This window comes from Gardnerella sp. c23Ub_4 (assembly GCF_055804115.1).
The window spans coordinates 979,535-1,094,877 of the sequence record NZ_JANUYO010000001.1 but is presented as its reverse complement, the minus strand read 5'-3'; the positions used below and the strand labels follow the sequence as shown (position 1 = coordinate 1,094,877).

Sequence of the window (115,343 nt, the reverse complement as noted above, 5' to 3'; positions counted from 1 at the left end):
GTTTAAGCGCACGGATGATCCAGACGATGACGATGTTGCAGTCGGCCACTCCAAGTGGACTTCTATGCATCATCCATTTACAATGCCATCTGCTGATTGGATTGACAAGTTCGATAAAGACCCAGAGCATGCAATGAGCGATTCTTACGACATTGTTTGCAACGGTAACGAGATGGGCGGCGGTTCCGTTCGTATTCACCGCGACGATATTCAAGATCGCGTTCTTAACGTTCTTGGAATCGATAAAGCGGAAGCAGACGAAAAGTTTGGCTTCTTGCTTGAAGCGTTTAAGTATGGTGCTCCACCTCACGCTGGTATTGCTTTGGGCTGGGATCGTACTGCTGCAATTCTTGCAGGAGCAAGTTCGATTCGCGACGTAATCGCATTCCCTAAGGCTGGCGGCGGCCGTGATCCTCTAACTGGTGCTCCTGCTCCAATCTCTGCCGAACAGCGTGCAGAAACTGGCGTTGACTACGATCCAGAAGAAGACGAATAGTCGCAAGCGTTAAACAAGAATTAATATTCGCATATGCCGTTAAGTCGTTTGGTTAACTAAACCAAAAATCAAGGCTTAACGGCATTTTTTTAAGTAAAATTAACATTTTTGTATCATTTTTAATGTTTTTCGTAACTTTATAGGTGGTTAAAAGTAACTATTACGATAAACGCATGTAACACAAGAACATTAGAATCCTTTTTATGGATACTAAATTAAACAACACAAAAAAAGTAGCACAGCCATTGGTGGAACTTAGCCATGTTGAAAAACATTATGGCAAGCTTCACGTTTTGAAAGATATTAACTTAACGGTTAATAAAGGCGAAGTGCTTGTTATTATTGGACCTTCTGGTTCTGGCAAGTCAACAATGTGCAGGACGATTAATCGTCTTGAAACAATCGACTCTGGAGATATTCGCATTGATGGTAAGCCTCTTCCTCAAGAAGGAAAAGAACTTGCCGCATTGCGTGCAGAAGTAGGAATGGTGTTCCAGTCCTTTAATCTTTTTGCAAACAAGACGATTCTAGAAAACGTTACGCTTGCTCCTATTAAGGTTCGCCATATGGAACAGCAAGAAGCAGAAAGTTTAGCAATGGATCTTCTTGCTAGAGTTGGCGTAGATAATCAAGCAAACAAGATGCCTTCTCAGCTTTCTGGCGGTCAGCAGCAGCGAGTGGCAATTGCTCGCGCGCTTGCAATGCACCCAAAGGTTATGCTTTTTGATGAGCCTACATCTGCACTTGATCCAGAAATGGTTAACGAAGTTCTTGATGTTATGGTTGAGCTTGCAAAAGAAGGAATGACCATGATTTGCGTTACTCACGAGATGGGCTTTGCGCGTAAAGCCGCAGACAAAATCGTGTTTATGGCAGATGGCAGAATTCTTGAGCAAAATACGCCAGAAGAGTTCTTTGAGAATCCAAAGACAGACAGAGCAAAAGACTTCCTTTCAAAGATTTTGACTCATTAATTTGATTCTTAATTGAAATCATTAATATCGATTTTTAAGTCTTTAAGAGGTAGCTATGAAATATTTACACAATATTGCGCTTAAGTGTAAGCGCTGCAAACTGGGATTAAGGCATACGTACCGCGTGATTTTATCTATGATATGCGCGTTGTGTTGCGTTCTCCCTCTTACTGCTTGCAGTCAAAATAGTCGCAACGATGTAATACGCATTGGTATTAAGTTTGATCAGCCTGGTCTTGGTTTCAAAAAATCTGGAACATACGTAGGCTTTGATGTAGACGTTGCAAAATACGTTGCCAAAAAGTTGGGTTACTCCGAAGATAGGATTGTTTGGAAGGAATCGCCTTCAAAACAGCGCGAAGCAATGCTCCAAAATGGCGATGTGGATATGATTGTTGCAACATATTCCATAACAGATGCCAGAAAAAACACTGTTTCTTTTGCAGGACCATATTTTATTGCTGGTCAAGATTTATTGGTTCGTAAAGACGAGCATAAAGTAAGTGGCCCAGACGATTTAGATGGAAAGCGCTTATGCTCGGTAACTGGTTCTACGTCTGCAATAGTTATTAAAGAGAAGTACTCTTCAAAAGTTCAACTTATGCAACAGCCTGGTTATGCGGAGTGTGCAACAGCATTATTCTCTGGAATCGTAGACGCTGTTACAACAGACGATATTATTCTCGCTGGTCTTGCTACAGCATCGCGCGGCAAACTAAAGCTTGTTAGTAAGCCATTTACTGAAGAACACTACGGAATTGGCATTAAAAAAGGAAACACTAAGCTAGCTAAGCGCATTAATAATGCTCTTAAAGACATGATTAAAAATGGCTCATGGAAAAGGGCATTAGACGATAATATGCACGGAACTGGTTTTAAGCCAAACGCAAAGTATAATCCGCCAGTACCAAATGAGGGGGAGGAGTAAAATGCAAGACTTTGTGCAATTATTTACCTCGTACAATATTCCAGGAGCATTCTTGGTAAATATTGAAATCACATTATGGAGCGTGCTATTTTCCACGATTCTTGGCGTGATTCTAGTTATGATGAGGATTTGTCCAATTCATTCGCTTCGACTTATTGCAAGCGCATATGTTGAGTTCTTTAAGAATATGCCTCTAACTATAATCATGGTGTTTATGGTTCTTGGCGTGTATGCTCAGCTAAAGCTCGGTTTTTCTGCTGTTTTTAGCGTAAACTTCTTCTGGCTTGCAATTGCTGGCTTGAGTTTCTACACTGCAGCATTTGTTTGCGAATCTTTAAGATCTGGCTTAAATACAGTACCTTTGGGTCAGGCAGAAGCATGTAGAGCGCTTGGGCTTAACTTCTTCCAATCAGCTTTTAATGTGATTTTGCCTCAAACATTTTGCGGATCTGTAGCACCTCTTGGAAACACTTTTATTGCGTTGCTTAAAAATTCCACTGTTGCTGCTGCTGCATCTGTTGCAACTGAAACATCTACTCTTATGAGCGAGATGATTGAAAGGCATGCAGATTTGATTGTTCCAATCTTTTTGATTTTTGCATGCGGATACATTGTGTTGATTATTCCAATTGGTATTCTTACAACTTATTTGTCTAATAAGCTTGCGGTTAGAAGGTGATAAAAATGGCAAAAGAACAAGAAAAATCTCTGTTATTTGATGCGCCTGGACCTAAGGCTCTAAAGAAGATTCGCATTGCAAATATTGTTGCGTGCGTTGTGTTTGCGCTTATTGTTATTGCTTTGCTTTTAAGACTTAGCAATCCTCCAGAGGGCGAGAATCAGCTTTCGTGGGCATTGTGGAATCCAGCTGTAGAATCGGAAGCTTGGAGCGATTTTTATCTTCCAGGATTGTGGATGACTCTTAAAGCTTCGCTTCTTGCTGTTGCAGGATCAATAGTTTTTGGACTTTTGTTTGGTCTTTTAAGACTATTGCCTAGCTTGATTCTTCGTAGCATTTCTGCAGTTGTTGTTGAGTTTTGCCGAGCAGTACCAGTGCTTTTGCTTATGATCTTCCTTTGGCGAGGATTTGCGTTTGCTGGAATAAGTGGAGCGTCTTATTGGGCTGTTGTGTTGTCTTTGATTTTGTACAACGGTTCTGTTGTTGCAGAGTTAGTTCGATCTGGCGTTGGAAATCTTCCTAACGGTCAGCGCGAAGCATCTTTAGCTCTTGGACTTTCTCAATATCAATCTTTAACACAAATCGAAATGCCGCAAGCTATATTCGCTATGCTTCCAGCAGCTGTAACTCAGCTTGTTGTTGTGTTAAAAGATACTGCATTAGGTTCCATAATTATGTACACTGATTTGCTCCAAGAATCTAGACGACTTGGATCAATGTACTTTAATATTTTGCAAACTTTGACTGTTGCTGCAATTGTGTACTTCTTGATTTGTTGGGCTCTTTCTTGGTTTGCTGAATGGCTCCCATCAAAGCTTAGTAGCAGAACGGCAGCTCCAACAGAGCCAGAACCTGTTGCACCAATCGCAATTATGGATCCTTCTAACGTGAATCAGATTGCTGTTGCTAAGGAAGTTAAAGAGCTGCCACATGGTGGAACTCCTAGAAAGTACCACGTGCATCACCGCGGTACAAACGCTTCTATTCACCATTGGCGTCGTACTCGTTACTTGCAAGGCTACGATGAGCATCATTTAGAAATAGGTGATGAGAATCTAGATGATAGTCAAAATACTAACCAAGATAAAAATAATAAAAAACATGATTAATCTTAATTTTTAGATTAATTCATGTATTGATAGCGCAATGGGTTTGATTCCGCCTGTTGCGCTATTTTTATTCGTTTGTTTTATGCGTTTGAACAAAACTCTATTTAGTATTTACTAAAACACGACTAAAACATGCTTAAAACGTTACAAAACATGCTTAAAATAAAAATCGGCACAAAATCGCCACAATCATGTTAAAAATCGTGTTTTGCTGTGTCGTTATTGAAAGATATTATAACAAAGATATGCTTGCGTTCGCCGTTATGACTGGAGGAAAGTTTTATGACTATCGCACAAGCGGGGGAAAGCAAGTCTCGTAGAGTTTTGTTAAAGCTCTCGGGAGAAGCATTTGGCGGTGGCGCCGTTGGTATAGATACTCATGTTATTCGTAGAATTGCTGGCGAGATTGTAAAAGCAGTGCATGAAGGCGTGCAAGTTGCAATAGTTGTTGGCGGCGGAAACTTCTTCCGCGGTGCAGAGCTTCAACAAGCTGGCATCGATCGTAGTCGCGGCGATTACATGGGTATGCTTGGAACTGTTATGAATTGCTTAGCTTTGCAAGATTTTCTTGAGCAAGCAGGGCAGGCAACTCGCGTTCAAACTGCTATAACAATGGGTCAAGTTGCTGAGCCTTATATTCCACTTAAAGCAATTCGACACTTAGAAAAAGGCCGAGTTGTAATTTTTGGTGCAGGCGCTGGAATGCCTTATTTTTCAACCGATACCGTTTCTATTCAGCGTTCTTTAGAGATTCATTGCGATGAAGTTTTAATGGGCAAGAATGGAGTTGACGGAGTTTATAGTGCAGATCCTCGCAAAGATCCTAATGCTAAGAAATTCCTCACTCTTAATTACCATCGCGCGCTTGTTGATGGTCTTGCAGTTATGGACGCTTCTGCGCTTTCTATGGCTAGAGACAACAGCCAAAAGATTCGTGTATTTGGTCTAGAAGGAGAAGGAAACGTTACTCGTGCATTAGTCGGAGATCAAATTGGAACTTTGGTTTCTAACGATGAGCCTACATTTGCTTAATAGATGAAATATTAGTGAATAATCACCAATAAATAACTCATCAATAAATCAAACATGCAAATTAGGCAATAACTTAATAACGTAAAATTTAACAAGCATAAAATTTATAAATAAAATTTTAATTGGCACAACTAATACCAATAAAGGAGAACACATGCCAGCTATTATTGATCAGGCTCTTGAACAAATGAACAAGTCTGTTGAAGCTACAAAAGAAAACTTTATGGGCATTAGGACTGGTCGAGCTAATCCTGCTCTTCTTAATGGCATTATGGTTGACTATTATGGTGCTCCAACTCCTATTAAGGCTGTAGCTTCTATTGGCGTTCCAGAGCCAAGAACTCTTTCTGTTACTCCTTTTGACGCATCGCAAGCAAATGCTGTTGAAAAAGCTATTCGCGATTCAGATTTGGGTGTTAGCCCTAACAGAGATGGCAATGTTATTCGCGTTACAATGCCAGAGCTTACTGAAGACAGACGTAAGGAATACGTAAAGCTTGCTAAGACCAAGGCAGAAGAAGGCAAGGTTGCTGTTAGAAATATTCGTCGCAAGACTAAAGAAAGCATTGATAAGTCTGTTAAAGATGGCGAGATTGGCGAAGATGAAGGCGATCGCTTGCAAAAAGAACTAGATAAAGTAACTAAGCAAGTTACCGATTCCTTAGACGCTTTGCTAGAAGGCAAGCAGAAGGAAATCATGGAGGTTTGATTCTTTGGATTCAAATGCTACAAACGATGCTTATGAAGCTTTAACAGATATAAACAAGCGAACTGGCAGGAACATGCCACAAGCTATTGCAACTGCAGTGCTGCTGATTGCTGTAATTGTGGCATGTCTTCTTGTAAGTATAGATGCTTTTGTTGTTCTTTTAACTGTTTTTATGCTTCTTGCATTGTGGGAATTGCACGTTGACTTTGCTACAGCGGGGTTTAGGATTCCTTTTGCTGTATTGTCTATTTGCTCGGTTATTACGATTTTTTCAACCTTCTACGCAAAGTGGCATGCAGTTGCAATGGCAAGTGGAATAACTGCCTCGCTTATTTTAACTGTTATTTTTGCAACTCTAAATAGCACTGTATCTAAAAGAACTATGCGTGCTGTAGAAAAGAAACTACAGCGTGCAACTTCTAAAAGCTTAAAAGCTAATACTTTTACTAATACAGCTGTTTCGTTGTTTGTAGTGTTGTACATTCCTCTTCTTGCTTCTTGCATTATTTTATCTATAGCTGATTCTAAACAAGCTGTAGCGCACGCAATGCTACTCATATTTTTACCTGCTTTAAGCGATACGGGTGGTCTTTTTGCTGGAGCATGGTTAGGTAAACATAAGCTTTCTCCACGAATATCTCCAAAAAAGTCTGTTGAAGGACTTATAGGATCTATGCTTCTTGCACTAATCGGAGCTTACGCGATTGTTGCTGGATTCTATGGAACATCTTGGATTAAATTCTGGTGGATGCCTGCTGTTATGGGCATTTTGTCTGGAATTGTTGGAACTTTTGGTGATTTGTGCGCATCTATGCTTAAACGAGATATTGGCATTAAAGACATGGGTCATTTGCTTAAAGGTCATGGCGGAGTTTTAGATAGAGTGGACTCAATCTTGCTGTGTGCGCCAGTTTTAATGGCATTAATCAAAGCTGTTGGATTCTAATATTAGTTTTTACCAATTAGAATTTACCAATTAAACGTTTTAACAAAAGTCCTTATGTTTTGTTGAAAGTAAAAGAAAATAAAGGAAAGTAAAGAATATGACGATTTGTGCTATTCCTAGTCCAAGTATTTCTCAAATTACATTCGGACCTATTACATTAAGATTTTATGCTCTTTCGATTCTTGCTGGAGCGCTAGTTGCAATTTGGATTGCAAATCGAAGATGGAAGCGAGAAGGCGGAGATTTTAACCAAATTCTAGATATAGCTCTTGTAAGCCTTCCTATGGGAATTGTTGGCGCGCGTCTATATCACGTTATTACAACTCCAGAGAAGTTTTTTGGAGCAAATGGCGATTTTCTAGAAATTTTTAGGATTTGGAATGGTGGACTTGGAATCTGGGGTGGAGTAATACTTGGATCTTTGGCTGCTAGTGCATTTTGCGCGTACAGAAAATATCCTATAAGCCTACTTGCTGATTGTGCAGCTCCTGCATTGCTTGTAGCTCAAGGAATAGGGCGTTTAGGCAATTGGTTTAATCAAGAACTTTATGGCGCTCCTACAACACTTCCATGGGGATTAAAACTTAATTATTCGGCATCAAATGCAATTGGTCACGCTGAAAGATGCTACGACGGTCTTACATGCCCAGAAGGCACACTTTTTCACCCAACGTTTTTGTACGAGATGCTTTGGAATTTTGCAGGTGCTGCTTTGCTTATATGCTTTAGTAAAGCGCTTAAAAGCAAGCTTAAGTCTGGTTCTGAGTTTGTTCTTTACGTAATGTGGTATACGGCTGGAAGAATGTGGATTGAAGCTTTACGCATTGATTTTTCACACACTTTCCTTGGAGTAAGAATTAACGTTTGGGTATCGATTGTTATTTTTATTGCTTCGATTATTGTTTTTGTTATTTTGCAAAATAGTAAAAAATCGCGAGCAAATCTTGTGAACCGTTTAATCGACATTACTGCATACGAACGTGAGCGCGAACTTCAATCCAAAACAAAAATGGTTTCTAAAAGAGAAGCCAAAGAGGAATCTAAGTTAAATAGTTAGCTTTAGTTAGTTTTAGTTAGATTTTGTTTTTCTAGTCGCTTGCTTTTCTTAGAATGGAACACATGAATATACAAATAGCACCTAGCATTCTTTCTGCAGATTTTTGCAATCTTGAAAGAGATCTTATAGCAATTTCCAATGCTGATCTTGTTCACGTTGATGTTATGGATCATCATTTTGTACCGAATTTGACTTTGGGGGAGCCGATTGTAAAGCGCATTTGCGAAGTTACTAATCTTCCTGTAGATGTTCATTTGATGATTGAAGACCCAGACCGTTGGGCACCAGAATACGCTAAGCTCGGGGCTGATTCTGTTAGCTTCCACATGGGTGCAACTCACGCTCCTGTGCGTCTTGCGCGCCAGCTTAGAGATATGGGTTGCAAAGCTTGCTTTGCAGTTCGCCCAGCTGAGCCAGTTGAGCCTATTTTCGATATTTTAGACGAGTTCGACATGGTTCTTATTATGACTGTAGAGCCTGGTTTTGGTGGTCAAAAGTTCTTAAGCAATCAAATGAACAAGGTTCGCCGTTTACGCGATGAGATTACGCGCCGCGGACTAAGCACGCATATTCAGGTTGACGGCGGAGTTAGCCCATCTACTGCTGCAACTGTTGCACAAGCTGGAGCAGATGTTCTTGTTGCTGGCTCTGCAGTTTACGGAGCAAGTAGCCCAGCTCAAGCAATTGATTCTATTCGTAATATTGCTCAAGAAGCTTGGCGTGCGTAGAAATATTGGGGCATAAAAGTGCCCCAATATTTTATTATTCGCAATAATATTAGTATTGAAATTTTATTTTTAGAAAGTTTTAAGGAAATTAGGTATGGTCAAATTCGTTTATAGTCAGGAATATAGTCCTGAAGCGCTTAATCGAGTTCTTACTGTGCCTAATGTTATTAGCTTTTTAAGAATATGCTCAATACCTTATCTTGCTGTTTTAATTGCGCAACACAAAATGTGGCCTGCTTTAATTGTTCTTGCAATTGCTGCACTTTCTGATTGTATTGACGGTTATATTGCAAGAACTTTTAATCAGGTTAGCAAATTAGGTCAGATTCTAGACCCTATTGCAGATAGGCTTCTTATAGTTTGCAGCACACTAGCTTTAGCATTTGCAAAGATTATACCTTGGTGGGCATTAGCTTTAGTTGTTTTGCGAGACGCAATAATGGCAATTTTAATTGTGATTCTTGCACAATACGACTATGGCCCTTTGCCTGTTAATTTTATGGGCAAAACTGGAACAGCATTGCTAATGGTAACTATTGTTCTATTTATGATTGTTTTCGCGATTGCAACAGAGCCAGTGCTTATTCTATATGCTGCTGCAATTGCATGTGCGATTTGGGGAATAACGCTTTATTGGTTTGCGGGAATATTGTACTGTATACAAGCTTATAAGCTACTAATAAAAAAGGCTAAATAATTCTTACGATTTTTGAAAACTAATCAATAACAACGGATGAATCATGGTGGAAAAGACTTCTAATCTAAATCAAAGCGGAGATTATGCCTCTAGTGGCAAAGCTCCAGAGTCTTTTCCTGCTCCAACTGTTGTTTTGTTTTCTAAGCGCAGAGCAGTATTTTCTAAATCCGTGTTTAATTTAGGCGCTCATCACGTTACAAATTCATCGTATACTTTTTCATCGCATCGAGATAGGCATCGTAGGCTTGAAGATTATTCTCTTAGACTAATAGATGATTTAAGCAACAGGCCAGTTGATCCGCTTTTTATGGATTCTAGACTAAATAAGCAAAATGTTAGCAAGATTAGTCTTTGGATTACAAGAATAATTGTTTTTTTAATTTGCATTGCTGTTGGTACTGTTGGTAGTCAATTCGTACGTAAACTACACGCTGATTCGCGTAAAGCTATACGCGTATCTTTAGCGAACGAGCTTACGACTCACGCAAGCAGATTCGATAATCTTGTTAAAGAAGTTGCAAAGCTTCGCGCTAGTGTAGACAAAGAGTCTAAAAGAATTAACACTCCGTACGAAAATCAAGTTGATAAATCCGACAACATGACTAATGGCACTCACGCTGTATATGGCCCTGGTGTTGTTTTAACTATTGCAAATCCTATTTCTGCAAGTAACGATGTTTCTAATGGCTCTCTTCCTAGAGAAATGTCTAAAGGTGCTAGAATCAAGGTTGTTAGCGATCGAGATATTCAAATCTTTGTTTCTATTCTTTGGGATGCTGGAGCAGAAGCAATATCAATTAACGGATACAGGATTGGTTCTCAAACATCGATTCGTACTGCAGGATCCACGATTCTTGTTGGAGTTAATCAAACTCAAAGCCCGTATACGATTGAGGCAATAGGAGACAGCTCTAGCCTTATTGAAAAGTTAAATTCTCAAAAGCATTCTGAATGGTTTACTTCTCTTACAAATGCTGGTATTAATCCACAAGTTTCAGCTACTAATAACTTAAAGTTGTCGGCAGCTGGAACGGGAGAAGTCAATTTTGCAAAAGAGTTGACTAGTAGAAGATAGGAAAGATAGGAAATAGGTTATGACAGCTATTCTTGGATTGATTTTAGGAGCACTTATTGGCATTGTTGTGCATCCAGATATTCCAGTGGTTATTCAACCGTATTTGCCAATCATGGTGCTTGCTGCACTAGATGCTCTTCTTGGCGCTGCTAGAGCTTATTTTGAGCGCAGCTTTTCCGACAAAGTGTTTGTTATTTCGTTCTTCTCAAATGTTATTGCTGCAACGCTTTTAGTTTTGCTTGGCAACCAGCTTGGAGTTGGTGCACAATTGCAAACAGCTGTTATTGTTGTTTTAGGAATACGAATCTTCTCTAACGTTTCTGCAATTCGTCGTTTTATATTTAGGGGATAGATTCAGGGGATAATATGAAACATCCACTTGCGAATACTTCAAAAAACAGCGTAAAAAACAATGAATTAAGCGATAATAATATTGATAAAAATATAGACAATATTGTTAAACGGCTTCATCGCCAGCATGCTAAAGATAGAGAAAGCGACCGCACTCAAACAGGTTCCTTCCCGAAAGTTACGCGCAAAAATAAGCCATCTTTGCAAGGTCATGTTACAAGAACGCGCATTCTAACAGGCTTGCTTGTTATGCTTCTTTGCGCTCTTCTTAGCTTTGCATATATGATTCAAGTAAATCGAAGTGCTCTTGTGTACCAAACTATGAGCGAAGACGAGCTTACACGATTGATCACGGAAACTAATTCTCAAATACAAAATCTTGAACAACGAAAGTTTGAATTAACAAGTCAGCTTAATTCTCTAAAAGCATCTGTGAATAAGCAAGAAGAAGCTGCTAGAATTGCTAAGCAAAATTCGCAAACAAGCGGCTTGATTTCTGGTAGACTTCCAGCAATTGGAAAAGGTGTTATTATTCATATTACAGCTGGAGAAAAAGAGCGCGTAGATGCTGCAACTATGTTTCAGCTTATAGAAGAGCTTCGCAATGCTGGTGTGGAAGTTATGTCTATTAACGACATTCGTATTGTGACTTCTAGCTATATTTCCGACGCTAAGCATGGATTGCTGTGTGATGGAATCGAGATAAATCCTCCTTACATAGTTAAGGCGATTGGCGATGCGCAAAATTTGCAAAACGCCGTAAATATTGCAGGGGGAGTTGGATCTAGATTAAAAGTTAAATTTGGCGCTTCCGTATACGTTTCAACGCCTGAAGAGGTTGAGATTCGTTCAACACGCGAACCAAAACAATATCAATATGCAAAACCGGTCGAATAAGAAGGTAAAATAGCAATTATGACTGAACCTATTCCTACAGCTGGCGAAACAACCATTATTGGCATGCCAGCAATAACTATTCCTGTAAATTCTAGTGCAGACCGCCCTCTAAAGCAGGATGATTTAGACACAATAGCAAAACTACTGCCAGGCACCGCTTTGCTTATTTCTACACGTGGGGCAGTTTCTGGGTCTCGTTATTTGCTAGACGAAGATGTTGTATCGGTTGGGCGTGATTCCAGAGCAGATATTATGCTTGACGATTCTACTGTTTCTAGAGCGCATGCTGTTTTTAGAAGGAATGGGAACGTTTTTAGCATTGCAGATGCGGGCAGCTTAAACGGAACATATGTTAATCGTAATCGAGTTGATGAAGCAGTTCTTAATAATGGCGATGAGATTATGATTGGCAAATATCGCTTAATGTTCTTTACGCAAAGTGCTGTTAGTAAACGATAGCGATCAACACAATAAACACAATAAACAATAATGGTATTGAAAAACTCTTCTAAAAAGAATGCGCTGGCCGATTTTGATGAATCTAATAATCAGCCAGTGCAAGGGGAGTTGTTTTCTTTTTCTAGCGATGGAGAAGAGTCCGTTGGGTATCGCGGAAGCGTTGCAATGAAGATTGCTGGAATAACCTATAGGCAACTTGATTATTGGGCTAGAAAAAACATTATTGTGCCTTCGATTAATCCTTCACACGGGTCTGGATCCAGACGTTTATATTCTTTCAAAGATATTTCTATTATGGCGGTTGCTAAGCGACTTTTAGACGCTGGAGTAAATCTTACAAATGTTACAACAGCTATAGTTTTTTTGAATTGTTATAGTGTTAATCATCTTGAGCGCATGACAATAATTTGCGATGGTCAATCTGTTATGGAATGTAACAATAATCAAGAAAACATGTTTAGCATGCTCGAAGGCGGCTCAGCTGTTTTTGCAATCGCAGTTGGATGCATTGTTAAGCAAGTACGAGCTGATTTATCTAAAGAATCTTAAAACTAAAGAATCTTAAAACATAAAATTTATATCATATTGAAAATATCGAAATATTAAGAATAAAAAAAATAATGAATAATAAAAAATGAAAGTGGTGTGCTGATTCTAATTCTTATGTAGTGTGTTGTATTCGTGATTTATAACAAATCTGACATAACGTACATTATCGGATATTGTCGTCGTTGGCTTAGTTCTCGTGGTTTAACACTATATCTCAATCTTAAAGATGTTCCAAAACTAAAATCTAGATAATTGAAAGGGGGTGATTAAATGACTGATGTTAATGCTACTTTGCGACTTGTGCATGCAACGTCTAAGGCGAATAATCCTTATGATTATGTTGCTGTTATTGTTGCTGGTCAAGAGATTTCTCGTCTTTTTTTGAAACCTCTTGAAGTTAAGTATTTATTTGATTCTAAAAATGTTGTTATTTAGTAAGGAGTTTTATTATGTATTCTGCACAAATTTTAGCTGATGGTTCTGGTATGGCTGGTTGGATTGCTTCGTTTCAAACTGCTTGGAATACTGGAGCAATGTGGAATGAGCTAACTGCAGCGGGTGCTCTTATTGGTCTTGTTGTGGTTTTTTCTTTTGGTTACCGTATTATCCGTAAATTGGTTAAAGGCGTTTCTAAAGGTAAAGCTAATATTTAACGTTTATTGTTGTCATTGGATAAGCTATGTATGATTTTCAACCTTTTTATGATGTTATTGTTGAGTTAGGAAAGACGCTTGTTCCGCTTGCCGTTCCTGCTATTTGTACATGGCTTATCCTTTCCTGGATTTTTGATTTATTGTATAGATCATAATGCGTTTTGTTGATTCTCGTAATACTAAAGGTTTAAGTAAGCCTGTTTATGGTGATTCGTTTTGTATTGTTGATACAAATCGTTTGTTTTCTTATCGTGCTGGTGATTGGTCATCGAGACGTAAGTATGCTGTATATGTTAAGGCTGGTGTAAGTGCTGATGAGTGGTTTTTATCTTCGTATGCGCAAACCTATGATAGTCGTTCTCCTTGTGAGAATTATGAGACGTATTCGGTACAAGTGCAGCCCTCTACTCATTTTTTTACGGCAGAACTCGTTACTGATGCTTTGTTATGTACGACGATTATTTGTTCGATTGTTTGGCTTATTGTGCGTCCTATTTTTCCTCGTCGTTTGCGTTCCGACCGTCGCTAATGCTTCTATTAATACTCCTGTTGATAGCGTGCCCATTAATGGTAACATTACTGTTTCTAATGGTTCTCTTTCAAATTTAGGTACTGGTGCGGTTGCTTTAGCTCGTGGACAAATTATGTCTATTGATGCTATTTATCCCGTTGGTTTGCAAGCTGGTGATATTGTTGCTGTTTCGATTCATCAATTGAATTCTGATACTTCGTTTGGCGTGAAGTGGGGTGCTTTATCGAATTATCCTTATTCTTCCCTTTTACAGGTTGATGTTGCTGCTAAGACAGCGTATTTTAAGTGTCTTTCTTCTTCTTGCGCTTTATCGTCTGTGGCTAAGCTTCAAAATGATGCTAATTATTTCATTACTGCTTTTCGTATTCGGGGTGATAATCTTGCTGATATTAAGGCGTATTTGGATCAGTTTAATAATTGGTTTTCTACGCTTTCTAATCGTCTCATTAATGTGAATGATACGCTTGCTGATATTCGTTCTAAAATTGATGGTATTTTTACTTGGTTTCGTTCAATTAATGATTATCAAGATATACGCACTGGTAAAGTTTTAACTGAATTACATAAGTTAGAAAAGTTGTTGAAAGATCAGGAGCGTGATCGAGAAGAACAGAAGAAAAAAGAACAGCAAGCTAATGCTGATGCAGAAAAAAAGAAAAATGAGTTTTCTAAGAAGAGTGATAATGATACAAAAGCTGAAAATAATGTTAGTAAGCTTTCTTCGCTTTTTACGAATCTTTTTACTACATCTCCTAAACCTCCTAATATTAGTGCATCATATAATGGTGTAAAATTGGATTTTGATTTTGATGCTATTCCTGCTCCTCCTGCATGGCTTATTGCGTTAGAAGCTCTCCCCCTTTTTTATATTTCTTTACGTTGTTTTGCTAAATTGCTTCGTCTAATGCCTGAGCTTGTGCGTGCTTGGCGTGAGCGTTCTATGTCTTTGAGTATGGTTTTTGATTTCTTAGGAGTGTAGGTATGCTTGATTTTGTTCGTGTTGGTATTCGTACTGCTGTTATTACTGCTATTTTTGTGGCACTTGGTGTTCTTCTTGCTGGTTTGTTTAAATTATTTTCTATTATTCCGTTTCCTGATGTTTCGCTTGTTACTGATGCTTTTAGTATTGCTTTTTGGTTTCTTCATCGTTTTGCGCCACCGCTTGTTTGGACAATACTTTTTATTTCTGCTTTAATTGTTTTTAAGTTTACTGTGTATGTGGCGTATTTAGTTAATCTTGCGGCTAGTTGGGTTTTGGAGATATTTCAATGAAAATAGATTTTGAGTCTTTTAGGCATAAGTCACCTAAAGCTTTTACAGGTTTTCCTACAGGAACGCGCGTGTATAAGGGTTTTCAAGGATCTGGGAAGACCTTGAGCATGGTACATTATGCGCTTAAAATTTTAAAAGATTATCCGGATTGCATATGCTATAGTAATATTATTATTAATCATCCACGTGTAAATCTGTTTTTTACGAATGATGAATTAGAAAACATTCTTAATATGACCGTTGGTGATAAAGGGTTATTACTTCTTCTTGATGAAGCGCATCTATTTTTTAATAAGAAACGTGGTATTAGTCTTGATTTTCTTGCTGCGATCTCTCAACAACGTAAAAATCGTTTCCATATTGTTATGTCCTCACAAATATGGGAAGAACTTGACATTAGTTTACGTAAACAGGTAAAAACAATTGTTAATTGCCATAGCTTATTACGTACTATTATCGTTAATGATGTATCAGATGGTGAAACACTTTCTTATGATAAATTACAAGGCGCATATGTAGCTAAAAAATTGTATACGTATGTTTTTCATATGACAAAACGAGAAACTTCACTCTATGACACATATCAGCGTATCGCACGCAATGACGAATACTCACACACTTCTACACGCTCTACGGACTCGCCGTGCTCCGCAATTCAAATCAACCTTCCCAAACACGCACTTCTCCGTGCGTAAAAATCAGACCGTCCGAACTGTTCGCACAGTACTGTGCGCAGTTCGAGACGGCAAAATAATACTGCAACCAATGGTTGCAGTATTATCATAATTTTTTTATAATAGCATAATCAATACAATTTCTCTTTAAGGATAATTGAAATGACAGTAAATATCAAGTCTCACAAGCTTCGCCAAGCTCTTGGTAATTCGGAAGAACGTGTCAGCTCTTTGTGGGCTTTGCGTTCTACAATGCAGAAAATCGTTACTCGTCATACTCTTCGCGATTGCGGTCATGTTATTAATCATGCTGCTGCTGTACAAAAAATAAAATCAGATGGTTCTGGCGCGTTTGGTGGATTGGCTACCTGTAGTAATGTCTGGTGTTGTCCTGTCTGCTCTGCAAAAATCGCGCACTATCGTGTTGAACAAATTAAACTGTTAGTTGACTGGGCTAAACGAAATAACTACGTGATAAGTTTGCTAACATTAACTCAACGTCATCATAGAGGTGACAAATTAAAGCATTTGTGGGAATCAATTAGTCACGCTTTTAGCAAAGTTCAGCAATCGAGTGGTTTTCACTCTTTTCGTGAAGATCTTCTCGTTGGTTATGTTAAAGCAACCGAAGTTACCTTCGGTGATAACGGTTGGCATGTCCACTATCACGTGCTTATGATTACTACTCGAACTTTTGAAGGTTATCACTGTAATAAACGTGGTGACACTATTCGCGATTACATTGCTCAAACTTTTAAGCGTCATCTTGCGAAATATGGTGTTGATTTTATTGCAGACTCTGGTGGTTTAGATTGGCAAGTTTGCCGAGACGGTACTGAGCGTATTGTTGCTAAATATGTGTCTAAAGTGCACGGTGATATATCTAAAGAATTGACTTTAGGTAACTTTAAGAAAGCACGCGTAAAAAGTAGTCGCACACCTTTTCAAATACTCGCTGATATTCAAGAAGACAACTTTCAAAACAAGCAAGATATAGCAATCTTTAATGAGTTCGTTTCAGCTTCTCGCTATCGCGCTTTCACTGTTTTTTCTCGCGATCTTTTCGACATGCTACCACTAGAAGATTTAGACGACGAACAAATCTTAGAACAGCGCAGTGATCGTGATACACTTTTCTTCATCTCAAAAGACGATTGGGAAGTCATACGCGAAGACGGTACAGCTCCCCAATTACTCGCTTTTGTTGAGTCTACAGATGACGTAAGAGACATTATCGGATACTTATATAGAATTATTTTTATATAAATATTATTTGCGCAAAGTATTAGAATTATCAAAATATTCATCAATAGCAATGCTCAAATCACAAACATTGTCAATAATCCTATAAGCACCGTGCTTTTTAAGCTCACCAGGCTCTGCGTAGCCCCAAGCGCAACCAAGACAATCAATGTAGCAAGCTAATGCGCCATCTGCGTCCGTCCATCGATCGCCAACCATTAATGCTTTGTCTAGCGAATAGTCAAAACCAATATTTTTTAGAACATAACGTATAACTTGGTCTTTTTTAATTCTAGACATATCGGCACTTGCGCCGTAAATTCCATCAATCAAATCTGTTAAACCAAAATAATCACAAATAGGCTTAACTTGATATTCTGGCTTGCAAGATGCTGTAGCAAGATAATATCCAGATTCACGTAGTTTCTTTAATTGTTCTGGAATGCCTTCATAAACACTATTTAAAAGACTTCCAGTGATTTTACTACCACTAGGATTTTTAGGATCTGTAAAAGTTGCAACTTCGGAATAATACTTTCTATACAACTTTACGCCTTCTAATTGCAAATCTTCTGGCATGCCATTTCGTTGAAAAGATTCAAGAATAGACGGCCCTACAAAACGCATCATCTCTTCATCGTCTGGAATTTGCATTCCTAAATCGCTCATAGCTTTTTTAGCACACGCAATAATTCCCATATGAGATTGAGTCAAAGTGCCATCTAAATCAAGCAAAACAACTTTCATGGAGTTTTCCCTAAAATCCTAAATTAAATAATTAATATTAGTGATTAATCACAAAATTAAAGTAAAACTACACATCAAAGACTACTCGTAATCAGGAATCCAACCTTCGTGATGCATTTTCAAGCGCTTATCGAGCAAAGCTTTAAGCTCTTCTTCGCTTCTGCGCTCTAAAAGCATATCCCAATGAGTTCGAGTTGGCTTATTAAAATCATCATCTGGCCTATCTGCGTCGCCTTCTTTATGCGCTAAAGCGCCGCAACGGCATTCCCATTCTTCTGGAACTTCTGCACCTTGAGCAAGCGGGAGAATAGTCCTATGCCCTTTAGGACAAACATATGTAACATCATTACGAGCTGCAAAATCAACATTATCGTCGGATTCTAACGACTTTGCACCAATGCTCATACCACGTAAACTGCGTTCTGCCATATTATATTCTCCTTTTAGTTTCCATTATAAAGCTAGCGAATTGCACGGACTATAAATACTAAACATCACAATAGGCTACTACCCCACGATTAATTATTTGAACTGCTTCATATGCTTTGTGTGCTAACGAATCGTCTACATTAGGCAAAATTCTTAAATAATCGCTAAGAACAGCAAGCTGATTAAGCAAGTCTATAAGTCTTTTAGCAAAACGAACAAAATCCCCACCCGTAATATCTGTATTTTGCAAAATATCAAGCAAATCAGCGCCTCGCGCCCAATCGTATATAAGGTCTACTGCGCCAAAATCAAGCGATTTCAACGCATCAAGATGATTATTTAAGCACATATTGCTTATGCGCATAAACAATTCCTTTAGTCTAGAAACAGTATTGAATACAGCGCCGTCTAATCCGCCAGGATATCTTCTTGGCTCCAATCCAACTGGACCTCTAGACTCATAAACCAAAGAAGATACACAACTCAACAGCTCAATAGGAGTTAAATCGTTAAAAATACCTTCGCAAATAGCTTGCGCAAAAACAACATCAAGCTCGTTATAAAGTCGTCTAAGAAGCTGACCTTTATTAGTCAAAGCAAACGTATTACCTGTTTCTTTTAAGTAATCCAAACTACAAAGAACGTTGCAAATACGGTCAAAACATCTTGCAACAGAACCAGTTCTAGAATTATAACGTTCTTTAACTTGATTTAACTCTTTTGTTTCTCTGGCCCAATAATAGCCCCAATGCAAGTGACTCTGAATATCTGGGCAATTTGCGCAAGGATGGTTTCTTTCTTGACTACGCAAACTAGCAATTTTGTTATCTAACTCTTTGAAGGCATTTGAACGCTCTAAATCGCTGGAAAACAGCGTATGCTTAAGTTTTCTACGCTGATCATGTTGAGCGTCTTTAAGGCGCATTCTAAGAGTCATAAACTCAGCAAAATCGCCATTAGAACAATGGAAAGCTTGCTCATAGCCACTAATCGCCTCTTGAAGCTCTTCAATACGACTCAAAAGGCGCGCTGCAGAAGCGTTCGCTTCCCATTGAGCAAATGAGCTACTAAGCGTTACTCGAGCTGTTTTTGCATCGCTATTATTAAGAAGATTAACCGCCATGTTAAAAGTTGGAACAAAGCTAGAGTGAAGAGGATAAACACGCTTACTAGAAAGAGAAGCCGCTTTAGCTGGGTCAAAATCAGGATTGTCTATTAAAACAGCATGACCAATATCGTCAATTCCACGCCTGCCAGCTCGGCCAGTAAGTTGAGTAAACTCTCCAGGAGTAAGAGGAACATGACCTGTGCCATCATACTTAACTAGCTTTTCTACAACAACGCTCCTAGCTGGCATATTTAAGCCTAAAGCAAGCGTTTCTGTGGCAAAAATAATCTTAATAAGACCACGCTCAAAAAGAGTTTCAACAATATGCCTAAAAATCGCAATCATGCCTGCGTGATGAGCCGCGAATCCTTGCTCAAGAGCATATCTAAAGCGTTCAAATCTAAGCGCTTTTAAGTCACTTTTAGAAAGCTTATTTTGCGAGATCATTGAATCAACAATTCTACGAATCTCGTACATCTCTTCATCGCTGGTAAGAGCTAGACCAGCGTTTAAGCATTGCTGAACAGCTTGATCGCAACCAGAACGTGAGAAAATAAAGTAAATCCCAGGAAGCATATTAAGATAATCAAGCTCGTCAATAACAGCCCATCTTTTAGGAGTATGACGAACAGTTAAAGACGACTTGGAATTTTTTTGTAAATCACTAGAGCGATCGCGCGATTTTCTTTTAGAAAATCGTCCTTTAGAGAATCTCTTATCTTTACTTAAATAAGAAGATTTTTTGCGCAAAGCAGCATTTTCCCACTGGCTTAACTTTCTAGTTAAAGCAAGATTTACACGATTCGTTGGATTGCCATTTTTGTCTGAATCGTAAAGATTAAGAAGCTCTGGCTCTGTTTGGCCATCTTTTTGGATAATAACATGACGTTCAAGAGGAACAGGCCTATGCTCATCTACGATTAAATGAGTGTTTCCGCGAACAGAAGAAATCCATGCGCTAAAATCTTCAACATTAGAAACAGTTGCCGAAAGTCCAATAATTTTAACGCTTTGCGGAAGATGAATAATAACTTCTTCCCAAACTGCTCCTCGGAATTTATCTGCTAAATAGTGCACTTCGTCTAGAACAACAAATCCAAGCGAATTAAGTGTTATTGAACGCTCATAAAGCATATTTCGTAAGACTTCTGTTGTCATAACAACAATATCTGCTTCACTGTTAACAGATGTATCTCCTGTTAACAGACCAACTTTATTAGAGCCGTAAACTTCGCAAAAATCATGATATTTTTGGTTGCTAAGAGCCTTGATTGGAGTTGTATAGAAGGTTTTAACACCGCGATTTACACCCAAAAAAACAGCAAAATCTGCTACAACAGTTTTACCAGCACCTGTAGGAGCAGCAACAAGAACGTTATCTCCATTTTCTAGAGCATCAATTGCCTCAAGTTGAAAATCATCCAAATCAAAGCTTAAGGAGCTTTCAAATTTAGCAGCCATTGATTTAGAATGTTGCAAAGTCTTGCGAAACGCACTAAATCTTTGAGACGGAGATAATGGGAGCGTAGTCATAAACTATTCTTTAGTTTCCTTTAGTTTCTTTAGATTCATTAAAAATTGGATTGTCAATATCTTCTTTGCGCAAAGACACATTATTCCAATGCTGCCAAACAGTCCTATGAGAATCCCCTACTTTTTCTTGGCGCTTCAAAACTCTAATTCGAGCCTCTTCTACACGTTGCGCAGCATCGAAAATCGGACGCGTAAAAAATGGATATGAATCCTTTTTCAACGAATCTTCACTGTTTTGCAACTTTTCAAAACAAGAATAAGCCTTAGTATAAAAACTTGTGCAATTCGTTAAAATTTTATACGCGCATTTAAGCGCGTACGCAAGCCCTGCACCAATCATGCATAGCATAAAAAGAGTTAATAAAAGCCAAATCCACCATGGCATTTTAATTCTCCAAGTTTTGGCAATCGCTATTATTAACGCTTAATTCTCGCTGTGCTCGAGCAATAATCATAGTGCGCAAAGTTTCTGGAGAAACAGCTTTAATATGACGAGCGTGAGCAATGCAAAATGCAACAAACCAAGAGTCGGAAGAAACCGTTAAATGAACCTTAACACCAGTTCCACAAGGCTCGATGGTAGCTCCAGAAAGACTCTTTAAGAAGTTCAAATCTGGCTCATCTGTAATAAAGCATGTTTGAGTGCCATTGTCAAAACTCCATTTTCTAAGTTCGCTAACTGGAACATCTGGAATTTCTACAGGGCAAATAGGCTTAACAACTTCTGCACGCTCAATTCTTGCAACGCGCAAAACCTGCCAAATTCTAGGCAAACCGTTTGCTTTATTAATCGAAGTGTCTTTTGCAACAAAAGTACGCTTATCTTGTGGAGTTTGAGCCTCAACATCTGTCCAAACAGCAACGTAGTAAACGCCTTCATCAACAAAAATCTTAGAAGGAGCAACAATCTTTCTGCGCGTTCTACCAGCACCGTCCGTGTACTCCATGTCGATTAATGCATTAGCACTAATAGCACTGCGAACAACAGAACAATTTCTAGGCTCCACCTCGTAACCAGTAAGGCTAAGCCAAGGAGTCTCCCCTGGGCTAACATGCCTACGCAAACGCATGTAAAGCGCTTTGGCTTGATTTCTTTGTTCAACAGGCAAAAGAGGAGAATGCGCAAGGTAGTTGATAGAAGCCGTAAGCATGCTCATATATTGTTGAGAAACTCCAGCTAAACGCTCAAGACCAAGCGAATTAGTTGCGGAAACAATACCTTCGGCTTCTAAAAGAGACCAATCAATATCGAAGAATTGGCTACCTGCCATCTCGCCATCGTCGGAAACAGTAGTAAGCGTATTAATGTCTTTATGCAAAATCGCAACAAATCTACGAAGTTCATCGTCATTCTTAGGTTTGCCAATGAATCTTACAGCAAGCTCATTTAGTGGGAATTCTTCTCCAAGATGAGCAGAAAGGAAAAGCATTAGTCGAAGTCTGCGATCTACTTCGCTTCCAGTTTGGAAAGACGTCTTCTTCTGACGAGACTTGTCTGGCTCGTTTTCCGAAAGGGCTTGATTATCTTCCGCATTAGAACGTGCAGAATCAACGCTTTGATCAGCGTAATTCTCGTCGCATTCAACGAATTGCGTAGCAGCATTCAGCCTTCTATAGAAAGCGTCCACAGCTTCTTGAGGGCTTACAACGCAAGAACCTGGATGTTCAAGAACAAACATTGCTAAATCGTCGGAATCAGTGTATGCAACGTTCAAATGTTCACCATCAACGTCAACAGTTGCTGCAAATCTTCTAGAATCAATAACCTTAACCAATGCGTCTGGAATTGTTTGAGTTCCAAGCCCTGGAGCAATCGAATCTAAGCCCAAACCAGGAATAGGTGTTTGAGGAACGCGCGGAGCAGTACGAGACGCAGAAGAATGTTGCTGATCTACTTTGCGCGATTCAGAAGAAGAAATCGACATAGAGCGAGCTAAATAATTAGCAGCTGCAAGAACAGGAAGCTCTTCTTGTTCAAAACGAATACGCACGCGTGGTTCGTCACCAAGTTGCAACCTGTAAGATGCAAAATCTTGGCCTTCTGACTTTGAAGAATATTCAGGCTGACGAGATTCAATCGCAATACCCATAGCTGCAAGCTTTGCACGATCTCTTTGGAATTGCTTTGCAAACGCAGCCTTTGCAGCTTGGTCGGCAAGCTCTCCATAAGAATCGGCATAAGCCTTAACTCGTTGCGCAATCTGACGCGAAGTCAGCCATTGTGGAAATGCGGAAGACAACACAGCTAGCACATCAAGCTCGTGTTTACCCCACTTATCGGAAAAACGACGTCTTCCGTTACTTCCTTCTGCCATTTGTCCTCACGTATCGTTTCTTTTGTAGTTTCATCTTGTGTTAAAAACATGCGAAAAATGCTAAATTCTCAACACACACCTTAACTATTTTAATGGTGTTTTGCCATACGTGTGGACATTTTCAAAAAAAGTCATCAATTTTCTTAAAAAGCCATTAATCAACACTATAAAAACGTTGGAATAAGGCCATTTTCCACACGACACGCCCGAATGAATTTATTTTGTGATTACACCCACTCATCTGGTTCAATGCCCTGAGGCCCCACAAATTCGCCATTTGGAACGTAGCTTGGCTCCCCCGTATCTTCTAAAACAGCATCCGCAAACATAGAAACTTGACTTCCAAAAGTCCAATCGCCTCGTATTGTAACAGATTTTGCAGCCGCCAAAGCTGGAACAGAATACGGGAATCTTTCGTTAAAATCATCAATAGTCTTATAAAATCGTGGATCTAAATCCACATTTGGAAATATGTAATTGCCATCTTCCATCTCGTAAGAATCCGTAAGATGGAAGCGATCAGAACGCATTATAAACAAATCGTTAGTTGTCTTTACAGGCAAAAATCGCATTCTATCAACCTCAACGCAAATTGCATCATCAAAAAGAGAAACAGCAGAGCCCATAGCAGTTTCAAGCTGAATCACCTTTTCGCTTGAATCATCAGTTGGGTCAACAGTCTTGTGATTGCAAATAACTGGAAGAGGGAGAACACCTTTATATTTTTTAAGAATCTTTTGCAAAGCATCAACACGAATCCAAATATTATTAGTATTAAAATAAGGATGTTTATTAATACTTTGCGCACTTCTTCTATCTTCTGCAGCAACTTGAGTCATTTCGCGAAGCATCATTCTGCCAGTTTCAAGACTTCTAACAATATGACCACCTTTACGGTCTGCTTGAGTACGCTTAGCAACCTCAATCATGATTGATGCACCAGTATTTTCAAAATGCTGAGCAAGAGTCCTAGACGGTCTTGCGCCTAAATTGTCGGAGTTAGAAATGAACAAGTACTTAATGCCATTTTTCTTTAGAATATCCAACAATCCAGATTCCCAAATAGTTGAAAAAATGTCACCGTGACCCGGAGGGCACCATTCTAAACTACTGTCTTTAGAACAAGAAACAGGCTCACCCGTTTCCTCTAAAAGCTTTGGCTCTTGATGCTGAATAATTTCAACAGGAATATTTTCTTGAGAAAATTTTTTTGTACGCTTTAATACTTGTAAAGTATCTTTAGACGTGCGGAAAGAGTTCATAAAAATCAAAGGCAAATCAACGCCTAAACGTTGGCGCGCTGTAAGAACTTGACCAATTATAATATCAATAAATCTCATTTGACGAGCTTTATGTCTTCTAACTGGCAATAGCGACTTTGCGCAAGACAATCCCATTGACGTTCCAAGACCACCATTTAGCTTAATAAATGCTGTTTTTGAAAACGCGTTAACGGCTTTATTGTGATCAATTGTTTCATAAATCTCATGAAAATTTGGCACAGTCTTAATAGGTTCTACTGCGTTTTCGCGAATAAATCCGCCAGTTTTAGCTTCATTCCACACTTTATAAAGACGTTCAAATTGGCTAATAGCAACTTCGCTCATACCGTGTTCGCGCATCTTTGCAGCGGACAATTCAAAAGTGTTGTCCATTTAACGCAGCCTCCCTGTATGCATTTTGATTAATAGTTTATCTGCTCAAACAATATGTTGCAAACAAAAATGGACTCACGCGTTAAACACGCAAGTCCATTTTTACATTTCAAATAGTTTTCAGTAAAAGAAAATTATTTGAAACTTAGCAAAAACTATTCAGCAGAGCCTTTGCCAACCTCAACACGAGCGAAAGCTAAAGCAGAGCCGCCAACTTCCTTGAACAAGTCGCCAATAGTCTTGGAAGGATCCTTAACATAAGCTTGCTCAAGAAGAACAGTTTCCTTGAAGAATGCGTTCAAACGGCCTTCAACAATCTTTGGAACGATCTTTTCTGGCTTGCCTTCTGCCAAGGACTTTTCGGTAGCAACGCGACGCTCGGACTCCAACACATCTGCTGGAACGTCTTCGCGGCGGAGCCACTGAGCACCCATAGCGGAAATTTGCAAAGCAGCTTCGTGAGCAACCTTAGCGCCTGCTTCGTCGGTAGCAATCATAGAAACAATGCTTGGAGGCAATTCAACGGACTTCTTGTGAGCGTAAACCTCAACGTGAGGACCGTTAACCTTGGCAATCTGGCCAACCTTAACGTGCTCGCCAAACAATGCTGCTGCTTCTTCAACTTCTTCCTTAACAGTAGCATCTCCAGCCTTAGCGGCAAGAAGCTCTTCTGCATTAGAAGCATTGGCTTCAATAGCATTGTTCAACACAGTTTCGGAGAATTCAACAAACTTTGGTGTCTTAGCAACAAAGTCAGTTTCGGAATTCAACTCAACTGCATAACCAGTTTCGCCTTCTGCAGTCTTAACAACCTTAGAAGCAACGGTTCCTTCTTGGGCCTTGCGACCTTCACGCTTGCCAGCGGCCTGAATGCCCTTAGCGCGGATGATTTCCTTAGCGCGAGCTACATCGCCTTCGGCTTCAGTAAGAGCCTTCTTAACGTCCATCATGCCTGCGCCAGTTTCTTCGCGCACCTGCTTAATCAACGCTGCAGTAATTGCTGCCATTTTGTTCTCCTCATTAACTGCCAACAGGCTTATTCAGCCTTGGCTTCATTGTCGGACTGTTCAGATTCCTTAGTGAGCAGTTCCTTTTCCCATGCTGCCATTGGCTGAGCATTGGCATCTTCAGCCTTTGCACCCTTGCCAGCGTGATCAAGCAAACCTTCTGCAACAGCATCGGCCATCAAGCTTGTAAGAAGCTCTACGCCACGAATTGCATCGTCGTTTGCTGGAATTGGATACTCAACGGATTCTGGATCGGTGTTGGTGTCAACGATTGCCACAACTGGAATACCGAGCTTGTGTGCTTCTTCAACAGCCAAAGCTTCCTTGTTAATGTCTACAACAAACATTGCAGAAGGAGTACGGTTCATATTGCGAATACCGCCGAGCTGCTTGGAAAGCTTATCCTTTTCGCGCTCAAGAAGCAAAAGTTCCTTCTTGGTTAAACCAGATCCACGAACGTCGGTAAAGTCCATTTCCTCGAGTTCCTTCAAACGCTTTACGCGAGTAGAAACAGTTTGGAAGTTAGTCAACATACCGCCGAGCCAGCGCTCACTTACGTAAGGCATGTTTACGCGAGTAGCCTGATTTTGCACAGCTTCTTGAGCCTGCTTTTTAGTACCCACAAACAAAACAGTGCCATTGTGAGCAACAGTCTGCTTAATAAAGTCATAAGCCTTGTCGATCATGTCGAGCGACTTGAACAAATTGATGATATGAATACCATTGCGCTGAGTAAGAATGAACTGCTTCATCTTTGGATTCCAGCGACGAGTTTGGTGACCGAAGTGCAAACCAGCCTTCAGCATTTCGCTCATGGTAATCTGTGCCATATCTATATACCTTTCTTGTCGGTTCTTGCCTGGCCATGTCTGTTCGCATGCAACTTGGCTAGCATATAACTAAATCCAAGCCGACCGACACGAACGGACGCGTACATGGCGCGTATATGCGCATTCTGATAGACAATAAAAAACGAGCAATCGTATAACGCGACAACACTCATGCTCAAAGCGAACACGCAGAGTCATATTATAGCAGAAGCTTTATACTAACTTTGTAATCAATCTCTATAAAAAATCGCAATAATTTATTGAATTAGCTACTTAGAAGAGCTATTGCGCAATTGGCGTAAAGCTTGCTTTCTAACATCTTTTTCTAAACGGTCAATATACACATGACCATCAAGATGGTCACATTCATGTTGAATCATGCGGGCCATTAAGCCTTTACCTTCTAGAACAACAGTTTTACCGTCTAGATCTATTCCTCTTGCTCTAGCATAATCAGCTCTGCGGGTCTTGTACCACAATCCTGGAACCGATAAGCAGCCCTCATCTCCGTATTGTTCTCCACTAAGCTCTTCTATAACGGGATTCAAAATATAGCCTATTGTTCCATCAATATTATAAGAAAATGCTCTAAGATTAACACCAATTTGGTTCGCGCTAAGTCCTGCACGACCTGGATCGTTTACAGTTTCTAATAAATCTTCTACAAGACTTCTAACAGATGGCGTAATCTCGCGAATTTCATCACAAGGCGTTCTAAGAACAGGGTCTGGAACAACTCGGATTTGTCTAATAGTCACGGCACTCCTTAAAACAAAAAGCTAATTAAAATCGCAATCCACAATTATACAAACTTTATAGTAATACCATCTGTAAATCTGTATTTGCAATTGTTAATTAGCCTATTAATATACTATTTTATAATCTTATTCACTAACGGTTTGGTTTGCTCCATCTTCATTATTTGAATAAGATTCCTTAGAATCGGATTGCAAAGGCAAATCTTCTCCAAAACGCTTCAAATGAGTTGCTGCTTGATCAATAGCTTGCTTGACTTTAGGCGTAACAACCTCTTGAGCTTGCTTAACAGTTTCGGTTGTTTTATCTAAAATCTTAACCGTTGCAGGCAACGGTTTGTTACTAGGTTTTGGAGCATAAAGCTGCGATTCAATAACATCCGCATATCTCTTTAAAACCTTTGGACGAACAACTTTCATACTTGGAGTTAAAGTACCATTATCTTGAGAAAACTCTTCGTCTAAAATAACAAATTTACGAATAGACTCTGCTCTAGAGACCGTGCTATTCGCTTGATCAATAAATTGTTGAACAACAGAACGTATAGCATCGTTTTGAGCAACATTTTTCATTGGAAGATTCTCATCCATTCCTTGATTTTTAAGCCAAGAACGAACCATGTCTGGTTCAAGCTCAATAAGAGCCGAAACGAATGGCTTTCCATCTCCAACAACAACAGCATGTGAAACAATAGGGCATTTTGCAATAATAGTTTCAAGAGGAGCAGGACTTATATTCTTTCCACCAGCAGTAATAATAATGTCTTTCTTTCTGCCAGTAATGGTTAAGAATCCTTCGTCGTCGATTTCTCCTAAATCGCCAGAATGAAGCCATCCGTTTTCGTCAATAACTTCTGCAGTAAGTTCTGGTTTTCCATAATATCCAACAAAAACGTTAGGACCTTTTACAAGAACTTCGCCATCGTCATCAATGCGGATTGTAATTCCAGGGCCAGGCTTTCCAACAGAACCGACTCGATTTGCGTGTTCAAAATTAACAACGCATGGAGCTGCAGTTTCTGTCATTCCATAGCCTTGAATAAAGGTTATGCCATCTAATCCATTAAAGAAGTGAGCAAGCTCTGCATTTATTGGAGCGCCTCCACAAGCCAACCACGCTAAATTAGGACCAAGTGCAGATCTTATGGAAGAACCAACAGTTTTCATATAAAAATCATGCTGAATCTTTGCATAAATAGAATGCGCTTTACCATCAATTTCATCTTTAGACCATTCAACAAAATGCTGAACAGCCTTTGCAAAAATCCTACCTCTAATACCAGCGCCAGCCTTTTGAGAAGCCGCATTATAGACTTTTTCAAATACTCGAGGCACTCCAAGTAAGTAAGTAGGCTTAAAACTACGCAAATCTGCAAGCAAATGCTTAGCGTTTGGAACATAGCCAATAACGCCATTTGCTCCAATTGCAACATATTGAATGAATCTAGCAAAGCAATGTGCAAGAGGAAGGAACAGAAGTATTCGGCTTGGTTTGTAGAGCATGTCGTTTAACACGTCGTAAGCGGCATAAACAATGTGAGTAAAGTTTCTGTTTGAAAGCATTGCTCCCTTTGGCCTGCCAGTTGAACCAGAAGTGTAAACAATTGTTGCTAAATCATCTGCCTTTATTTGATTAATGGCGTTATTTAACTCATCATCACTAATAGATTTGCCAAAATCAATAACAGCATCAATGCCATTGGCCTTAAAGTTAAAAACCGTTCTTAATGAAATTCGCTTATTGTCTTGACGAACTCTTTCTAAGCATTGTGCATGCTCATCGTCTCCTGCAAAAGCGATAACAGGCTTTACTTCCGAAATAATATCTGCAGCTTGAAGAGCGGAGTCAGTTTCGTAAATAGGTATGCTTACAGCACCAATACAAGCGCACGCAAAGTCCACAACACCCCATTCGTAACAAGTTGGAGAGTAAATAACGATTTTGTCTCCTTGCTTAACGCCAAGAGCGATTAAGCCTCTTGCAGTAGAACGAACTTTGGATAGCATCTGTGATGCGCTAACATCGTGCCATTGACGAGTATTGTCATCTTGCCATTGTGCAATCACGCCTTGCGGGTCTCGCATTGCCCTATTAGCAAGCAATGAATAAATTGTGTCACCATCGTTAGTTGGGTGAATGTCTTCTACAGAAAATTCTCGCAGCATATTCTTAATTGTACGGTATAAGCATGCCAACACAAAACTATGAAGATACAAAAATATGTACAGAAAATTGGCGTTTTTTACAAAATAACAATTTAACAAATAACGATTTAGAAAACCCCTTGAGTAAAACAGCAAATGCAAATTATATTCTAGGGGCGTTACGCAAATAATCTAAATAATCCAACATGTTTATGCATGTACATACTTAATTAAATCAATAACTACTTAAAATTCATATTATGCAAACTACGATTAGGTAAAACCTAACCTATATCCGCTAACGTGCAAACCCATTTTCCCATTATGAATCTAAGTGTTAAAGATGTCCAATATTCTGTATCTCCAATATGAAGCAAAACAACTGCCTCTAATTGTGATGGAGAAACCAGTATTCCATTTATCATCTTCGGTATTGTTGGATTACTTCTTAGCTTAGAAACTTCTGCCTCATTATGCTTATCTTTGTAGCATTCATTAATCAAATACCACATATTCTCGAGTTTGTATATACACTCTTTTGTTAATGCTCTTTTCATCTCTGGAGATATTGGCCTGCCATGAGAAATATCACCTACTATGCACGCTACTTTGCATATTTGCATTGCAAGATATAGGTACATCTTTTTACCATGCGTATTATTGAAACACGATGATACGTGATAACTTGCCATTGAGCGAGAAGACCCAACTGGTATTAAACCTTCATACACTGGAAAAGGTCTTATATCTTTAGTCTGGAATCGCGACGAATCTGCTTGATCTGGAAAGTTACTGTTAATAACCTCCCAAAATGTCTCATTATCGTCGTCGTTTGCGTATAACAGAGTACTAGAAAAATTTCTCATTTGCTCCTTCTTCCCTAAAATTTTGTCAAGTCATTTATTTTTTAATTCCTTATATTTGTTTATTTTGTTTTCACCTTATGTTTAAGGTTTAAGTAAAGCATACAGCTTATTCAAAAAAATAAAAGAGTTAATTTAATATGTGGATAAGACATTCACAATCCTTGATTTTTCGGCGAAAATTCAAGGATTATCTAATAAAAGTTATGCACATTGTGCAAAAAGAATTGGGTTATATGCAAAAAGCTAAGTTGACTAGTTCTATTTCCAGAATATTCATCAGCTTAGCTTTACACAGTTTTGGACTATGGGCCAATATATGTGCTGAGACATGCGATAGAAAATAAAAAATCTCAGCGGAATATGAGGACATGCTCGCTGAGAAAACAAATGGAGCGGACAGCGGGACTCGAACCCGCGGTCTCAACCTTGGCAAGGTTGCGCTTTACCAACTAAGCTATATCCGCAAGCAAGATGCCATAGTAGCCTGATTTATTGTTGAATGCAAGTTATAATCAAAAATAAAAAAAAATATATAGTGATTTTCTGCGATATTCAAGCAATTTTACGGAGTGTTGAGTAAAAGAAAAATATAAGAAAACGATAAGAAAAATATTGAATACGATAATTATTATCATTAAGCCATAAATTTTTATAAAACTTTTTCTTAAAATGTGATTTTTATCATGAAAAATCGTAAAAATAATGTAGAATAAAAATAGCTTTTACCAAACAGGTAAAAGAAAACTGAAAAAGCAATGTTTTTCAACGATGAAGCATAGAACAAGGAGGTTTCTATGAAGGCTATTGTTGCAACCAAAGATAAGAAGGCTCAGGTTGTAGAGAAGGAACTTCGTCCATTGGAATTTGGTGAAGCCTTACTCGATATGGAGTGCTGCGGCGTATGTCACACCGATCTTCACGTTAAGAACCAAGATTTTGGCGATAAAACTGGTGTTGTTCTTGGCCACGAAGGTATTGGTATTGTTAAGGAAGTTGGCCCTGGTGTTACAACATTAAAGCCAGGCGACCGTGCATCTGTAGCGTGGTTCTTTAAGGGTTGCGGTCATTGCGAATATTGCACCACTGGCCGAGAAACACTTTGCCGTAGCGTTTTGAACGCAGGATACACTGCAGACGGTGGCATGTCGCAAGAGTGCATTGTTGCAGCTGACTACGCTGTAAAAGTCCCAGAAGGCTTGGATCCAGCTCCTGCAAGCTCCATCACTTGCGCTGGCGTTACAACCTACAAGGCTATTAAGGAGTCGGGCGTACACCCAGGCGAATGGCTTATTCTCTTTGGCCTTGGCGGTCTTGGTAATCTTGCGTTGCAATATGCAAAGAACGTATTTGGCGCACACGTAATCGCAGTAGATGTTAACGATGCTCAGCTTGAATTTGCTAAGGAATATGGCGCAGATTTGTGCGTAAACCCACTTAAGGAAAATGTTCCTGAATTTGCTATGAAGAAGGTAGGCGGCGCTCATGGCGCTGTTGTAACCGCTGTAAGCAAGGCTGCTTTTAACAGCGCAGTTGACTCTGTACGAGCAGGCGGCACCGTTGCAGCTGTTGGTCTTCCACCAGAAGATATGGAACTCAGCATCCCTCGCCTTGTTCTCGACGGAATCCGCTTGGTTGGATCCCTTGTTGGAACTCGTAAAGATTTGGAAGAAGCGTTCCAGTTTGGTGCTGAAGGCAAGGTTGTTCCAAAATGCCATATGCGCAAGATGGAAGACATTAACGACATCTTCGATGAGATGCTCAGCGGTAAGATTCGCGGTCGAATGGTAATTGACCTCTCCCACTGAAAAAAGAGATAAAATAAAAATCTAGAAGCCACTTAGCAAATGCTAGGTGGCTTCTAGTTTATGTTTGTGCTTTAATTTTTAAGACTTAAGCATTAATCTTAAATCTCAGTATTCAGACTTAAGTCTTAAAAAATCTGCTATTTTAACGGAGGCATTGGCTTCCAATTAGGATCATGCAAAATTTTTCTGCTTGCAATACAACCAGTAAAAAGCTTTTTAACGCCACTTAAAATATGCTCACGATCTACAGCAACAAGCCTAATAAGCTCTTTTGCAGCAGTCAAAGCGGTTCCAAGAGCAAACATAAATGGTCTAAAATCGCCGTGGATCATAAAGTAGCGCGCCATAAAGCCACGATTTCGCATAATATGATAACGATTCATGTCGGAAGTGGAATTTAGTTGACGAACGCCAGCAATATCCCAATTAGGAATATTACGAGTTCTGCGAAGAATAATGTCATTTACAACAATCGGATTCGTAACTTTGCTAGCAAGATAGCCATAAGTAGTGTCATCCCAATAAATAAAGTAACGCGAATCTGGAAGTCCAATTTTCTCTACAATATTGCGCTTAAACAATCCCCCTTCAAAGCACATTGTGTTCATAACGCGGTAGCCAGATGGCCCAAATGCTGCTGGAGCGATTGGATTAGGAATTCCAAGAGAAACAATAAAGTTATATTGCCAATAAAAATCGCCACCGTCGTAGTCTAAACGGCTTCCTTGAATAACATCGTGGCTTTTAGTCCACTTGCAAAGACGCTCAATAGATTCTGGAACAGTTTCAACATCATCGTCCATAACCCAAAACCATTGTGCGCCAAGCTCATACGCTTTTTTAACGCCAGCACTAAAACCGCCAGCTCCCCCAAGATTGCTACTTTGTGGCGCGTAAACAACGCGGTTTGAATCGCCAGAATCGTCCTCGCTAGAAGCGCCCCATCTGCGCGAAAGAATATCGCCTAGATCATCCACCATTTTGTGCGTTTTTTCGCTACTTTCGTTGTCTACAACAACAATTCGCCACGGACATTGATTTAAACACTCAAATGATTTGAACAAATTTGCAAGAAGCTCCTGGCGCTTATAAGTAACAACAATAATCGCAAGCTTGTCTATAGTATTAACAGAAGTATTCGTAATTTCACTCATGCTCTTAATCTTACACTTAGCATTGCCATCAAAAAGCGTTACAAGTCAAAAGTTAATCAAACTGCTAAATGTTCTTAGCGCTTAGCAATAAATGTTCTTAGCATAAGATAAAAATAAAGAGTAGTTTCAGGGAAGGTGAAAATCCTTACTGGCGGTAACGAGGTAATTCTTGAATTAGTGAATTGTCTCGAAGCCCGCGAGCGGCACCACTGCTGCTGATTCGGTTAAAATCCGAAGCCAACGGTTAAAGTCCGGATGAAAGAAACGGAGGCTCTAATGAGCATTTCACGCGAAAATAATCATAAAACAAGCAATCACACAGCAAATAATCACGCAACTTACTCTGGCACAAACTATTGGTCAAGCGAAAAAATTGCTAAATACGCGCTATTCGTTGCGCTCTCTATTGCTGTAAGCTTTATAGAATTTCCACTTATTCCAGACGTAAACTACCTTAAATACGATCCTTCGGGAATTGTGTGTTTAATTGCAGGATTTGCATACGGACCATTCGCCGCTGCAATCGTAAGCGTACTAGGATTTGCTCCACACTTCTTCACTAACCCGTTTGGCGCAATAATGGCAATATTGGTTTCAATGGGCGCTTCTGTTAGCGCTGCAATCGTCTACAAAAAAATTAGAACCAAAGAAGGCGCTATTATTTCGCTTGTGGTTGGCTCTGTAGTTGCGATTGCTCTTGCAATAGTCGGAAATCTTATTATTACGCCGCTTTATGCTCATATTAGCGTTGAGCAAGTTGCTGCTCTTATAGTTCCAGCTCTGCTACCGTTTAATGTGATTAAGCTTGCGATTCATTGCGTAGTAACTATGCTTGTTTATAAGCCTGTTTCAAAACTTCTTAACTACAACAAATAGTAAACAAATAGCATTAGCCAAAATAGCATTAGTCAATTAAGTAAAAAGCAAGCTAATTATGCAAAGCAATAAAGTTATTCAATATAAAACAAGTTGCAAAGACGAAAAAAGCAATATGGATTATTGTGCTAAAAAAGATAATGCTGTTTCTTTGCAAAAAGTTCGCTTTAGCTATGATGGCGGAAAAACTTGGATTCTAGACGGAATAGATCTTGAAATTGCATATGGTCAAAGAATCGCAATAATCGGCAAAAATGGTAGTGGAAAGTCCACGCTAGCTAAAATTATTGCAGGACTTTCTTCCCCAGATTCTGGAATTGTTACGCTATGCGGAATAAAAGTTTTTGAAGCAAACAATGTTGATTCAAAAGCGTACCAAAAAGCACGAGAATCTATTGGAGCATTGTTTCAAAGCCCAGAAGACCAAATCGTTACAACAGTTGTAGAAGACGATGTTGCTTTTGGGCTTGAAAACTTGTGCGCCTCTAAAGAATTTATGAAGAAAAATATAAGCAATGCTTTACGCGCTGTAAACATGGAAAATCACCGTTTTAGCGACCCAAGCAATATGAGTGGAGGTCAGCAGCAGCGCGTTGCTATTGCGTCGTCGATTGCTACAAAATCAAAACTTCTTGTATTAGACGAGCCTACAAGCATGCTTGATTCTTGCGCAAAAACAGACGTAAATAAGCTTTTTGACAAATTACAAACGCGCGGCACAACAATCGTTCAAGTAACACATAAGATTAGCGAATGCAAAAATGCGGATCGAATATTAATGCTAGAAAATGGAAAATTGCGTGATGTAAGTTTATTGGAATTAGAAGAATTCTACGCGGAAAAATCGCCAGCTGTTATTGGATCAAAAAGCATGACGGAAAATGTAGAAAAATCAAATGCAGAAAATTCGAATGCAGAAAGCAAAAATAAACGTGATTCGAATAAAACAAACAAGAATGCAGCAATTGAAATATCTAATTTAAGTGTGAGCTATGCAAATAGTCAAAATCCAATAATAAGAGACTATTCTCTAAGCGTAAAAGCAGGCGAAATCGTTGCAATAATGGGAAAAAACGGGTGTGGAAAATCCACGCTCGCAAAAGCAATATGCGCACTTATTAAATACGATTCTGGATCTATTTGTGTAAACGGAATAAAAATTAGCGAGAAAACAAGCAAATCACAAATGCGTGAAATTCGCAAAAACATTGGTTACGTTATGCAATTGCCAGAACAGCAACTTTTTGCGCAAACTGTTTTTGAAGACGTAGCATACGGTCCAAAAAACTTTGGATTAGAGGGATGCGAATTGCGTTCCAGAGTATTGAGCGCACTAAAATCATTGCATATTGAACATTTAGCGCAAAAATCCCCATTCGAACTTTCTGGAGGCCAGCAACGACTAGCAGCAATCGCGGGAATTTTGGCTTGCAATCCAAAAATCTTGGTTTTAGACGAGCCTACAGCAGGATTAGATTTTGAGTATGCAAAAATCGTATTAAAAATTTTAAGCGATTTACACAATAAAGGCGTAACAATTATTGTTATTACGCATGATTTTAGTGAAGCAAAATCACTTGGAGCGCGCATAGTTACACTTGATTCGCGCGAAAAGAAGCAAGCGCAAGAACAAGCACAAGACGAAAAGCTTGAAAATACTAGCGAGAATGGTAGCGAAAACAAGAACAAAAACAAGTCATTGCTAAGCTTATTTAATACGCGAATCATACTAATATCATGCTTAATTCTTATGTTTAGCGCGTTTAGCATTACAAACTTCTACCAACTTGGAATCCTTGCACTATCAACGCTTGCTCTAATATTTCTCGCTAGAATATCGCCTATAAAATTATTCTTGTCATTGCACATGTTTATTGCAATATTCGTATTTTCTGGATTGTTTAATCTTCTAGTTGTGCATTCTGGAAGAGGACTTTTTAGAATCGGACCGATATTAATAACAGACGATGGAATAAAGTTTGCAATACTTTTCGCTTCAAGATTTTCGCTTGTTATACTAATCGGGTCAATAATTGTACTAACCATAAGCCAAACGCGATTGACTGAAGCATGCGCGTCTATTATTTCGCCTCTTAAAAGCGTAGGATTGCCAAGTCAAGAAATTGCTCTTATTATGAGCCTTGCTTTACGATTTTTGCCAACTCTTGCAAAAGAAGCAGAATCTGTTGCTTTAGCTCAAATTGCAAGAGGCGGAAACATAAAAGACGGGTCTATAAAAAAGCGATTGCAAGCAATAACATCTCTTATAGTTCCAGGATTTGCAAGTGTGATTCGGCACGCAAACACACTGGGACTTGCGCTAGATTCTAGATGCTACGTTCCTGGAGCTAAACGCACACACTTACATACGGAGAAAATGCGCTTAAAAGACTTTGCGCTTTTAAGCGTTACATTAGCTATTGTGTGCGGAATAATTTTTGCTGGAATATTTATAGCCTGAATATTTATAATCGAACGGATTGAACGCATTGAGCGGATTTATTGTATTGAACGTATTGAGCGCATTGAGCGCAGATTCTTACGGTTAATGTATAATCCGATAAGCATTGAAAATTTAAGCGTTATAAATAGATGGTCGATAGTTGGTTGTTGATAATTGCGTTTGACAATATAGCGTTTTGACGTTTTAGTGTTTTAATGTTTTGAAAATTGACGTTTTAGCGTTTTACGCATGTTGAACGCGATTTGGAAGGAAAATAATGGCATTAACTAAAAAGCAGATTAAGCAATTGCGTGCGCTCGCTAACACTTTAAGCCCATTGCTTTATGTTGGAAAAAATGATATTAGCGATGCTGCTGTTAAGCAAGCAGACGAGACAATGCAATCGCACGAGCTTATGAAGTGTGCTGTGCAAGATGGCTCTGGCTTAAGTGCTAAAGAAGCTGCACAAGAACTTGCAGAGCATCTTGGTGCAGAAGTTGTGCAAGTAATTGGCAACCGCTTTGTGCTGTTCCGCGTTTCAAATCGCGAAGATATTGACCACATTATGCTTGTTCGTGACTAAAACTATCTTAAAAAAAATAGTAATACTGCATTAAAAGGCTTCTTAAAATTCTAAGGAGCCTTTTAATTATTGACTTTATTTATTGTCATCGGATTTATGAAGAATGGCGCGAATTTGAGATAAACGTTGTGAAATCTCGTGCTCGTAGCCGCGATTATTTGGGTGATAATATTCGCGGCCAACTAGCTCATCTGGCATATATTGTTGAGAAGCCACAGCTCCTGGGTAATCGTGAGCATACTTGTACCCATCGTGATTTCCCCAGCTTTTCATTAAAGCAGTTGGAGCATTTCGCAAATGAAGAGGCACTTGACCAATATTTCCAGCATCAACATCTTGCAAAGCCTTATTAATCGCATTATAACTTGCGTTTGATTTTGGAGCAGTTGCTACAGCAATCACAGATTCCGAAAGAATAATCCGCGCTTCTGGCATGCCAATTAGAGCAACAGCTTGAGCTGCAGCAACAGTTACTTGCAAAATTTGTGGAGCTGCCATGCCAACTTCTTCGGCAGCAGCAATCATAATTCGCCTTGCAATAAAACGCGGGTCTTCCCCAGCTCTAAGCATTCGCGCTAAATAATGCAAAGAAGCGTCAACATCACTTCCACGCATTGACTTAATAAAAGCAGAAATCACATCGTAGTGATCGTCGCCATCTTTGTCGTAGCGAACTGTAGTAGTATCCATTACGTTAGAAACAATATCGGCAGTAATAACAGGCTTCTTTTTGCCATGTTGCAAAGCAACATCTCCTGTTACCGCCCCTGCTGCCGCTTCTAGAATAGTAAGAGTTTTGCGAGCGTCTCCCCCACTTAAACGAATAATTGAATCTATTGCATCGTCATCAATCTTAAGCTGATTATTAAGACCATTTTCGCTAGAAATTGCGCGTTCTATAAGCGTGCGCAAATCTTCTACACTAAGAGACTCAAGTTTAACAACTACTGATCTGCTAAGTAGTGGCTTAATGATTGAAAAACTTGGATTTTCGGTAGTAGCACCAATAAAAGTTACATCGCGATTTTCTACGCTTGGAAGCAAAGCATCTTGTTGAGATTTAGAAAAACGATGAACTTCGTCAATAAACAGAACTGTTTCTTGACCTTTACTAACCAAGCGCTCATGCGCACGATCTAGCACTGCTCTAACATCTTTAACTCCAGAAGTTACAGCAGAAAGCTCTTCAAACACGCGACCAGACTGTTGAGCCACAATATAAGCAAGCGTAGTTTTACCAGCTCCAGGAGGCCCAAACAACACAACAGAACTTGGAGATGTAAGAGAACCTTTAGATTGCGGATTTGCAAGCCTACGCAAAGGCGAACCATCTTTTAACGCATGAGACTGCCCAAGCACGTCTTCGATAACGCTTGGTCGCATACGCACAGCCAATGGACGTGTTACATCGCTAGGCGCACTACTTGCTGTAAATAAATCCTGAACCATAATCTAAGTATACTCAATCCATAGAACAAACGTTCGACCATATTTTAGATTTTGCATAAAACATAAGTAAAATATAAGCAAAACGCAAATAAAACTTAAGTAAAACAACACTAAACGTGCGACACGCTGTAGTCAAAGAACACAACTTCGCCTGTATCTTGTGTGGAATCCAAATCAACAATTCCAGTAATAGCCCAATTATGATCTCCGTCCGAATCGTCAATAATCTGCCGAACTTTCCACGAATGCTCACTTTTTTCTAGAGAATCATCCAAAATAAACAAGTCTCCGCCACGAGCTTTGGCATCTATCCCAACATACTCATGTTCGTCGTAATAGTCGTCAAGCACATCATTCCACTCGTGAACGCCATAACCCCAAGCTTTGTCAAGCTCTCCCAAAGCATCCGCATCTTCCAAATCCATAAGTTGCACGCGACGAAACATTGCGTTTCTAATCAACACAATAAGTCCACGACGATCCTCAACTACAGACTCAGAAGTTGAAGGCGCAGCCGTAGTTACAGCGCTAGCTTCATCATCCGATCCTCCAGCACTCTCCCACTCGTCAACAAGACTTGAATCAATAGAGCGCACAACAAGACGAAGCCACGAAATAATATCACGCAATTCTTCGTTAAGCATGTCTTCTGGCACAGTTCGAGCAAGCGAACGATAAGCGTCCGAAAGGTAACGAAGAAGCGTTCCTTCACTTCTAGCAATGCCATAGCGCGAAATATAGCCAGTAAAATCAGAGGCTGTTTCAACCATGTCTCGAAGCACAGATTTAGGCTTAATCCAGTAGTCGTTTGCCCACGGAACATCTTTGCGATATTGCGCAAAAGCAGGCTCAAGCAAATCTTCAAGAGGCTTAGGGTAGCTAACTTCCGCTAAGCGTTCCATGCGCTCCTCGTAATCAATGCCATCATCTTTCATGCCAGCCATTGCAGCGTCGCGAGCTTTACGCTCTTGAGCGCGAAGAACAGGCTTAGGATCATCTAAAGTTGACTCAACCATAGAAATTACGTCAAGCGCGTAACTTTCAGATTCTGGGTCAAGAAGTTCCAAAGCTGCGAGCAAGAACGGAGAAAGTGGCTGATCTAAAGCAAAACCCTCTGGCATAGCAACATCAAGATCATAATCGCAAGAACCATCCGAAAACTCTCTGCATTCAATCACTTGAGTATCGAGCAGAGTTTGGAAAATATCGTTGCAACGCTCAAGCAATTTTTCTTTATCTTGCGGCTTTTGTGCACTATCTTCAATAAGTTTTTCAACGCGTGCTTTAGCGTCTCCGCCTTGCGTAACTTCGTTCAAAATCATTGAGTGCGTTACAACCATGTGCGGATTCAAAGTTTCTGGAGCGCTTTCAATAAGCTTAGTAAACGTTGGCTCACCCCAAACTACAAATCCTTCTGGAGCCTTTTTACGTTTAACTTTTTTAAGCTTTTTAGGGTCGTTTCCGGCTTTTGCAACAGCGCGCGCGTTTTCAATCTCGAACTCTGGAGCCTCTGCAACTACTAAGCCCTCTGTATCAAACCCCATTCTGCCTGCACGACCTGCAATTTGGTGAAACTCGCGAGCGCGAAGCTTTCGACTACGGTTCCCGTCAAATTTTGTAAGAGCTGTAAGCACAACAGAGTGAATTGGCACGTTAATACCAACGCCAAGAGTGTCTGTACCGCAAATAACCGGCAGCAATCCTTGCTGAGCTAGCTGTTCAACAAGCCTGCGGTAGCGCGGAAGCATGCCAGCGTGATGTACGCCAACGCCTGTGCGCAGTAGCCTTTGCAAAATTTTGCCGAAACCTGTAGTAAATTTAGTACCTTTAATCGCTTGAGCAATTTTGTCTCGCTGCTCTTTGCTAGAAACTCCCGTACTAGCTAGCGCTTGAGCTGTTTCTAGAGCTGCGTCTTGCGAAAAATGAACTACGTAAATTGGCGTTAAACCCTTGTTAAATAAGAGTTCTACAGTTGTGGCAAGTGGCTTATCTGTGTACTCATATTCGAGTGGGATTGGCCTTGGCGCGTCTGCAATAATATCAACACTACGATTTGTTGATTTTTCTAGGCGTTCTGCAATATTCGTTACATCTCCAAGAGTTGCGCTCATAAGCAAGAATTGCGTATTTGGAAGCGTAAGAAGAGGCACTTGCCAAGCCCATCCTCGCTCTGGGTCTCCATAGTAGTGGAATTCGTCCATTGCAACGCAATCAACTTTTGCGCTTGCGCCTTCGCGCAGAGCTTGATTTGCTAAGATTTCTGCAGTGCAGCAGATTATTGGAGCGTCCACGTTAATATGCGAGTCGCCAGTAATCATGCCTACGTTGTCTCGCCCAAAAATCGCAACTAAATCGAAGAATTTTTCGGATACAAGCGCTTTGATTGGCGCAGTGTAGTAGGAGCGTCTGCCAGTGGCAAGTGCCGCAAAATGCGTGCCGAGCGCTACTAGCGATTTTCCAGAGCCTGTTGGAGTATTTAAGATTACGTGGTCTCCTGCAAGCAAATCCATAACGGATTCTTCTTGATGCGGCCACAAATCTACATGCTTGTTAGTTTTAACCCAATCAACAAATGCTTGAAAAATCTCGTCTTCGCTAGCATGATGCAAATCAAGAGCTAACTCGCCTAATCCAGCCATATTCCGCTCCTACTTTACTTACGCTTTAATCGCAGCTTTAATCGCAAATTTATTTACTTGCGATTTTACTTGCGCTTCTTTTTATCTCGTACTTTTACAGAGATTTGAATAGGAGTTCCCTCGAATCCAAATTCTTCTCTAAGAGAACGCTCAATAAAGCGACGGTAGCCGTGCTCTAAGAATCCAGTTGCAAATATTACAAAACGCGGAGGGCGTGTAGAAGCTTGCGTTGCAAACAAGATTCGCGCTTGCTTTCCACCTCGCAAAGGATGCGGATGAGCAGACTGAATACGGCCTAAGAAGGCATTAAGCTTGCCTGTAGGAATGCGCTTATCCCAGCTTTCTAAAGCTGTTCGCATAGCGCGTGCAAGACGATTCGTATGCCATCCTGTTTTTGCAGAAAGATTAACGCGCTCAGCCCAAGTAACTCGCTCAAACTCAGTTTTCCACAAGCGTTCCATGCGCTGTCTAGAAAATTCGTCCATCAAGTCCCACTTGTTAAACACAAGTACAATTGCGCGACCCGCGTCTACAGCCTGACTCATAACTTTCAAATCCTGCTCTGCAATCGGCTGAGAGGAATCGAAAAGAATCAAAGCAAGTTCCGAACGCTCAATCGCAGCTTGCGTACGAAGTGAAGAATAATATTCGGCACCCGTAAGCTTGTGCTGCCTGCGCTTAATACCAGCAGTATCAATAAACAGCCAATCCTCACCGTCTACGCGCACAACCTCATCAACAGGGTCTCGAGTAGTTCCAGCCAAGTCGTTTACAACAGAACGCTCTTCGTGAGCCAAATGGTTCAAAAGCGAAGACTTACCAACGTTTGGACGTCCAACTAAAGCAACTCTGCGCAAACCTTCTGGAGTTAAGAATCCAGAAGTCTTATTCGCTTTCTTTAAAGATGCAAGAGCTGCGTCAAGCAAATCTCCAACGCCTCTGCCGTGCATTGCAGAAATTCCGTAAGGCTCGCCCATTCCAAGCTTCCAAAACTCTGCCGTTAAATACTCGCTTCTAGCGTCGTCAACCTTGTTAACTGCCAAAGTAATAGGCTTACCTGCAGCGCGAAGCATTGAAACAATGCGCTCGTCTGTGGCGGTTAAGCCAACTTGACCATCTACTAGAAAAATCACAGCATCGCTTAAACGCACTGCCACCTGCGCCTGTTGAGCAATCGAAGAATCAATGCCTTCAACATCCGCTTCCCAGCCGCCAGTGTCAACAAGCTTAAAGTTGGTTCCAGCCCACTCAGCATCGTAGCTTACGCGATCTCTAGTAACGCCTGGAGTATCTTCTACAACAGCAACTCTATGGCCCAAAATACGGTTTACAAGCGTTGATTTTCCAACGTTTGGTCGGCCTATAATGGCAATTACTCCAACAGCTTTTGTATCTTTCGATTCATCTTCGCTTGCAAAATCACCGCCAAGAAGCGCACGGTCTTCATCGTCAAGATCGTAGCCTTCAAGATTTGCGGCATAACGGTCGTACTCATCCTGCTCAATTGCATCGTCAACCATCTCTACAAGCGCATCAAGAGTCTGCTCAAAAGTCAAATCAGAATTATCGAGAGTTGCAACACCGTCTGCAGCTTGAAGAAAATGAGTAACTTTAGAATCTTTAGCGTCACGAGCGCGAATATCGTCTTCTTCTAAAGATTCGTTATTCTTAGATTCAATATTTTCAGATTCGCTATTTTGCGAATTTTCTTGCTCAATATCTTGCTTATTTCTGCGAGCTTGACGAACGTCTTCACGAGCAGTAAGAAGCACTCTAACTTGCGCATTAGGAGCTACAACAGTAGTAATATCGCGGCCTTCTGCAACTATGCCTTCTCCGCTAGAGAAAGAATCCTCGGCTGACTCTGCTGCAATATACGCGCGCTGAGCAGCAATAAGCATGCGTCGAACTGCAGGAATCGAAGAAACTGTAGACACGTGCGAAGAAACTTCAACAGAACGCAATTCTTCGCTAATATCTTCACTATCAATTACGACTACAGGATTTTTCGGATCAACACTAAATTCAGCATGATCTTCCGTAAACAATGCTCCAACAGCTTCAACAATTTGATTAAAGCGTTCCGCATCTGCAGAATTTGTTGGATTTCCTTCTTCATCCAACTCAAGCTGCTTGCTTAAATCAATTCCTTGCTTTAAGCACCACCATGCTGCAGCTCTATACATTGCACCCGTATCTAAATACGCAAAACCGTAGTATTGTGCTAAAGCGCGAGAAGTAGAAGACTTACCGACTCCTGCTGGTCCATCAATTGCTACACAAATCACAGGCCAACCTCCTTAGAAAGTGAGCGCACTTCTACTTGCGAAAGCACGCGGTAAGACCCAGCTTTTAAGTCACCCAACTTAATAGGGCCGATTTGCGTACGAACAAGACGTTTTACAGGAAAGCCAACAGCTCCAAAAATCCTACGCACAATGCGATTCTTGCCAGAGTGCAAAACAACTTTTACGATTGTTGCATCGTGATTCTGGTCAATTATTGCGCATCTGTCTAGCTTGATCCAGCCGTCTTCCAGATTTACGCCTTGCGAAACTAGCCTGCGGCAAACCATTCCGTTGATTTTGCCTTCAACAGTTGCAATATACGTTTTTTCAACTTCGTACTTTGGGTGCATAACATGCTGGCTTAGCTCGCCATCGTTGGTCATTAAAATAAGACCTTCCGAATCGTAGTCCAAGCGACCCATGTGGAAAATTCGCTCGTATTTGTCTCCAACAATATCTCTTAAAGTAAAGCGACCTTTTGGATCATCCATTGCGCTCAAAACTCGCTTTGGCTTATTAAGCGCAAGCGTTACAAGCTTGTGATTGAACTTTACTCTGGATCCGTCTACGCGAATTTTTTGCTTACTTGGATCTACTCGAGTTCCGAGTGTTGTTACAAGCTCATCATCCACTTCAACACGCCCATCGAGAATAATCTCCTCACATTTGCGTCTTGAACCAAATCCCGCTTCAGCAAGTAGCTTTTGCAGTCGAACGGCATTTTTGTCATTTGAATGCGCCTGATTGGCGCGGGAATATGCGTTTGGCATCGTTCTCCCAACGTGACCTATTGTATTAATTTAATATTATTGATGTTTTATTTATGGCCATTTTTGCGTATTTTTTAATAATTTTTAATCATTTTTTAATACTCACAACAAATTGCCACGTTTTTCTATACTAGCGTATGGCATAGCCGTGATACTATAGCAAACGTTTGGTTGTGTTGCGAATAACAAAACAACATAAAAAACAACACAACACGTACACATTAACGTAAGGAATTGTTATGAACAACACTTTGCAAAATAAATGTTCAAATGATGAGCAAAAAGCAACTGCTCCTACACCTCTTGTTTTTAGGATTTTTGCTGAATTTATTGCAAGCGTTTTTGCAATATTTACTATTTACACGTTCTCATCTGTTGTAACAGCAATGTACGGCGTGAATGTTCTTTTGATTGCTGCAGGAACAGGCTTAGCTTACGCAGCTGCAATCAGTATAGCTGCCAAGGTTTCTGGAGGTCACGTTAATCCAGCAGTAACAATCGCTTCTATGCTTACTGGAAGAACTTCTTACATTTCTGGAATTTTATACATCATTGCTCAAGTTCTTGGCGCACTAGTTGCTGCTGCAATAACTGTTTTTATTCTTCCTCAAACTAAAATGGTTCCAGAAAAAACATGGTTTGCTCCTGTTGTAAATGGTTTTGAAAGCGCTTCTATCTCTGCAAATCAACTAAAAAGCGTTAATGCTTCTTTTGGCGTTATCTCCGCATTAATAGTTGAGATTATTGCAGTTCTTATTATTGTTGCAACAGCAATGACGTATACGCGTGAAGATGGTAGTGCTAAATGCACTTATGCAGCACACATGGGTATTGCATACTCGGTTGGAGCTTTTATTACATACCAAATTACTGGATCTGGTCTTAATCCTGCTCGCTCTACGGGTATTGCCATTCTTGCACAGTCTAAGAAATTAGCTACTGCACCATTAAGCCAACTTTGGGTATTTTGGATTGCTCCTGTTTTTGCAGCAGCTCTTGTTGGATTCGTTATGCTTATTAGCAAGCTTGTTCGTTCTTCTTCAAAAGACTCAAACAGTGTTAAAGAATCCAATAATGCTGGCGATTTAAGCTCGGATGATTCCGCTAACACTTCAGTATCTAGCGAAGAATCAGAAAATAGCGAAAATAAAGAAGTTAACCCATTCTATAACTAAGACAAATAGTTAAAACAAAATAGGTTACATAAAAACAAAAATAGAAAAATACGTTATTAGCAAACCAAGTCCTAGTGCAATGCTTATAAAAGAGTCAAAAGCAATGGATCTAACTTTCCAAGGGCTTCGCTGAGAGAAAATTAAACGTATTATTCCAAGAATGATGGCTGTTGCAGAAATAATAACTGTAGCAGCCATTATTTTTCCTATAAAAGCTAATACAGCGCACACGCATACGATTATTGCCACAATCCATTGCGCATACGGCTTTCCCTCTTTTACTTCCGAAACGTAGATATGATTGTTTGAGTTGTTGTACACGTTGTTATTCACGCTGCTGTTCACGTTGTTCATTAATTCATCTTTATGCTCAAATTTTAATTCGTTATCTTGGTTCTTCTGGCTAATTGTCATACTTGTATAATACATAAAAAGCCTTGGAAAGTATATTAAACACAATCCAAGGCTTTACGTTAATATGATTAATCGAGTTAATCTAACTGACTAATCAGCTATTTACATAAAGACCAATTTGCAAATAGCGATTGATTTTAGTAGTTTTTAGTGGAAGAAGTGCCTCGTTCCAGTAGTGTACATTGTTACACCAGCCTCGCGCGCAGCTTCAAACACTTCCTCATCTCTAATAGACCCTCCAGGTTGAACTATTGCGCTTACACCTGCTTCTATCAAGATTTGCGGACCATCAGCAAATGGGAAGAACGCATCGGATGCTGCAACAGAACCTTTAGCGCGCTCAACGCCATCTGCCAAAGTATTAGCTCTTTCAACTGCAAGATGGCACGAATCCACTCTATTAACTTGACCCATTCCAATTCCAACAGTTGCTAAATCATGCGCAAGCAAAATGGCATTAGATTTTACGCATCTAAGAGAACGCCACGCAAACTCTAAGTCTTTTAAAGTTTTTTCGTCTGCTGGATTTCCAGAAACAAGAGTCCAATTTTGTGGATTATCTCCAAAATCGTCAATCTTATCTGCGCTTTGCACCAACGCTCCGCCGTCAATAGGATGCACTTGCAAGCCTAAAACAGGAGGATTTGCAACCTTTAGGATTCGCAAATTCTTCTTCTTAGTGCGCAATAATTCCAAAGCCTCAGGCTCGTAGTCTGTAGCAATAATTACTTCTGTAAAAATTGGACGCACACTTTGTGCCATTTCTAGCGTAACAGTTGAATTGCAAGCAATCACTCCACCGTATGCGCTTACAGGATCGCAAGCGTGAGCCTTCGCGTGAGCTTCGGCTGCTGTTACACCTATTGCTAAGCCGCACGGATTATTGTGTTTGCAAACAGCAACGGCAATTTGCGGAGCAAAATCCCAAACTGCACGCCATGCTGCATCCGCATCAACATAATTGTTATAACTCATTGGCTTTCCGCCAAGAAGTTCAGCTTGAGCTAAACCGCCATTATGCAACGGATCGAGATAAAGCCCAGCATATTGATGTGGATTCTCTCCGTACCTAAGATTACGTTCAAGAGTCCATGTTCTTGTGTAGTCGCGTGGAAGTAACGAATCTTTGCTTGTTTTATCAAGCGAATCATCATTGTTATCCGTGTTTTCCATCATGCTTTGTGGCATTGGCCAAGCACTATTAGTCCATTGGCATATTGCAGCATCGTAAGCGGCTGTATGCTCGAATGCTTTATGAGCTAAGTATTCACGCTCTTGCAAGCTAAAGCCTTCGCCAGAAGCAATTCGATTAGCAAGCAATTTATAATCTGCAGGGTCTGTAATAACAGCTACAGACTTATGATTTTTAGCAGCTGCTCGAATCATTGAAGGTCCACCAATATCGATTTTTTCAATAATAGCGTCGTTTTTAGCACCGCTCATAACTGTGTTCACAAAAGGATACAAGTTTACAACTACAGCATCAAATGGCTCAATATTCAAATCTTTAAGCTGCTTTACATGATCCGAATTGCTCATATCTGCTAGGATTCCAGCGTGAATATGCGGATCGAGAGTTTTAACTCTACCATCTAAGCTTTCTGGGAATCCTGTTACATCCGACACTTGCGTAACGCTTACACCCAATTCTTGAAGCTTTGAAGCAGTTGAACCAGTTGAAACAACTTGAGTTCCACACTTTCTAAAAGCATCTGCCAGCGTTTCTAGTCCTTCTTTGCAAAATACTGAAACCAGTACTCGCTTTATTGACCTTTTACCTGTGGTTATCAGCACATCTGCATTTTGTTCTTGCTCATGTATCTGTTGCACCGGTCTTCCTCCTTGTGTTGGATGAGGATTTATTTTTTATTAGCTTTTGAGCTGACTGTTCTAGTTGCACTAAGATCACTAGTTTCAGTTTTGCTCTCAAGCAAAGGTTGATTTTCGGATAAAATTTTATTGCTTAAAAGTCGAATACCAATTATTATTGCACAAACAAAAAGGATAATAAGCCAAGAAAAGCCAAAACCGTATATTGTTAAATGGCCTAAGGAACGAAGACTTCTACTTACATTAACTCCAACATGCGCTAATCTAAATCTTCCCAAACTACCATTTGCAAATAGAAGCAGTACACTCATAACAAGTATTATTGCCATGCAAGACGCTACTAAAACTATTGCAGATTGAACAAATGCAAAAGCTGTTTTCTTCCAGTCTACTTTATTGTTATCAAATATGATTCTAAGGTTGCACAACTTTGAGTACAAAATTATAAACGATGCCAAGATAGCGCACAAAACAAACAATATACTAACCGAAGATGTTCTATAGAATGAATCTTTTATAGCGTCTGGAAATATTGCAAAAAGTGGAATAGGTGGTAACGATTTTTTGCTAACAGAAAAAATACTAAAGCTTGCAATATCTCCAATGTTGAATCCTGCTCCAGAAATCCAAGATAATGCCCATAGTGCAATATTCGGCAACCACACTAAACAGGCAATAGATGTTAAAATCCTAGAACCGATTTGCATTCCTAGCTTAGAAAATGCAATCTCAACGTTGCTTGAACCAACTACACACCAAAAGATGATTGTTAAAAGTGCAACAATTGCGTAAATAACTAAAACACTTATAGAGCAATAAAAACAGATTTTTGCGCATTTAATTATTCGCTCAGAAAAATGCTTTGCCAACTTTTGTTTTATTTGTGCAAACGTAGAAGAATATGGAAAAACAGCAATCATCATAGCCAAAATATACACACAAACACTTTTTAGCAATATTATTGGCAAAGAGTCCAGCAACTCAATATTAGTATTTTGGGATATTACAGAATTTGCAAAAACCCAAACAAGTAGTCCTATTGAATTTGCCAACTGACCACCTTTTAGCTTTCTCATTGCAATTGCAAGAGATGAAACTAAAAGAATTGTTAATCCAAGAGGAATAATCGTAAGAACAAAATCGTCAAAACCAAGACCTACTCCTTGCGCAAAAAGAAGTACAGCCCATGTTAAAGACATTGATGAATCAGAAAGATTACCAGTTCCTTCTTCAATCGAAATTACTAAAAGCGTTAAAGACATAAACAACCCAACAATAAGAGCAAAAACAAAAATAGTTATTGCTGGAATAGCTAAACCCTTCAAAACACTAATAAGAGAAGATTTTAGTTTTTTCAAAATTGTTCCTCCCCTACGTTCTTAAAGTTTAGACTTGGATTATTTTGGATTATCTATGTATTTAACGCTTTTCTTTAAACTACGATTTGCAGTGTTTAAGCTGGCATTTTCATTAAGCTAGAGCACTTATAGGATTGCAAGTCGCTCATTCCGTTAATGCCCGTTAGCTCCATTACAAAGCAGAATCCAGCAACAACACCTTCGGATCTTTCAACAAGCCTTGCAGCAGCTTTTGCGGTTCCTCCTGTTGCAATCAAATCATCAACAATAAGAACACGCTGGCCAGGTTTAATCAAGTCTTTTTCAATCTCGATTTTAGCTTCTCCATATTCAAGAGAATACGATTCGCTAATAACTTCTGGCGGCAACTTACCTGATTTTCTTACGGCAACAAAACCCTTATTTAAGCGTGCAGCTAATACTGGGCCAAATAAGAATCCACGAGCTTCAAGACCTGCAACTAAATCAAAAGAATCTTTAGAAACAGGCAAAGAATCAACAAGTGACTCAATAAGAATGTTCATACCACGAGCATCTGCAAATACTGGTAGAAAATCGCGAAAAACAATCTTTGGATTAGGGAATCCTGGAATTGTGCGAACAAGAGATGCTAAATAACTAGCATCTTCACTACTAACATTCTTTAGAGGCTTTACCGTAATATCAGTTGTTGTCATAATCCTAGCGTTCTATTCTAGTTTTCTTTATTTTCATTAGATTCGCTAGATTCTTGAACCTCGTTAGATTCATTGGATTCTTGCGATTCCTGCGATTCGTTATCTTCTGCACTATCCGCATTATTATTAGCGCCTTCTGCACTATCTTCTTTATCGTAGCTATTAAAATCTACGCGAACGTAAACCCTGTTAACAGCACGGAAAGATACGCGAAGCAGACTACCTTCTGAATCTAAAACAATTTCTTCGTGATCTGCATCAACGCTAACAACCTTACCAATAATTCCACCAATTGTTATAACCTCAACACCAGGCTTTAACGAATCATGGAAAGAACGCAATTCAGTTTGACGCTTTTTCATGCTACGAGATTGGAACCACATGATACCAACCATGGCAATTACAAGAACAATAAGCATGCCATACTGGCTAAAGAATTGGGGCACAATAAACTCCTTAAGTTATCCAACCCTAAGACGGTAAAACACCGCCCAAATCAACTATTTTAGGGTATCTATCTGACATTATCGGGGGCTTTAAGACCTAAATGCTGCCAAGCTTTTTCAGTTGCAACTCTGCCTTTAGGCGTTCTAACAAGAAAGCCTTCTCGAACCAAATATGGTTCACAAACTGTTTCCACAGTCTCCGACTCTTCTCCAACCATTGCAGCCAGGTTATTAAGCCCTACAGGACCACCATTAAATTGAACCACAATAGCTTTTAGAACAGCAATATCCAAGCGATCAAGACCTTGAGTATCTATTTGATACAAAGATAAAGCCTCGATTACAGACTCGCGATTTACTTCTTTAAGATTATGGACTACTGCCCAATCTCTAACACGCCTCAAAAGTCGATTTGCAATCCTAGGAGTTCCCCTAGAACGCAAAGCAAGCTCTTTTGCCGCTTGGTCTGCAAGATTTACGCCTAAAAGTGCGGAAGAACGCTCAATAAGCTTCTCTAGCTCTTCGTGAGGATAAAAATCCAAGTGAGCAGTAAAACCAAAACGCGCTCTAAGCGGAGAAGGAAGCATTCCTTCTCTAGTAGTTGCACCAACTACAGTAAAATGAGGCAAAGTAAGCGGTATGGAAGATGCTCCAGGGCCTTTACCAACCATAACGTCTACTCGAAAATCTTCCATAGCAATATAAAGCAACTCTTCTGCAGCACGAGGAAGTCGATGAATCTCATCAATAAACAGCACTTCGCCTGTATCTAGAGAGCTTAAAATAGATGCTAAATCTCCAGCATGTTGAATAGCAGGCCCAGAAGTAACTCGAATAGAAACACCTAATTCGTTAGCAACAATCATTGCCAACGTTGTTTTTCCAAGACCAGGAGGACCCGCAAGAAGCATATGATCTGGAGGAACATTACGCAATCTTGCAGCATCCAAAAAAAGTTGCAATTGCGCTTTTAATAAAGGCTGACCAATAAAACCATCCAGAGCATGAGGACGTAACTCCTCATCACTAATTTGCTCGTTTTCTATAGCGCTAGAAGATACCATTCTTAATGAATCTTCTGATACGCCAGTATTAACAGATTGAACGTTGTTTATCTTCTCGCTGTTGATTTTCTCGCCAAAACTCATAATTGTCACCTGCCTCTATCCAGCGAAGACAAAGCCATGCGCAGAACTGTTGGCATATTTTCATCACTAATTGGCAAAGAAATATGCTCTTGTTTACAAACGCTTTCCACTGCTTTTTGAGCATCAAACTGCTTCCAGCCTAAAGACATCAATCCAACAACAACTTTTTGCATAGAAGAATCAATAAAATCGCTTATATTCTTGTTTACATTTTTATCTACGCTATCTTGTTCTAATAGAGCCACGTCAATAGAGCCTTTAAGCTCGAGGATAATTTTTTGTGCGCCCTTTTTACCCAGCCCAGGAGCGGAAGAGAGCGCAGAAACATCTGAATCCGCAATAGCTTTAATCAAACGATCTACGCTTAATGTTGAAAGCAAAGAAAGAGCGACTTTAGGCCCTACTCCACTAACTTTTTGTTGAATTTGAAGAAAAATACGCTTTGCAGCCATACTTGTAAAACCATAAAGCGTAATAGCATCTTGACTAACTTGCAAAGACGTATAAACTCTAACTTCTTGACCTTCGCGCAAAGATGATAAATCTGACGAAGGCATATATAACTCGTAACCAACGCCACCAACACAGACAAGCGCACAACGAGAATCGATAGATTCCACTACGCCATTAAGCATACCAATCATCAGCGCTCACCTTTCAAAATAAATCCCTACAACCTATAGAACATCTGTTCTATAAATATCCTACATACCTCGCCCGACAGAACTCGATCCGCGCGCCGCACGCAAAGACTCAGCCCACTTTCTTTGAGCATCTGTTAAATGCTGCTCTCGCTCTCCGCCTTGCAACGCGCCCGCAGGCCTAAGAGCATGACAAATAGCTTGAGCTAAAGCATCCGCAGCATCTGCAGGAGTTGGTAAAACATTAAGATTCAAAAGACGCGCAACCATGCGCTCTACTTGTTGCTTGCCAGCACTGCCATTGCCAGCAACAGCAAGTTTAACCTCTGTAGGAGTGTGTAAAGCAACAGGAATACCCCTTTGAGCTGCAACAAGCATAGCGATTCCTGCAACTTGAGCAGTTCCAAGCACAGTATTTCGATTTTCTTGAGCAAACACGCGCTCAATCGAAACAACATCTGGCGAAAACCTTTCGATTTTTTCAACCAGCCCATTGTAAATCTCAAGAAGTCGTAAATCTTGAGAAGTTTTTGGATTGCTTCTTAAAACATCGACGTGAATAAAAGAAAGCCGACGAGAAACGCCGGCTTCAATCACGCCGACCCCGCAGCGAGTAAGCCCGGGGTCAACGCCCAAAATCATCATTGGAAACTATTCTGCTTCCTCAAGCTGAGCCATAACTTCATCCGAAGCAGTCCAGTTGCTATAAATATTTTGAACATCGTCCAAATCATCGAGATTGTCAATCAAGCGAGACACCTTTTGAGCATCTTCAAAGCTCAACTCAACCTCGTTATTTGGATGCATAACGATTTCTGCAGAATCGTAGTCAAAACCAGCATCTTGCAAAGCCTTACGAACAGTTACCAAATCGCTAGAATCCGTGTATACGGAATACACGTCTCCATCGTCTGCAACGTCTTCAGCGCCTGCTTCTGCAGCAATATCAAAAAGCTTGCTATAGTCAACACCTTCGCTAGGAACTTCAATCAATCCCTTGCGCTCAAAATTAAAGCTCACAGAACCGCTTGTGGCCAAAGAACCATTGCCCTTTGTAAGAGTGGAGCGAACATCTGCTGCAGCGCGATTGCGATTATCGGTAAGGCACTCAATAATCAAGCCAACGCCTGCTGGTGCATAACCTTCGTAAACAATCTCTTCGTAGTTTGCGCCGCCTGCTTCTTCGCCAGATCCACGCTTAACAGCGCGCTTAATGTTGTCTGCTGGCATAGAAGCTTTCTTAGCTTTAACGATTGCATCGTACAAAGTTGGGTTACCATCTGGGTCTCCACCACCAAGACGAGCTGCGATTTCAATATTCTTAATAAGCTTGGCGAAAAGCTTGCCGCGCTTTGCGTCGATAGCGGCCTTCTTGTGCTTTGTGGTCGCCCACTTGGAATGACCTGACATGATACTCCTAAAAAGTGTACGGTTACGTAAACGTGATGATTTTAATGCGCTTTAGCGACAAATTGCCAAAACAAGTTTATTTAAGCAAATTTTTAACTTCAAAAATGCGTTGAAAAACAGTTATAGCTCCACCAACGCAAAGAATAATCATTGCTAAGCAAAGCCACAATAGCCAACCTGTTAATCCGCTTAGTCCCATTGAAACTAGAATTATGGCCACTCTGTCTGCGCGAGTAATCAACCCTTTTTTAGCATCTACTCCAACAGACTCGCCTCTTGCTCTAGCATACGATGTTACAAAAGCAAACATCATAGATACTAGCGAGCACACTAATCCGCAATATCGCAAAAAATTATTCACACAAAATGGCAAATATAAGCAAATGTTTAGATTATTTGCGCGATATAAACAAATGCAAACACACGCAAAAAGCGACCAATCCGCAATTCTATCTAGAGTTGAATCTAAAAATGCGCCAAATTTAGTGCCACCATTCTTGTTTGTTAAAGCAGCAACAGAACCATCCAAAGCGTCTGCAAGAACAAAAATCGTAAGCAAAATAGTGCCAATCAAAAGCTGACCGCTTATAGAAATAAAAACAGAAGTTGCAACAAGCGCAATGGTGCCAAAAATCGTAACACTGTTAGCACTACATCCAAATTTAACAAGAAGCTTTGCAATTGGCAAAATAACACGTTTGAATCCACTTCTTAAAGATTCCAACATATTAAGCCTTTCTTTGATTCAAACACGAGTATTCAAACACAGCACTCAAACACGAGTATTCAAACACAAATCACTTCTAAACTCATCACCGCGTTAACAAAAACGCCGCTTAAAACTAAGCGGCGCTAATTCTAGCTCCCTCACCTGGATTCGAACCAAGACAAAGGGTTCCAAAGACCCGTGTGCTGCCATTACACCATGAGGGAACGGCGGAAAAAACCGCCAAGTCACTATTATGCCACAACAATCAAAATCGTCAAGCTTGGCGTGGCGAAATAGGATTTATGCAAATTTATGCAAACAAAAACCCTTTTCCGTGATGTTCTGGGTACGTGTCAAACAGCTTTGCAACAGACCCATCTTCAAACACAGCTTTAATCGCGCTTGCCAAAAGTGGAGCAATCGAAAGAACCGTCAACCCATCCCAACGCTTTTCTTGTGGGATTGGAACAGTATCTGTTAACACAACTTCTCTAGCGCCACAATTCTTCAAACGCTCAACTGCAGGACCAGAAAGAACGCCGTGCGTTGCAACAACAGTTACAGACTTTGCTCCAGCGTCTTTAAGAACATTGCAAGCACCTGCGATTGTTCCAGCAGTATCGATTAAATCGTCTACCATAACGCAATCGCGACCAGCAACATCACCAACTACACGGTTTGCAACAGCTTGATTTGGACGCGTAATATCTCTAGTCTTATGAACAAAAGCCAATGGACCTCCGCCCAATCTTTGCGCCCACTGCTCCGCAACACGGATTCGTCCTGCATCTGGCGAAACAACGGTAACATTGCCTAAATCTTCGCTAAAGCGATCCCTTACATAGTCCACCAAAACTGGCATAGCAATCAAATGATCTACAGGACCATCAAAGAATCCTTGCGATTGCGCAGCATGCAAATCAACGCTCATAATGCGATCTGCGCCTGCAGTTTTAAGTAAATCAAACATCAAACGGCAAGAAATAGGCTCACGACCGCGATGCTTTTTATCTTGTCTAGAATATCCAAGCAACGGGCACACAGCGGTAATAGAACGAGCAGACGCGCGCTTTAATGCATCGATCATAATCAACTGTTCCATAATGGACTTATTAACAGGGTCACTATGACTTTGCAACACAAACACGTCTGTTCCTCGCACAGACTGAGTGTAACGAACATACATCTCGCCATTAGCAAAATCGTATGCTGTTGTTTCCAATACATCTATACCAAGCTGATTCGCAACATCTTTAGCAAGCTTAGGATGCGCGCGACCAGTTACGAGAACAAGGTTTTTATCTGGCTTTCCTTCAAGGACGATGCTCACCATATCTCCAAACGCTAGTTCGCTAACAGTCCACAAAAATCGGACTGAGTTCAATACTATCTATTTGCGCAGACTATAACCATTAAGCCGTTTCATACATAACAAATGCTTGCAAACAGTTGCAAATCCTTACAAAAACATTACAAATCATTACAAATCGCGTATATATAAACCGTGTTTAACTATGTATTGAACAACGCCGTCTGGAACCAAATACCAAACTGGCTCCCCATGCTCTGCACGCTTGCGAACATCTGTTGAAGAAATTGCCAACGCTGGAATCTCCAATATGTCAACTGGAAAACGATGACTATGGCAATTAACCATATCGTCACACGAATCGTAAGACGCGGAACGAGCTTCAATTTGTGTAAACTTTTCTGGACTTGCATAGCCTGGACGCGTTACAGCAACAAATCTAGCTAAACTCCATAATTCTCTAGCATTTTTCCATTGCATAATCTCTGCAATAGCGTCTGCTCCAGTAATAAAGAAAAGCTCCGCGTCTGGGTGTTGCGCGCGAATATCACGAAGCGTGTCGATTGTGTAAGTAACACCAGGCCTATCAATATCTACTCTAGAAACTGTAAATTTTGGGTTTGAAGCCGTTGCGATTACAGTCATCAAATATCTGTCTTCTGCATTTGTGACTTTTTTGTCTAGCTTAAAAACAGGCTTTCCAGTAGGAACAAAAATAACTTCGTCTAAATCATAAACCCACGCAACTTCGGAAGCTGCTACCAAGTGGCCATTGTGAATCGGATCAAAAGTGCCACCCATAATCCCTATGCGCGGGTGTTGATGAACATTTCCTCTTGCAGAATGCTTAAGCCTAGAAGAATTTGCCGAAACTGGCACGCTAGCTTGACTTTGGTCAAAAGAACCTTGGAACAAATCCGACATTCTGCGTTCTGTAGATGAATCACTCATTTAATTCATCCTAGATGCATTGCGTACATTGTGCGCGTTATTTGCATTAGACGCATCTGCAGCATCATCTGCTTTCGCTTCATCAATTACGCTGGAAGCAACATTTGCTTTGTCTGGATTAATGTTTCCCATTTCTTCATTCCACTCATCTTGAACAACGCGCTTAATTTCTTCAAACGTTGGAAGAGCAAAATCGGGTTGGAAAACGCCTCGAATGTTTGCAACGCACTCCGTAATCTCTACAAGAACTTCACTCATATTGTCTACAAGGCTAGCGCGCTCAAGCTTACTAAATTCAGCTATATTGCTTTCCATTTTTTGCAAATTCTTATTAACTTCATCTATTATTTCGCTGTTTTCTGGCGTAACAACATCTCGATTATCTCTATCTGGCCAACCCATTAAAACAGCGTCAGCATATTCAAGAGAAGACCTTTGACTTGCAGACGCAATCCCATCTTCTATTTGAACTAAAAACACGTAACGAACAATAGACAATCTTTCTGCTGCAACATCTAAAGCATCAAGCACATTAGAAGCACTTACACCATTAGATAGGCTTATAGATAGTCTTAAATCCTCGTTTGATTGATTTTTAGCAATTTTAGACGATTGTGATTGTGATGTATCAGGCATATTCTTAACCTTACTCTTAAGCCCTTATTTGTCCTTGACCGTAGCCAATCCACTTTGTAGTTGTCATCTCTACTAAGCCCATTGGCCCTCTTGCATGCAGCTTTTGAGTGGAAATTCCAAGCTCGGCTCCAAAACCAAATTCGCCGCCGTCTGTAAACCTTGTTGAAGCATTTACCATAACAACCGCACTGTCTATTGACGAAACAAACTCGTTAATCGTTAAGTAGTCTTGCGCAATAATCGTTTCCGTGTGACCCGTTGAATATTTTGAAATATGATTAATGGCATCTTTAACACCATCTACAACTTTTACTCCGATTTGCAAAGACAAGTATTCTGTAGACCAATCTTCATTATTTGCATGCTCTAATTTAATACCACTTATATTTGCGGATGATAAGATATTGTATGATTCTTCATCAGCATGAATTAAAACATTACGATTCGCTAATTCACTTGCAACTTTTGGAAGAAAATCTTTAGCAATGCTTCGATCTACAAGTAATTTTTCTGCAGCATTACAAACTCCGACTCGTTGAGTTTTTGCGTTTATAATAATCGGAATTGCTTGACTAAAGTTTGCTGTTTTATCTACATAAATGTGAACGTTTCCAGCGCCAGTTTCTATGACTGGAACTGTTGATTCTTTAACAACTGCCGCGATTAGATTTGCGCTTCCTCTAGGAACAAGAACATCAATATGACCATGTGCGTGCATCATTGATGTTGCACCGCTTCTACCTAAATCATCAACAGATTCTATAAGATTTTCACTTACACCAAAATCTTTTAAGACTTGCTTTAACACGCTAACAGTTGCACGATTTGTGCATTCGGCTGCGCTTCCGCCTCTTAAAATTACAGCATTTGAAGATTTTACGCACAAAGATGCAACGTCAACAGTTACATTTGGTCTAGCTTCGTAAATCATTCCCATTACGCCGATTGGCACTCTTACTTGAGAAAGTCTAATACCATTTTCCAGCGTGTACCCTCTAACAATTTGGCCAACAGGATCTTGTAATTGCGCTATTTTTCTAACACTTTGAGCTGATTTAACTATTCTTTCTTTGTTAAACACAAGTCTGTCTAGTTTTCCAGCGTCCATACCATTTTTTTGAGCTTTTTCTAAATCTTGCTTATTTGCTTTTTCAATAAAGTCTGCATTATTTTCAAGAGAATCAGCAATAGCGATTAAAAGCTTGTTCTTAAAAGTGGCATTAGCTTTAGCAAATTCTCTTTGTGCAATTCGCGCATCATCTGCTCTAGAAAAAACAATAGAATCTGTAGAGTCCCCATGCTCTTTAGAACTATTGACTTGCTCACTATTATGCGTTTCGTCAAACTTTGTATTGAGATTAATCATATTGAACATATTAGCAATAGCAGTGCTTAGGCTCCAACGCTTCGGGTATTATGTATAACAATTGACACAAATGGAGGAATCATGGCAGAAAACACTACGAATACAGTTATGTTTCATAGCACTAGGTCTAACTCTAAAACCTATACGTCGAAACAAGCTATTCGTAGGGGCATAGCCGAAGACGGTGGCCTGTTTGTTACGGATTGCCTTGGTGAAACTCGCTACAATATTTCTAATCTTGTTGGAAAATCTTATAAGCAAATTGCTAAAGATGTTCTTCAAATCCTCCTTCCAGATTTTACTTCTAACGAGCTTAATGAGTGCGTTGAAAATGCTTATGGAGATCAATGGGAAGATTGCGAGATTACTCCATTAAAGCAGCTTGGCACTAACAATGATTTTGTTTTAGAGCTTTTCCACGGTCCTACTTGCGCTTTTAAAGATGTTGCTTTGCAAATTTTGCCACAATTTATTAGACACTCAAAAAATGCTTCTGACTCTAGCCAAAACGTTATGATTCTTACTGCTACTTCGGGAGATACTGGCAAAGCTGCATTAGCTGGCTTTGCAAACGTTGAAGGCACTTCTATGGTTACATTTTACCCAGAAGGTAAAGTAAGTAAAGTTCAAGAATTGCAAATGACAACTCAAAGCGGAAACAACGTAAAAGTTTGCGCTGTTAGAGGTAATTTTGACGACACTCAAAGCAGCGTTAAGCAAATTTTTACTAACGATTCAATCAATGAATCGATTAAGAATAACAATAATGCTTTGCTTTCTTCTGCTAATTCGATTAATATAGGCAGACTTATTCCTCAAGTTGTTTACTACTTCTACGCTTATTCTAAGCTTGTTGAACGCGGATCTATAAAGCTTGGAGACGAAGTGGAATTTTGCGTTCCAAGTGGCAATTTTGGCAATATTCTTGCTGGATATTATGCAAAAATGCTTGGTCTTCCTATAAAGCACTTGATTGTTGCAAGCAATAGCAATAATGTTTTGTTTGACTTTTTGGTTAGCGGAACATATAACAAGATTCGACCTTTCCATCAAACGGTTGCGCCTTCTATGGATATTCTTGTTTCTTCTAATTTGGAACGCATGCTTTACTACATGTGCAATAAAGATACGCGACTTTTGCAAATGCTTATGAGCGATTTGCAACAATGGGGAGCTTTTGAAGTACCAGAAGACGTGCTTTCTAAAATTCGAGAACTTTTTGGATGCGGATGGGCAAACGAGGATCAAATTCGCGATTCCATAAAAGAATGCTGGAATAAGCATAATTATGTTATTGACCCACATACTGCTTGTGGATACTTTGTTATGAGCCATATTCCTCATGATCCTAGTGTTCCTCGCATTCTTTTAAGCACTGCAAGCCCGTATAAGTTCCCTAGAGTTGTCTGCGAATCCTTAGGCTTAAATGTTGAAGGATTAGATGATTTTGCTTGCATGGATTTGCTAGAAAGCAAAACTTCTACAAGCGCTCCTAAAATGCTTAGCGAGCTTAAGAATAAAGCAGCTAGATTTAACGATGTTATTAACGTTGAAGATATGCCAGATTACGTTCTTAAGTGCGCTAACGAAATCTGCTAAGTCCTAATAGTTTAAGACTTAAACAAAGCATAATATACTTCGTTTAACGTGTTTAAATCGTGGCCTTTTCTAGCTCCTGCAGAGAAGAATCTTCGCCTTCTAACATCTGGTTCTAGATTTCTTGTTCGCTGTGCTACCTTTTTGCCCAAATCCCATGCACTTTGCTCAAAAACACCGTTTTCTCTAGCATCTTGCAAAGATGAGGTTATTATTGCAGAAGCAACTCCCTTTTTTTGCAACTCCATGCGAGTTGCACGTTCTCCTAATGTTCTACTTGAGCATGAGCGTATAACAGATTGAGCATATTGTTCATCATCAATCAAGTGCAAATCTTCTAAACGAATTATTACAGATTCAACAATATTCTCTCTATAACCCTTATCTATAAGCCTATTTTTTAAGTCGTTTGAAGACCTTGCAGCATAATCTAACATTCTTAAAGCACACTCTTTGCAACTATCAAAGTCGCATGCTTTTTTAGAGTCTACTTTTTTAACAGCTTTATTATTAAAAGAGTTATACTTTTGCAATCTATAAGACGAATGGCATGAGTTTTCTTCGCAATCACCTATTTCAACACTATTCTCTGAATAATGTGAATTAACAGCTTCTAAACTACAATCATCTTCTACACACACATTCTTGTTTTTAACATCATTTTTGTTAAAAACAGAAGCATCTACGGGTTTATGATTGCGAAGAAAACTCTCAACACTAATCATCTATCAGTCTTCTCATCTATCACTATTTATTCTTGGAATCTTTACTAGAAGCATCTGAGTTATTTTCTGCATTAGAATTCGACTTTGCTTTTTCGCTATCGTCTTCATCTTCTACTTCAACAAATTGATCTTCTGGCTTCATTAGCCCAAAAGCAACTTTTACTTTATCGCTAATTTCTTCCGTAATAGCAGGATTATCTTTAAGGAATTGACGCACGTTTTCTCTACCTTGACCAAGCTGTTCACCCTCATACGTAAACCAAGAACCAGACTTTTTAATAACGTCACACTGTACAGCCATATCAATTACAGAGCCTTCAGTAGATATTCCTTCTCCATAAAGAACATCAAATTCAGCTGTTTTGAAAGGAGGAGCCATTTTATTCTTAACAATCTTTACTTTAGTTCGATTGCCAACAGCTTCTTCTCCGTTTTTAATAGTAGAAACACGCCTAATATCCATTCGAACAGACGAATAGAATTTAAGAGCTTTACCACCTGTAGTTGTTTCTGGATTACCAAAGAACACACCGATTTTTTCTCGAAGCTGATTAATAAAGATTGCTGTTGTTCCAGCTTGAGACAAAGCTCCTGTCATCTTTCTTAAAGCCTGGCTCATTAAGCGAGCTTGCAAGCCAACATGGCTATCTCCCATGTCTCCGTCAATTTCGGCTTTTGGAACAAGCGCTGCTACAGAATCAACAACTATAACATCTAAAGCGCCAGATCGAATAAGCATATCCGCAATCTCTAAAGCTTGCTCACCATTATCTGGCTGAGAAACAATAAGAGAATCTGTATCTACACCTAATTTACGCGCATAAACTGGATCTAACGCATGCTCAGCATCAATAAACGCTGCAACTCCGCCATTCTTTTGAGCATTAGCAACAATGTGCAAAGCTAACGTTGTTTTACCAGAAGATTCAGGACCATAAACCTCTACAATACGCCCACGAGGAACGCCACCAATTCCCAAAGCCATGTCTAGAGCTAAGGAACCAGTAGGAATAACCTCAACGTCTTGCAGTGGCTTATCTCCTAATCGCATTGCAGAACCCTTGCCATATTGTTTTTCAACATTTGCAAGAGCCATCTCTAGCGCTGCTTTTCTACGTGGATCTGCCTTGTCGGCATCAATAAGACGATCCACAGCACCCTTTTTTGTTTGTTGTGCCATATTTATTACTCCTTTCGCATGCCGATGTATTGATGACCATACTCAATACATGATGCCCGTGCAAGCGTTTTAGAGCAATGTGGTTAAAGGCTATTTTCCAATAACCAGTAGGCACTTACACGCTGCAAGAAGACCAACAATTAAATATTATACACCATAAACGAACATTTGTTCGATATGCGTGTTGGCTTGAAATTCCAACAAAAACGCATACACGCAATCAAATTAAAAAATAAAATAACCCTTATTTTGCTGGAAGTGGCGGAGCATTATGGTCTTTACCCCAACGCTTGCTATCTGGAATATTCATGTGATCACATAAAACATTCCAAACAATTCTAGGCTCCACGCCAGCATCAATCGCCTCGCGCGCGCTCATACCATCAAGCTTTTGCAGCTCTTGGTCTTTAGCAATACTCCTACCAAATTCTCTACCGAAAACTTCTTCAAGAAGCTCCCAAAATTCACGTTCGCGCATAAAAAATCCAATCTTCAAAAATAAGAGCATAGAAAATCCTAATTAGCGCGCTAACAACACCAATACGAACGTCTTTTCTATCTCCAGAAATATTTAGTTGAGCGCAAAGCGTAAAACCGTGGTCAACTGAATAAGTAGAACATCTACTTAAAGAAAGATTGCTTATTTTGCCACATTTACACTCAAAAATACGATCTTTAATATTGTTAATTTTTAGCGAAACTAAATCAAAATCAAGCGAAGAACAGCGCTTTGAAGCAACATTTGGAATAAAAATTCCAACGTAAGCCAATCCTTGCGGCTTTAAGCCATCGGAGCCAGGGCCCGCAACGCCAGTAGTAGACAATCCAATAACAGGAAAATCTGCGCTATCAACATCTTTACTAGAATCCATGCAATCGTATTGCCACTTTGCGCCGCTATACAATCTTGCGCAACCAAACGCCATTTGCTTTGCAACACTAGGCTCTACAGCACCGCAAGTTTTAAGCAAATCAGAATCCACGCCAAGAATCTTAGATTTTTCGCGAATATCGTAAGTAACAGCCGAGCCAAGAAAAACCTTTGAGGCTCCAGGAATATTTACAAACGAATCCGCAAGAAGTCCTCCTGTTAAAGATTCTGCACAAGAAATATGCAAAGAATTATTCACACAAAAATCGAGAATCTTACTTGCGAAAGCATCCGTAGAAGAATCCGTAGAAGCACTTGCCAAATAGTCGCACATTTTACTATCGCTTAAACGCACCGCGCACGTAAAGGAATCCAGAATAAAGCGCAAAACCAAGAGCAATGCCTATAAAACCGTAGCAAAGCGAGTAATAGCACACAACCCAAACAGAAACATTGTAAGCGCAAAATATTGGAACAATAGGCGCAAGCAACATTGAAATTCCAACAGATTGAGAAAGTGTCTTATACTTTCCTGCCCAAGATGCTGCAATAACTTTTCCGCCTTTATCTATAACGTAAAAACGCAAAACAGTAATGCCTATTTCTCTAAGAATAAACAGTAGAGTAATCCACCAATAAAGCTCGCCAAAAGCAGAAGCAATAATAAGAGCAGAAAGTATTAAAAGCTTATCGGCAATAGGATCTAAGAGTTTTCCAAGCTCTGTAACTTGATTATATTTTCTAGCCATCCAACCGTCTAATTTATCTGTTGAAGCTGCGATTATAAACATTGCAAACGCAGCCCAGCGAACCGAAGTAGAAGCATAGCCCCAAGGCCCAGAGATAAGATACAAAACGATGAATACAACAGAAAGAGCTATTCTTATGTAAGTCACAATGTTTGGAGCACAATTCCAACCTTCTAGCAACTTAGACTTACCATTTTGCAACATCGTTAATACCTCCATAACCGCTACACAAATATGGTATAGCAAACGCAAAACTTAATTTAACAACAATCCTTTAGCAATGCTTTAACAATACTTAATTCAAAGTGCTTAATTATGCTTAATTATGCTTAATTCAAAGAATCAGACTCGCCTTTAATAAAAGCTAATACTTTAGGCAAATCTTGCGGTTGAACAAGAACCTCACGCGCTTTAGAGCCTTCCGAAGGCCCAACAACGCCACGCGATTCAAGCAAATCCATAAGTCTGCCTGCCTTAGAAAAACCAACACGAAGTTTTCGTTGAAGCATAGACGTAGATCCAAATTGCGCACCAACAACAAGCTCGGCAGCTTGAAGAAGCTCATCCATATCGTCGCCAATATCTGTTGTTTTAGCTTGAATTTGAGCCTGTTCGTCTGCTTTTGCAGCCATTTGCTCAATGTCTTCCCTGTATTTTGGCTTTCGCTGAGTTCTAACATATTCTACAGCTTTGCGAATTTCCGATTCGCTAACCCAAGAGCCCTGAACTCGCTGAGGCTTAGCAGCACCCATTGGAAGGAACAACGCATCTCCTTGACCAATCAAAGTTTCCGCGCCAACAGTGTCTAAAATAACGCGCGAATCCGTAGCAGAAGACGTAGCAAAAGCCAAACGAGATGGAATATTCGCCTTAATTAAGCCAGTTACAACATCAACAGACGGTCGCTGAGTTGCAAGAACCAAATGCACGCCTGCAGCACGAGCAAGCTGAGTAATGCGCTGAATAGAACTTTCAACGTCGTTTTTTGCAACCATCATCAAATCAGCCATCTCGTCTACAACAACAAGCAAATACGGGTATGGAGCAACTTTTCTCTCGGAGCCTTTTGGAGCATGAACCTTGCCTTCGCGCACGGCCTTGTTAAAGTCTTTAACATGACGGAAACCAAAGAATTGCAAGTCGTCATAGCGCGAGTCCATCTCTTTAACAACCCATTCAAGAGCTTGAGCTGCCTTCTTAGGGTCTGTAATAATCGGAGTTAGCAAATGCGGAATCCCAGCATATGCAGAAAGCTCTACTCGCTTTGGATCTACCAAAATCATGCGAACCTGCTCTGGAGTAGAACGCATAATAATAGAAGTTAGCATAGAGTTTATAAAGCTTGACTTTCCAGAGCCAGTAGCACCAGCAACAAGAAGATGCGGCATTTTATCTAGAGCAGCAGTTACAAAATGACCCTCAACGTCTTTACCAACTCCAGTGAGCATAGGATTTGAATCCTGGCGAGCTTTATCTGACCTTAAAACATCTCCAAGGTTTACAATCTCTCGATCTACGTTTGGAATCTCTATACCAATCGCAGACTTGCCTGGAATTGGAGACAAAATACGCACATCTGTGCTTGCTACAGCGTATGCAATATTTTTTTGAAGATTTGTGACTTTTTCAACTTTTACTCCAGGCCCCAACTCAACTTCGTATTGAGTAACAGAAGGACCCCTCAAAAAGCCAATAACTTTTGCATCCACTTCAAACTGTTCAAACGTAGAAGTTAGCGCACGAATTACGCGATCATTTGCAGGAGTTCTAGTTGCGTGCGGTTTTCCGTGAACAAGAATGTTCAAATCTGGCAATCTGTACGGCTCTTCGCTGTACTCACTTGAAGAATCGTTAGAATCGTTTTCATTATTGGCGTTGCTCGCACTATTTTCATCATTTTCTTGCGATGACCTATATTGATCCAACTGTTGACCAGGCATTTTACTCCATGGATCATTGCTATATTGCGATTCGCCACTAATTGGCGCTTTTGGAAATTCGTCAATATACATTTGACCAGAAGACGGCAAAGAATTAGCGCCATGAGTGCCATTAGAAACACCATTAGAACCAACAACACGCGGATGATTACTTTGATTCTGATCTTCTTGCGGGTCCGATTTAGAGCCATAGTCTTCAATAGAGTCACCATCTTGACTTGGCTTAGAAGAAGCGCTAAGAAAAGCATCATCTCCAGCATACGCATCTAAAAGTTCGCTATTGCTATCCTTCTTTTTAGAGCCGAACATAGAATTAAAAATCTTAGAGATTATTGAATTGTGCAAATCTTTACGCGATTTTTCCGATTCACTAGAATCATGAGTTGGAACGCCTTCTACGAACTCAAGATTATCGCTGCTATTACTCGAATTTTCATCATCTGTATTCTCTAAGTCTTGATTATTCTTTGACTTTTTAGAGAAAATAGATGAAACAAATTGAGTCACATCTTCAACATGTAATTTAAGAATCATTAAAATAGCAAAAATTGCAATAATAACAAAAATTGTAAGAGCAAAAATCCTAGATAATCCCCAGGCCAAAGGAGAACCTAAGAAGAATCCTAATAATCCGCCAGATTTTTGCAAATCATCTATATTAAATTCTTGATTTTTGCTTGCAATCAAAATGTCTAAAATTGAGCAAATTGACCATAGAAGAAGAACAAAACCACCTACAACACGAGGATTTCCAGATTTAGCACCACTATTTCGCATAAGCCTAATAGCAACCGCACTAAGCCACACTGGCAAAACAACGCTCATAATTCCAAAAACCGCGGAAGATAAAGAGTGCAACGCAACACCTAAGAATCCGCTAACTCTAAACCATTCAGATGCGCAAAAAAGAACAGCAAGAATAAGTATTACAAAGCACAATCCATCTCTACGGTATGCCTCATCGTATTGCCCAACTCCAAAAAGCGAGCGAACTGCTTTGCCAATAACACGCGGAACAAAAAGCAGAGCAGACTCCCAAAATGGCTCATTAGTCTGCGCTTTAGACTGCTTACCACCATTGTTTGGCATATAAATCGCTCCTCTCATAAAATGCGCGTACAAAAACCGCTAACAACTAACAAGCTAATCGCCAGCAATCATTCACATTAAGTACAAACACCAACCGAATTATTTAAAATTATTCAATCAATATTATCAAATTAATAGCTTTACTTATTCTACTCCAAAGCATGCTAACAAAATAAACGTGTTTGAACACAAAAACAAGACGAAACAGAAAGCCATACAGAGTAAAAAAAAAATCGGCCGAAAAACAGCCGATTAAGTGGGGTGGCTAACGCGGCTTGAACGCGCGACCTTCTGAACCACAATCAGATGCTCTACCGACTGAGCTATAGCCACCATTACAGCGCGAAACCCTTCGGGAATCGCACAACAGAGGAATACTATACACGATTTTTCTAATTTGCGCTACCCTTGCGATTTTCGGCGCGTCGCACAAAATACGACGTTACTTAATGACACAATAAGACTATGAGTTTTTTGCAAAAATCAAATGCAACTAGCATGCTCAATGAGCAAGCAGAACATTGGAAAAGCGTTGAAAATAATCACACTTTTGGCATTCTAAATTCGGCGTCACACACAACAAAAGCTCTTCTTCTAGGGTCTGGAGAGCTTGGAAAAGAAATCGCTATAGAGCTTATAAGACTTGGTATTAAAGTATTTGCTGCAGATAGTTATGCGAATGCTCCAGCAATGCAAATTGCGCAAGAAAATCGCGTTTTAGACATGAGCGATTCTAAAAAATTGCAAGAACTAATAAACAACATAAACCCGAACATAATAATCCCAGAAGTTGAAGCAATATCAACCGAAGTATTAAAAGACGTTGTTAAAAACAAAAAAATTCAAGTTGTTCCAAGCTCTAGTATCACTTCGATTGCAATGAATCGCGAAGCTTTGCGAAAAATCGCCCACGAAAAAATTGGTTTGCCTACTACACCATATTGTTTTGCTTCAAGCTACAAAGAGTTAGAAGAAGGAGCAAAAATCGTAGGTTATCCATGCGTAGTAAAACCAATTATGAGTTCTTCTGGTCATGGTCAATCTATTGTAAAAGATCCTAAAAATCTTGAAGATGCCTGGTATGAAGCACAAAATGGAAGAAGATCTAAGCATAAAACGCAAAGCTTGCAGAGTGAATATAATGAAAATAATGAAGATATATCTCGCGTAATAGTGGAAGCACTTGCTCCTTTAGATTACGAGTTAACGGTTTTAACAGTGTGCTCAAGCGCTGGAATAATAACATGCGAGCCTATTGCACAATGCCAAGAAAACGGCGACTACAGGCAATCATGGCAACCAGCAAACATATCGGAAAATGTTAGAGAATCCGCTCAAAATATTGCAAAAAAAGCCGTAGAAGGTTTAAGCAAAATAGCAAAAGAGAATGGGGAAACTGGTTGGGGCATTTACGGAGTTGAACTCTTTGTTCTTAAAAACGGCGACTTGCTTTTTAACGAACTATCCCCTAGACCGCACGACACTGGCATGGTAACAATGATTTCGCAATACTACAGCGAGTTTGCTTTGCATGTTTTAGCCATTTTAGGTGTTCCAATCACACAAAAGCATACTGCTCTTTGCTTAAAAGATAACGAAGTTGCATTAAGCCACGCACTTGTTGTGCAAGGAAACGGAGCTGTAGGATTTACAAATCTTGCGCAAGCATTAGATGAAGAAGATTGCACAAGATGCGATATACGAATTTTTGGAAAACCAGAAGTTCACGGCTCAAGACGAATGGGTGTTATTTTGACAGTATCGAACAGCGTAAATGACGCAAAATCTTGTGCGACACGCATTGCAAGCAAATTACACACAGTAGAACTGCCATCGTAGAACGCTGAAAAGTCAAGGTTTTTACTACTTTTATTAGACAAAAAATCAAAAAATAATACAAATAAAATGTAGGTAACAATTGTTAGTCTAATCTTGCTGGCGGTTGAATAAACCTTCAAATAATGATGGTTTGCAACACTCAGCCATGGATACAACGGAGAGGCACGTCAATGGAAAAACTTGACAAGTTGTATGAAGGCAAAGCAAAGAAATTGTATGCCACGAGTAACGATAACGTTCTGTGGGTTCAATACATGAATCAAGCTACAGCTGGCAATGGTCTTAAAAAGGCTCAAATTGCTGGAAAAGGAAGCTTAAATAATCAAATCACTTCTCTACTGTTCAATCTTCTTAAAGCTCGTGGAGTTAAAAGCCATTTTCTTGGCAGAATCTCGAATACCGAACAGCTTGTAAAGCGCATGAAGATGTTTCCTCTAGAAATAATAATGCGAAACACGGCTGCTGGTTCTTTTGCAAAACGATATGCAGTTAAAGAAGGAACTGCCCTAAAAAAGCCTCTTTTGGAGTTTTGCGTAAAATCAGACGATCTTGGTGATCCTTTTATTAACCCAGAAGGCGTTGTGGCTTTGGGTCTTGCTAGTGAAAGCGAAATGGCAGAAATTACAAAGCAAGCTCACGCTGTAAACAATGCACTTTTGGATATTTTCAACAAAATCGACGTTCAACTCGTTGACTTTAAGATTGAAGAAGGCGTTGATGCGCAAGGAAATATTCTTCTTGCAGACGAGATAACGCCAGATACGTGCCGACTTTGGGATAAGCGCAATACAAGCTCCGAAGTAAGTCATTTAGATAAAGACTTGTTCAGACGCGATTTAGGAGACATAATTCCAGCCTACGAAGAAATATTCTCGAGGCTTAAATCTCTTGCGCAAAGCGAAGGAGTAAACTTCGACGAAGTTAATCCAAACGATTGTGCTGAACAATGATTTTAATGTGGCTCGCATCTTTTAGGTGCGAGCCACGCGCGTTCTTAAACAAATAAAATAAAACAAATAAAAAAAAAATAGCCAAACACAAATAGCCAAAACTACAATTGCAAGGCAGGTTCACCGTGGTATTTCGCGTTTATGTTGAAAAACAATCTGGTTTCGATATAAAAGCCCAACATCTTAATCACGAGCTTAAAGAGATTCTTGGTATTGATTCTCTAAAATCCACGCGCATAATCAACAGGTATGATGTAGAAGGAATATCTAAAGATCTTTTTAACACTGCTGTTAAAACGGTTTTTAGCGAGCCTACAGTAGACAACACTTACGACTACTTGCCTATTAGCACAAATGAACATGTTGTTGCTATAGAGTTCCTTCCTGGCCAGTTTGATCAGCGCGCGCAATCCGCAAGCGAATGCGTACAAATGATTAGCCAGGGAGAATGCCCTAAAGTTAGAACTGCTCAAATTCTTGCTTTTAACGGCAATTTGTCTAAAGAAGAACTTGACTCAATTAAACACTACGTTATTAATCCAGTAGAAGCTCGCGAAGCATCGCTAGATAGTGTTGATACGCTTAAAAGCGAGGCGATTGTTCCAGCGAACGTAGAAGTATTAGACGGATTTAACGATTTAGATTCCAACGGCTTGCAAAAATTCATTGATGATCGCGCGCTAGCAATGGACTTGGCTGATGCTAAATTCTGCCAAGACTATTTTAGAAGCGAAAATCGCAATCCAACTATTACAGAAATAAAAGTAATAGACACGTATTGGTCCGACCATTGCCGCCATACTACTTTTGGAACGCATTTTGAAAACGTTCAAATAGATGACGAGCAAGTAAAAGATGCATTTAATCGTTATCTTAAATTACGAGAAGAGCTTAACCGCACAAATAAGCCGATTTGTCTCATGGACATGGCCACTATTGGCGCAAAGTATTTGAAGCATACAGGAAAGCTTAAAAACTTAGACGAATCCGAAGAAATCAATGCGTGCACAGTAAAAGTAAAAGTTGACGTTAACGGTCACGATGAAGACTGGCTGTTTTTGTTCAAAAACGAAACGCATAATCATCCTACAGAAATCGAACCTTTTGGCGGCGCTGCAACTTGCATTGGCGGATGCATTCGAGATCCTCTTTCGGGACGCTCCTACGTATATCAAGCAATGCGCGTAACTGGAGCAGCCGACCCTAGAACGCCTATTAGCGAAACTTTAGAAGGAAAACTATCTCAACGAAAAATCGTAACGTCTGCAGCTGCAGGCTACTCGTCTTACGGAAATCAAATTGGATTAGCAACAGGCGAAGTACACGAGATTTACCACCCAGGATATGTTGCAAAACGAATGGAAGTTGGCGCGGTTGTAGCAGCTACCCCAGCAGACCATGTTAGAAGAGAAACACCTGAGCCAGGAGATGTGATTATTCTTCTAGGCGGCAGAACTGGAAGAGACGGAATTGGCGGAGCAACTGGAGCTTCTAAAGCCCAAGACGCAGATAGCATTGAAGAATGCGGAGCAGAAGTTCAAAAAGGAAACGCACCTATTGAACGCAAGTTGCAAAGACTTTTTAGACGCAAAGACGCATGCCGTCTTATTAAGCGTTGCAACGATTTTGGCGCTGGTGGCGTAAGCGTTGCAACTGGAGAAATCGCAGATGGCTTGATTATTAACTTAGACAAGGTGTCTAAAAAATACGAAGGTCTTGATGGCACTGAGCTTGCGATTTCTGAATCTCAAGAGCGAATGGCAGTTGATGTTTCTGCAAGCAATGCAGACGAATTTTTGAGCTACGCACGTCAAGAAAATTTGGAAGCGCAAATTGTAGCTACAGTTACAAAAGAAGCTCGAATGAAAATGACTTGGCGAGGAAAAACAATTGTTGATCTAAGCCGCGAATTCCTAGCTTCTAATGGCGCTCCAAAAACACAAGATATTCACGTTGAAAATGGCAAAAAATATGCTACAAAGTGGCAAGACGAAAGTGGAGTTTACTCTGGCAAGTCTTTAGCTGAGCGCATTAAAAATCTTGTTTCTAACATAAACGTCTGCTCAAACAAAGGCCTTAGCGAAATGTTTGACTCCACTATTGGAGCCGCAACAGTTCTTATGCCATTTGGCGGCCGCAGACAGCTAACTCCAGCACAATCGATGAGCGCAAAATTCCCAGTATTTGGCGAAACAAACACAGCTTCTGCAATGTCTTGGGGATTTAACCCATACATTATGGAAAAGAATCAATTTACGGGAGCATACATATCGGTTGTAGAATCTTTGGCAAAGCTTGTAGCAAGTGGTTTTACAATCAAAAACGCTTATTTAAGCCTTCAAGAATATTTTGGCAAACCGCAAAATGTTCCAGAAAGATGGGGAAAGCCTACTGCAGCAATTCTTGGCGCTTTAAGCGCACAAATTGATTTTGGTGTTGGCGCGATTGGCGGTAAAGACTCTATGAGCGGAAGCTTTGAAAATCTTGATGTTCCACCAACGCTTATATCGTTTGCTGTTTCTACAGGAGACGCGCGAAATGTTGTTTCTCCAGAATTCAAAAAAACCAATAGTAATATCCTAAGAATATTGCCTAAATATAAGGAAGATGGAATCACGCCTAACGCTCAAAGCTTCTTAGAGGCGATTAGGATTGTTGAAAATCTTACTTCAAACAAGCGCGCACTAGCAATTAGCACTCCAGGTTTTGGAGCTAGCGCAGAAAGCTTGTTTAAGATGACTTTGGGCAACCATATTGGATTAAAGCTTAACGACTCTGTTAAAACAGACGACTTGTTTAAGTCTAGATACGGAACTTTCTTTGTAGAAGTGGAAGAAGATTTTAACGTTGACGATTTTTCAAGCAAGTTTAGCGAGGATCTTGTAAACGTTGAAGTTATTGGACAAACGTGCAATGAATTTAAGCTTTATGCTTGCAACGAAATCATTAGTTTAGATGACTTACAGGAAGATTGGGAAAGTCCACTAGAGGGCATTTTCCCATATAGAGGTAAAGGAAGCGCAGTTCGCGAAATAAATTCCACTAATCGCAAGCCTGTTAGAAATCATATGAAATCTAATAGAAGAACGCCATTGAGTAAGCCACGCGTAATCATTCCAGTTTTCCCTGGAAACAATTGCGAATACGACACTCAAGCAGCGTTTAAAAAAGCTGGAGCAGAATGCAAAACGCTTATAATCAATAATTTAAGCGCTGATGATGTTGTAGAATCCGCAAAAGAGCTTGTTAAAGAGATTAATAAAAGCCAAATTGTTATGATTCCTGGCGGCTTCTCTGGAGGCGATGAGCCAGACGGTTCTGCCAAGTTTATAACGGCATTCTTTAGAAACCCTGCCGTTAGTGACTCTGTTCGCGATTTACTAAACAATCGCGATGGCTTAATGCTTGGTATTTGCAACGGCTTCCAGGCTCTTATTAAGCTAGGTCTTGTTCCATTCGGAGATATTGTTCCAATGGATGCAGAATGCCCAACTTTAACGTTTAACACTCTTGGAAGGCATCAAAGCAAGATTGTTAGAACTCGCGTTGCATCTAATCTTTCTCCTTGGCTTTCAAATTGCAAAGTTGGCGATGTTCATAGTGTTGCAATATCTCATGGCGAGGGACGATTCGTAGCATTACCAAAAGTTATGGATACTCTTATACAAAACGGCCAAATTGCAACGCAATATGTTGATAGCAATGGCGTTCCAAGCATGAACCTTAAAGTAAATCCAAACGGTTCGCTTATGGCTGTAGAAGGAATCACTAGCCCAGATGGAAGAGTATTCGGAAAAATGGGTCATTGCGAGCGCAGCGGTAACGGTTTGTACGTAAATATTCCTGATTTTAGAACACAAAACATTTTTAGCGCTGGAGTTGAATACTTTACGTCATGATTTGGGATTGTGTGTTTAATTATTCTAATCAAAATATTTATTGCGATTTTGAAAATATAGGGGGTGCGAATGTCTGCTGAGCTTGAAGGAGTTCACGAAGAATGTGGCGTTTTTGGAGTGTGGGGTCATTCCGATGCCGCAAGACTTACCTACTTTGGCTTGCACGCATTGCAACATAGAGGACAAGAAGGTGCTGGAATAGTTGCCAACGATAATGGTCATCTTAAAGGATACAGAAACTTAGGTCTTTTAACTAAAGTTTTTGCAAACGAAGACATTATGAAGCATCTTACTGGAAACAGCGCGATTGGACACGTTCGTTACGCTACTGCTGGATCTGGAAGTGTTGAGAACATTCAACCTTTTTTGTTTTCTTTCCATGATGGAGATGTTGCTTTAGGGCATAATGGCAATCTTACTAATTGCACGACTCTTAGAAATAAGCTAGAGGATTGCGGAGCTATTTTCCACTCTAACTCCGATACAGAAGTTTTGATGCATCTTATTAGAAGGTCGAACAAAACTTCGTTTATGGATAAGCTTAAAGATGCGCTGTTAACTGTTCATGGCGGTTTTGCATACTTGCTTCTTACAGAAGACGCGCTTATTGGAGCAACGGATCCTAATGGTTTTAGGCCACTTAGTCTAGGAAGAATGAGTAATGGTGCTTACGTTCTTGCATCGGAAACTTGCGCTTTAGATATTGTTAGCGCGGAGTTTATTAGAGACATTGAGCCTGGCGAAATAATCGTTATTAATAACGATGGATACAAGATTGAGTGTTATGCAAAAAATATTCAGCACGCTGTTTGCTCAATGGAGTTTATCTATTTTGCTCGCCCGGATTCTAACATATACGGCATTAATGTTCATTCTGCGAGAAAACGCATGGGAGCACGCTTAGCTAAAGAGTCTCCTGTAGACGCAGATATGGTGATTGGCGTGCCTAATTCTTCGCTTTCTGCAGCTGCAGGATACTCCGAAACAAGTGGAATCCCTAACGAGATGGGTTTGATTAAAAATCAATATGTTGCTCGCACTTTTATTCAGCCAACGCAAGAGCTTAGAGAACAAGGCGTTCGCATGAAGCTTTCGGCTGTTAGAGGTGTTGTTAAGGGAAAGCGCGTAATTGTTATTGACGATTCAATCGTTCGCGGAACAACGTCTAAGAGGATTGTTCGTCTTCTTAGAGAAGCGGGCGCTAAAGAGGTTCATATGCGAATCTCTTCGCCTCCTCTTAAATACCCGTGCTTCTACGGAATCGATATTCAAACAACTAAAGAGCTTATTGCAGCTAAACATTCTGTTGAGCAAATTCGCGAGTATATTGGCGCTGACTCTTTAGCATTCTTATCTTTAGACGGTCTTGTTGAGTCTATTGGGTTAAATAAGCCTGCTCCGTACGGAGGATTATGCGTAGCGTATTTTAATGGCGACTACCCTACTGCTTTAGATGACTACCGAGATGAATTCTTAGCTTCGCTTTCTAAAGAAGACAAGGAAGTTTTAGAGAATATTAAAAAGAATAGTAAATATAATTTTTGCGATTCAAACTGCGATTAAACTTCGACTAAACACTTAAAACACTTAAACACTTAAACACTTAAAACAAACACGAAAGGATTCTTAAATGCCAAACGCATATGAACAAGCTGGCGTTAGCGTAGAAGCTGGCTACGAGGTTGTGCGAAGAATAAAATCCCACGTAAATCGCACAAAAAGACCAGGCGTTATGGGCGGAATTGGCGGTTTTGGCGGCCTATTTGATTTAGCAAGCCTTGGATACAAAGACCCAGTGCTAATTTCTGGAACAGACGGAGTTGGCACAAAGCTTATGATTGCGCAAATGATGCAAAAGCATAATACGATTGGCGTTGATTGCGTAGCAATGTGCGTAAACGACATTGCAGCTCAAGGCGCACAGCCTCTGTTCTTCCTTGATTACATTGCTTGCGGAAAAAACAATCCAGAAATACTCGAGCAAGTGGTTTCTGGCGTTGCAGACGGATGCATTCAGGCAGAATCTGGCTTAATTGGCGGAGAGACTGCAGAAATGCCTGGAATGTACGACGAAGACGAGTACGATCTTGCGGGATTTGCTGTAGGAGTTGCAGAAAGAGAAAACATTGTTGACGGCTCTAAAATCACGCCTGGAGACGTTCTTATAGGACTTGCATCTTCGGGAGTGCACTCAAACGGATTCTCACTTGTTAGAAAAGCGCTTTTTGACATAGCTAATTACAACGTAAATAGTAAGCCAGAAGAATTGTGCGGCAAATCTATTGGCGAAGTTCTTTTAGAGCCTACAAAAATCTACGTTAAAGCATTAAAACCGCTTTTTGCTAATCATCTTATTAAAGGCGTAGCTCATATTACAGGTGGCGGTTTTATAGAAAATGTTCCACGCATGTACGCTGACGATTTGGCTGCAAAAATTGACACGTCGAGCTGGAGCATTCCACCTATTTTCAGCGTTATTGAAAAAGCTGGAAAAGTTCCTCACGCAGAAATGTTCAATGTTTTTAACATGGGAATCGGAATGATATTAGCAATTGATGCAAATAAAGCCGATGAAGCTATGCAAATCCTTAAAAACAATAATGAACAAGCGTATGTTATTGGCAAAATGATTAAGCGCGAAAACGTTGCAGTTGAGTTGTTATAATTCACAAAATCTTAAAGCATAAAGGATTAAAGATGAAAGTTTTAGTTGTAGGCTCAGGCGCACGCGAACACGCAATCGCAGTTGCATTTTTAGCAAGTAAAAGCGTTAGCGAAGTCACAGTTGCTCCTGGAAACCCAGGCATGATTAAAAGCGGAATCAAAATTGAAAACATTAGCGAATCGGATCACAACGCTTTAATCGAATTTGTTAAGAACAACAACTACGACTTTGCTTTTATTGGCCCCGAAGTGCCTCTTATGAATGGCATTGTTGACGATTTTGAAGCGAATGGAATACCAGCATTTGGTCCAAACAAAGCGGCTGCGCAAATTGAAGGCTCTAAGGATTTTGCAAAGCAACTTATGCAAAGGCACAATATTCCAACAGCCGCCTACCAAACATTTAGCGAGCTAGAACCAGCGATTGAATACGTTAAAAAGCAAGGCGCGCCAATTGTTATTAAAGCAGACGGCTTGGCTGCTGGAAAAGGCGTAACAGTAGCAACAAGCGTTGATGAGGCGCTCGCAGCTTTAGACGATATTTTTGTAGACCACCGTTTTGGCAAAGCTGGAGCAAAAGTTGTTATTGAAGAGTTTCTAGAAGGCGAAGAATTCTCATTAATGAGTTTTGCTAACGGAACAGATTTTTGGGTTATGCCAATTTCTCAAGATCATAAGCGCGCTCATGATGGTGATACTGGCCCAAACACTGGCGGCATGGGAGCTTATAGCCCTGTTCCGCAAATCAGCGATTACGTTGTAAAACAAGCGATTGATAAAATCGTGCGCCCAACTTTGCAAGCTCTTGCAAGCGAAGGTACGCCTTTTACAGGAGTTTTGTACGCTGGATTGATTAACACATCGCATGGCGCAAAAGTCATAGAATTTAACGCTCGTTTTGGAGACCCAGAAACAGAGGTTGTTCTTCCAAGACTTACTAGCGACTTTGGCGAAGCCATTTTTAACATCTTGCATGGCAAAGAGCCAACATTTACTTGGGCTAAAAATGGCATAACTCTCGGCGTTGTGTTAGCAAGCAAAGGATACCCTGGAAAACTTGTTACAGGAACACCTTTGCCACAAATCACTCTTAATAGTGCAGATCAAAATGTTTACTATTCCGGTGTTAAATTAGACGAAAAAAATAATCTTGTAACGTCTTCTGGAAGAGTGGCACTTTTGCAAGTAAATGGCAAAGATATTAAAGATGCTCAATCAAAAGCCTATAGCATATTAGACAATCTTAATCTTTCTAACATGTTTTATAGGCACGACATTGCGTCTAAAGCACTTAAAGCATTGAAAAATTAAAAACCAAGAAAGTTTGTGTTTTTAAGATAATGCTTTCCAGCTGTAATATCGTATTGAATCAAACGGTAATCATGCAATAATTGCTTAGTTTCTTTGTTCATACTACTAGCAATCATTGGCTTTCCGCTTGGATTCAAGTAAATTGGCTGGCCTTGCGGAATCCTATCCCACCCCTGAATCTTATTTACTACAGGAGGTTCCATTGCACTAATCTTTTCGTGCAATCTTGTAAGGAATGCAAGATATGGCGAAACTTTAGAATTTGTGTGAGATGCCACTTGAGATATAAAGAAGTTTGGAGAAGAATAATAGTCCCTAATTTTGTTTGGAGCTTTATTATTTTCTCTTGCCTTTTTATTTGACCAAATAAAGTAATCAGTTAGATGCAAATCAAGAGAATTATTCTCATCGTCGCTAGCAGTACTATATATTCCAGGAAGATGATCACCATAAAATACAACAGTCACTGGCTTATTTATAGAATCTAAATCATTTAAGAACGCTTGAGTTGCTTTATCGGTGTAATTCACTCCCTTAGCGTATGTTTCAATCGAAGATATTTCCGAGCTTCCAAGCTTTGGCGAGCCAGGCTTTGAACTAGCCTTAAAATCATTGTTCTTATACCAATTCCTAAATGGCATATGATTTTGCATTGTGACTATTTGCACAAATTGGTTATTTTTACCAGAAGCGATTTTTTCAAACGCGCTTTTATACGCAGACTCGTCGCAAACATAAGGCGATTTATCAAGCATATTTTTGTGCGCAATAACATTAGGAGCTTCTAGCGAGTAGAACTTACTAAAACCAAACTTCTTATAGTTTGTTGAGCGCAAGTACATACTCGGCTCATACGGGTGGAATGCTATGGAATTAGATTCACTCCCCCAATACCTGTTAATTGTAGGAGTCCAAGAAGAATTTGGAACAAGTTGCTGATACGGGCTTGTAAGAGATGAGTTAAAGTTCACCATGCTCAATCCCGTAAGAGACATGTATTCAAGGTTTGCAGTTCCTCCGCCGTAGCCAGAAGAAAGCATTAATCCACTATCCGTTTTCTCTTTCACAGAACTTATAAACGGCATTGGATTCTTATTTAGTTGCAATCCAGGAACTCTTATTGGATTAGAGAATGATTCCGAAAGCACATAAACAACAGTATTATCGGAGATTTTTGATTTTCTAGAAGCGTTTATTTTCTTTGCTTCATTATTGTATTTTTCTAGCAAAGCGCTCATAGTTCGCTCACTGTAATCCGCAGGCTTATCCATAACCTTTGGGTTTACTTGCCTTAAAAATGCCACTAATGCGCCGTTTCTTTGAGCGTCGTAAACGGAGTCCCACATTGATGGCGTGTCTCCCATAAACTTAGCAAAATTGTTTGCGCTAGAATCAACAGTTCCAACTGTGCAAATATACCATCCAAAAGTCGCTAATAATGCTATTAAAGTTACAACACGAACCAAAATTGAAGTTCTTAAATTTGAAATAATAACAATTTTTCCATGATTAACATCTAGAACATGCAATAAAAGCGCAATAACCCAAGTTATTAGAACAGCAACAATAGAGCTAAAAATAACAGCATTTGCGTTGTCTGGAAGAAAAGATGCGATATTTCCAGTATTACTTTTTAAAAAGTTTAAGTCAGCTGGAAGAATCGTTTCGTATCGAACATTCACTTTCATATATTCAATAACAGAAACAATTATAGATGCGCTAATCAAAATAGCAGACGTAATCCAAAAACGATTTATGATTATTAGCAAAATACCATAAATCAACGCAAGAATAAGAAGATTAAGCACAAAAACAAAATTAAGCTTAAGCCACATTTTTGAGATTATGTTCCAAGCGCTTGCCGAAAGTGATGAAGTCATTTCTACTCGACCAGAACGCTGTACAGAAAGCTGCACAATCATAACCATTATTGCGCAAAAAGCAACAAACATAACGGAGTACGTCCAACGAGCAAACCTAATCTTAAAACGCTCAAATTGCTTAAAAATTGTAAGAGAATTGCTTAATGGCAATTTTGCACCCTTCTGATTTACGCCTAATGTTTAATGCATATTACGTTTATTACGTTCTTAACGCATGTATGTGTACGCATCCATTTACACATATATCTTAAGTATCGCTATCGTCATACAAAACAACCGTATAAAACTATGCATATTCATACTTTTGATGTATTGTAATATGTTCTATAGCATTTATCATTATAATAGATGACAAAATATAGAAAATTTTAAGGATTATATACTATATTTGCAATGGTTGTGTTTGTTATCTTCAATCTAGCGAGGTTTTAAGGAACAGTAAGAATGAAGCAATTTATTGCCACAATTAACTTAATGCACGGCATTCTACCTATAAGCATATTCGCAATATCTGGATTATGCTTAGCTGTTCTTTTAATTACAAAACCTAAAAAGTCTAAGTATTTTTCAAAACTCTTAACTCAATTAGGCTCAGCATTTTTATTTGCCATTATTTTTGGATTCATAACTTGGCTAATATCCGACGTTTTTCTTGTGTTTGGCGTAAGTCTTGGATGGCTTGTGATTTTTTCGATTGCAGGAGGATTTGCTGCCGTAGGCTTTGCTCTAAGTGCTGCAATAATTTCTAAAGGATGCAGAAGAGCTTTCGCTATTTTTTCGATTATCTTATTTGTTTTAGCAACAATGATTCGCGTAAATATGATTTACGGAGAATACACAACTATTGGATCTGTTTTTGGATTAGGAAATTACCCAAAGCTAGAAGAGCATAATAAACACAATGCCATTATGGAGATTAAAGATTGGAACTCACTAGCAGATCAGAAAAAACTGCCTAAAATGCCATCCAAAGGCATTAGCCGCTCTGTTAGAATTCCTGCAACACAATCAAACTTCCGCGCTAGAATCGCAAACGTGTATCTTCCTCCAGCTGCGCTAACAAAATTTGCTCCAAAACTTCCTGTAATGGTTCTTCTTTCTGGACAGCCAGGAAGCCCTAATAGACTATTTGCTGCAAGCGAAATAGTGAACACTTTAGATGCTTACGCTAAAAAACACAATGGTTTAGCTCCGATTGTTGTTTCCCAGACCAAAATGGCACTTCAACGCACAATTCACTTTGTGCAAACACAAAGGTTTATGGGAATGCTCAAACGTACCTAGCTAAAGATGTTGTTAGCTGGATTCGCAAAAATCTTCCTGTAAGCACAAATCCAGCACTTTGGCTTATGGGAGGATTTTCTCAAGGTGGAACTTGTGCAACTCAAATAGTTCCAGCATATCCAAAGTTATTTGGAAACATGTATTCTGCTGGCGGAGAATTAGAGCCAACTTACAAGAATAAAAACGAAACAATAAACCGCTATTTTAACGGAAATCGCAAGGAATACGAAAAACATATTCCAGCAAACATAATGAGAAAAAACGCTCCATTAAATCAAAATTATTATTCAATAGCAGGAGCATGGGATCCAAAATCACAAATAAACCAATCCACTATTGCTGTGGCAGCACACAAAGCTGGAATAAGCGTTATAACAATGATTTCTAAGGGCTCAGGCCACGATTGGCATACGGTTCAAAGCGGATTAAAGGTTGCTATTGATCATCTTTGTAAAGACGCTGGAATAGCAAAACATGATCCGGATTTAAGCTCTTATAGCAATATTCAAGTGGTTGTTAATCAGAAGGTGAGGCGGTAAGCATGCCAAACTTTTTATCAAAAAATCACAAGTCAACAGCAAAACATCATTTGTCTATACTAAGTAATGATGTTAGAATCTGGTTGTCTCAGCGAGTTCTTGCAGTAAAAATCACTCTTGTATTTTTGCTTATAAACCTTGTACATTGGATTTTCCGTACCGTAATGCACATTTACGCATACGGCACAAACGCTACTCTTGCTCAATTTTTCTCACATCATAAGCCTAAAATTGGGTCGCCTTTCCTTTTTGGCCATAAGAATATTCCACAACTTTTGATTAAACTATTCCACTCGCTTTTCTTTGTAAATAGTTTTTCATCTTTAATTGTTAATGCGATTCTGTTGATTATTTTGGTTGGAATGGCAGAAACAAAAATTGGAAAAATACGCTTGCTCTTTGTATCAATATTTAGCACTCTTATTGGAATAGTACTTGGTCTTACTTTAATCGGTAATCTTTCTGCGATCATTCGCAATATGCATTGGATTACGCGAATACCAATTAGACTTTCGCCTTTTACTCTTTTTGTTGGCGCGTTTATGTCTGCAGCAACATGCGAATCAATATTGTGGCGTAGACGAATGCTTGTTTTAGGCTATTCAATAACGTCTGCAATGCTTCTTTATAGTGGAAATCCTGGGGATTATTGCACGATTTTTGCGGCGATTTGTGGCCATATTATTGGCAATTTAATGAACAAGAACATCAAAACTAATACTACTAAAAGCGCAAGTTGGTGGCATGGAACAGACTACGAAATTAGGCGACTGTTTTCAATAGCACAACTTATTATGGCGTTAGGCCCTGTTCTTGCTTTATCTTCAAAATCACATGCTGGAATACTAACAACTCTTGGCTTGTTTATGTCTCCACAAATGGGCACAAAACCTTGGCTTGCAAGATGCATATCGAATTATAGTTCTAGCAGCTGTTTACTTCATTCTGGATTGCAACACGCAACAATTGGCGGTCTTTGGATTCGTATTCTTTTGCCGATTGTAACACTAATGATTATAGCTTGGGGACTTTTACGCGGAAGAAGGCTTGCAGCATATGCGGCTATAACAATTAATGGACTTACTGCAGTTTATGCAACTATGTATTTTGCGATTTTGCCATTAATAGCAGCTAAGCGAGCTATGATTTTCCACAAGAATAATGCAACTTCTATAGCATTTATGCTCACTGCTCTGCCTCCACTTTTAATCGCAATACTATTGTTTATAAACATAAAGCATTTTCCAAATCATAGCGATAAGTTTGAACGCAGAATTGGCTTAGTTGCAATTGTTCTTGCACTATTTTCTACTGGAATAGGATATGTTTGCTTTGGATTAATTGCTCCAAATGAGTTTAAGCCTACAGCAGATTTGCATCATTTACTCCGTGACCTTCCAGGACGTTGGATGCCTATGGGATTTGGAACAAGATCTAACGCAATGCTTATGCCATTAACTCCACTTGCTTCTGCTATTACTCAATGCGTTGGAGTGCTTCTTTGGATTGTTCTTTTTGTTGTTTGCCTTATGTGGTTTAAGAACAAAGTTACTATTAACGAAGACGATCGTAAAAAAGCAAGTCAATTAGTTCATTTTGGCGGAGACACAATGAGCTTTATGACTACTTGGCCAGACAATCACTATTGGTTCTCCAACACGGAACGCTCCGCAATAGCATATAGGCTTAAGTATGGAATTGCTTTAACATTAACAGGGCCTTTTGGAGATAAAACAGAATATAAGAATGATTTGAAAGCGTTTATTCAACTTTGCGAGCAAAACTCTTGGTCTCCAGCTTTCTATGCTGTGCATGAGGAAGACCGCAAAAACCTAGAATCTCTTGGTTTTATGTCTATTAAAGTTGGAAGCGATATGCTTGTTTACCCTAAAGAGTGGCAAACTCGTGGCAAAAAGTGGCAAGATATTCGTACCGCTATAAACAAAGCAAAACGCGATGGAATAACAGATGTTCTTAGCACATACAACGATGCTCCGTGGGAAATTCAACAACAGATTATTGAGATTTCGGAAGAGTGGGCAGAGCTTAAATCTCTTCCAGAGATGAAGTTTACTCTTGGCGGATTAGAAGAATTGCACGATCCTCGAGTAAAAATTTTGTATGCAATTGACAATAACGGCAAGGTTCTTGGCGTTACGAGCTGGATGCCTACTTATAGCAACAATCGCGTAATAGGGTGGACTCTTGATTTTATGAGGCACCGTACGGATAGTCCTAATGGAATTATGGAATTGCTTATTGCAAGAATGGCGGAACGCTTAAGAGATGAAGGACTTGAGAATCCAGAATCTGCTGTGGAATTTATGAGTCTTTCTGCTGCTCCTCTTGCTGGAATAACAGATATTTGCGACTCAAACGATTCTAGTACTTCAACTTCTTTGCAAAATGAAGCGAACACTGTTAATAACAAGGACGATATAGGAAATAATGATAATGATGGCGTAGAACATGCACAAAATGACGTAAATCACCATGAGTCCAACGAGATTATTGTTCATGCTCTAGAGATGATGTCCGACATTTTGGAACCAGCATACGGATTTAAGTCGTTGTACTTCTTTAAGAAAAAGTTCCAACCAACCAATAGTCCTGTGTACATATGCTATTTGGATTCTGCAAAGCTCGCGCAAATATCGCTAGCTGTTACAAGCTCCTATTTGCCAGAAACTAATCCTAAGCAAATTTTAGAAATGCTAAAAACACTTAAGAAAGACGCAAATCAAAAAAATCTCCGTTAATTTGCGTGCTGTAGCTTGCATATTAACGGAGATTAAGTTTATTAAGAGATTTTAATAGAAATCTTAATTGTACAACTAAGACTCCGATTCGACTTTAGAAGCGGAATCAGAGTCAGCTAATTTAGCTGACTCAGTTGATTCAGAAGAATCGCTGGAATCAGTGGATTCTGCCGACTTAGAGTCGCTGCATGCAGAATCAAACTTCTTACCGCGGAAAATAAATTCTCCAAGCAACCCTTCGCCTTCGGCATCCACCTCAACGCACTCGCCGTCTGTTAAATCGCCAAGCAGAATCTTCTCGCTAATAGCATCCTCGATGTCTCGCTGAATAACTCTACGCAATGGCCTTGCTCCAAGAAGCGGGTCAAAGCCCTTCTGCGCAAGAAGATTCTTAGCTTCATCTGTAAGCTCCAAAGCCATATGACGCTCAAACAAGCGGTCGTTCAAACGCTTAACATCTAAGTCAACAATTTGACGAACCTCTGGCTCAGTAAGCTGACGGAACACAATAGTATCGTCTAAACGGTTAAGGAACTCTGGGCGGAATTGACGCTTAAGCTCGGAATTAACTTGATCCTTCATACGCTGATAAGAAGCATCCGCGTTATTACCAAGGCTAAATCCTGTGTTTGCTGCCTTAGCAATATCTCGAGTACCAAGATTCGTAGTCAAGATAATAATAGTGTTCTTAAAATCAACTTTTCGGCCTTGACCATCTGTTAAGTGGCCATCATCCAAAACTTGCAACAACGTGTTGAAAATATCTGGATGCGCCTTCTCAATCTCGTCGAACAAAACCACAGAGAATGGCTTTCTACGAACCTTCTCCGTAAGCTCGCCACCTTCCTCGTAGCCAACATAGCCTGGAGGAGCACCAAAAAGACGCGAAGCTGCATACTTTTCTGCAAACTCCGACATATCTACGCGAATAAGCGCATCGTCGTCGTCAAACAAGAACTGAGCCAAAGTCTTAGCAAGCTCAGTTTTACCAACACCAGTAGGGCCAGCAAAAATAAACGAGCCAGCAGGACGCTTTGGATCCTTCAAGCCCACTCGAGCACGACGAATCGAGCGAGAAAGCGCACAAACAGCCTCATCTTGACCAATAATGCGCTTATGCAGTTCTGCTTCCATGCCAAGCAGCTTTTTAGACTCTGCTTGCGTGAGCTTAACAACAGGAATACCAGTTGTATTAGAAACAACAGATGCAATCACATCTTCGTCTACAACCATATTCACATTGGATTCGCCTTCGCGCCAAGCTTGCTCTTTAATCTTACGATCTTCTTCAAGCTTCTCTTGCTCATCTCGCAAGTCGGCAGCTTTTTCAAAATCTTGATTCTTAATAGCTTCGTCTTTTTTATCGGAAAGCTTAGAAATCTTAGAATCAAGTTCTTTAAGCTCTGAAGGCTCTGTTAAGCGCTTAATTCGCAATCGAGCACCAGCTTCGTCAATCAAGTCAATCGCCTTATCTGGCAAATTGCGATCTTGAATGTATCGAGCAGACATTTCTGCTGCAGATTGCAAAGCACCATCCGTAATGGTTACATGATGATGATTCTCGTAACGCGCGCGCAAGCCCTTTAGAATTTCAATTGTCTCTGCAATAGAAGGCTCTTGAACCTGAATTGGCTGGAATCTACGTTCCAAAGCCGCATCCTTTTCAATATACTTTCTATACTCATCTGTAGTTGTAGCACCAATCGTTTGCATCTCACCGCGCGCAAGCATAGGCTTAAGCATATCGGAAGCGCCCAAAGCGCCATCAGCAGCGCCCGCTCCAACAATAGTGTGAATCTCGTCAATAAATAGAACAATATCTCCGCGAGTCTTAATCTCTTTAAGCACCTTCTTTAAGCGCTCTTCAAAATCGCCGCGGTAACGAGAGCCTGCAACCATTGAGCCAAGATCGAGGGAATAAACTTGCTTACCCTTTAACGTTTCTGGAACGTCTCCAGCAACAATCTTTTGCGCAAGACCTTCTACAACAGCTGTTTTACCAACGCCTGGATCGCCAATAAGAACAGGATTATTCTTTGTTCTTCTAGAAAGCACAACCATAACGCGCTCGATTTCTTTAGAGCGTCCAATAACAGGATCAAGCTTGCCTTGTTGAGCTTCGTTAGTAAGATTTCTTCCAAACTGATCTAAAAGAGCAGAACCAGACTGATTGCGTTTATCTTGAACTCCCCCAGCATTTGCAAGATCTGCTCCTTGAGCGTCCGCAGGAATGCCAGAATTGCCACGAATCAAATCCATTGCCGTGCTACGAAGATCGCCTAAATCAACCTCCATTTTAATAAGCACTTGCGTTCCAACGCCTTCGCCTTCTCTAATAAGGCCTAAAAGAATATGCTCCGTACCAATATAACTATGACCAAGTTGCAAAGCTTCACGCAAACTAAGCTCAAGCACCTGCTTAGCATGCGGAGTAAAAGGTATGTGGCCATTAGGCGAAACAGTGCCCGTGCCAATCATCTCTTTTACTTGTTTGCGAGTACCGTCTAAATCTACGCCTTTTGCGCTCAAAGCTTTCGCTGCTATTCCTTCGCCTTCTCTAATAAGGCCTAAAAGAATATGCTCCGTACCAATGTAGTTATGCTGAAGAGCGCGCGCTTCTTCTTGCGCTAGCACAATAACACGCCGAGCGCGGTCAGTAAACCGTTCAAACATAATTGCCTTCCGTTTTTATCCTTGTTCCATGGTAACGAGTTGCCATGACTCTAGAGCAATGCTCTCTATAGAATCCGTGGGACTAATCGTTTGGTTGCGGATTATTATTTGAGTCAAAATTATCTTCAGATTCTGCACTATCTACGATTTGTGCACTGCTTTTGGATTCTGCAATATCTTCATTGTGCAAACCATCTTCATTGTGCTCTTCGCTATCTTGATTATTCTCAACTAAAACGCGCTTACGCCTTGTCTTGCGATTTTCTTTACTATCTTCAATCGCTTCTTCTATAAGCTCAACATCTGCGCGTTCTTCTCTAGGTGTTTGAGGAACAATCTCAATGTGATAGTCGTCGTAAGCAGGCTCTGATTGAACCCAAAGCTGCGATGGCTCAGGAGGCGCTATTTCGGAATGTTCTCCGCATCCATGATCAAGCGCAACCACTCGCCCATCGTCTGGGCTCCACATATTTGCGCAAACTCCAAACATGTTTCCAAGACTTCCCGCAAGAGGAATCATAAATCCACATGACGAGCAAGCTTTTCCATCCGCAATCTTAGTAGAAAGCGACTTTGGTCCATGTTGACCCGCATACCATCTTTTCGCAGTTTGAGCTATAGCTTGAGCAGTCATAACTCTTTTTCGAGTTAAGCGGAAAGTTTCAACAGCATCTTCAAAATCTTCTTTTGACTCCCCATTTTCAAGATTTTCATCATCTTCTGCACTTGCGTTATCTGCATTATATGCGCTTTCACTATCCGAACTATCCGCGCCATTTTCGCTATTCTCGTTATTTGCGTCGTTATTACTGTTTTCACTATCTTTAGCGCATTGCGAACCGTCTTCAGATTCATCATTTTCTTTAGCACCATCAAGCTTAACGCCATCTTCAAGCCTGGAGTCATCTTCTGCAGTGCCGATTGAATCCATAACAGAAAGATCCGTAGGCCTAAGTCTATCTTTCCAAGGAACCCAAGGAGGAGGAAGTAACGAATCTTCAGTTGGAGCAAGACTAGACTCGTTAACAGTCCAACGACCAGCATCTTCATCATAATACAGCGTTACCGACCATTGCCAGCCTTCATAGCCAAGCATAGTGCAAGCAAAACGGAAATCAGTAACATTACTACCAAGCTCCGTTTTGCCTACAAAATCGCCTACAGCGTTTTTGCGCTCCGAAGTTTCCACAGCAACTTCATAAGCAAGCTCCTGCGGATTTATTACTTCATCTTCCATAAAAAATCCTGTTAACTATTAATCTTGTACGTCAAAATTATCTGCTACAGCACGCAACAAGTGCGCAAGCTTTTTAGATTCCGCACTAGATGGATAATGGCGTCTACGCAAGCCGTTGCCAGCAGAGTCCAAAAGCTTAATAAGGTCTTCTACAATTGCAGCCATATCTTCTGCTTTTGGCCTTGTAGCCTTTACAAGCGAAGGAGCAGAAGCTACGAGTGTAAGTCCCATTGCTTGCGGGCCTTTGCGTCCTTCTACAACAGAAAATTCCACACGCGTACCTTTACGCAATTCTTTTATTGACGATGGCAAGGCAGAAGAAGGCAAGAATACATCTTTGCCGTCTTCATCCACTATAAAGCCATATCCCTTTTGGGAATCATACCAACGAACGCGCCCGTTGGGCATAACACACCTCACTCAAATTCACTAAACTTTATGCGAATCATCAATTCTACTACATCCACATAACTCTACAGATTCACACTTTTCTAATTGTAGCGCATGAATCTAGAACAACCTAAATAATCTAAACAGTCTAAATAACCTACAGTCTAAACAACCTAAGCAATCTAAACAGTCTTGTTATTTTCAACACCACTAATAGAGTCACTTGTAAGCATTTTATTTGATTTATCTACATTATTTTCTTTGTTTGCACTATCGCTACTATCACCGCTATCGCTACTATCGTCAATAATAACATTTGGTAATACAACTGTAAGAGTTAAACCGTGAGGATTAGAATCCAAAGATTCATCTCCATTCAATGTTATATCTGCAGAAATATCTGTAGCAAAATTATCTTCACTAGTTCTATACGCACAAGACGTTGTTGCGCAAATCAAACCGCGATGAGCTTTAACAACAGATTGCGCAATAGACATGCCCAAGCCTGTACCGCCCTTTTCCATGGCTCTAGAAGGATCAGCAATATAGAAACGCTCAAAAATATGAGGCAACGATTCTTCTGGAACTCCAGGACCGTGATCAACAACCCTTATAACAACGTAAGAGCTGCCAGCACCTGTTGATTGGCTAACTTCTGCAGCCTCCAAAAAATCCTTAAGAGACTTAGAAACAGCGCTCATTTTTTGCAAAGCTTCTGGAGTAATCGAAGCTTTAAAAATTCCCATTCCGATTTCTACAGGAGAATCACTTGGAGTATAACGATGAATGTTGCCAACAATATTAGTAAGAACTTGACGCAACCTTGCTCCATCGCCCTTTATAGTAACGTTAGGAAGCGAGCCCGGAGTAAAAATAAACTTTCTATCAAGATTACAATTTGTAGGCTTAGAGCAATCCATTAGCTTTAAGTCGTCTGCTAAATACAATGTTCCTTGCTGCACAACTCTAACTTGATCAAGCGCGCGCAAATCATTAGCAGCATCTTTAAGAATTGGAGTTACATTAACAGTTTGAGAAACATTGATTCCTCGCCCCTCATCAAATCGCGCTAGCGAAAGCAAATCTTCAACAAGCTCCGTCATTCTTTCGCTAGAAGCCTTAATGTGAGCAATTGAATCATCAGCCTTATCTTGCTGACCAGCAACGCCTCTCCACATGTAATACAATTCTGCATAACCGTGAATCGCAGCTAGTGGCGTTCTAAGCTCGTGACTTGCATCCGAAACAAAACGTTTCATTTTTTCTGTCATTGCTTCTTGATCGTTAAAGCCTTGCTCAATTCTAGAAAGCATTGAATTTAAGCTTGCTGCCAAAGACCCAACTTCCGTGTTTTCTGGAGCAGATGGAACTCGTCTGCTTAAATCTCCAGAAGCAATTTTAGAAGCTGTTTTTTCTATTCTTTTTAGCGGAACAAGAGTTGATTGAATAATCAAAGCAGACAAAACTGCACCAAGCAAAATAACAGTTATACTAACCATTAAACAATAGCGCGTAAGAGTATTTAGAGTATCCATTTGGTCGCTTAGAGAAAGCGCTATATAAACGTAACCTCTAACGCGCATTTCGGAGTTGTAACCACTGCGATTACCCCATGTAAGAACTAGTACGCGCCACGGCGACTGAGCAACCTTTGCAGTTGCTTCATCAACGCTTTTAAGGTCGCCATGAACAACAGCAGGAGATGTAAACGGCTTTCTTTTTATAACAACGCTGTTGATTTCTCCATCTTCTGGCAGCGTTGGCATAGAAACAACGTCTCCTTTAAGCGGAGGAACCAAAGGCGTTGTAATAATTTTGTTATTAGTGTCTCGAATTTGCAAGAAATAGTCATTTGGACCAACAGTTGGATCTTTTGAATCCTTTTTTCTAAGCAAATCAATATTGTCGTAAATAAGCTGGGCTTGATCTGCCAACTGAGCATCGGTTTTATCTAGCAAATAGCTTCCAACTAATTGCCTAATCGACAATGATATGCAAAATGCTGCAATAGTTAAAACTACAAGCGTACATGCCACTAATCGAGTGCTTAACGGTATTGCATCTAGATGTTTACGTATCCATTTTGCTGCTTTATGCTTTTTATTAGGATTATTGTTTTTGCTTTTATAATCCGCATTTGCATTAGCAACTTCTGGATTATGAATAGCGACTTCCGCAGACTTGCCACTATTCATAATCAGGCTTGACCTGCCTTTGGTACGCGAATCATGTAACCAATTCCGCGCTTAGTTTCAATAAGTGGAACGACTTTCTCTATAGAGCCGTCGTCATGCTTAATCTCAATACCGTCGATTTTCTTTCTAAGATAAGAAATATAGGATTCAACGATTGCTGCGTCTCCACCCCAATCGTATTGCCAAACGTGATTAAGAATCTGGCTTTTAGACAACACTCTGCCTTCGTTATCCATTAAGTAATGCAAAAGCTTGTATTCCGTAGGACTTAGCTCGATTGGAACTCCAGCTCTAGAAACATCGTGCGAGTCCTCATTAATCTCTAAATCTGCAACGCGCACAACAGGGGTGTCTTCTTCTGGCTCTTGAGTTCTGCGCAAAATCGCACGAATTCTAGCAACTACTTCTTCTAGGCTAAAAGGTTTTGTAACGTAGTCATCTCCACCAACTGTTAAGCCCATAATCTTATCTTGAGTATCATCTCTAGCTGTAAGAAACAGCACTGGCACTACCACACCATTTTGGCGGATTCGCCTTGTAACAGTAAACCCATCAATATCTGGTAGCATAACGTCCATAACAATAAGATCTGGATGAACGCGCTCTATAACCTCGATTGCTTCCGATCCAGAGGCAGCGGTTTCTACGTCAAATCCAGCAAAGTGCAACGATGCAACCAAAAGTTCACGAATTGAAGGTTCGTCATCGACCACAACAATAGATGCTTCTACATTCTTACCCATACTGTTTAGCATCACTTATAAAGCTGAATGTTTCCTGAGTGTTTCCTGGAAAAAATAATTTTATTTATGCGATGCGTGCCTACGCTTAGCTTTTCTAAATCCTAGTTTAACTTGCTTTAGCACATAATTTCTTCTATAAAGTACAATCGCAACAATTACAAACAATGCTGCAATCACAACAATCATAACAATAGTTGCAATAATACTTGTTGAAGGCGTAACCGCTGTTTTTTTAGCTCTAGAAATCTGCTTCATAAGCAAAATCGCAGACTTAGCCCAGTCAGCACCTTGCGCGTTAACTAATGGCCTGTAAGCTGCATCCGACAATAAGTCAACCGTTGTTTTTCTTTTAAGCCATTCATCGGAATTAGGCGAAACTGCAACAACAAGCCTTCCATCATGAGTAGCAATTGCTAAAAGAACAGTGTTTGGAGCTGGATTCGTGCTTGTTAATAAATCGCTAGCCCACTTTGATGGGTCTTTGCTGCCGCTAAAATTAGCTAAATAAAGAAGGCGCACAGATACGCCTGTTTGCTTTTTTGTGCTAGCAGTCATATCAGAGACTTTTGCAACGGAATCCCCTAGAAGATTTTCCGTATCTGTAATTGAATCAGTAGCAACAATGCCATAATTATTAGAACTTTTATTTGCTAAATCACCATTTTTTGATTCATCTTCCGCAAAAGCAATGCTTGCAAATAAAGCAATTTGGCTTAAAAACGCAAGCATTATAAGTGTGCATAAGCCTTTAACCACATTAGTAAAAAAATCTTTGTCATAATCGCTTAATGGCATATATTCATAATACCGTGTTTTTAGATTACAAGAAACAAGAGCAAAATTAAGTTTTAGACGCATCATTCTGTACAAACACATTCTATACAAGCATTAGAGAACACGGAAATAAAAAAAAAACATAGAAAAACACATACATTTACAAACATTAAGGAGTAAAAATGGCACAATTTAGAGTAGACTCAGAGCAAATTCAGCAATCTGCCGCAGCAGTCGGATCTTCGATTAATGCGATTCGAGATGCAACAAATGGAATGTACGCAAATCTACAGCAATTACAAAGCGTGTGGACTGGCCCTGCTGCAACTCAGTTTGCAACAACCGCTGGGCAATGGCGTGCAGCACACCAACAAATGGAGCAATCTCTAGAGGCAATTCAATTAGCAATGCAAAATGTTTCTAACATTTACATGGATACAGAAGCACAAGCAACTTCCTTGTTTGCAATGAACTAAACAAAAGTCACAAATCACAAAAACAAAAACAAACATGAGCGGCAAAGTCAAAACTTTACCGCTCATGTATTGATAACTAAACAGACTCAATCAAAGAGTTAATTTAATTTAGTAGCCCATCTCTGCGCCGCCTGCAGGAGCTGCAGCTGGCTTTTCTGGCTTATTTGCAACAACAGCTTCGGTTGTTAAGAACAAACCAGCAATAGAAGCAGCATTCTGTAGAGCAGAACGAGTTACCTTAACTGGGTCGGTAACGCCAGCAGCCATCAAATCTTCGTAAGCGTTGGTTGCAGCGTTAAAGCCTTGGCCTTCTGGAAGCTCGCGAACCTTGTTAAGAACAACATCTCCAGAAACACCGCTATTTTGAGCAATCTGCTTGATTGGAGCTTCTACAGCGCGGAACACGATTGCAGCGCCAGTAGCTTCTTCGCCCTTAAGATTTGCGACTTCGGCAGACTTCTCAACCTTTGCAGCAGCTTGAACAAGAGCAACGCCACCACCTGGGAGCAAGCCCTCTTCGATTGCAGCCTTAGCGTTACGCACTGCATCTTCAATGCGATGCTTGCGCTCCTTGGCTTCTACTTCTGTAGCAGCGCCAACCTTAATAACGGCAACTCCACCAGCAAGCTTTGCAAGACGCTCCTGAAGCTTTTCGCGATCGTAATCGGAATCGGTATTTTCGATTTCGCCGCGAATCTGAGCAACACGAGCCTCAACGTCTTCCTTAGAGCCAGCACCAGAAACGATAGTTGTTTCGTCCTTAGAAACAATCACCTTAGATGCATGACCAAACACAGATGCATCGATAGAATCAAGCTTTAAGCCAAGGTCGTCAGAAACAACCTGAGCGCCAGTCAAAATTGCCATATCTTGCAACATTGCCTTGCGACGATCGCCAAAGCCTGGAGCCTTAACAGCTACAGTGTTGAAAGTGCCACGAATCTTGTTAAGAACAAGAGTTGGCAAAGCTTCGCCATCAACATCTTCCGCAATAATAAGCAATGGCTTACCAGACTTCATAACAAGTTCTGCAACATGAACAATGTCTTGCTGGCTAGAAACCTTGCCAGAAGTGAGCAAAATGTATGGATCTTCCAAAACAGCAGTCTGATCTTCTGCGTTAGTTACAAAGTAAGGAGAAATGTAACCCTTATCAAAGCGCATGCCTTCTGTAAAGTCCAAATCAAGACCAAACTTGTTGTTGTCTTCAACAGTAACAACGCCGTCTTGACCAACCTTATCTAGAGCTTCTGCAATCTTTTCGCCAACTTCTGGGTCGGCAGCAGAAATCGTAGCAGTAGCAGCGATTTGATCCTTTGTTTCAACATCTTTAGCAGACGCAAGCAATTCCTTAACAATTGCTTCGGAAGCTTTTTCAATGCCGCGGCGAAGAGCAATTGGATTGCTACCAGCAACAACGTTCTTTAAGCCTTCGTGCACCAAAGACTGAGCCAAAACAGTAGCGGTTGTAGTGCCGTCGCCTGCAACGTCATCAGTCTTCTTAGCAACTTCCTTAACTAATTCAGCACCAATACGCTCGTATGGGTCTTCAAGGTCAATCTCTTTAGCGATTGAAACGCCATCATTAGTGATTGTTGGAGCGCCGTAAGACTTATCTAGAACTACGTTACGACCCTTTGGTCCAAGAGTGACCTTTACTGTATTTGCAAGCTTATCAAGACCAGCAAGCATACCCTGGCGGGCATCCTCTTCATAGGCAATAATCTTTGCCATTATTCCTCCACATAAATTAACTATGGACACTCACTCATGCTTCTTTTAGCTAATCAACCGTCAGCTGTTGACTAAACCGTTAAACTGAGTGCTAAATGAAGATTAGCACTCTACATGCCCGAGTGCCAACTATAATCAAAAATCTATAGAAAAAATCTATAGTATAAAATCAAAAATAGCCAATCAAAAAGCCACTTATTGTAGTTTTTCAATTGACTATTTAAGTATTTATTTATTAATCAAATTTATTACATCACTTGTTGCGTCACTTATTTAATGCACTCGCACATATGCAATCGCACACATGCAATCTAATTGCACATTTACTTGCACAAAACAACAACAATAGTGGTTGCTATTTGATTTGCAGGCTCAACATTGCTAATTCCAAGCGTCTTAGCAATATCTTCAGCAGCAGATCGATTCTCGTCTCCCTTATACCAAACAACGGAATCAGCAGGAACGTTTCCAGAAGGATTTGCAGCTTCTACGCTTGCATAGCCTGCTTGCTTAAGCTTTGCTGCTTCTTGAGCCGCATGACCCTGAATCTTTGTTGCGTTAACAACTCTTACTGGAACAGTCTTGTTAATAGGTTGTTCAGAAGAATTTGAGTCGCTTGCATTATTGTCTTTAGAATCCTTAGAGCTATTATCATTTTTATCTGTTTTGTTTGACTTATCTTCTTTTACTGGATCTCTATCTTCGTCTGAATCGTCATTAGCATTATCAGACTTGCTCTTGTGCTCATCAATCTTACCGCTCTTAACGTTAGAAGACTTAGCAGTTGTTGACTGATTTGCACTCCAAGGCAAACGAATATTGTTGATTTCTCCAGACATAATAGCCCACGCAAAAACGCCTAAAATAACAGCTACAGCTATGACTACTACATATGGGAGCAATACAGCATACCAAGCGCGATTTCCGCGATGAACACCAACAGGGCCTTCTGGTGGATTATCAAAAGCATCTGGCGTAAACGACACGTTCTGCTTATGCGCCATAATTGCATCCCTTCTAAAAACTATCTAAACAATATGAATCCATATTAGCGAATGCCGCGCACAAAGCGTAAAAAATTTATTTATTTTTATATTTGATTTTGGATTTATCGCCCTTGTTTTAGAGTTGATAATCATGAATATTAAGAATAGAAAATCTTTGCACGAACTAATAGACCCAGATTGGGCAAATGCTCTTGAGCCAGTTGAACCGCAAATCCACAAAATGGGAGACTTCTTGCGCGAAGAGATGGCATGCGGAAGGCGATTTTTGCCAGAAAGTCATAATATTCTTAGAGCTTTTACTATTCCATTTAATCAAATAAAAGTTCTTATTGTTGGCCAAGACCCATACCCTACTCCAGGCCACCCCGTTGGTCTTAGTTTTTGTGTAGATGCTCGTGTTAAACCGTTGCCTAAAAGTCTGACTAATATTTACAAAGAATTAGTTAGCGACTTAAACGTTCCAATGCCTAAAAATGGCGATTTAACACCTTGGACTAAGCAAGGCGTAATGCTTTTGAACAGATGCCTTAGCGTAGAAGCTGGAAAAGCTAATAGTCATCAAGGAAAAGGCTGGGAACAAATCACAGATGCTGCAATAACAGCATTAAATAATCGTAAAGATGCTAATGGCAAACCACTTCCACTTGTGGCTATTCTTTGGGGCAGAAACGCTCAAAGCCTAGCACCTCTTCTTACAAATGCAATAATTATTCAATCCCCTCATCCAAGCCCACTTTCTGCTTCAAGAGGATTTTTTGGATCAAAGCCATTTTCTAGAGCAAATCAAGCATTAATATCTCTAGGCGCAACACCAATTGACTGGAGTTTATAGAAATCTAAAGCACATAGCAAGCTGGAGTTTATAGAAAAACGAGTAAAGACTTGCCAAAAATAGAAACTAAAAACATCTAAGGTAGCGCATATCGGTTAAAATAAAACGCATGGCATTATTCCCTCCACAACCAAATAGTCAAAATAATAGCGAAAATACTGGTGTTTTCTCTCTTCCACCTCAACCGCGCATACCTGCTTCTAATGGTGTTGCTTCTAGCACAATAGACGAAGTAAATCAGCCAATATCTGCAGGCGTGTCTAACGAAAGCATTAAAAAAGCACAGCAAATAGCTGCCATTCTTCGCTCCAGATTCACGCAAACGCTTGTAGGCCAAGATTCACTTAGAGAATCACTTATTTTGACGCTTATTGCTGGGGGCCACATTCTTATTGAATCAGTTCCAGGACTTGCAAAAACAACTGCTGCGCAGACTCTTGCAACAGCTATGTCTGGAAGTTTTAAGCGAATTCAATGCACTCCTGATTTAATGCCAGCAGACTTAGTTGGAACACAAGTTTTTGACTTTGCTTCTCAAAGATTTACCACACAAATCGGCCCTATTCACGCAAACGTGATTCTTTTAGACGAAATCAATCGTTCTAACGCAAAAACACAATCCGCTATGCTAGAAGCAATGGCCGAAGGCGCAACAACAATAGGCGGGGAACGCATTAATCTGCCTCAGCCTTTTATGGTTATTGCTACGCAAAATCCTATTGAAGAAGAAGGCACATTTAATCTTCCAGAAGCTCAAATGGATCGTTTTATGCTTAAAGCAGTTATGACTTATCCTTCGCCTAGCGAAGAAGTAAGTATGCTAGAGCTTCTAACAAACAGAGGAAGTGACGTTTTTAATCCTCAAACGCTTAATAGTCAAAAAATAAGTTTGCAAGATGTTACTTTTTTGCGCGCAGCTGCTAAGCGAGTGCATGTTTCGGAAGCTGTTATGAACTATGCTGTAGATATTGTTGCAACTTCTAGAGGCCAAGGAAGTCATCCTCTTAAAACTATTTCTTCGCTAGTTAGAATGGGAGCAAGCCCTAGAGCTTCTATTGCTTTGATCCGCATTGGTCAAGCTCAAGCTTTGCTTTCTGGAAGAGATTACGTTATTCCAGAAGATGTTAAAAAGTTTGCTCACGAAGTTCTTAGACACAGAATTCTTTTGACTTTTGAAGCTTTAGCGGATTCGATTACTAGCGATCAAGTTATTGATGCAATAGTGAAGACGGTTCCTGCACCATGATTTTTGCAAAACTGCTTAACGCTTATTCTCATCCAACTTTTTTTGCTAATAATGCTAAAAGAAGTTTGCTATGCTCCGATTCGTCTAAAAAAGTTAGAAGAAAAATCGAAGTGTTGGACAATCGCCTAAATTTACCACTTGCAAAAAAATCTTTAAGCATTTTCGAAGGAGAACATCCTTCTAGTCAAAAATTTGGCAATGGCGACTTAGTAGACGTTCACGCGTGGCAGCCTGGAGACGAAGCCAGAATGATTAATTGGAAAGCCAGCGCAAGAGTTGGCGAGCCGATGGTTTCTTCCAGGCAGCGCGAATCTTCTTCTAAAACTTGGATTCTTGTGGATTCTAGCGTAAATATGAATGCTTCTTGCGCATCTAAAAGCAATGAGTACTTATATGAGACTGCTTCTAACACAGCATGCTTTTTTGCGTCTTTAAGCTTAAAACGCAACGATTCGCTTAATTGCGCTTTATTTGATGGAGATAATATTTTAAGAATCCCATCTTGCAGGAATCTTCCTGATTTTGAACGTAGCTTAGATATTTCACTATGCAATGCACGCAAAAAGACTAGAAACACAAATGCAATTATTGATTTTGCTAATTCGATTACGCAAAAACATAGTTTAATCGTAATAATTACGGACGAATACGCTATTTTGCAAAAACATTTTAATGATTTACAAAAAATCGCAAGTTTACATTCTTTAATAGTTGTAACAATAAATCCTGTAAACCCATTTAGCGCGTCTAAAAATATTCCAATAGTTGATGGAACAACTATGCGCAAAATACCAGCGTTTTTAATAGATGATTCATGCGCTAAAGAGGTAAAAGCACATAGAGCATTTGTAAACAACGCTTTGCACGATTGCTTAAACACTTATAAGGCTTGCCTTATACGAGGATCTTCCAGCAGCCAAATATTCCATTCTTTAGCTAAATTTATTTGCAACGCAACTTTGCAAAATAGCGTTTTTAATGTTAAGAAGAATCAAGATTTACTCTTAGAGTAGTTTGGGTTGGTGTAATCAGTGAGTATTCTTAATGTTCAAAAGGTTCTAAACGACGAAACAATGCTACTTGCTTTTATTGGTTTAAGCATAATAGTGGCACTTTTAGCAAGCGCAATGCTCTACTTTGCTATATGCAAAATCAATCCTAAAGTTAATGCTAAAAAAGATGTAAAAAATGCTGCTCATATTCTAAATGCAAATAAGCAAGAATGGCGTAAAAAAATCGAGCAAGTTGTAGCTGAATACAACCAAAACAAAATTAAAAAAGATCAAGCTTTTGCAAAATTAGCTCAAATTGCAAGACAATACGTTTCAATAATCAGTGGCGAAAACATTAAATCACATACCCTTTCAGACATAAGTTCGTTTAGAAACTCTTGGAAGAACACGCATGGAGCAGACTTATTGCGTCAAACGATTGCAGCACTATACCCTCCTGAATTTGCAGATACTAAATATAATAATCAAGCTAAAAATACGGATGTTGATCAAGGCGCAAGATGGGTTCTTATTCTTCTTGAAAGTTGGAAAACAAAGGAAAATAAGCCAAAGGAGAATAAAAAATGACATTCTCCACTTTAAGCACATGCACTTTTGCAATACATAATTTTGCAATGCATAATTTGGCAATACCTAATTTAGAAATGAGCAAAATATTTGCTTCAACACTATTTTCAATGCGATTAAAATGGCCGCTAATCTTTGTTTTTGGCGTTTTAATAAGCGTAATCGTTGCAATATCAGCGTTTGCAATAAGTGAGATTAAAAAACGTAATTCTAAAAACTACAAAATTAAATCTTCCAAAATACTAGAAACAAGCTTTTTAACGTCTTTTTCTTTAGACGAAGACCTTAAAGGAAGCATATGCTCAAGAAGATGGCGATTATGGAATATTTTGCGAAGAATATGCGCGTTAATGCTTTCTCTTGCTCTTTTATGCACGCTAATTCTAAGCTCTAGGCCTTCTAGAGTTTTAGACGCAAACGAGCAATCGAGTTCTAGAGATATTGTGCTTTGTTTAGACGTTTCTGGCTCCACTCTTCCCTACGATTTAGAAGTTATTAACGCTTACTTAAAATTTGTTGAGCATTTTCAAGGCGAGCGCATTGGCTTGAGTATTTTTAACTCAACGTCTAGAACTGTTTTTCCACTAACAGACGATTATTCGCTTGTTAAAAAGCAATTGCAATACGCTTCTAAACTCTTGGATGGAGTTCAAACTCAAGACAAAATCGACAATATGCAACAAAAGCAGTATCAGCAAATTTCTACATGGCTTGATGGAACTCAAAATCGAAAAGAAGCAACGTCTTTAATCGGAGATGGTCTTGTTAGTTGTGCTGCAATGATTCCTGGAGTTGTTTACGGCTCTTCTAACAATTCTAAAAAGCCTCATAATCGCCTTAATCGTAGTGCTTCTATTGTTTTAGCAACAGACAATGTTGTTTCTGGAAAGCCGTCTTATTCGCTTAAAGCAGCTTTGGATTTAACAAAACAAGCGAATATTCAAGTTGACGGATTGTATTCTGGGTCTGCTCAAAGCGAAAACGAGGCAACCACTAGGCAAATGCGTGATCTAATTACTCAAAACGGAGGCATTTTCTTAACGCAACATAACGCTGATTCTGTAATGGCTTTGGTTCGTAAAATCGAGCAACAGCATACAAGTGTTCCAAATGATTCATCTCAATCAGCTTTAAGCGATGACCCTAGTATTGCAACAATTTTGGCGGTTATTTTTGTGTCTCTTTGGCTTATTTTTGCAAGAAGGATAAAACGATGAGAATATATTTTAGTTGGATTTCGTTAATCTTAATTGCAATTCTTGCTGTTTTAGCACTATTCGAGATTTTCCCTCTAAAACGCAACTCTTATAGCACAGATGAAACTGTTTATATGCGTGTTCGCAGAGTTTTAATATGCGTTTTGCTTGCGATTTGCGCATTATGCCCATGCATTATGAAAAGCACTTTTCAACGCTCTCTTAACGCTACAAACGTAATATTTGTTTTAGATGTTACTGGTTCTATGAACGTTAATGATTCTAAAGACTTAAACAACAATCTCACTACTAGGTTTAACAGCGCAAAGCAAATAATAAAGCAAGTAACGAATAATTACGCAAACGCAAGCTTTAGCGCAATCAGATTTGGAGCATCTTCTAGTGTTGACGTTCCACTAACTCCAGACGCAAATGCCATTGAAAATTGGGTTAACACCATTAACACAGAGCCTGTTGGAGTTTCAAACGGAACGAGCTTAGACGCTCCTCTAGATAAGACTCTTCTTGCCGCTCAAGCGATTCACAACGCTCATCCTCAAGATGTTACTGTTTTGTATTTAATTAGCGATGGCGAAGAAACTACTAGCAGAAAGCGCAGAACATTCTCATCTTTGCGCGGCTACATAAATCATGCTTACGTAATTGGTGTTGGCTCTAAAAATGGCGGAAAAATACCAAATAAAAGCACTAAGTTGGATAATTTAGACGATATTAACGTAACTGATTCTTCTATAAAACAGTCTGAAAAATGGGTTATTGACCCTTCTACAAAAAAGCCTGGAATTTCTAAAATGGATTCAAAAAATCTTAAGAATATTGCAGACGAGCTTAGTGGAAAATATATTGATTCCAGTAAAGACCATTCTATTGGCGTAGAAGCAAAGCAAATTCTTTCTAAGCAATGGAGACAAAACAACACTGTTAAGCCAAGACTTAGGCCAGAGCCAATCGTTTGGCCGTTTGCTATTCTTGCAAGTGTATTAATTCTCTGGGAATTTGCATGCTGGATTACAAAATCGAGGAAGCTTATATGATTAGCAAAATCACACCTAAGTCATTCCTAAGATTTTCTATTATTGCAATATCTTCTATTGTTATATTTCTATGCATGGTTTCAATCTATTTAATTGCAACTAATCTTAAAGCAGAATCAACGTATAACGCTGCTACAAAAAGTCTTATAAACAACATAAATGCATCGAAAAAAGTTGATGCAGATAAAGAAACGTTGGTCGTATCTCAAAAACAGGTTGATGACCAATTTAACGAAGCAAAATCGCCTTACACGATTTTAATGCCGCACTTATTAAAAAGCATTAATCATAACGCAATAATATCTAAAGAGCTTACTAAAAGCTTGCAAAAGCAACTTAACCAAGATAAAAAAGATACGGATTCTAATGCGCAAACAAGCCAAAATAATCGCAAAAATATGACTAATAAAGCGCAAGAAAAATCCAACAAATCCAGCTTAAGCGATTCGCAAAAAAGTAAAATTCAAGACTTGCTAAAGCAAAATAATCAAAGCGATTCTAGCCAAAATTCGCAAAATCAATCAAATCAAAATAGCGATGATTCCACTAAAGACGAATCAAATAAGAATGAAAAAACTAAGTCTTCTAAAAAAGAAGACTCAAGCAATAAGCCTTGGTAGATCGCGCTAAAATTTGCGATAAAATTCGTTAAAAAAAAAACGACTTAAAACACAAAAACCTTATATTTCAAGGCTTATAGCCTTTAACCACATTGCAAGAATTTTCGTGACTATTTGAAAAACATTGTGTGTAATGTTTGTATGCACATATTTAACGACTACCAGTGGCTGTTAGAAAGAACAGAACAATGCTCTAACAGCGTGCTTAGCGAAGCACACTCAAACACGCTTAAAGACTGGCACGGAAGAGCCGCAAACGCGTTTAACGAACAGATGGCTAAAACTGCTAGACAAGCATGCCAAATCAGCTGTGTTAACACTAGTTTTGTTGACGGTGATTTTATTAACGCTAATTCTACTTTTAGATCGATACTAAACTTTGGGGGTAAATAATGCCTTGGAGAGTAAAATCTACAATAACTGGCGGAGAACCTCTTAGCGTTGCTGATTCTAACGCATATAGAACAAAAGCTGCAAGACTTAGCGAACTATCAAACGATTTTCATTCGCTAAGTGCTTGTTGGATGCAAACTGCAATGCAAATCGAAAGCCAAAAAGCAGCTCTTGTACAAAACCAAAACAACTGTTTTAGCGAAAACATTAATCAACATGCTTTGCAAAACTTGCCTGATTCTAACGAATGCAGAATAAAGTCAAGCCAATGCGAATCAATGTCTAACAATCTTAGTGAATTAGCAACTCTAATAGTCAGAGCAAATAACTTATATTCTCAAGCAGAATACAAAAATAGAGAAACCTTGGATAACCTTGTGTCTATTGGAACTACCATCTTCCCTATTGCTGCAGTACCATTCTTTGCAAGCGTAGGATTCAGCGCGATTTTAGACATGACTCAAAAAAGTGGCATGAAAAACTTTTCTAAGTGGAGCCACGCAACAGCTCCTATTCAGCAAGGATTTATTAGAGGCTTTTCTAAACATTTTCTAATAAACCCCGTAACAGGAATCCCTATTCGTCTTTTTTCTAGTATTCAAGAAAAGAACGATGTAAAACATTCAAAAGCGCCAGTTTCCACTTTTGCAAGCGCATTAAGCATGTTTAGCTCAAAAATCAACGATGCAAACCAAGGGAACAATCTTAAAGTAACAAAATTAGTTTTGCCTAAAAACGCACAATCTAAAATATTTCTCTATAAGGGAAACAATATTGGTCAAGCGCTTGAAAATCTTAACAGCCTTTCTAGCGGAAATCTTTCGGTGCATCCTCCAAAAACAAATCCAGATGCTGCAACAATCGCAATTCAACGTTTTAGACAAAAAGACGGTAGCACGTCTTGGCTTGTTACAATACCTGGAACCGACGGTAAACCAAAGTCTCCTTTTGGATGGCCTCAAAACGCAGAGGTTATGAGCAGTTCTAGAAGCGTAAGAATGAACGCAGACAGCACAAGAATGGTTGTAGAAGCTATGAAAAAGAGCGGAATTAAAGCGAATGACAATGTTGTTCTTGTTGGACATTCTCAAGGAGGAATAGTTGCTGCAGGAATTGCTAGCGACTATTCAAAACAATACAACATAAAACACGTTGTAACTGCTGGGTCTCCAATAGCAAACCACGCAATTCCAAGCAAAACTTGGGTTACGAGCATAGAAATGGAAGACGAGCTAGTTCCAACACTAGACGGAGCAAGTAATCCGAGCAGAAATAATTGGGTTACGATTCACGCAGTTGCAAGTAAAGCAGTGGCAAGTAAAAGCGCTAATCGAATTAAAAGAAAAGAAGAAGATGATGAAAATGTCTCTAAACAAAATCGTAATAAGATTGGCAACACAAATCGCAACACAAATCGCAACACAAAAAATATCTTTGAAAAAGACGGAATATTAGTAAAAAATGTACCAGAAGAAGGAACACTCACACACGATTTGAACTATCATCAAGCAGCATATGCGGACGCTCACCAACTTGCGTCTAAAGAAATTAGAACTCAAGAATCACATTTTAATAAGATATTAAGCGGAAAATTAGAAGAAACAACATTGTGGCAAGGTGTTATGCAACACTAATGCAAAGTAAAATAGCAACGCTCAAAACTTAGTAGTTTTTGCCATGCTGTAACCTTTAGAGTATGAAGCTTACTGATATTTGCCCTGCTATTGCTTTGACTCCTCTAGATGGAAGATACCACAACCAAACTGCAAGCCTTGTAGAATATTTAAGCGAACCAGCACTAAACCGCGAGCGCATGCGTGTAGAAGTTGAATGGATGATTCTTCTAGCAAACGGTTATAAGGGAAACGATTTTAAGACGATTGTAGATGGCGTAAAGCCTTTAACAGATGAGGAATGCGATTATTTGCGCGCAATCCCAGAAAACTTTGGAGCAGAAGGCATAAAACGCCATGCTGCTCACGAAGCTGTTACGCATCACGACGTTAAAGCTGTTGAATACTATATTGACGACGAGTTAGACAAAGCAGAGCAAGTATTAGGGCATAAAACCCAGCTTAGCAATCTTAAAACATTGGTTCATTTTGCTTGCACAAGCGAAGATATAAACAATCTTTCTATAGCTCGTTGCGTAAAAAACGCTGTTGAAAACGTGTATAGGCCAAATTTGCAAGCTATTGTTGATTACTTGACTCAAAAAGCGCAAGAGTATAGAGATATGCCAATGCTATCGCTAACTCACGGCCAGCCTGCAACTCCTACAACTTTAGGTAAAGAACTTGCTGTGTTTGTTTATAGGCTAAATCGCCAGCTAAAACACCTTAACTGCCAAGAGTATCTTGGAAAGATAAATGGTGCTACTGGAACTTTTGGCGCTCATCTTGCTGCTTTCCCTAATGTTGATTGGCTTAACGTTTCTAAAGAATTTGTAGAAAACAGAATGGGTCTTTGCTTTAATCCTCTTACAACGCAAATCGAAAGCCACGATTGGCAAGCGGAACTTTATAGCACTGTAAGTCACATTAATCACATTCTTCACAATCTTGCTGTAGACGTGTGGATGTACATTTCTCGCGGCGTTTTTGTGCAAGTTCCTGTTAAAGGTGCTACTGGGTCTTCCACAATGCCTCACAAAGTTAACCCTATTCGATTTGAAAACGCGGAAGCAAATCTAGAGATTTCTTGCGCACTTTTCGACACACTTCGTGCAACGCTTACCGAAAGCCGATGGCAGCGCGATTTAACAGATTCCACTACTCAAAGAAACGTTGGATCCGCATTCGGCTACGCTCTTCTTGCTTTGAACAATCTTCTTGGCGGCTTAAAATCGATTCATCCAAACACGCAAATGATGAGCGAAGAGCTTAACAACAATTGGGAAGTTCTTGGAGAGCCAATCCAAACTGCTATGCGCGCGCAAGAAATTGCTGGCGTAGAAGGAATGGAAAAGCCGTACGAGCAAGTTAAAGAGCTTATGCGCGGTCATAGTATTTCTAGACAAGATGTTGAAGATTTTATATCTTCTAGAAACTTCGATGCTCAAACTGCAAGTAGGCTAAAAAATCTTACTCCAGAATCTTATACTGGAATTGCATCACAGTTGGTGGATTTTATTCAATAATTATTAATGTTTAATACGTTATTGAACATTAATAATTATTAATGAATAAACGGTGTACTATGCAATCGCAAGTAAAAGATGATTTAGTTATTAACGACGTTGAGCCTAAGCTAGTTCGCAATTGGGCAGACTTGATTTACTCAATCGTATCTGCTGGCGTAGCTACAGCAGTAGTGTTATTTGCAACGTGTTTTTCGGGAACAACAGCAGGCGTAGAGCACGATGCAAAAAATGCTGGAAAGATTATTGAGTGGATTGTAAAAGGACTGCCGTCTTCTCTTTTTCAGCAAGCGCTTACAATCGCAATTGTTGCTGGCGTAATCGTATCAATGATCGATTCGAAAAAATGGATTAATACAGCAATATCAACAATAACTTTGCTTTTAACGTATCCGCTTGTATGGTATATTTCCTACATTCTTACAACGCTAAACAATCCTTCGATATTCGCATCTCTTAATTCAATATCTAATAGTCATGGCACAGAATTATTGCCAGACATGTACGCGGTTTTGGTTGCTTTTCTAACTGTTAGCGGACCTAGAAGAGATAACAAAATCGTAAAACTCTCTTGGCAAGCGCTGCTAATTGCGTCTCCAATATTAATCGTAACTTCTTGGCATTCGCTAGCAGGCGCATTAACATCTTGGTGCATTGGACGTTCTTTTGGAACACTAATTCGGTTTATTAAGGGAACACAAAGCAAAGGAGCGTGGGGCAAAGATATTGTTGAAGCACTAGAAAACATTGGCATTACGCATCTTGTTCAGCTTAATAGAAGAACACTAACAACCGACCATAGTGGAGTTCTTAAGTCTAGTCTTGACGACGATTTGATTGAAAATTCAAGGCTATACGATGCGATTGATATTCACGGAACAAGATACGTTATATCTGTATTAGATAATCAAGTGCATTTGCCTGGGTATCTAAATCAGCTATGGCAATGGGTTAAGCTAATTGACATTCCAGTTAGACGAGACCGCTCTGCAAGACACTCAATACATCACCATCTTTCTATGCTACTTGCTCTTAGAAACTTGCATCTTGCTACAGCAAACGTGTATGGAGTAACAGACCTAGAAAAATCATCAATAATGGTATTTCATACTAGCAATGTTCTTGTTCCTTGCAATCTAAACACACTTACATCTAAAGACGCTCAAAGACTTATGCAATATCTCGATATTGCTAACTCTAGAGGCATTACACACAGAAGAATAGGCCCCGAATCGCTTGCGCGACTAGAAGATGGCACTCCCCTAATTGCAGGTTGGCAAAATGGCGATGTTGCTAGTGATTCAACTAATATTGCTTTAGATAAAGTTCAACTTTTAACAATAATCGCGTCTTGCATTGATGCAAAAACTGCTGTTGAATCAGCAATAAGCGTTTGGGGCACAAATAAGGTTGCGCAAATACTTCCATTTATTCAAAAAGCAGCTGTTCCAGCGTCTACAAGGTCACTTTCTTCTTGTAATAAAAAACTTTTTGAAGATCTTAAAAATGAGATTAGTAAAAAAGTTTGCGCGCTTAACAACGAAGAAGACTACGACACTGTTAGATTAGCACGCTTTAATATTCGATTCTTTGTTAGCTTAATACTTATTATTGCTGCGATTTCGGCTATTGCTACTCAATGGCATCCGCAAGAATTTATTTTTGCGCTTAAAAAAGCAGATAGCGTGATGGTCTTTGCTTGCTTTGCATGCAGCATGCTTGCTTGGGTTGGGTCTTCTATTACGCTCGGATCTTTTATGGATGATTCAAAGCCAAATGCTTGTGTTTTATTTACATCGCAAGCAGCTTCTGGATTTACTGCCGTGTCTATGCCAGCTGGAGTAGGTCCTGCGTTTGTAAACATGCAACTTATAAAGAAAAATGGTAGTTCAACGTCTCAAGCAACAGCGATTACAAGCGCAGTATGGCTTTTGCAATCGCTAGTAACCGCTCTTGTTATATTTAGCGTTGGAATTTTTACTGGTAAAAACCTTCTTTCTGGAATGATTCCTACGCATATGCTTATTACCGTAATAGGAATTGTTACTATAATCCTATGCGCGTTTATGGCGATTACTCCTATTCGCAAATTTATACGCAAAAAATATCTTCCTATTCTTTCCGATTATGGCAAACAGATAAAAGAACTTGTAACTAAACCAAAACAGCTTTTTAACGGCACTTTGGGCGGTTTGATTCTTGTTTTTGCAACAGGACTAGGATATTGGGTTGCTCTTTTGGCATTTGGATACTACGCAAACCCTTGGGAAACAGTTCTGCTGTTCTTAGTAGCAAACACTGCAGGATCTGCTGTTCCAACACCTGGCGGATTGGGAGCTGTTGAAGCATCTTTGACTTTTGCATTCACTTCGGTTGGTATTCCTCCAACAATCGCATTATCTGCAACTCTTCTTTACCGTCTTATGTTCTATTGGTTACGAATACCAATCGGCGCTTTTGCAATGAAAAGTCTTAGCAATAAGGGATTAATCTAACAACAAATTAGTGTAAATTTAACAAATCAAAAAAGAATATATTTAGTTAAAAACCGCATAAATACGCCTATATAAGGCATTTTTGCGGTTTTTATGTACTTTATTTACTAAAAAAAGTAAAAAATCGTAAAAAAATCTTAATAAAACGCTGAAAAACCGCGCATTTGTAGGGAAAATGTACTAATATCTATGAATGAAAGTGGTCTTTGGAAGAGAAGGCCCCTAACACAAAGGATGCTTGTATGGCATACAACAAGTCTGATCTCGTTTCGAAGATCGCTCAGAAGTCCAACCTTACCAAGGCACAGGCCGAGGCCGCTGTCAACGCATTCCAGGATGTGTTCGTTGAGGCTTTGCAGTCTGGCGAAGGATTGAAGCTCACTGGTCTGTTCTCCGCTGAGCGCGTAAAGCGCGCAGAGCGCACTGGCCGCAACCCACGTACTGGCGAAACCATTAAGATTCCTGCATCTTACGGTGTTAGAATCTCTGCTGGTTCTTTGCTTAAGAAGGCTGTTACTGAGTAGGTTGAACCTTTAAGCGTAGACTTACAAGAACGAGGAACATCCCAATGTTGGATTTGTTCCTCGTTCTTTTGTTTTATGCGCTATGTTTTATGATCTCTAACTTAATGCTCTAGTTTCTCACTATTGCAATCTTTGCACAGCCCAAACACTTCCAAAGTGTGGTCTATAACTGTGTATCCGTGAGATTCAGCAATCTTATGAATCCAACCTTCATCGTCTGGAGGCTCTATGTCTACAGTTTTGCCACACTTTTCGCACACAAGATGATGATGATGCGTGTTCTCGTCACAAATCCTAAAAAGCTGCTGACCATTAAAACGCACAGTATCAACATCTCCGCTTTGTGCAAGCGTATTAAGCTGGCGATAAACGGTTGCAAGCCCAATGATTTCGCCATCTTCCACAAGCGCGCGATGCAAATTTTGAGCAGAAACAAAATTACGCGAAGCTCTTAAATGCTCAAGAACTGTTTCCTTTTGCTTAGTGTTTCTGCGTATTGGCTCACCAACCATTATTTAACCTTTCGCAACAAAAAACTTTTAATCAAGCTCGTCATCCCAACAACCTGTAGAGTCTAACACATTGGCTTCCTCAACAGGATTATTGCAAAGAACAGTAATATGACCCATTTTGCGATTCTTACGAACCTGTGCCTTGCCGTAATCGTGAACATGCCATTCTGGATGCTCTGCAATAAGAGCGCGAGTAGGCGCAACATGCTGGCCTAAAACATTAACCATTACGGCTGAAGAAAGTAGCTTAGGCTCTTTTAGTGGCCATCCAACAATGCCTCTAACATGAGCCTCAAACTGATCCATATCGCAAGCTTCAATCGTATAATGACCCGAGTTATGTGGGCGCGGCGCAAGCTCATTTACTACTACGCGATTGTCTTTAGTAATAAACAGCTCTATTCCAAGCGTTCCAGCAAGCTTAAAGCCTTGAGCCAATCTAAGCGCTAAACTATGCGCAGCTTCTTGAACCTTAGCATCAACATTTGCAGGAGCCAAGGTCATGTGCAAAATGCTATTGTGATGCACGTTTTTTACAAGCGGATAAGTCACAAATTCGCTTCCATTTCCCGAAACAAGAATTGATGCTTCAAAAGCAAAGTCAACAAAACCTTCGAGAATAGAAGGCGGCATCTCTTGGCCATTTTCTACGCGATTACGAACATTATTAACGTCTTCTTGAGTGCGCAAAACGTCTTGACCGTGGCCATCGTAACCACCTCTGCGCGTTTTAAGAATTGCAGGCAGCCCGATTTCTTCGATTGCTTTATCTAAATCGTCTAAATTGTTTACTTCACGCCATTTAGCAGTTTCAATACCATGATTGTTAATAAAGCTTTTTTCAAAAACACGGTCTTGCGTAACTCGCAATAAGTCGGTTCCCTGAGGAACAGCAACTAAATCGCGCACACTATCTAAAGCATCTGCGTTTACGTTTTCAAATTCGTACGTAAGCACATCGCAACTTTTAGCAAGCTTTTTTAAGGCTTCCAAATCATCATATTCAGCTTCGACTTGAAAATCCGCAACTTGAAACACTGGGCAATTATGCGCTGGGTCTAAAACGCCGATTTTAAAGCCCATTCTTCTAGCAGCAATCGCCATCATGCGACCAAGCTGACCTCCGCCTATAATTCCAATAGTTGCCCCTGGCATTAAGCACTTTACAGCACCATTAGTGGCTTCACATAAGCTCGGCATTAGATTCCTCAACCTTCTTTTTTAATTCTTTGCGGTATTCTTCAAGTTCTTCTTCTAGGCGACTATCTGTTGTGCTAAGCATGCTTACAGCAAGCAAGCCCGCGTTTGTAGCGCCAGAATTGCCAACAGCGGTTGTTGCAACTGGAATTCCGCCAGGCATTTGCACTATAGAAAGCAAAGAATCCCAGCCCGAAAGAGCATGGGATTTTACAGGAACACCAACAACTGGAAGCGTTGTTTGAGCAGCAATCATACCTGGCAAGTGTGCAGCTCCACCAGCGCCAGCAATAATCACGCGAAAACCGTTTTTTCTAGCACTATGCGCAAAATCTGCCATAAGTTCTGGAGTGCGATGTGCAGAAATAACTTGCTTCATATACGGCACTCTAAATCTTTCTAAGATTTCGCATGCGTGGCGCATTGTTTCCCAATCGCTAGAAGAGCCCATAACAACCGCCACAACAGGTTTTGAATCTAAAATATCTGCCACAACAACCTCCCGTATATGCGTAAATACGCGGCTTATGCGCAAAGTTTATACGCAAGTTTTACTTTACGCATAAGCACGGAAAAATGGCTAATAATTAGTGTTTTATTAGTGATTTACTGGTGTTTTATTAGCTTCTTTATTGCTTCTTTATTAGCTGCTTATTTTTAAGAACATATTTTACGTCTGCAGCAGCCGCAACATCGCTAGAATGCGTTACAACAATCACGCATTTTCCGCGTTTATGAGCTGCATCTTTTAAGATTGCTATAACTTCTTGAGTTGTGTTTGGATCCAAGCTACCTGTTGGCTCATCGGCAAGAATAACAGGCGCAGAAGATACAAGCGCTCGCGCAATAGCTACGCGCTGCTGCTGCCCTCCAGAAAGCTTTGTTATATTTCTAGTGGACTCGTCTTCACTAAGCCCCAGCTCTTTAAGAATCGCAGAATCCGCCTTTGGATTAACAAGACGCAAGTTTTCTACAGGAGTCAAATAGTCGATTAGATTAAAACTCTGAAAAACTAAGGAAACATTATTCTTACGATGATTAGCATAACCGCCATTCTTGGAAACATCCTGCCCGTTAAACAATACTGTTCCACTTGTTGGCGAGTCTAAACCAGCAAGAAGAGATAACATGGTTGATTTTCCAGCTCCCGATGGACCCGTTATGCTATAGATTTTCCCAGCTTCAAAATCTGCATTAACATTTTTAAGAACCGCAATATGAGTCGCTCCATAAGAGTAATCAACGTTGTTTAGTTTTAATAAAGTTGTCATAATAAACTCCAATATTCTATTAATCTCTATATTTTATGAATCTATATTTTTTATAAATCTGTGTTATAAATCTACCTATTATTTTTATGCTTACTTCGGCCTATGCACTTGTTCTGCTCACTAATCGCAAGCGTTATGTGCATAAAAATACGCCACTTTAATCTCCTCTAACTAATTGAACTGAGTATAGAACGCGGCTTTTTAAGCATTATTGGCACAAATGCAATGCATAGAGACGCAAACGCTATAGCGAATCCTAAAAGAATAGAAAACGCTGTTTGGCCAGTTAGCAAAGACTGATTTGGCGAGTATGTAATTGCACCATTTGCAACATTTGCCAATAGCACTGATCCAACGCTAGACGATATTGCAGCACTAATCGCAGTAGACAGCACTGAGCAAAATGCGGATATTATAAAAACTTCTATAATCATTTGCAAAGCTATAACACGTTTTTCTACACCAATTGCCATTAGAACGCCAACTTCGTGAATCCTTCCTCGAACCCAAAAAACAAGAACTAAGCCAAGCACTATGATTCCGACTAATGCAAGACACATTAAAATCATTGTTACTAATTGCTTAACTGTTTTTACGGATTGAAGAACAGAGGCAAATCTTTGCGCATTATTTTCTACAGAAATCATGCCGTTGCCATAGTTTTTAGCGATTTTATTGGCTTCTTTTAAAGCTTTTTCTAGATTATTTGAATTTTGCATAACGCACTTTATAGAGCTGCGATTTTTACTTCCAAACAAGTAAAGAGCGGATTCTAAATCAGTTATTACGCGATTTTCGGAAGAGTCGGAAGGAAGCGCACCCTTTGTTTGCATCTTGCCAGAAAAAATTCCAACAACCTTAAGATTAACGCTTTTGCTGCCTTGTTTTAGAGTTAAAACAGACCCGAGTTTAAGATTATTTTGTTTAGCAAAGCTCTTGTGAATTATTGCAGATTTCGCGCGCTTAAAGTCGCCAGCAACCGAAGAATCAATATGATTGCCTTCCTCAAGCTTATATAATCCTTCTTGGAATCCCTGCGCTAACTGTGATTTAGTTGTTCCCGTTATTGAAACAAGCGAAAACATTCCATCATTGTCTAAACGCGGACCATTTATTGGCGCTACAATTTTAGCGTTAACAGGATTTGCTAAAACATCTTTTTCTTCTGCAATGGTTTTTATTCCACTAATCTTTTTAAATTTTGCAATAAGACTTTCGGGAATTCCTTCGTTTTTTTGCAAATCTTGAGGAATATCTTGCTGCGATTGTTTAGCGGAATCACCAGTAGAATCACCAGCAGAATCGCTGGAAGATTCATACTCTGGCAAAGTCTGCCCTTGCGTTTTTGCGTAAACGCTAAAGCCTAAACCAATGCTGGAAGTTATTTGATTCTCTAGATTTTTTACGCAAGCAATAACACTCGCTTGGCAAATAAGCGCGCTAAGAACAACCGTAATAATCAACGCTAAAATAGCGCTACGCCTTGGTTTTCTAACTATAGCTAGCCAAGATCTTTTTATAATTTGAGTCATTTTACACCTACTTTTGCACGTCAACTACTTTTGCATTCCAAGCAAATCTCTAGGAGACTTTCGCAAAATAGGAAGATAAGACAGCGCAACCGCAACAATAATAATCATTAGAACCATTAATGACGATTGAATTAAGCAATCTGAGCTAACTTGAACAGCAATCTTATCTAATGTTCTAGTGGCCATGCTTGATTCCAAGTTTCCTCCAGCTTGGCCCATTGAGCTAAGCTGCTGCGCGGCGGAATTTTTTACCGATCCTAATGCGCAGTCGCTAAACCATGGAGATATTGCGCTAGCAAAACCATAACCTATTGCAATAGCTGGAATCGCAAGCAACACAAGCTCAAAAAGTTGCTGCAACACAAGGGAAGCTTTTCCAACGCCAATGGAAGTTAAAACGCCAATTTCTTTTCTACGCTCATTAATCCAAAGAATAAGAACCAATCCAAGAGCTACAACAGCAAACGCGCTTACTGCAATAACCGTTATGTTCATCATGGATTTTACGCCTTTTGCTGCGCCAATCATGCCTTGTACAAACTGGTCATCTCGAGTAATTTGATAGTTTTGCAAATCAATCGGCAGCTTAGACGCTTCTTCAATCACAGAATCTGCGTCCACTCCTTTTTTAACCTTAAAACTTGCGTCCTGGTATATCTCTTTTCCAGGCTTATATTTGTAAAGCTCTCTGGTTGTTTTTAAATCTGTATACACAGTATTTGCAGTTAATTCTGCACGCGTTGCAACTGGGCGATTGTTAGCTCCGCCGTAAATTCCAACTATGCGTGTTTTTACTTGCTCCGTAGAATGGTTAAGGTTATCGGCGTCGAAAGGGTTTGCTTTAAGCGTTAGCGAATCGCCTAATTTTAAGCCATTTAGTTTTGCTAAATCTTCGTGGATTAAGGATGCATGCTCATCTGATTCGCGCAAAGCCCTTCCTTTAACCATGTGAATTGATTTTGTTTTGAAAGCATTTAATCCTTTAGAAGAATTTGTTCCTTCTAGGTTTACAGCATTGCCAAATTGCTTTTCTCTGCGCGCATCGTAGTCTTGAACACCTTTGATTCTAGCTGCTTTTGCATCAACTAAATCGGCTGTAACATTTTGACGCAAAACATACGAATCAACGTTTTTTAGTGACGCGATTTTTTTAACATCACTTGGTTTAACGGTTCCCGCTCCCCTAGGAGTTCCAGGATTTACTTGCGGATTATTTGCTAAAACAAAACTAGATTCCGCTTGTTCTTCTACCTTTTTTCCTTCTTTTTCTGCAGCAATTGCAACTGCAGAAGATGCTAGCAAAAGCGTTGAAATCAAAGCTAGTATTACAAACACGATTGCTGTTTTTACTCTTTTTCTCAAAACGTAGCGTATTGCGCGAGAAATAAATGTCATTGACTACCATCCTCATCGAACATTTGTAGTTAAATCGTATGTTATTCAATCATTAATATCAGTACAATAAGTACAAGCCGCGTGAATCATACAAAATCGCATAAAATCATGCAGGCTGCACAGCAAGTACAATCACGTAGCCTATATTATTTACCCTTATAAAACACTGTGAATAATCTGTTTATTATCTTCAAAAATCTTAGAAAATTTTATGAAAATTACTGATTTTCAATAAAAAATATATGACATATTGTTATAATCATTTGAAATAATTTATACAACTAAATGTTAATAGAAGAAAATTTATTAATCTATTAGTAAGTTTTATAAATTAAAACTTTGCAATCAAAAAAATTTATTTTGCATGATTTGACTAGGATTTGCATGATTATTTTGTAGGATTTGCATGGCTAAATGCGCATACAACAACAATTAAGGCGAGCACATTGCGTTACCAAAGTACTCGCCTTAATTTATTAATTTATTAAAAACAGTTTTATTTATTTATAAACACACCTAAATCGGCCAAAATCTAATTAAAGCGCAGTGCCATGCTCGTCGAGACGCGGATTTTGCTTAGAGTTGCTAAAGCTAAAGAACAGCCCAAATACGCCCAACGCAAACAACACTGCAACAGTTATAACAAGCGCCATCGGCTGGCTTGGCAGCCACATAATCACCAAGAAAGCAAACGCAGAAAGCAAAAGAACAGCCCAAGAGCACACACCAATAACCTTGCGAACAGCATTCCACGTATCATCTCCAGCCTGCGCGCGCTTAATATTGCGTTCCATCTTGCTCTGGCTTTGCGTAACGCTAGAAGATGGCTTCCATCCATCAACGCCGTTTTCTTGAAGTCTTCTTGAATGTTCTTGCAGATTGTATTCATCAATCATTCCGCCACGACCGCGGCCATTTGTTTGATCGTATTGAGACGGGATTCCCCTACGATTCTGCCTGGCTTTTGCTCTACGCTCCTTGCGGTTTGCCATGATTGATTCCTTTCTGCGTTGAATTTTCACACAATACGAATCATTTTAACGCATAACTACGCCATTTTGGCACGCATCAACAATTTTTTCGATTAATAAATCGTTGAGCAGCCTACCTTTGCGCGTTGCAATAATACGATTCTCGTGCAACACTGCCAAATCTTCTTTACACACTTCGATTAGCACTTTTTGCAAATACGAATCGTCAAATCCGCAATTGGCTTTACGCATTTTTGTGCACAATTCATCAACGCTAAGCCCTTCCCTAATGCGCAAACCAAGCATTACTTCTTCTATTAACGCGTCCTCGCTATTTATGCACTCGTAGTTT

General features: G+C 39.8%; 103 protein-coding genes, 3 tRNA genes, 1 pseudogene and 1 riboswitch (2 of these 108 running past the window's edge). Of the genes and pseudogenes, 51 read left to right on the top strand and 56 right to left on the bottom strand.

Annotation, left to right across the window (positions count from 1 at the left end; all coding sequences use genetic code 11):
* From aspS to NYP67_RS04275, 23 genes are all read left to right on the top strand, one after another.
* Nucleotides 1-496 carry the 3' end of an aspartate--tRNA ligase gene (aspS, locus tag NYP67_RS04385; RefSeq protein ID WP_020758970.1) on the top strand. It extends 1,301 nt beyond the left edge of the window, so only the last 496 of its 1,797 coding nucleotides appear in the window; its start codon lies beyond the left edge, outside the window; the stop codon is at nucleotides 494-496.
* A 203-nt stretch (nucleotides 497-699) separates the two neighbouring features.
* Nucleotides 700-1,470 (top strand): amino acid ABC transporter ATP-binding protein, encoded by a 771-nt coding sequence (locus tag NYP67_RS04380; RefSeq protein ID WP_004137994.1) that lies wholly within the window; start codon nucleotides 700-702, stop codon nucleotides 1,468-1,470.
* A 55-nt stretch (nucleotides 1,471-1,525) separates the two neighbouring features.
* The gene (locus tag NYP67_RS04375; RefSeq protein WP_060785975.1) at nucleotides 1,526-2,398 is read left to right on the top strand and encodes a glutamate ABC transporter substrate-binding protein; all 873 of its coding nucleotides are present in this window, start codon (nucleotides 1,526-1,528) and stop codon (nucleotides 2,396-2,398) included.
* A gap of 1 nt (nucleotide 2,399) precedes the next feature.
* A complete protein-coding gene (locus NYP67_RS04370; RefSeq protein ID WP_060785976.1) occupies nucleotides 2,400-3,077 on the top strand; it encodes an amino acid ABC transporter permease in 678 nt (225 codons plus the stop codon).
* Nucleotides 3,078-3,082: 5 nt separating this feature from the next.
* Nucleotides 3,083-4,186 carry an amino acid ABC transporter permease gene (locus tag NYP67_RS04365; RefSeq protein ID WP_180963223.1) on the top strand — a complete coding sequence of 368 codons (1,104 nt, stop codon included), beginning with the start codon at nucleotides 3,083-3,085 and terminating at the stop codon, nucleotides 4,184-4,186.
* A gap of 282 nt (nucleotides 4,187-4,468) precedes the next feature.
* Nucleotides 4,469-5,218 carry a UMP kinase gene (gene pyrH / locus NYP67_RS04360; RefSeq protein WP_004130872.1) on the top strand — a complete coding sequence of 250 codons (750 nt, stop codon included), beginning with the start codon at nucleotides 4,469-4,471 and terminating at the stop codon, nucleotides 5,216-5,218.
* Nucleotides 5,219-5,372: 154 nt separating this feature from the next.
* Complete coding sequence (frr, locus tag NYP67_RS04355; protein ID WP_016635318.1) at nucleotides 5,373-5,927, top strand: ribosome recycling factor; 555 nt, start codon at nucleotides 5,373-5,375, stop codon at nucleotides 5,925-5,927.
* A gap of 4 nt (nucleotides 5,928-5,931) precedes the next feature.
* Nucleotides 5,932-6,873 carry a phosphatidate cytidylyltransferase gene (locus NYP67_RS04350; RefSeq protein ID WP_060785978.1) on the top strand — a complete coding sequence of 314 codons (942 nt, stop codon included), beginning with the start codon at nucleotides 5,932-5,934 and terminating at the stop codon, nucleotides 6,871-6,873.
* 97 nt (nucleotides 6,874-6,970) lie between these two features.
* Nucleotides 6,971-7,930 (top strand): prolipoprotein diacylglyceryl transferase, encoded by a 960-nt coding sequence (gene lgt, locus NYP67_RS04345; protein ID WP_060785979.1) that lies wholly within the window; start codon nucleotides 6,971-6,973, stop codon nucleotides 7,928-7,930.
* Nucleotides 7,931-7,992: 62 nt separating this feature from the next.
* A complete protein-coding gene (gene rpe / locus NYP67_RS04340) occupies nucleotides 7,993-8,658 on the top strand; it encodes a ribulose-phosphate 3-epimerase (RefSeq protein ID WP_004130865.1) in 666 nt (221 codons plus the stop codon).
* Between the two features lie 94 nt (nucleotides 8,659-8,752).
* On the top strand, nucleotides 8,753-9,355 hold the full coding sequence (locus NYP67_RS04335) for a CDP-alcohol phosphatidyltransferase family protein (RefSeq protein WP_060785980.1): 603 nt from the start codon (nucleotides 8,753-8,755) through the stop codon (nucleotides 9,353-9,355).
* A 43-nt stretch (nucleotides 9,356-9,398) separates the two neighbouring features.
* The gene (locus tag NYP67_RS04330; RefSeq protein ID WP_060785981.1) at nucleotides 9,399-10,430 is read left to right on the top strand and encodes a DUF881 domain-containing protein; all 1,032 of its coding nucleotides are present in this window, start codon (nucleotides 9,399-9,401) and stop codon (nucleotides 10,428-10,430) included.
* Nucleotides 10,431-10,449: 19 nt separating this feature from the next.
* Nucleotides 10,450-10,782 carry a small basic family protein gene (locus NYP67_RS04325; RefSeq protein ID WP_004130859.1) on the top strand — a complete coding sequence of 111 codons (333 nt, stop codon included), beginning with the start codon at nucleotides 10,450-10,452 and terminating at the stop codon, nucleotides 10,780-10,782.
* 14 nt (nucleotides 10,783-10,796) lie between these two features.
* On the top strand, nucleotides 10,797-11,678 hold the full coding sequence (locus NYP67_RS04320) for a DUF881 domain-containing protein (protein WP_004130857.1): 882 nt from the start codon (nucleotides 10,797-10,799) through the stop codon (nucleotides 11,676-11,678).
* 18 nt (nucleotides 11,679-11,696) lie between these two features.
* A complete protein-coding gene (locus NYP67_RS04315) occupies nucleotides 11,697-12,137 on the top strand; it encodes an FHA domain-containing protein (RefSeq protein WP_004130855.1) in 441 nt (146 codons plus the stop codon).
* A gap of 30 nt (nucleotides 12,138-12,167) precedes the next feature.
* Nucleotides 12,168-12,686, top strand: a complete 519-nt coding sequence (locus NYP67_RS04310; protein ID WP_004130854.1) for a MerR family transcriptional regulator — start codon at nucleotides 12,168-12,170, stop codon at nucleotides 12,684-12,686.
* A gap of 270 nt (nucleotides 12,687-12,956) precedes the next feature.
* Nucleotides 12,957-13,121, top strand: coding sequence for a hypothetical protein (locus NYP67_RS04305; protein ID WP_004130853.1), 165 nt, complete (start codon nucleotides 12,957-12,959; stop codon nucleotides 13,119-13,121).
* 14 nt (nucleotides 13,122-13,135) lie between these two features.
* A complete protein-coding gene (locus tag NYP67_RS04300; RefSeq protein ID WP_004130852.1) occupies nucleotides 13,136-13,339 on the top strand; it encodes a hypothetical protein in 204 nt (67 codons plus the stop codon).
* Between the two features lie 154 nt (nucleotides 13,340-13,493).
* Nucleotides 13,494-13,868 carry a hypothetical protein gene (locus tag NYP67_RS04295; protein ID WP_032840178.1) on the top strand — a complete coding sequence of 125 codons (375 nt, stop codon included), beginning with the start codon at nucleotides 13,494-13,496 and terminating at the stop codon, nucleotides 13,866-13,868.
* Between the two features lie 28 nt (nucleotides 13,869-13,896).
* Nucleotides 13,897-14,850, top strand: coding sequence for a hypothetical protein (locus NYP67_RS04290; protein WP_116437129.1), 954 nt, complete (start codon nucleotides 13,897-13,899; stop codon nucleotides 14,848-14,850).
* A gap of 2 nt (nucleotides 14,851-14,852) precedes the next feature.
* Nucleotides 14,853-15,143, top strand: coding sequence for a hypothetical protein (locus tag NYP67_RS04285; protein WP_421791387.1), 291 nt, complete (start codon nucleotides 14,853-14,855; stop codon nucleotides 15,141-15,143).
* Entirely contained in the window at nucleotides 15,140-15,838 is a 699-nt protein-coding gene (locus tag NYP67_RS04280) for a zonular occludens toxin domain-containing protein (protein WP_101886468.1), read from the top strand. The genes NYP67_RS04285 and NYP67_RS04280 overlap by 4 nt, the downstream gene beginning before the upstream one ends.
* A 141-nt stretch (nucleotides 15,839-15,979) precedes the next feature.
* Complete coding sequence (locus NYP67_RS04275; protein ID WP_473411205.1) at nucleotides 15,980-17,083, top strand: protein rep; 1,104 nt, start codon at nucleotides 15,980-15,982, stop codon at nucleotides 17,081-17,083.
* Nucleotides 17,084-17,086: 3 nt separating this feature from the next.
* On the opposite strand, the gene NYP67_RS04270 is transcribed toward NYP67_RS04275, so the two are convergent.
* The 10 genes from NYP67_RS04270 to NYP67_RS04225 form a co-directional block, all read right to left on the bottom strand.
* A complete protein-coding gene (locus NYP67_RS04270; protein ID WP_004130844.1) occupies nucleotides 17,087-17,806 on the bottom strand; it encodes an HAD hydrolase-like protein in 720 nt (239 codons plus the stop codon).
* 81 nt (nucleotides 17,807-17,887) lie between these two features.
* Nucleotides 17,888-18,235: an RNA polymerase-binding protein RbpA gene (locus NYP67_RS04265; RefSeq protein WP_004130843.1), complete on the bottom strand. Its 348-nt coding sequence runs from the start codon at nucleotides 18,233-18,235 to the stop codon at nucleotides 17,888-17,890.
* Between the two features lie 58 nt (nucleotides 18,236-18,293).
* Nucleotides 18,294-20,876: a DEAD/DEAH box helicase gene (locus NYP67_RS04260; protein WP_004130841.1), complete on the bottom strand. Its 2,583-nt coding sequence runs from the start codon at nucleotides 20,874-20,876 to the stop codon at nucleotides 18,294-18,296.
* Nucleotides 20,877-20,886: 10 nt separating this feature from the next.
* Complete coding sequence (locus NYP67_RS04255) at nucleotides 20,887-21,261, bottom strand: hypothetical protein (RefSeq protein WP_004130839.1); 375 nt, start codon at nucleotides 21,259-21,261, stop codon at nucleotides 20,887-20,889.
* A 1-nt stretch (nucleotide 21,262) separates the two neighbouring features.
* The gene (locus tag NYP67_RS04250; protein WP_004130835.1) at nucleotides 21,263-23,191 is read right to left on the bottom strand and encodes a helix-turn-helix transcriptional regulator; all 1,929 of its coding nucleotides are present in this window, start codon (nucleotides 23,189-23,191) and stop codon (nucleotides 21,263-21,265) included.
* A 227-nt stretch (nucleotides 23,192-23,418) separates the two neighbouring features.
* Nucleotides 23,419-24,846: a UTP--glucose-1-phosphate uridylyltransferase gene (locus NYP67_RS04245; RefSeq protein WP_020757638.1), complete on the bottom strand. Its 1,428-nt coding sequence runs from the start codon at nucleotides 24,844-24,846 to the stop codon at nucleotides 23,419-23,421.
* A gap of 155 nt (nucleotides 24,847-25,001) precedes the next feature.
* Nucleotides 25,002-25,853 carry a translation elongation factor Ts gene (tsf, locus tag NYP67_RS04240; RefSeq protein ID WP_004130831.1) on the bottom strand — a complete coding sequence of 284 codons (852 nt, stop codon included), beginning with the start codon at nucleotides 25,851-25,853 and terminating at the stop codon, nucleotides 25,002-25,004.
* Nucleotides 25,854-25,882: 29 nt separating this feature from the next.
* Nucleotides 25,883-26,683, bottom strand: a complete 801-nt coding sequence (gene rpsB, locus NYP67_RS04235; protein ID WP_004130830.1) for a 30S ribosomal protein S2 — start codon at nucleotides 26,681-26,683, stop codon at nucleotides 25,883-25,885.
* A 269-nt stretch (nucleotides 26,684-26,952) separates the two neighbouring features.
* Nucleotides 26,953-27,441, bottom strand: a complete 489-nt coding sequence (locus tag NYP67_RS04230) for a peptide deformylase (protein WP_004130828.1) — start codon at nucleotides 27,439-27,441, stop codon at nucleotides 26,953-26,955.
* Between the two features lie 126 nt (nucleotides 27,442-27,567).
* Nucleotides 27,568-29,604: an AMP-dependent synthetase/ligase gene (locus tag NYP67_RS04225; RefSeq protein WP_115757533.1), complete on the bottom strand. Its 2,037-nt coding sequence runs from the start codon at nucleotides 29,602-29,604 to the stop codon at nucleotides 27,568-27,570.
* A 23-nt stretch (nucleotides 29,605-29,627) separates the two neighbouring features.
* On the opposite strand from NYP67_RS04225, the gene NYP67_RS04220 reads away from it, so the two are divergent.
* Nucleotides 29,628-29,774, top strand: coding sequence for a hypothetical protein (locus NYP67_RS04220; protein WP_172540181.1), 147 nt, complete (start codon nucleotides 29,628-29,630; stop codon nucleotides 29,772-29,774).
* A gap of 93 nt (nucleotides 29,775-29,867) precedes the next feature.
* Here NYP67_RS04220 and NYP67_RS04215 read toward each other — a convergent pair whose 3' ends face one another.
* Nucleotides 29,868-30,449, bottom strand: coding sequence for a hypothetical protein (locus tag NYP67_RS04215; protein WP_115757531.1), 582 nt, complete (start codon nucleotides 30,447-30,449; stop codon nucleotides 29,868-29,870).
* A gap of 388 nt (nucleotides 30,450-30,837) precedes the next feature.
* Nucleotides 30,838-30,913, bottom strand: a tRNA-Gly gene (locus NYP67_RS04210).
* Nucleotides 30,914-31,243: 330 nt separating this feature from the next.
* On the opposite strand from NYP67_RS04210, the gene adhP reads away from it, so the two are divergent.
* Nucleotides 31,244-32,254, top strand: a complete 1,011-nt coding sequence (gene adhP / locus NYP67_RS04205; RefSeq protein WP_016792006.1) for an alcohol dehydrogenase AdhP — start codon at nucleotides 31,244-31,246, stop codon at nucleotides 32,252-32,254.
* 137 nt (nucleotides 32,255-32,391) lie between these two features.
* Here the strand turns inward: adhP and NYP67_RS04200 are convergent, their stop codons facing one another.
* The gene (locus NYP67_RS04200; RefSeq protein ID WP_102705071.1) at nucleotides 32,392-33,408 is read right to left on the bottom strand and encodes a glycosyltransferase; all 1,017 of its coding nucleotides are present in this window, start codon (nucleotides 33,406-33,408) and stop codon (nucleotides 32,392-32,394) included.
* 118 nt (nucleotides 33,409-33,526) lie between these two features.
* Nucleotides 33,527-33,679, top strand: a riboswitch (FMN riboswitch).
* A 5-nt stretch (nucleotides 33,680-33,684) separates the two neighbouring features.
* On the opposite strand from NYP67_RS04200, the gene NYP67_RS04195 reads away from it, so the two are divergent.
* From NYP67_RS04195 to NYP67_RS04185, 3 genes are all read left to right on the top strand, one after another.
* Nucleotides 33,685-34,284: an ECF transporter S component gene (locus tag NYP67_RS04195; RefSeq protein WP_004130819.1), complete on the top strand. Its 600-nt coding sequence runs from the start codon at nucleotides 33,685-33,687 to the stop codon at nucleotides 34,282-34,284.
* Nucleotides 34,285-34,342: 58 nt separating this feature from the next.
* Nucleotides 34,343-36,745, top strand: a complete 2,403-nt coding sequence (locus NYP67_RS04190) for an energy-coupling factor transporter ATPase (protein WP_473411204.1) — start codon at nucleotides 34,343-34,345, stop codon at nucleotides 36,743-36,745.
* 259 nt (nucleotides 36,746-37,004) lie between these two features.
* Nucleotides 37,005-37,310 (top strand): YhbY family RNA-binding protein, encoded by a 306-nt coding sequence (locus NYP67_RS04185; RefSeq protein ID WP_004130815.1) that lies wholly within the window; start codon nucleotides 37,005-37,007, stop codon nucleotides 37,308-37,310.
* A gap of 75 nt (nucleotides 37,311-37,385) precedes the next feature.
* Here the strand turns inward: NYP67_RS04185 and NYP67_RS04180 are convergent, their stop codons facing one another.
* From NYP67_RS04180 to NYP67_RS04165, 4 genes are all read right to left on the bottom strand, one after another.
* Nucleotides 37,386-38,759, bottom strand: coding sequence for a replication-associated recombination protein A (locus tag NYP67_RS04180; RefSeq protein WP_115793933.1), 1,374 nt, complete (start codon nucleotides 38,757-38,759; stop codon nucleotides 37,386-37,388).
* A 110-nt stretch (nucleotides 38,760-38,869) separates the two neighbouring features.
* Entirely contained in the window at nucleotides 38,870-41,398 is a 2,529-nt protein-coding gene (locus tag NYP67_RS04175; protein ID WP_415695174.1) for a DEAD/DEAH box helicase, read from the bottom strand.
* A 65-nt stretch (nucleotides 41,399-41,463) separates the two neighbouring features.
* Nucleotides 41,464-43,686, bottom strand: coding sequence for a bifunctional cytidylate kinase/GTPase Der (gene der, locus NYP67_RS04170; RefSeq protein ID WP_473411203.1), 2,223 nt, complete (start codon nucleotides 43,684-43,686; stop codon nucleotides 41,464-41,466).
* On the bottom strand, nucleotides 43,683-44,456 hold the full coding sequence (locus tag NYP67_RS04165) for a pseudouridine synthase (protein ID WP_004133164.1): 774 nt from the start codon (nucleotides 44,454-44,456) through the stop codon (nucleotides 43,683-43,685). The genes der and NYP67_RS04165 overlap by 4 nt, the downstream gene beginning before the upstream one ends.
* Nucleotides 44,457-44,695: 239 nt before the next feature.
* Here NYP67_RS04165 and NYP67_RS04160 point away from each other — a divergent pair, with 239 nt between their 5' ends.
* Entirely contained in the window at nucleotides 44,696-45,631 is a 936-nt protein-coding gene (locus NYP67_RS04160) for an MIP/aquaporin family protein (RefSeq protein ID WP_415695172.1), read from the top strand.
* A 24-nt stretch (nucleotides 45,632-45,655) separates the two neighbouring features.
* On the opposite strand, the gene NYP67_RS04155 is transcribed toward NYP67_RS04160, so the two are convergent.
* The 15 genes from NYP67_RS04155 to NYP67_RS04085 form a co-directional block, all read right to left on the bottom strand.
* On the bottom strand, nucleotides 45,656-45,985 hold the full coding sequence (locus NYP67_RS04155) for a DUF3017 domain-containing protein (RefSeq protein ID WP_415680812.1): 330 nt from the start codon (nucleotides 45,983-45,985) through the stop codon (nucleotides 45,656-45,658).
* Nucleotides 45,986-46,192: 207 nt separating this feature from the next.
* Nucleotides 46,193-47,833, bottom strand: coding sequence for a bifunctional phosphoribosylaminoimidazolecarboxamide formyltransferase/IMP cyclohydrolase (gene purH, locus NYP67_RS04150; protein ID WP_415695208.1), 1,641 nt, complete (start codon nucleotides 47,831-47,833; stop codon nucleotides 46,193-46,195).
* Nucleotides 47,834-47,904: 71 nt separating this feature from the next.
* Nucleotides 47,905-49,233 carry a cell division protein PerM gene (locus NYP67_RS04145; RefSeq protein WP_415695170.1) on the bottom strand — a complete coding sequence of 443 codons (1,329 nt, stop codon included), beginning with the start codon at nucleotides 49,231-49,233 and terminating at the stop codon, nucleotides 47,905-47,907.
* 95 nt (nucleotides 49,234-49,328) lie between these two features.
* A complete protein-coding gene (locus NYP67_RS04140) occupies nucleotides 49,329-49,910 on the bottom strand; it encodes an adenine phosphoribosyltransferase (RefSeq protein ID WP_018639236.1) in 582 nt (193 codons plus the stop codon).
* 17 nt (nucleotides 49,911-49,927) lie between these two features.
* A complete protein-coding gene (gene yajC, locus NYP67_RS04135; protein WP_032840177.1) occupies nucleotides 49,928-50,356 on the bottom strand; it encodes a preprotein translocase subunit YajC in 429 nt (142 codons plus the stop codon).
* 68 nt (nucleotides 50,357-50,424) lie between these two features.
* Complete coding sequence (ruvB, locus tag NYP67_RS04130) at nucleotides 50,425-51,504, bottom strand: Holliday junction branch migration DNA helicase RuvB (protein WP_101889287.1); 1,080 nt, start codon at nucleotides 51,502-51,504, stop codon at nucleotides 50,425-50,427.
* A gap of 5 nt (nucleotides 51,505-51,509) precedes the next feature.
* Entirely contained in the window at nucleotides 51,510-52,148 is a 639-nt protein-coding gene (gene ruvA / locus NYP67_RS04125; protein ID WP_346284276.1) for a Holliday junction branch migration protein RuvA, read from the bottom strand.
* Nucleotides 52,149-52,208: 60 nt separating this feature from the next.
* Nucleotides 52,209-52,790: a crossover junction endodeoxyribonuclease RuvC gene (gene ruvC / locus NYP67_RS04120; RefSeq protein WP_116689569.1), complete on the bottom strand. Its 582-nt coding sequence runs from the start codon at nucleotides 52,788-52,790 to the stop codon at nucleotides 52,209-52,211.
* A gap of 6 nt (nucleotides 52,791-52,796) precedes the next feature.
* Entirely contained in the window at nucleotides 52,797-53,555 is a 759-nt protein-coding gene (locus tag NYP67_RS04115; RefSeq protein WP_004113651.1) for a YebC/PmpR family DNA-binding transcriptional regulator, read from the bottom strand.
* A 76-nt stretch (nucleotides 53,556-53,631) separates the two neighbouring features.
* A complete protein-coding gene (locus tag NYP67_RS04110) occupies nucleotides 53,632-54,282 on the bottom strand; it encodes a CDP-alcohol phosphatidyltransferase family protein (RefSeq protein WP_004130782.1) in 651 nt (216 codons plus the stop codon).
* Nucleotides 54,283-54,417: 135 nt separating this feature from the next.
* A tRNA-Gln gene (locus tag NYP67_RS04105) sits at nucleotides 54,418-54,488 on the bottom strand.
* 86 nt (nucleotides 54,489-54,574) lie between these two features.
* Nucleotides 54,575-55,597 carry a ribose-phosphate diphosphokinase gene (locus tag NYP67_RS04100; RefSeq protein WP_018639222.1) on the bottom strand — a complete coding sequence of 341 codons (1,023 nt, stop codon included), beginning with the start codon at nucleotides 55,595-55,597 and terminating at the stop codon, nucleotides 54,575-54,577.
* Between the two features lie 147 nt (nucleotides 55,598-55,744).
* On the bottom strand, nucleotides 55,745-56,524 hold the full coding sequence (gene nadD, locus NYP67_RS04095) for a nicotinate-nucleotide adenylyltransferase (protein ID WP_004130778.1): 780 nt from the start codon (nucleotides 56,522-56,524) through the stop codon (nucleotides 55,745-55,747).
* Nucleotides 56,525-57,160: a hypothetical protein gene (locus NYP67_RS04090; protein WP_004130776.1), complete on the bottom strand. Its 636-nt coding sequence runs from the start codon at nucleotides 57,158-57,160 to the stop codon at nucleotides 56,525-56,527.
* A gap of 16 nt (nucleotides 57,161-57,176) precedes the next feature.
* Nucleotides 57,177-58,535 carry a glutamate-5-semialdehyde dehydrogenase gene (locus tag NYP67_RS04085; protein WP_080573935.1) on the bottom strand — a complete coding sequence of 453 codons (1,359 nt, stop codon included), beginning with the start codon at nucleotides 58,533-58,535 and terminating at the stop codon, nucleotides 57,177-57,179.
* Nucleotides 58,536-58,607: 72 nt separating this feature from the next.
* On the opposite strand from NYP67_RS04085, the gene thrC reads away from it, so the two are divergent.
* Nucleotides 58,608-60,125 carry a threonine synthase gene (gene thrC / locus NYP67_RS04080; protein ID WP_473411202.1) on the top strand — a complete coding sequence of 506 codons (1,518 nt, stop codon included), beginning with the start codon at nucleotides 58,608-58,610 and terminating at the stop codon, nucleotides 60,123-60,125.
* Between the two features lie 11 nt (nucleotides 60,126-60,136).
* Here the strand turns inward: thrC and NYP67_RS04075 are convergent, their stop codons facing one another.
* The 7 genes from NYP67_RS04075 to NYP67_RS04045 form a co-directional block, all read right to left on the bottom strand.
* Nucleotides 60,137-60,847, bottom strand: coding sequence for a regulatory protein RecX (locus tag NYP67_RS04075; RefSeq protein WP_018639213.1), 711 nt, complete (start codon nucleotides 60,845-60,847; stop codon nucleotides 60,137-60,139).
* 22 nt (nucleotides 60,848-60,869) lie between these two features.
* Entirely contained in the window at nucleotides 60,870-62,027 is a 1,158-nt protein-coding gene (recA, locus tag NYP67_RS04070; RefSeq protein ID WP_018639211.1) for a recombinase RecA, read from the bottom strand.
* Between the two features lie 244 nt (nucleotides 62,028-62,271).
* Nucleotides 62,272-62,505, bottom strand: coding sequence for a DUF3046 domain-containing protein (locus NYP67_RS04065; RefSeq protein ID WP_020973608.1), 234 nt, complete (start codon nucleotides 62,503-62,505; stop codon nucleotides 62,272-62,274).
* On the bottom strand, nucleotides 62,492-63,232 hold the full coding sequence (locus NYP67_RS04060) for a CinA family protein (RefSeq protein WP_101896580.1): 741 nt from the start codon (nucleotides 63,230-63,232) through the stop codon (nucleotides 62,492-62,494). Before NYP67_RS04060 ends, NYP67_RS04065 begins: the two co-directional genes overlap by 14 nt.
* Before the next feature lie 4 nt (nucleotides 63,233-63,236).
* Nucleotides 63,237-63,851 (bottom strand): CDP-diacylglycerol--glycerol-3-phosphate 3-phosphatidyltransferase, encoded by a 615-nt coding sequence (pgsA, locus tag NYP67_RS04055; protein WP_032815680.1) that lies wholly within the window; start codon nucleotides 63,849-63,851, stop codon nucleotides 63,237-63,239.
* A gap of 125 nt (nucleotides 63,852-63,976) precedes the next feature.
* Complete coding sequence (locus NYP67_RS04050; RefSeq protein ID WP_415695168.1) at nucleotides 63,977-66,694, bottom strand: DNA translocase FtsK; 2,718 nt, start codon at nucleotides 66,692-66,694, stop codon at nucleotides 63,977-63,979.
* Between the two features lie 239 nt (nucleotides 66,695-66,933).
* Nucleotides 66,934-67,009 (bottom strand) — tRNA-His (locus NYP67_RS04045).
* Nucleotides 67,010-67,141: 132 nt separating this feature from the next.
* On the opposite strand from NYP67_RS04045, the gene purT reads away from it, so the two are divergent.
* The 6 genes from purT (at nucleotide 67,142) to purD (ending at nucleotide 77,339) form a co-directional block, all read left to right on the top strand.
* A complete protein-coding gene (gene purT / locus NYP67_RS04040; RefSeq protein WP_415695167.1) occupies nucleotides 67,142-68,515 on the top strand; it encodes a formate-dependent phosphoribosylglycinamide formyltransferase in 1,374 nt (457 codons plus the stop codon).
* Nucleotides 68,516-68,685: 170 nt separating this feature from the next.
* Entirely contained in the window at nucleotides 68,686-69,465 is a 780-nt protein-coding gene (gene purC, locus NYP67_RS04035) for a phosphoribosylaminoimidazolesuccinocarboxamide synthase (protein WP_004130757.1), read from the top strand.
* A gap of 125 nt (nucleotides 69,466-69,590) precedes the next feature.
* On the top strand, nucleotides 69,591-73,364 hold the full coding sequence (locus NYP67_RS04030) for a phosphoribosylformylglycinamidine synthase (RefSeq protein WP_004133195.1): 3,774 nt from the start codon (nucleotides 69,591-69,593) through the stop codon (nucleotides 73,362-73,364).
* Between the two features lie 69 nt (nucleotides 73,365-73,433).
* On the top strand, nucleotides 73,434-74,927 hold the full coding sequence (purF, locus tag NYP67_RS04025; RefSeq protein WP_004133198.1) for an amidophosphoribosyltransferase: 1,494 nt from the start codon (nucleotides 73,434-73,436) through the stop codon (nucleotides 74,925-74,927).
* Nucleotides 74,928-74,994: 67 nt separating this feature from the next.
* Nucleotides 74,995-76,029, top strand: a complete 1,035-nt coding sequence (gene purM, locus NYP67_RS04020; RefSeq protein WP_004133199.1) for a phosphoribosylformylglycinamidine cyclo-ligase — start codon at nucleotides 74,995-74,997, stop codon at nucleotides 76,027-76,029.
* Nucleotides 76,030-76,061: 32 nt separating this feature from the next.
* On the top strand, nucleotides 76,062-77,339 hold the full coding sequence (gene purD, locus NYP67_RS04015; protein WP_004133201.1) for a phosphoribosylamine--glycine ligase: 1,278 nt from the start codon (nucleotides 76,062-76,064) through the stop codon (nucleotides 77,337-77,339).
* Here purD and NYP67_RS04010 read toward each other — a convergent pair.
* On the bottom strand, nucleotides 77,336-79,372 hold the full coding sequence (locus tag NYP67_RS04010; protein ID WP_004133203.1) for an LTA synthase family protein: 2,037 nt from the start codon (nucleotides 79,370-79,372) through the stop codon (nucleotides 77,336-77,338). The genes purD and NYP67_RS04010 overlap by 4 nt on opposite strands.
* A gap of 294 nt (nucleotides 79,373-79,666) precedes the next feature.
* Between NYP67_RS04010 and NYP67_RS04005 the strand changes: the two are divergent.
* Nucleotides 79,667-81,045, top strand: a pseudogene (locus NYP67_RS04005) (alpha/beta hydrolase-fold protein).
* 2 nt (nucleotides 81,046-81,047) lie between these two features.
* Nucleotides 81,048-83,804 carry a bifunctional lysylphosphatidylglycerol flippase/synthetase MprF gene (locus NYP67_RS04000; protein ID WP_473411201.1) on the top strand — a complete coding sequence of 919 codons (2,757 nt, stop codon included), beginning with the start codon at nucleotides 81,048-81,050 and terminating at the stop codon, nucleotides 83,802-83,804.
* Between the two features lie 75 nt (nucleotides 83,805-83,879).
* Here the strand turns inward: NYP67_RS04000 and NYP67_RS03995 are convergent, their stop codons facing one another.
* The 6 genes from NYP67_RS03995 to NYP67_RS03970 all read right to left on the bottom strand — a co-directional run bounded on the left by NYP67_RS03995 (nucleotide 83,880) and on the right by NYP67_RS03970 (nucleotide 91,837).
* Nucleotides 83,880-86,477 carry an ATP-dependent Clp protease ATP-binding subunit gene (locus NYP67_RS03995; protein WP_473411200.1) on the bottom strand — a complete coding sequence of 866 codons (2,598 nt, stop codon included), beginning with the start codon at nucleotides 86,475-86,477 and terminating at the stop codon, nucleotides 83,880-83,882.
* 82 nt (nucleotides 86,478-86,559) lie between these two features.
* On the bottom strand, nucleotides 86,560-87,714 hold the full coding sequence (locus NYP67_RS03990; protein ID WP_473411199.1) for a DUF3027 domain-containing protein: 1,155 nt from the start codon (nucleotides 87,712-87,714) through the stop codon (nucleotides 86,560-86,562).
* A gap of 18 nt (nucleotides 87,715-87,732) precedes the next feature.
* The gene (locus NYP67_RS03985; protein ID WP_016635790.1) at nucleotides 87,733-88,122 is read right to left on the bottom strand and encodes a cold-shock protein; all 390 of its coding nucleotides are present in this window, start codon (nucleotides 88,120-88,122) and stop codon (nucleotides 87,733-87,735) included.
* Nucleotides 88,123-88,286: 164 nt separating this feature from the next.
* On the bottom strand, nucleotides 88,287-90,299 hold the full coding sequence (locus NYP67_RS03980; protein WP_473411198.1) for a sensor histidine kinase: 2,013 nt from the start codon (nucleotides 90,297-90,299) through the stop codon (nucleotides 88,287-88,289).
* 2 nt (nucleotides 90,300-90,301) lie between these two features.
* Nucleotides 90,302-91,042: a response regulator transcription factor gene (locus NYP67_RS03975; protein ID WP_032812835.1), complete on the bottom strand. Its 741-nt coding sequence runs from the start codon at nucleotides 91,040-91,042 to the stop codon at nucleotides 90,302-90,304.
* A gap of 60 nt (nucleotides 91,043-91,102) precedes the next feature.
* Nucleotides 91,103-91,837: a hypothetical protein gene (locus NYP67_RS03970; RefSeq protein WP_473411222.1), complete on the bottom strand. Its 735-nt coding sequence runs from the start codon at nucleotides 91,835-91,837 to the stop codon at nucleotides 91,103-91,105.
* Between the two features lie 161 nt (nucleotides 91,838-91,998).
* On the opposite strand from NYP67_RS03970, the gene NYP67_RS03965 reads away from it, so the two are divergent.
* Nucleotides 91,999-92,292: a WXG100 family type VII secretion target gene (locus NYP67_RS03965; RefSeq protein ID WP_101889275.1), complete on the top strand. Its 294-nt coding sequence runs from the start codon at nucleotides 91,999-92,001 to the stop codon at nucleotides 92,290-92,292.
* 108 nt (nucleotides 92,293-92,400) lie between these two features.
* Here NYP67_RS03965 and groL read toward each other — a convergent pair whose 3' ends face one another.
* Both groL and NYP67_RS03955 read right to left on the bottom strand, forming a co-directional pair.
* Nucleotides 92,401-94,026, bottom strand: coding sequence for a chaperonin GroEL (gene groL, locus NYP67_RS03960; RefSeq protein WP_004133211.1), 1,626 nt, complete (start codon nucleotides 94,024-94,026; stop codon nucleotides 92,401-92,403).
* 323 nt (nucleotides 94,027-94,349) lie between these two features.
* A complete protein-coding gene (locus tag NYP67_RS03955; RefSeq protein ID WP_004133213.1) occupies nucleotides 94,350-95,030 on the bottom strand; it encodes a LytR C-terminal domain-containing protein in 681 nt (226 codons plus the stop codon).
* 133 nt (nucleotides 95,031-95,163) lie between these two features.
* Here NYP67_RS03955 and NYP67_RS03950 point away from each other — a divergent pair, with 133 nt between their 5' ends.
* The 12 genes from NYP67_RS03950 (at nucleotide 95,164) to NYP67_RS03895 (ending at nucleotide 108,113) form a co-directional block, all read left to right on the top strand.
* Nucleotides 95,164-95,865, top strand: coding sequence for a uracil-DNA glycosylase (locus tag NYP67_RS03950; protein WP_004130727.1), 702 nt, complete (start codon nucleotides 95,164-95,166; stop codon nucleotides 95,863-95,865).
* A 109-nt stretch (nucleotides 95,866-95,974) separates the two neighbouring features.
* Nucleotides 95,975-97,111 (top strand): AAA family ATPase, encoded by a 1,137-nt coding sequence (locus NYP67_RS03945; RefSeq protein ID WP_180946727.1) that lies wholly within the window; start codon nucleotides 95,975-95,977, stop codon nucleotides 97,109-97,111.
* Complete coding sequence (locus tag NYP67_RS03940; protein WP_102705053.1) at nucleotides 97,108-98,124, top strand: DUF58 domain-containing protein; 1,017 nt, start codon at nucleotides 97,108-97,110, stop codon at nucleotides 98,122-98,124. The genes NYP67_RS03945 and NYP67_RS03940 overlap by 4 nt, the downstream gene beginning before the upstream one ends.
* Nucleotides 98,125-98,142: 18 nt before the next feature.
* Nucleotides 98,143-98,691, top strand: coding sequence for a hypothetical protein (locus tag NYP67_RS03935; protein ID WP_102705052.1), 549 nt, complete (start codon nucleotides 98,143-98,145; stop codon nucleotides 98,689-98,691).
* Between the two features lie 77 nt (nucleotides 98,692-98,768).
* On the top strand, nucleotides 98,769-99,908 hold the full coding sequence (locus tag NYP67_RS03930; RefSeq protein ID WP_415695207.1) for a vWA domain-containing protein: 1,140 nt from the start codon (nucleotides 98,769-98,771) through the stop codon (nucleotides 99,906-99,908).
* Entirely contained in the window at nucleotides 99,905-100,942 is a 1,038-nt protein-coding gene (locus NYP67_RS03925) for a vWA domain-containing protein (RefSeq protein WP_473411197.1), read from the top strand. Before NYP67_RS03930 ends, NYP67_RS03925 begins: the two co-directional genes overlap by 4 nt.
* Nucleotides 100,939-101,562, top strand: coding sequence for a DUF6466 family protein (locus NYP67_RS03920; RefSeq protein ID WP_162862680.1), 624 nt, complete (start codon nucleotides 100,939-100,941; stop codon nucleotides 101,560-101,562). Before NYP67_RS03925 ends, NYP67_RS03920 begins: the two co-directional genes overlap by 4 nt.
* 141 nt (nucleotides 101,563-101,703) lie before the next feature.
* Entirely contained in the window at nucleotides 101,704-101,955 is a 252-nt protein-coding gene (locus NYP67_RS03915; RefSeq protein WP_116438467.1) for a hypothetical protein, read from the top strand.
* Nucleotides 101,955-103,589 carry an esterase/lipase family protein gene (locus tag NYP67_RS03910; protein ID WP_115757465.1) on the top strand — a complete coding sequence of 545 codons (1,635 nt, stop codon included), beginning with the start codon at nucleotides 101,955-101,957 and terminating at the stop codon, nucleotides 103,587-103,589. The genes NYP67_RS03915 and NYP67_RS03910 overlap by 1 nt, the downstream gene beginning before the upstream one ends.
* Before the next feature lie 62 nt (nucleotides 103,590-103,651).
* Complete coding sequence (gene purB / locus NYP67_RS03905) at nucleotides 103,652-105,094, top strand: adenylosuccinate lyase (protein ID WP_473411196.1); 1,443 nt, start codon at nucleotides 103,652-103,654, stop codon at nucleotides 105,092-105,094.
* Between the two features lie 59 nt (nucleotides 105,095-105,153).
* Complete coding sequence (locus tag NYP67_RS03900; RefSeq protein ID WP_415695206.1) at nucleotides 105,154-107,589, top strand: lysylphosphatidylglycerol synthase transmembrane domain-containing protein; 2,436 nt, start codon at nucleotides 105,154-105,156, stop codon at nucleotides 107,587-107,589.
* A gap of 242 nt (nucleotides 107,590-107,831) precedes the next feature.
* Complete coding sequence (locus tag NYP67_RS03895; RefSeq protein WP_004112617.1) at nucleotides 107,832-108,113, top strand: HU family DNA-binding protein; 282 nt, start codon at nucleotides 107,832-107,834, stop codon at nucleotides 108,111-108,113.
* Nucleotides 108,114-108,214: 101 nt separating this feature from the next.
* Here NYP67_RS03895 and NYP67_RS03890 read toward each other — a convergent pair whose 3' ends face one another.
* The 8 genes from NYP67_RS03890 to hemW form a co-directional block, all read right to left on the bottom strand.
* Complete coding sequence (locus NYP67_RS03890) at nucleotides 108,215-108,625, bottom strand: Fur family transcriptional regulator (protein ID WP_004130708.1); 411 nt, start codon at nucleotides 108,623-108,625, stop codon at nucleotides 108,215-108,217.
* 27 nt (nucleotides 108,626-108,652) lie between these two features.
* Complete coding sequence (gene purK / locus NYP67_RS03885) at nucleotides 108,653-109,825, bottom strand: 5-(carboxyamino)imidazole ribonucleotide synthase (RefSeq protein WP_004130706.1); 1,173 nt, start codon at nucleotides 109,823-109,825, stop codon at nucleotides 108,653-108,655.
* A complete protein-coding gene (gene purE, locus NYP67_RS03880) occupies nucleotides 109,809-110,273 on the bottom strand; it encodes a 5-(carboxyamino)imidazole ribonucleotide mutase (protein WP_217430129.1) in 465 nt (154 codons plus the stop codon). Before purE ends, purK begins: the two co-directional genes overlap by 17 nt.
* 178 nt (nucleotides 110,274-110,451) lie before the next feature.
* A complete protein-coding gene (locus NYP67_RS03875) occupies nucleotides 110,452-111,093 on the bottom strand; it encodes an ABC transporter ATP-binding protein (protein WP_004130704.1) in 642 nt (213 codons plus the stop codon).
* A 167-nt stretch (nucleotides 111,094-111,260) separates the two neighbouring features.
* A complete protein-coding gene (locus tag NYP67_RS03870) occupies nucleotides 111,261-112,625 on the bottom strand; it encodes an ABC transporter permease (RefSeq protein ID WP_415695160.1) in 1,365 nt (454 codons plus the stop codon).
* 24 nt (nucleotides 112,626-112,649) lie between these two features.
* Nucleotides 112,650-114,020, bottom strand: a complete 1,371-nt coding sequence (locus tag NYP67_RS03865; RefSeq protein WP_016635812.1) for an ABC transporter permease — start codon at nucleotides 114,018-114,020, stop codon at nucleotides 112,650-112,652.
* Nucleotides 114,021-114,556: 536 nt separating this feature from the next.
* Nucleotides 114,557-115,012, bottom strand: coding sequence for a tripartite tricarboxylate transporter TctB family protein (locus tag NYP67_RS03860; protein WP_115761865.1), 456 nt, complete (start codon nucleotides 115,010-115,012; stop codon nucleotides 114,557-114,559).
* Between the two features lie 45 nt (nucleotides 115,013-115,057).
* Nucleotides 115,058-115,343, bottom strand: the final stretch of a protein-coding gene (hemW, locus tag NYP67_RS03855; RefSeq protein WP_415695205.1) for a radical SAM family heme chaperone HemW. The gene runs 980 nt beyond the window's last position; only the last 286 of its 1,266 coding nucleotides appear in the window; the start codon falls outside the window, past its right edge; it ends in the stop codon at nucleotides 115,058-115,060.

What these genes read in the sequence shown, in the direction of transcription:
- adhP (WP_016792006.1), top strand. Translation starts at nt 31,244, where the DNA reads ATGAAGGCTATTGTTGCAACCAAAGATAAGAAGGCTCAGGTTGTAGAG.
- rpe (WP_004130865.1), top strand. Translation starts at nt 7,993, where the DNA reads ATGAATATACAAATAGCACCTAGCATTCTTTCTGCAGATTTTTGCAAT.
- NYP67_RS04090 (WP_004130776.1), bottom strand. Translation starts at nt 57,160, where the DNA reads ATGCCTGATACATCACAATCACAATCGTCTAAAATTGCTAAAAATCAA.
- thrC (WP_473411202.1), top strand. Translation starts at nt 58,608, where the DNA reads ATGGCAGAAAACACTACGAATACAGTTATGTTTCATAGCACTAGGTCT.
- NYP67_RS04000 (WP_473411201.1), top strand. Translation starts at nt 81,048, where the DNA reads ATGCCAAACTTTTTATCAAAAAATCACAAGTCAACAGCAAAACATCAT.
- NYP67_RS03865 (WP_016635812.1), bottom strand. Translation starts at nt 114,020, where the DNA reads ATGACATTTATTTCTCGCGCAATACGCTACGTTTTGAGAAAAAGAGTA.
- NYP67_RS04100 (WP_018639222.1), bottom strand. Translation starts at nt 55,597, where the DNA reads ATGGTGAGCATCGTCCTTGAAGGAAAGCCAGATAAAAACCTTGTTCTC.
- NYP67_RS04375 (WP_060785975.1), top strand. Translation starts at nt 1,526, where the DNA reads ATGAAATATTTACACAATATTGCGCTTAAGTGTAAGCGCTGCAAACTG.
- NYP67_RS04300 (WP_004130852.1), top strand. Translation starts at nt 13,136, where the DNA reads ATGTATTCTGCACAAATTTTAGCTGATGGTTCTGGTATGGCTGGTTGG.
- NYP67_RS04380 (WP_004137994.1), top strand. Translation starts at nt 700, where the DNA reads ATGGATACTAAATTAAACAACACAAAAAAAGTAGCACAGCCATTGGTG.
- NYP67_RS04175 (WP_415695174.1), bottom strand. Translation starts at nt 41,398, where the DNA reads ATGGCTGGATTAGGCGAGTTAGCTCTTGATTTGCATCATGCTAGCGAA.
- NYP67_RS03925 (WP_473411197.1), top strand. Translation starts at nt 99,905, where the DNA reads ATGAGAATATATTTTAGTTGGATTTCGTTAATCTTAATTGCAATTCTT.
- purE (WP_217430129.1), bottom strand. Translation starts at nt 110,273, where the DNA reads ATGGGCTCTTCTAGCGATTGGGAAACAATGCGCCACGCATGCGAAATC.
- purD (WP_004133201.1), top strand. Translation starts at nt 76,062, where the DNA reads ATGAAAGTTTTAGTTGTAGGCTCAGGCGCACGCGAACACGCAATCGCA.
- purM (WP_004133199.1), top strand. Translation starts at nt 74,995, where the DNA reads ATGCCAAACGCATATGAACAAGCTGGCGTTAGCGTAGAAGCTGGCTAC.
- NYP67_RS04160 (WP_415695172.1), top strand. Translation starts at nt 44,696, where the DNA reads ATGAACAACACTTTGCAAAATAAATGTTCAAATGATGAGCAAAAAGCA.
- NYP67_RS04140 (WP_018639236.1), bottom strand. Translation starts at nt 49,910, where the DNA reads ATGACAACAACTGATATTACGGTAAAGCCTCTAAAGAATGTTAGTAGT.
- NYP67_RS03920 (WP_162862680.1), top strand. Translation starts at nt 100,939, where the DNA reads ATGATTAGCAAAATCACACCTAAGTCATTCCTAAGATTTTCTATTATT.
- NYP67_RS04180 (WP_115793933.1), bottom strand. Translation starts at nt 38,759, where the DNA reads ATGGTTCAGGATTTATTTACAGCAAGTAGTGCGCCTAGCGATGTAACA.
- NYP67_RS04260 (WP_004130841.1), bottom strand. Translation starts at nt 20,876, where the DNA reads ATGACTACGCTCCCATTATCTCCGTCTCAAAGATTTAGTGCGTTTCGC.
- NYP67_RS03955 (WP_004133213.1), bottom strand. Translation starts at nt 95,030, where the DNA reads ATGGCGCATAAGCAGAACGTGTCGTTTACGCCAGATGCTTTTGATAAT.
- NYP67_RS04215 (WP_115757531.1), bottom strand. Translation starts at nt 30,449, where the DNA reads ATGAGAAATTTTTCTAGTACTCTGTTATACGCAAACGACGACGATAAT.
- NYP67_RS03890 (WP_004130708.1), bottom strand. Translation starts at nt 108,625, where the DNA reads ATGGTTGGTGAGCCAATACGCAGAAACACTAAGCAAAAGGAAACAGTT.
- NYP67_RS04330 (WP_060785981.1), top strand. Translation starts at nt 9,399, where the DNA reads ATGGTGGAAAAGACTTCTAATCTAAATCAAAGCGGAGATTATGCCTCT.
- lgt (WP_060785979.1), top strand. Translation starts at nt 6,971, where the DNA reads ATGACGATTTGTGCTATTCCTAGTCCAAGTATTTCTCAAATTACATTC.
- frr (WP_016635318.1), top strand. Translation starts at nt 5,373, where the DNA reads ATGCCAGCTATTATTGATCAGGCTCTTGAACAAATGAACAAGTCTGTT.
- NYP67_RS03870 (WP_415695160.1), bottom strand. Translation starts at nt 112,625, where the DNA reads ATGACTCAAATTATAAAAAGATCTTGGCTAGCTATAGTTAGAAAACCA.
- NYP67_RS03945 (WP_180946727.1), top strand. Translation starts at nt 95,975, where the DNA reads ATGGCATTATTCCCTCCACAACCAAATAGTCAAAATAATAGCGAAAAT.
- NYP67_RS04305 (WP_004130853.1), top strand. Translation starts at nt 12,957, where the DNA reads ATGACTGATGTTAATGCTACTTTGCGACTTGTGCATGCAACGTCTAAG.
- nadD (WP_004130778.1), bottom strand. Translation starts at nt 56,524, where the DNA reads ATGAGTGATTCATCTACAGAACGCAGAATGTCGGATTTGTTCCAAGGT.
- NYP67_RS04335 (WP_060785980.1), top strand. Translation starts at nt 8,753, where the DNA reads ATGGTCAAATTCGTTTATAGTCAGGAATATAGTCCTGAAGCGCTTAAT.
- NYP67_RS03930 (WP_415695207.1), top strand. Translation starts at nt 98,769, where the DNA reads ATGAGCAAAATATTTGCTTCAACACTATTTTCAATGCGATTAAAATGG.
- NYP67_RS04265 (WP_004130843.1), bottom strand. Translation starts at nt 18,235, where the DNA reads ATGGCAGAACGCAGTTTACGTGGTATGAGCATTGGTGCAAAGTCGTTA.
- NYP67_RS03975 (WP_032812835.1), bottom strand. Translation starts at nt 91,042, where the DNA reads ATGGGTAAGAATGTAGAAGCATCTATTGTTGTGGTCGATGACGAACCT.
- NYP67_RS04245 (WP_020757638.1), bottom strand. Translation starts at nt 24,846, where the DNA reads ATGGACAACACTTTTGAATTGTCCGCTGCAAAGATGCGCGAACACGGT.
- NYP67_RS04115 (WP_004113651.1), bottom strand. Translation starts at nt 53,555, where the DNA reads ATGTCAGGTCATTCCAAGTGGGCGACCACAAAGCACAAGAAGGCCGCT.
- NYP67_RS04165 (WP_004133164.1), bottom strand. Translation starts at nt 44,456, where the DNA reads ATGCCAAACGCATATTCCCGCGCCAATCAGGCGCATTCAAATGACAAA.
- NYP67_RS04190 (WP_473411204.1), top strand. Translation starts at nt 34,343, where the DNA reads ATGCAAAGCAATAAAGTTATTCAATATAAAACAAGTTGCAAAGACGAA.
- NYP67_RS04225 (WP_115757533.1), bottom strand. Translation starts at nt 29,604, where the DNA reads ATGCTGCGAGAATTTTCTGTAGAAGACATTCACCCAACTAACGATGGT.
- NYP67_RS04270 (WP_004130844.1), bottom strand. Translation starts at nt 17,806, where the DNA reads ATGAAAGTTGTTTTGCTTGATTTAGATGGCACTTTGACTCAATCTCAT.
- NYP67_RS04185 (WP_004130815.1), top strand. Translation starts at nt 37,005, where the DNA reads ATGGCATTAACTAAAAAGCAGATTAAGCAATTGCGTGCGCTCGCTAAC.
- rpsB (WP_004130830.1), bottom strand. Translation starts at nt 26,683, where the DNA reads ATGGCACAGATTACCATGAGCGAAATGCTGAAGGCTGGTTTGCACTTC.
- NYP67_RS04110 (WP_004130782.1), bottom strand. Translation starts at nt 54,282, where the DNA reads ATGTTGGAATCTTTAAGAAGTGGATTCAAACGTGTTATTTTGCCAATT.
- NYP67_RS04085 (WP_080573935.1), bottom strand. Translation starts at nt 58,535, where the DNA reads ATGTTCAATATGATTAATCTCAATACAAAGTTTGACGAAACGCATAAT.
- NYP67_RS03970 (WP_473411222.1), bottom strand. Translation starts at nt 91,837, where the DNA reads ATGCCATTAAGCGATTATGACAAAGATTTTTTTACTAATGTGGTTAAA.
- NYP67_RS03895 (WP_004112617.1), top strand. Translation starts at nt 107,832, where the DNA reads ATGGCATACAACAAGTCTGATCTCGTTTCGAAGATCGCTCAGAAGTCC.
- purB (WP_473411196.1), top strand. Translation starts at nt 103,652, where the DNA reads ATGAAGCTTACTGATATTTGCCCTGCTATTGCTTTGACTCCTCTAGAT.
- NYP67_RS04275 (WP_473411205.1), top strand. Translation starts at nt 15,980, where the DNA reads ATGACAGTAAATATCAAGTCTCACAAGCTTCGCCAAGCTCTTGGTAAT.
- NYP67_RS03965 (WP_101889275.1), top strand. Translation starts at nt 91,999, where the DNA reads ATGGCACAATTTAGAGTAGACTCAGAGCAAATTCAGCAATCTGCCGCA.
- NYP67_RS04295 (WP_032840178.1), top strand. Translation starts at nt 13,494, where the DNA reads ATGCGTTTTGTTGATTCTCGTAATACTAAAGGTTTAAGTAAGCCTGTT.
- pyrH (WP_004130872.1), top strand. Translation starts at nt 4,469, where the DNA reads ATGACTATCGCACAAGCGGGGGAAAGCAAGTCTCGTAGAGTTTTGTTA.
- NYP67_RS03995 (WP_473411200.1), bottom strand. Translation starts at nt 86,477, where the DNA reads ATGTTTGAACGGTTTACTGACCGCGCTCGGCGTGTTATTGTGCTAGCG.
- NYP67_RS03990 (WP_473411199.1), bottom strand. Translation starts at nt 87,714, where the DNA reads ATGGAAGATGAAGTAATAAATCCGCAGGAGCTTGCTTATGAAGTTGCT.
- NYP67_RS03985 (WP_016635790.1), bottom strand. Translation starts at nt 88,122, where the DNA reads ATGCCCAACGGGCGCGTTCGTTGGTATGATTCCCAAAAGGGATATGGC.
- NYP67_RS04060 (WP_101896580.1), bottom strand. Translation starts at nt 63,232, where the DNA reads ATGTGCGACTATTTGGCAAGTGCTTCTACGGATTCTTCTACGGATGCT.
- groL (WP_004133211.1), bottom strand. Translation starts at nt 94,026, where the DNA reads ATGGCAAAGATTATTGCCTATGAAGAGGATGCCCGCCAGGGTATGCTT.
- NYP67_RS04370 (WP_060785976.1), top strand. Translation starts at nt 2,400, where the DNA reads ATGCAAGACTTTGTGCAATTATTTACCTCGTACAATATTCCAGGAGCA.
- NYP67_RS04310 (WP_004130854.1), top strand. Translation starts at nt 12,168, where the DNA reads ATGGTATTGAAAAACTCTTCTAAAAAGAATGCGCTGGCCGATTTTGAT.
- NYP67_RS03860 (WP_115761865.1), bottom strand. Translation starts at nt 115,012, where the DNA reads ATGGCAAACCGCAAGGAGCGTAGAGCAAAAGCCAGGCAGAATCGTAGG.
- pgsA (WP_032815680.1), bottom strand. Translation starts at nt 63,851, where the DNA reads ATGTTGCAAAATGGTAAGTCTAAGTTGCTAGAAGGTTGGAATTGTGCT.
- ruvB (WP_101889287.1), bottom strand. Translation starts at nt 51,504, where the DNA reads ATGAGTTTTGGCGAGAAAATCAACAGCGAGAAGATAAACAACGTTCAA.
- ruvC (WP_116689569.1), bottom strand. Translation starts at nt 52,790, where the DNA reads ATGATGATTTTGGGCGTTGACCCCGGGCTTACTCGCTGCGGGGTCGGC.
- purF (WP_004133198.1), top strand. Translation starts at nt 73,434, where the DNA reads ATGTCTGCTGAGCTTGAAGGAGTTCACGAAGAATGTGGCGTTTTTGGA.
- NYP67_RS03915 (WP_116438467.1), top strand. Translation starts at nt 101,704, where the DNA reads ATGCACATATTTAACGACTACCAGTGGCTGTTAGAAAGAACAGAACAA.
- recA (WP_018639211.1), bottom strand. Translation starts at nt 62,027, where the DNA reads ATGGCACAACAAACAAAAAAGGGTGCTGTGGATCGTCTTATTGATGCC.
- NYP67_RS04220 (WP_172540181.1), top strand. Translation starts at nt 29,628, where the DNA reads ATGCCAACACAAAACTATGAAGATACAAAAATATGTACAGAAAATTGG.
- NYP67_RS04050 (WP_415695168.1), bottom strand. Translation starts at nt 66,694, where the DNA reads ATGAGAGGAGCGATTTATATGCCAAACAATGGTGGTAAGCAGTCTAAA.
- purT (WP_415695167.1), top strand. Translation starts at nt 67,142, where the DNA reads ATGAGTTTTTTGCAAAAATCAAATGCAACTAGCATGCTCAATGAGCAA.
- NYP67_RS03940 (WP_102705053.1), top strand. Translation starts at nt 97,108, where the DNA reads ATGATTTTTGCAAAACTGCTTAACGCTTATTCTCATCCAACTTTTTTT.
- NYP67_RS03950 (WP_004130727.1), top strand. Translation starts at nt 95,164, where the DNA reads ATGAATATTAAGAATAGAAAATCTTTGCACGAACTAATAGACCCAGAT.
- NYP67_RS04280 (WP_101886468.1), top strand. Translation starts at nt 15,140, where the DNA reads ATGAAAATAGATTTTGAGTCTTTTAGGCATAAGTCACCTAAAGCTTTT.
- NYP67_RS04195 (WP_004130819.1), top strand. Translation starts at nt 33,685, where the DNA reads ATGAGCATTTCACGCGAAAATAATCATAAAACAAGCAATCACACAGCA.
- purK (WP_004130706.1), bottom strand. Translation starts at nt 109,825, where the DNA reads ATGCCGAGCTTATGTGAAGCCACTAATGGTGCTGTAAAGTGCTTAATG.
- NYP67_RS04320 (WP_004130857.1), top strand. Translation starts at nt 10,797, where the DNA reads ATGAAACATCCACTTGCGAATACTTCAAAAAACAGCGTAAAAAACAAT.
- NYP67_RS04200 (WP_102705071.1), bottom strand. Translation starts at nt 33,408, where the DNA reads ATGAGTGAAATTACGAATACTTCTGTTAATACTATAGACAAGCTTGCG.
- purC (WP_004130757.1), top strand. Translation starts at nt 68,686, where the DNA reads ATGGAAAAACTTGACAAGTTGTATGAAGGCAAAGCAAAGAAATTGTAT.
- NYP67_RS04155 (WP_415680812.1), bottom strand. Translation starts at nt 45,985, where the DNA reads ATGAACAACGTGAACAGCAGCGTGAATAACAACGTGTACAACAACTCA.
- NYP67_RS04285 (WP_421791387.1), top strand. Translation starts at nt 14,853, where the DNA reads ATGCTTGATTTTGTTCGTGTTGGTATTCGTACTGCTGTTATTACTGCT.
- NYP67_RS03875 (WP_004130704.1), bottom strand. Translation starts at nt 111,093, where the DNA reads ATGACAACTTTATTAAAACTAAACAACGTTGATTACTCTTATGGAGCG.
- NYP67_RS04250 (WP_004130835.1), bottom strand. Translation starts at nt 23,191, where the DNA reads ATGGCAGAAGGAAGTAACGGAAGACGTCGTTTTTCCGATAAGTGGGGT.
- NYP67_RS04365 (WP_180963223.1), top strand. Translation starts at nt 3,083, where the DNA reads ATGGCAAAAGAACAAGAAAAATCTCTGTTATTTGATGCGCCTGGACCT.
- NYP67_RS04325 (WP_004130859.1), top strand. Translation starts at nt 10,450, where the DNA reads ATGACAGCTATTCTTGGATTGATTTTAGGAGCACTTATTGGCATTGTT.
- NYP67_RS04315 (WP_004130855.1), top strand. Translation starts at nt 11,697, where the DNA reads ATGACTGAACCTATTCCTACAGCTGGCGAAACAACCATTATTGGCATG.
- NYP67_RS04255 (WP_004130839.1), bottom strand. Translation starts at nt 21,261, where the DNA reads ATGCCATGGTGGATTTGGCTTTTATTAACTCTTTTTATGCTATGCATG.
- NYP67_RS04075 (WP_018639213.1), bottom strand. Translation starts at nt 60,847, where the DNA reads ATGATTAGTGTTGAGAGTTTTCTTCGCAATCATAAACCCGTAGATGCT.
- NYP67_RS03900 (WP_415695206.1), top strand. Translation starts at nt 105,154, where the DNA reads ATGCAATCGCAAGTAAAAGATGATTTAGTTATTAACGACGTTGAGCCT.
- NYP67_RS04065 (WP_020973608.1), bottom strand. Translation starts at nt 62,505, where the DNA reads ATGCGCGAACGTGAATTTTGGGAGCTTCTTGAAGAAGTTTTCGGTAGA.
- tsf (WP_004130831.1), bottom strand. Translation starts at nt 25,853, where the DNA reads ATGGCAGCAATTACTGCAGCGTTGATTAAGCAGGTGCGCGAAGAAACT.
- ruvA (WP_346284276.1), bottom strand. Translation starts at nt 52,148, where the DNA reads ATGATTGGTATGCTTAATGGCGTAGTGGAATCTATCGATTCTCGTTGT.
- NYP67_RS03980 (WP_473411198.1), bottom strand. Translation starts at nt 90,299, where the DNA reads ATGAATAGTGGCAAGTCTGCGGAAGTCGCTATTCATAATCCAGAAGTT.
- NYP67_RS03910 (WP_115757465.1), top strand. Translation starts at nt 101,955, where the DNA reads ATGCCTTGGAGAGTAAAATCTACAATAACTGGCGGAGAACCTCTTAGC.